80 protein-coding genes, 4 tRNA genes, 1 rRNA gene, 1 other RNA gene and 6 pseudogenes (1 of these 92 only partly in view) are annotated in these 112,157 nt (G+C 45.6%); 20 read left to right on the top strand and 72 right to left on the bottom strand.

Annotated elements, in window-relative coordinates:
• Positions 1–54: 54 nt before the first annotated feature.
• Positions 55–126 (top strand) — tRNA-Glu (locus AC04Q6_RS16115).
• A 111-nt stretch (positions 127–237) separates the two neighbouring features.
• Here the strand turns inward: AC04Q6_RS16115 and AC04Q6_RS16120 are convergent.
• Together AC04Q6_RS16120 and AC04Q6_RS16125 are read right to left on the bottom strand one after the other, a co-directional pair.
• Positions 238–498: a Txe/YoeB family addiction module toxin gene (locus AC04Q6_RS16120; protein WP_021977921.1), complete on the bottom strand. Its 261-nt coding sequence runs from the start codon at positions 496–498 to the stop codon at positions 238–240.
• A complete protein-coding gene (locus tag AC04Q6_RS16125) occupies positions 498–755 on the bottom strand; it encodes a type II toxin-antitoxin system Phd/YefM family antitoxin (protein WP_021977922.1) in 258 nt (85 codons plus the stop codon). The genes AC04Q6_RS16120 and AC04Q6_RS16125 overlap by 1 nt, the downstream gene beginning before the upstream one ends.
• 159 nt (positions 756–914) lie before the next feature.
• Here AC04Q6_RS16125 and AC04Q6_RS16130 point away from each other — a divergent pair, with 159 nt between their 5' ends.
• A complete protein-coding gene (locus AC04Q6_RS16130) occupies positions 915–2,078 on the top strand; it encodes a ComEC/Rec2 family competence protein (RefSeq protein WP_118071136.1) in 1,164 nt (387 codons plus the stop codon).
• A gap of 253 nt (positions 2,079–2,331) precedes the next feature.
• Here the strand turns inward: AC04Q6_RS16130 and AC04Q6_RS16135 are convergent, their stop codons facing one another.
• The 5 genes and pseudogenes from AC04Q6_RS16135 to AC04Q6_RS16155 all read right to left on the bottom strand — a co-directional run bounded on the left by AC04Q6_RS16135 (position 2,332) and on the right by AC04Q6_RS16155 (position 9,839).
• Positions 2,332–4,485, bottom strand: coding sequence for an RNA degradosome polyphosphate kinase (locus AC04Q6_RS16135; RefSeq protein WP_021977924.1), 2,154 nt, complete (start codon positions 4,483–4,485; stop codon positions 2,332–2,334).
• A 16-nt stretch (positions 4,486–4,501) separates the two neighbouring features.
• Positions 4,502–6,037 carry a Ppx/GppA phosphatase family protein gene (locus AC04Q6_RS16140; protein WP_021977925.1) on the bottom strand — a complete coding sequence of 512 codons (1,536 nt, stop codon included), beginning with the start codon at positions 6,035–6,037 and terminating at the stop codon, positions 4,502–4,504.
• 34 nt (positions 6,038–6,071) lie between these two features.
• Complete coding sequence (locus AC04Q6_RS16145; RefSeq protein ID WP_021977926.1) at positions 6,072–7,391, bottom strand: ATP-binding protein; 1,320 nt, start codon at positions 7,389–7,391, stop codon at positions 6,072–6,074.
• A gap of 21 nt (positions 7,392–7,412) precedes the next feature.
• Positions 7,413–8,544 (bottom strand): annotated as a pseudogene (gene pheA, locus AC04Q6_RS16150) (prephenate dehydratase).
• Positions 8,544–9,839, bottom strand: coding sequence for a bifunctional folylpolyglutamate synthase/dihydrofolate synthase (locus AC04Q6_RS16155; protein ID WP_118071135.1), 1,296 nt, complete (start codon positions 9,837–9,839; stop codon positions 8,544–8,546). The pseudogene pheA and the gene AC04Q6_RS16155 overlap by 1 nt, the downstream one beginning before the upstream one ends.
• A gap of 192 nt (positions 9,840–10,031) precedes the next feature.
• On the opposite strand from AC04Q6_RS16155, the gene AC04Q6_RS16160 reads away from it, so the two are divergent.
• The 3 genes from AC04Q6_RS16160 to AC04Q6_RS16170 all read left to right on the top strand — a co-directional run bounded on the left by AC04Q6_RS16160 (position 10,032) and on the right by AC04Q6_RS16170 (position 11,857).
• Positions 10,032–10,433 (top strand): putative ABC transporter permease, encoded by a 402-nt coding sequence (locus AC04Q6_RS16160; RefSeq protein WP_021977929.1) that lies wholly within the window; start codon positions 10,032–10,034, stop codon positions 10,431–10,433.
• A 69-nt stretch (positions 10,434–10,502) separates the two neighbouring features.
• A complete protein-coding gene (gene pyrB, locus AC04Q6_RS16165; RefSeq protein ID WP_021977930.1) occupies positions 10,503–11,426 on the top strand; it encodes an aspartate carbamoyltransferase in 924 nt (307 codons plus the stop codon).
• Entirely contained in the window at positions 11,420–11,857 is a 438-nt protein-coding gene (locus AC04Q6_RS16170) for an aspartate carbamoyltransferase regulatory subunit (protein ID WP_021977931.1), read from the top strand. Before pyrB ends, AC04Q6_RS16170 begins: the two co-directional genes overlap by 7 nt.
• 1,171 nt (positions 11,858–13,028) lie before the next feature.
• On the opposite strand, the gene rnpB is transcribed toward AC04Q6_RS16170, so the two are convergent.
• The 10 genes and pseudogenes from rnpB to AC04Q6_RS16220 form a co-directional block, all read right to left on the bottom strand.
• Positions 13,029–13,378, bottom strand: an RNA gene (rnpB, locus tag AC04Q6_RS16175) — RNase P RNA component class A.
• A 324-nt stretch (positions 13,379–13,702) separates the two neighbouring features.
• Positions 13,703–14,737, bottom strand: coding sequence for a selenide, water dikinase SelD (selD, locus tag AC04Q6_RS16180; protein WP_476389775.1), 1,035 nt, complete (start codon positions 14,735–14,737; stop codon positions 13,703–13,705).
• Positions 14,738–14,939: 202 nt separating this feature from the next.
• A complete protein-coding gene (locus AC04Q6_RS16185; protein WP_021977934.1) occupies positions 14,940–16,607 on the bottom strand; it encodes a nucleoside kinase in 1,668 nt (555 codons plus the stop codon).
• A gap of 25 nt (positions 16,608–16,632) precedes the next feature.
• Complete coding sequence (locus AC04Q6_RS16190) at positions 16,633–17,415, bottom strand: Nif3-like dinuclear metal center hexameric protein (RefSeq protein ID WP_021977935.1); 783 nt, start codon at positions 17,413–17,415, stop codon at positions 16,633–16,635.
• Positions 17,402–18,130, bottom strand: a complete 729-nt coding sequence (locus AC04Q6_RS16195) for a tRNA (adenine(22)-N(1))-methyltransferase (protein WP_021977936.1) — start codon at positions 18,128–18,130, stop codon at positions 17,402–17,404. Before AC04Q6_RS16195 ends, AC04Q6_RS16190 begins: the two co-directional genes overlap by 14 nt.
• Entirely contained in the window at positions 18,123–19,250 is a 1,128-nt protein-coding gene (gene rpoD / locus AC04Q6_RS16200) for an RNA polymerase sigma factor RpoD (RefSeq protein WP_021977937.1), read from the bottom strand. Before rpoD ends, AC04Q6_RS16195 begins: the two co-directional genes overlap by 8 nt.
• A gap of 39 nt (positions 19,251–19,289) precedes the next feature.
• Positions 19,290–21,082 (bottom strand): annotated as a pseudogene (gene dnaG, locus AC04Q6_RS16205) (DNA primase).
• 19 nt (positions 21,083–21,101) lie between these two features.
• Positions 21,102–22,112: a deoxyguanosinetriphosphate triphosphohydrolase gene (locus AC04Q6_RS16210; RefSeq protein WP_021977939.1), complete on the bottom strand. Its 1,011-nt coding sequence runs from the start codon at positions 22,110–22,112 to the stop codon at positions 21,102–21,104.
• A 254-nt stretch (positions 22,113–22,366) separates the two neighbouring features.
• Positions 22,367–22,451, bottom strand: a tRNA-Leu gene (locus AC04Q6_RS16215).
• A 26-nt stretch (positions 22,452–22,477) separates the two neighbouring features.
• Positions 22,478–22,562 (bottom strand) — tRNA-Leu (locus AC04Q6_RS16220).
• Positions 22,563–22,897: 335 nt separating this feature from the next.
• Here AC04Q6_RS16220 and AC04Q6_RS16225 point away from each other — a divergent pair.
• Positions 22,898–26,749 carry a fibronectin type III domain-containing protein gene (locus AC04Q6_RS16225; RefSeq protein ID WP_476389776.1) on the top strand — a complete coding sequence of 1,284 codons (3,852 nt, stop codon included), beginning with the start codon at positions 22,898–22,900 and terminating at the stop codon, positions 26,747–26,749.
• 136 nt (positions 26,750–26,885) lie between these two features.
• Here AC04Q6_RS16225 and AC04Q6_RS16230 read toward each other — a convergent pair.
• The 14 genes from AC04Q6_RS16230 to purF all read right to left on the bottom strand — a co-directional run bounded on the left by AC04Q6_RS16230 (position 26,886) and on the right by purF (position 45,709).
• Positions 26,886–26,970, bottom strand: a tRNA-Leu gene (locus AC04Q6_RS16230).
• A 207-nt stretch (positions 26,971–27,177) separates the two neighbouring features.
• Positions 27,178–27,504, bottom strand: a complete 327-nt coding sequence (locus AC04Q6_RS16235) for a cupin domain-containing protein (protein WP_021977941.1) — start codon at positions 27,502–27,504, stop codon at positions 27,178–27,180.
• A gap of 211 nt (positions 27,505–27,715) precedes the next feature.
• Positions 27,716–28,939: an LL-diaminopimelate aminotransferase gene (locus AC04Q6_RS16240; RefSeq protein WP_118071132.1), complete on the bottom strand. Its 1,224-nt coding sequence runs from the start codon at positions 28,937–28,939 to the stop codon at positions 27,716–27,718.
• 7 nt (positions 28,940–28,946) lie between these two features.
• Positions 28,947–30,386, bottom strand: coding sequence for an Asp-tRNA(Asn)/Glu-tRNA(Gln) amidotransferase subunit GatB (gatB, locus tag AC04Q6_RS16245; protein ID WP_118071131.1), 1,440 nt, complete (start codon positions 30,384–30,386; stop codon positions 28,947–28,949).
• Entirely contained in the window at positions 30,383–31,855 is a 1,473-nt protein-coding gene (gene gatA / locus AC04Q6_RS16250) for an Asp-tRNA(Asn)/Glu-tRNA(Gln) amidotransferase subunit GatA (RefSeq protein WP_118071130.1), read from the bottom strand. The genes gatB and gatA overlap by 4 nt, the downstream gene beginning before the upstream one ends.
• A gap of 15 nt (positions 31,856–31,870) precedes the next feature.
• The gene (gene gatC, locus AC04Q6_RS16255; RefSeq protein ID WP_021977857.1) at positions 31,871–32,164 is read right to left on the bottom strand and encodes an Asp-tRNA(Asn)/Glu-tRNA(Gln) amidotransferase subunit GatC; all 294 of its coding nucleotides are present in this window, start codon (positions 32,162–32,164) and stop codon (positions 31,871–31,873) included.
• 14 nt (positions 32,165–32,178) lie between these two features.
• Positions 32,179–33,510, bottom strand: a complete 1,332-nt coding sequence (gene aspS, locus AC04Q6_RS16260) for an aspartate--tRNA(Asn) ligase (protein WP_021977858.1) — start codon at positions 33,508–33,510, stop codon at positions 32,179–32,181.
• 155 nt (positions 33,511–33,665) lie between these two features.
• Positions 33,666–34,220, bottom strand: a complete 555-nt coding sequence (locus AC04Q6_RS16265; RefSeq protein WP_021977859.1) for an ANTAR domain-containing response regulator — start codon at positions 34,218–34,220, stop codon at positions 33,666–33,668.
• Positions 34,221–34,258: 38 nt separating this feature from the next.
• Positions 34,259–35,581: a type I glutamate--ammonia ligase gene (gene glnA, locus AC04Q6_RS16270; protein WP_118062616.1), complete on the bottom strand. Its 1,323-nt coding sequence runs from the start codon at positions 35,579–35,581 to the stop codon at positions 34,259–34,261.
• 200 nt (positions 35,582–35,781) lie between these two features.
• The gene (locus AC04Q6_RS16275) at positions 35,782–37,269 is read right to left on the bottom strand and encodes a glutamate synthase subunit beta (protein WP_118062617.1); all 1,488 of its coding nucleotides are present in this window, start codon (positions 37,267–37,269) and stop codon (positions 35,782–35,784) included.
• 13 nt (positions 37,270–37,282) lie between these two features.
• Positions 37,283–41,836 carry a glutamate synthase large subunit gene (gltB, locus tag AC04Q6_RS16280; RefSeq protein ID WP_118062618.1) on the bottom strand — a complete coding sequence of 1,518 codons (4,554 nt, stop codon included), beginning with the start codon at positions 41,834–41,836 and terminating at the stop codon, positions 37,283–37,285.
• On the bottom strand, positions 41,833–43,461 hold the full coding sequence (locus tag AC04Q6_RS16285) for a CTP synthase (RefSeq protein ID WP_021977863.1): 1,629 nt from the start codon (positions 43,459–43,461) through the stop codon (positions 41,833–41,835). The genes gltB and AC04Q6_RS16285 overlap by 4 nt, the downstream gene beginning before the upstream one ends.
• Before the next feature lie 346 nt (positions 43,462–43,807).
• The gene (locus AC04Q6_RS16290) at positions 43,808–44,032 is read right to left on the bottom strand and encodes an HPr family phosphocarrier protein (protein ID WP_118071129.1); all 225 of its coding nucleotides are present in this window, start codon (positions 44,030–44,032) and stop codon (positions 43,808–43,810) included.
• A gap of 282 nt (positions 44,033–44,314) precedes the next feature.
• Positions 44,315–45,709 (bottom strand): amidophosphoribosyltransferase, encoded by a 1,395-nt coding sequence (gene purF / locus AC04Q6_RS16295; protein ID WP_118071168.1) that lies wholly within the window; start codon positions 45,707–45,709, stop codon positions 44,315–44,317.
• Positions 45,710–46,083: 374 nt separating this feature from the next.
• Between purF and AC04Q6_RS16300 the strand changes: the two genes are divergently transcribed.
• Together AC04Q6_RS16300 and AC04Q6_RS16305 are read left to right on the top strand one after the other, a co-directional pair.
• Positions 46,084–48,186, top strand: coding sequence for a glutamine synthetase III family protein (locus tag AC04Q6_RS16300; protein WP_118071128.1), 2,103 nt, complete (start codon positions 46,084–46,086; stop codon positions 48,184–48,186).
• 297 nt (positions 48,187–48,483) lie between these two features.
• Positions 48,484–50,208: an ammonium transporter gene (locus AC04Q6_RS16305; RefSeq protein ID WP_118071127.1), complete on the top strand. Its 1,725-nt coding sequence runs from the start codon at positions 48,484–48,486 to the stop codon at positions 50,206–50,208.
• Between the two features lie 117 nt (positions 50,209–50,325).
• On the opposite strand, the gene AC04Q6_RS16310 is transcribed toward AC04Q6_RS16305, so the two are convergent.
• From AC04Q6_RS16310 to AC04Q6_RS16360, 11 genes and pseudogenes are all read right to left on the bottom strand, one after another.
• Positions 50,326–50,976: a trimeric intracellular cation channel family protein gene (locus tag AC04Q6_RS16310; RefSeq protein WP_021976261.1), complete on the bottom strand. Its 651-nt coding sequence runs from the start codon at positions 50,974–50,976 to the stop codon at positions 50,326–50,328.
• A 200-nt stretch (positions 50,977–51,176) separates the two neighbouring features.
• Entirely contained in the window at positions 51,177–51,689 is a 513-nt protein-coding gene (locus tag AC04Q6_RS16315; protein ID WP_118062624.1) for a transcription repressor NadR, read from the bottom strand.
• 194 nt (positions 51,690–51,883) lie between these two features.
• Positions 51,884–52,738: a carboxylating nicotinate-nucleotide diphosphorylase gene (gene nadC, locus AC04Q6_RS16320; RefSeq protein WP_021976263.1), complete on the bottom strand. Its 855-nt coding sequence runs from the start codon at positions 52,736–52,738 to the stop codon at positions 51,884–51,886.
• Positions 52,739–52,760: 22 nt separating this feature from the next.
• Positions 52,761–54,020 (bottom strand): FAD-binding protein, encoded by a 1,260-nt coding sequence (locus tag AC04Q6_RS16325; RefSeq protein WP_118071126.1) that lies wholly within the window; start codon positions 54,018–54,020, stop codon positions 52,761–52,763.
• Positions 54,021–54,039: 19 nt separating this feature from the next.
• Positions 54,040–54,945: a quinolinate synthase NadA gene (gene nadA / locus AC04Q6_RS16330; RefSeq protein ID WP_021976265.1), complete on the bottom strand. Its 906-nt coding sequence runs from the start codon at positions 54,943–54,945 to the stop codon at positions 54,040–54,042.
• Between the two features lie 443 nt (positions 54,946–55,388).
• The gene (locus AC04Q6_RS16335; RefSeq protein WP_118062627.1) at positions 55,389–56,564 is read right to left on the bottom strand and encodes a MalY/PatB family protein; all 1,176 of its coding nucleotides are present in this window, start codon (positions 56,562–56,564) and stop codon (positions 55,389–55,391) included.
• A gap of 31 nt (positions 56,565–56,595) precedes the next feature.
• Positions 56,596–57,494 (bottom strand): annotated as a pseudogene (locus tag AC04Q6_RS16340) (DUF3737 family protein).
• Positions 57,495–57,997: 503 nt separating this feature from the next.
• Positions 57,998–58,915: a sugar phosphate isomerase/epimerase family protein gene (locus tag AC04Q6_RS16345; RefSeq protein WP_118071124.1), complete on the bottom strand. Its 918-nt coding sequence runs from the start codon at positions 58,913–58,915 to the stop codon at positions 57,998–58,000.
• Positions 58,912–61,017: a cytidylate kinase family protein gene (locus AC04Q6_RS16350; protein WP_118071123.1), complete on the bottom strand. Its 2,106-nt coding sequence runs from the start codon at positions 61,015–61,017 to the stop codon at positions 58,912–58,914. The genes AC04Q6_RS16345 and AC04Q6_RS16350 overlap by 4 nt, the downstream gene beginning before the upstream one ends.
• A gap of 45 nt (positions 61,018–61,062) precedes the next feature.
• Positions 61,063–61,896, bottom strand: a complete 834-nt coding sequence (locus AC04Q6_RS16355; RefSeq protein ID WP_118062631.1) for a sugar phosphate isomerase/epimerase family protein — start codon at positions 61,894–61,896, stop codon at positions 61,063–61,065.
• A gap of 384 nt (positions 61,897–62,280) precedes the next feature.
• Positions 62,281–63,285: a Gfo/Idh/MocA family protein gene (locus AC04Q6_RS16360; RefSeq protein WP_021976271.1), complete on the bottom strand. Its 1,005-nt coding sequence runs from the start codon at positions 63,283–63,285 to the stop codon at positions 62,281–62,283.
• Between the two features lie 525 nt (positions 63,286–63,810).
• Here AC04Q6_RS16360 and AC04Q6_RS16365 point away from each other — a divergent pair.
• A complete protein-coding gene (locus AC04Q6_RS16365) occupies positions 63,811–65,094 on the top strand; it encodes an O-acetylhomoserine aminocarboxypropyltransferase/cysteine synthase family protein (RefSeq protein ID WP_021976272.1) in 1,284 nt (427 codons plus the stop codon).
• Positions 65,095–65,268: 174 nt separating this feature from the next.
• Here the strand turns inward: AC04Q6_RS16365 and AC04Q6_RS16370 are convergent, their stop codons facing one another.
• From AC04Q6_RS16370 to AC04Q6_RS16385, 4 genes are all read right to left on the bottom strand, one after another.
• On the bottom strand, positions 65,269–66,033 hold the full coding sequence (locus AC04Q6_RS16370) for a peptidoglycan recognition protein family protein (RefSeq protein ID WP_021976273.1): 765 nt from the start codon (positions 66,031–66,033) through the stop codon (positions 65,269–65,271).
• Positions 66,034–66,074: 41 nt separating this feature from the next.
• Positions 66,075–66,368 (bottom strand): phage holin family protein, encoded by a 294-nt coding sequence (locus tag AC04Q6_RS16375; RefSeq protein ID WP_118062634.1) that lies wholly within the window; start codon positions 66,366–66,368, stop codon positions 66,075–66,077.
• Between the two features lie 481 nt (positions 66,369–66,849).
• Positions 66,850–67,860: a GGGtGRT protein gene (locus AC04Q6_RS16380; protein ID WP_015525727.1), complete on the bottom strand. Its 1,011-nt coding sequence runs from the start codon at positions 67,858–67,860 to the stop codon at positions 66,850–66,852.
• A gap of 40 nt (positions 67,861–67,900) precedes the next feature.
• Positions 67,901–68,593 carry an iron-sulfur cluster assembly scaffold protein gene (locus AC04Q6_RS16385; RefSeq protein ID WP_118071121.1) on the bottom strand — a complete coding sequence of 231 codons (693 nt, stop codon included), beginning with the start codon at positions 68,591–68,593 and terminating at the stop codon, positions 67,901–67,903.
• A 246-nt stretch (positions 68,594–68,839) separates the two neighbouring features.
• Here AC04Q6_RS16385 and AC04Q6_RS16390 point away from each other — a divergent pair, with 246 nt between their 5' ends.
• On the top strand, positions 68,840–69,577 hold the full coding sequence (locus AC04Q6_RS16390; RefSeq protein WP_118062635.1) for a TraX family protein: 738 nt from the start codon (positions 68,840–68,842) through the stop codon (positions 69,575–69,577).
• 555 nt (positions 69,578–70,132) lie between these two features.
• On the opposite strand, the gene AC04Q6_RS16395 is transcribed toward AC04Q6_RS16390, so the two are convergent.
• From AC04Q6_RS16395 to argH, 6 genes are all read right to left on the bottom strand, one after another.
• Positions 70,133–70,798 (bottom strand): LbetaH domain-containing protein, encoded by a 666-nt coding sequence (locus AC04Q6_RS16395; RefSeq protein ID WP_442860749.1) that lies wholly within the window; start codon positions 70,796–70,798, stop codon positions 70,133–70,135.
• Positions 70,798–72,849 carry a DNA topoisomerase gene (locus AC04Q6_RS16400; RefSeq protein ID WP_118071119.1) on the bottom strand — a complete coding sequence of 684 codons (2,052 nt, stop codon included), beginning with the start codon at positions 72,847–72,849 and terminating at the stop codon, positions 70,798–70,800. Before AC04Q6_RS16400 ends, AC04Q6_RS16395 begins: the two co-directional genes overlap by 1 nt.
• Before the next feature lies 1 nt (position 72,850).
• Positions 72,851–73,606, bottom strand: coding sequence for a formate/nitrite transporter family protein (locus tag AC04Q6_RS16405; RefSeq protein WP_021975775.1), 756 nt, complete (start codon positions 73,604–73,606; stop codon positions 72,851–72,853).
• Between the two features lie 182 nt (positions 73,607–73,788).
• Positions 73,789–74,025 (bottom strand): putative Se/S carrier protein, encoded by a 237-nt coding sequence (locus AC04Q6_RS16410; RefSeq protein ID WP_021975774.1) that lies wholly within the window; start codon positions 74,023–74,025, stop codon positions 73,789–73,791.
• A gap of 95 nt (positions 74,026–74,120) precedes the next feature.
• Positions 74,121–75,206 (bottom strand): aspartate-semialdehyde dehydrogenase, encoded by a 1,086-nt coding sequence (gene asd / locus AC04Q6_RS16415; RefSeq protein ID WP_118062638.1) that lies wholly within the window; start codon positions 75,204–75,206, stop codon positions 74,121–74,123.
• A 93-nt stretch (positions 75,207–75,299) separates the two neighbouring features.
• The gene (gene argH / locus AC04Q6_RS16420) at positions 75,300–76,679 is read right to left on the bottom strand and encodes an argininosuccinate lyase (protein WP_021976248.1); all 1,380 of its coding nucleotides are present in this window, start codon (positions 76,677–76,679) and stop codon (positions 75,300–75,302) included.
• Positions 76,680–76,898: 219 nt separating this feature from the next.
• Here argH and AC04Q6_RS16425 point away from each other — a divergent pair, with 219 nt between their 5' ends.
• The gene (locus AC04Q6_RS16425; RefSeq protein ID WP_021976249.1) at positions 76,899–77,588 is read left to right on the top strand and encodes a hypothetical protein; all 690 of its coding nucleotides are present in this window, start codon (positions 76,899–76,901) and stop codon (positions 77,586–77,588) included.
• A 68-nt stretch (positions 77,589–77,656) separates the two neighbouring features.
• On the opposite strand, the gene AC04Q6_RS16430 is transcribed toward AC04Q6_RS16425, so the two are convergent.
• On the bottom strand, positions 77,657–78,313 hold the full coding sequence (locus AC04Q6_RS16430; RefSeq protein ID WP_118071167.1) for an epoxyqueuosine reductase QueH: 657 nt from the start codon (positions 78,311–78,313) through the stop codon (positions 77,657–77,659).
• Between the two features lie 129 nt (positions 78,314–78,442).
• Here AC04Q6_RS16430 and AC04Q6_RS16435 point away from each other — a divergent pair.
• Both AC04Q6_RS16435 and AC04Q6_RS16440 read left to right on the top strand, forming a co-directional pair.
• Positions 78,443–79,211, top strand: a pseudogene (locus tag AC04Q6_RS16435) (ABC transporter ATP-binding protein).
• A complete protein-coding gene (locus tag AC04Q6_RS16440; protein WP_118071118.1) occupies positions 79,204–79,998 on the top strand; it encodes an ABC transporter permease in 795 nt (264 codons plus the stop codon). Before AC04Q6_RS16435 ends, AC04Q6_RS16440 begins: the two are co-directional and overlap by 8 nt.
• A 74-nt stretch (positions 79,999–80,072) precedes the next feature.
• Here the strand turns inward: AC04Q6_RS16440 and AC04Q6_RS16445 are convergent, their stop codons facing one another.
• From AC04Q6_RS16445 to AC04Q6_RS16455, 3 genes are all read right to left on the bottom strand, one after another.
• The gene (locus tag AC04Q6_RS16445) at positions 80,073–82,487 is read right to left on the bottom strand and encodes a putative bifunctional diguanylate cyclase/phosphodiesterase (protein ID WP_242997001.1); all 2,415 of its coding nucleotides are present in this window, start codon (positions 82,485–82,487) and stop codon (positions 80,073–80,075) included.
• A gap of 271 nt (positions 82,488–82,758) precedes the next feature.
• Complete coding sequence (locus AC04Q6_RS16450; RefSeq protein ID WP_118071117.1) at positions 82,759–84,000, bottom strand: Nramp family divalent metal transporter; 1,242 nt, start codon at positions 83,998–84,000, stop codon at positions 82,759–82,761.
• A gap of 89 nt (positions 84,001–84,089) precedes the next feature.
• Complete coding sequence (locus tag AC04Q6_RS16455; protein ID WP_021976255.1) at positions 84,090–84,743, bottom strand: DUF3786 domain-containing protein; 654 nt, start codon at positions 84,741–84,743, stop codon at positions 84,090–84,092.
• 354 nt (positions 84,744–85,097) lie between these two features.
• Between AC04Q6_RS16455 and AC04Q6_RS16460 the strand changes: the two genes are divergently transcribed.
• Together AC04Q6_RS16460 and glgD are read left to right on the top strand one after the other, a co-directional pair.
• Positions 85,098–86,237: a glucose-1-phosphate adenylyltransferase gene (locus AC04Q6_RS16460; RefSeq protein ID WP_118071116.1), complete on the top strand. Its 1,140-nt coding sequence runs from the start codon at positions 85,098–85,100 to the stop codon at positions 86,235–86,237.
• Between the two features lies 1 nt (position 86,238).
• Positions 86,239–87,360 carry a glucose-1-phosphate adenylyltransferase subunit GlgD gene (gene glgD / locus AC04Q6_RS16465; protein WP_021976257.1) on the top strand — a complete coding sequence of 374 codons (1,122 nt, stop codon included), beginning with the start codon at positions 86,239–86,241 and terminating at the stop codon, positions 87,358–87,360.
• A gap of 84 nt (positions 87,361–87,444) precedes the next feature.
• On the opposite strand, the gene AC04Q6_RS16470 is transcribed toward glgD, so the two are convergent.
• Together AC04Q6_RS16470 and AC04Q6_RS16475 are read right to left on the bottom strand one after the other, a co-directional pair.
• The gene (locus AC04Q6_RS16470) at positions 87,445–88,155 is read right to left on the bottom strand and encodes a hypothetical protein (RefSeq protein ID WP_118071115.1); all 711 of its coding nucleotides are present in this window, start codon (positions 88,153–88,155) and stop codon (positions 87,445–87,447) included.
• Between the two features lie 247 nt (positions 88,156–88,402).
• Positions 88,403–89,323, bottom strand: a complete 921-nt coding sequence (locus tag AC04Q6_RS16475) for an acyltransferase family protein (protein WP_476389777.1) — start codon at positions 89,321–89,323, stop codon at positions 88,403–88,405.
• A gap of 203 nt (positions 89,324–89,526) precedes the next feature.
• Here AC04Q6_RS16475 and AC04Q6_RS16480 point away from each other — a divergent pair, with 203 nt between their 5' ends.
• The 4 genes and pseudogenes from AC04Q6_RS16480 to rfbD all read left to right on the top strand — a co-directional run bounded on the left by AC04Q6_RS16480 (position 89,527) and on the right by rfbD (position 93,793).
• On the top strand, positions 89,527–90,708 hold the full coding sequence (locus tag AC04Q6_RS16480; protein ID WP_118071113.1) for a MerR family transcriptional regulator: 1,182 nt from the start codon (positions 89,527–89,529) through the stop codon (positions 90,706–90,708).
• A 129-nt stretch (positions 90,709–90,837) separates the two neighbouring features.
• Positions 90,838–91,734 carry a glucose-1-phosphate thymidylyltransferase RfbA gene (rfbA, locus tag AC04Q6_RS16485; RefSeq protein WP_476389778.1) on the top strand — a complete coding sequence of 299 codons (897 nt, stop codon included), beginning with the start codon at positions 90,838–90,840 and terminating at the stop codon, positions 91,732–91,734.
• A 94-nt stretch (positions 91,735–91,828) separates the two neighbouring features.
• Positions 91,829–92,864: pseudogene (gene rfbB / locus AC04Q6_RS16490) on the top strand (dTDP-glucose 4,6-dehydratase).
• Entirely contained in the window at positions 92,861–93,793 is a 933-nt protein-coding gene (rfbD, locus tag AC04Q6_RS16495) for a dTDP-4-dehydrorhamnose reductase (RefSeq protein WP_021976534.1), read from the top strand. Before rfbB ends, rfbD begins: the two are co-directional and overlap by 4 nt.
• A gap of 106 nt (positions 93,794–93,899) precedes the next feature.
• Here the strand turns inward: rfbD and glmS are convergent.
• From glmS to AC04Q6_RS16510, 3 genes and pseudogenes are all read right to left on the bottom strand, one after another.
• Positions 93,900–95,739, bottom strand: a pseudogene (gene glmS, locus AC04Q6_RS16500) (glutamine--fructose-6-phosphate transaminase (isomerizing)).
• A gap of 86 nt (positions 95,740–95,825) precedes the next feature.
• Entirely contained in the window at positions 95,826–96,383 is a 558-nt protein-coding gene (locus tag AC04Q6_RS16505) for a CpsB/CapC family capsule biosynthesis tyrosine phosphatase (RefSeq protein ID WP_476389779.1), read from the bottom strand.
• Positions 96,384–96,399: 16 nt separating this feature from the next.
• Positions 96,400–96,618 (bottom strand): CpsB/CapC family capsule biosynthesis tyrosine phosphatase, encoded by a 219-nt coding sequence (locus AC04Q6_RS16510; protein WP_476389780.1) that lies wholly within the window; start codon positions 96,616–96,618, stop codon positions 96,400–96,402.
• Between the two features lie 132 nt (positions 96,619–96,750).
• Between AC04Q6_RS16510 and AC04Q6_RS16515 the strand changes: the two genes are divergently transcribed.
• Entirely contained in the window at positions 96,751–97,629 is an 879-nt protein-coding gene (locus AC04Q6_RS16515; protein ID WP_118062648.1) for a homocysteine S-methyltransferase family protein, read from the top strand.
• Positions 97,630–97,784: 155 nt separating this feature from the next.
• Here the strand turns inward: AC04Q6_RS16515 and ptsP are convergent, their stop codons facing one another.
• The 11 genes from ptsP to AC04Q6_RS16570 all read right to left on the bottom strand — a co-directional run.
• Entirely contained in the window at positions 97,785–99,425 is a 1,641-nt protein-coding gene (gene ptsP / locus AC04Q6_RS16520) for a phosphoenolpyruvate--protein phosphotransferase (RefSeq protein WP_118071112.1), read from the bottom strand.
• A 30-nt stretch (positions 99,426–99,455) separates the two neighbouring features.
• Positions 99,456–100,496, bottom strand: coding sequence for a polyamine ABC transporter substrate-binding protein (locus AC04Q6_RS16525; RefSeq protein ID WP_118062650.1), 1,041 nt, complete (start codon positions 100,494–100,496; stop codon positions 99,456–99,458).
• A 33-nt stretch (positions 100,497–100,529) separates the two neighbouring features.
• Positions 100,530–102,383: an extracellular solute-binding protein gene (locus AC04Q6_RS16530; protein ID WP_118071111.1), complete on the bottom strand. Its 1,854-nt coding sequence runs from the start codon at positions 102,381–102,383 to the stop codon at positions 100,530–100,532.
• Between the two features lie 12 nt (positions 102,384–102,395).
• Positions 102,396–103,214, bottom strand: coding sequence for an ABC transporter permease (locus AC04Q6_RS16535; protein WP_021976528.1), 819 nt, complete (start codon positions 103,212–103,214; stop codon positions 102,396–102,398).
• Positions 103,214–104,260, bottom strand: a complete 1,047-nt coding sequence (gene potA, locus AC04Q6_RS16540) for a spermidine/putrescine ABC transporter ATP-binding protein (protein WP_021976527.1) — start codon at positions 104,258–104,260, stop codon at positions 103,214–103,216. Before potA ends, AC04Q6_RS16535 begins: the two co-directional genes overlap by 1 nt.
• A complete protein-coding gene (locus tag AC04Q6_RS16545) occupies positions 104,250–105,044 on the bottom strand; it encodes an ABC transporter permease (RefSeq protein ID WP_021976526.1) in 795 nt (264 codons plus the stop codon). The genes potA and AC04Q6_RS16545 overlap by 11 nt, the downstream gene beginning before the upstream one ends.
• Entirely contained in the window at positions 105,041–105,895 is an 855-nt protein-coding gene (locus AC04Q6_RS16550; protein ID WP_118071110.1) for an ABC transporter permease, read from the bottom strand. The genes AC04Q6_RS16545 and AC04Q6_RS16550 overlap by 4 nt, the downstream gene beginning before the upstream one ends.
• Positions 105,888–107,111, bottom strand: coding sequence for an ABC transporter ATP-binding protein (locus tag AC04Q6_RS16555; RefSeq protein ID WP_021976524.1), 1,224 nt, complete (start codon positions 107,109–107,111; stop codon positions 105,888–105,890). Before AC04Q6_RS16555 ends, AC04Q6_RS16550 begins: the two co-directional genes overlap by 8 nt.
• A gap of 242 nt (positions 107,112–107,353) precedes the next feature.
• Entirely contained in the window at positions 107,354–108,664 is a 1,311-nt protein-coding gene (locus AC04Q6_RS16560) for a peptidase dimerization domain-containing protein (protein ID WP_118062653.1), read from the bottom strand.
• A 41-nt stretch (positions 108,665–108,705) separates the two neighbouring features.
• Complete coding sequence (locus AC04Q6_RS16565; RefSeq protein WP_118062654.1) at positions 108,706–109,533, bottom strand: HAD family hydrolase; 828 nt, start codon at positions 109,531–109,533, stop codon at positions 108,706–108,708.
• 401 nt (positions 109,534–109,934) lie between these two features.
• A 23S ribosomal RNA gene (locus AC04Q6_RS16570) occupies positions 109,935–112,157 on the bottom strand (it continues 665 nt past the right edge of the window).

Genomic DNA, 112,157 nt, shown 5'->3' on the forward strand with positions numbered 1-112,157 from the left:
TACTAACGAAGTCGGTTGAGGAAAACAACTTAAACGACAGAAACGAATGAATATGGCCAGTTGGTCAAGGGGCTAAGACGCCGCCCTCTCACGGCGGAAACACGGGTTCGATTCCCGTACTGGCTATTCTAAAAAGCAGTTAGAATAATTCTAACTGCTTTTTTCGTTATTCTGAAAATAATAAAAAAACAGGAAGCATAAAAAAGTCCCTCATTCTTCAGATGCTCCCTATCACATTCATCTCGTATAATGATATCTGCAAGCCAGTATATAAACATTTTCATCATCTATCTGATAAATCAGCCGGTCCTTATCATTAATACGTCTTGACCAGAAACCTGCCAAATTTCCTGTCAAGGGTTCCGGTTTACCGATCCCCTGATTGCCATTCCTGCATATATCCTCTATCAGCGCATTGATCTTCTTCAGTGTCTTTTTATCTTCGGTCTCCCAGTAAACATAGTCTTCCCATCCGTTCTGCGTGAATACCTTATTCATCATTCAACCTCTTTCAACTTATGAATACCTGCTTTTCCTTCCTGTAACTGTTTCTTTGATTCCATAATCCAGTCATAATTTGCGCGATCTTCCATAAGATAAAGATTTTCCATAAGATTGTTGTAGGATTCTTCCGACATCATCACCACATTTCTGTTGTTTTTACGAGTAACGATCATGGTTTCATAGTCATCTGTAACCTTATCCATATAATTTTTCATATTTTCCCGTAAATTCGTATAATTTACCGCTAACATATACGCCCTCCTTTTCTGTACAGTATTCTGTACTTTTATTATACGTACATTATATACAGCTGTCAATAATCTATACAAAACATGGATTTTTTTGCATTTTTTTATTTTCTGTTTTATAATTTTCCCTGAAAAAATACTTATGATAAGGGGTGACTTCTCATGCATCACAAACTTTCTTTTCGCAGAAAACTGCAGGCGTTTTTTCTTTCGCTGCTGCTTGTTCTGCTGACAGCCGCAGGAGTTCCCTCTGCTGCTTATACAGCTGAGGCTGCTTCTGCTGACACGACAATGGCTGTCCATTTTCTGGATGTGGGACAGGGACTTTCGATCCTGGTACAGTCGCGGGGAGAGAATCTTCTGTATGACGGCGGTGACCGGGGACATTCCAGTTTCGTGGTTTCGTATCTGCAGAAACAGAATATTTCTACCATCGACTATATGATCTCCTCCCATTATGATGAGGATCATGTGGCTGGTCTCGTAGGATGTCTGGACAGTTTTTCCGTAAAAAATGTGATCGGCGCGGATTATGTGCAGGATACGAAGATCTATCAGTCTTTCGAGAACAGTGTTGCCTCTCAGGGACTGACTGTGCAGCATCCGGAACCAGGAACGGATTTCGCCTTCGGAAGCGGGAAATTTACGGTTCTTTCTCCCCAGTCTATCAGCAGCAATGATAACGATAATTCTGTTGCGATCCGACTGGAAAACGGAAGCAATCATTTCCTGTTTACGGGAGATGCGGAGTCTGCCGGTGAGGAAGCGATCTGTAATCTGGGACTGGATCTTTCCTGCGATGTGATCGTTCCGGGGCATCATGGTTCTGCCACTGCTACTACCTGGGATCTGCTCCAGGAGACAGTTCCGGAATATGCAGTGATCAGCTGTGGCGCCGGTAATTCCTACGGGCATCCGCATAAGGATACTATGGACAAACTTGCCGATATGGGAATCCAGGTGTTTCGTACGGATGAGCAGGGTACGGTTATCGCGGTCAGTGACGGAAATAATATTGAATGGAACCAGAGTCCGTGTAATGATTATTCTGCAGGTGATGAATCGGATACCGGTACGCAGCCTTCTTCTGCTTATGATAATTCCGGTGCATCCGGCTATGATTCTTCCGATGGGGCGGCTTCGGATTCTCAGGCTGAAGTGCAGGCTGATCCGGAACCGGTCGGGGATATGGTATGGATCTCTGCTACCGGAAGCAAGTATCACCGAATCCCCAACTGCGGAAATATGAACCCGGATAATGCTACGGAGATGACGCGCGCGCAGGCGGAAGCTGCGGGGTATGGGGCTTGTAAGAAGTGTTATTAGAAACGACAATGTATTTCAGACCTGGTGAGTATTATGTCATGTTAACGTAATATGGATAATCTTTAAGAATATTATTTAAGGACAGCTGTATCATACATTGATATGATATGGCTGTCCTTTTCTTTATGTATCTTATTATTTTCTCTTCTGTAGGGTCCTGGCTTATGCCTGGGTAGATTCTGGCTGATTATTGTCTCTTATTCGAAGTTCAATTTCCAGCATTTCCTGATTGTCTTCAATTCTCGTTCTTACATTATTTTTCAATATCCTCCGCCGGCTCGGCCGGTACGAAGACTCTCTTCTTTTCTTTCTTCTCTTTTTTTGCGGCTTTGGCCCGCTCGGTGGCTTCCAGGCAGAATTCCATCTGGGAATTTATCAGGGTTTTTCCCCGTTTATCCTGTTTCTCATAGAGACCGGAGGGCTTAAGGATATGCGCTTTTACATTGTCACGGAATTCCAGATCCAGCACATGTTTGATCTCGTCCTTGATTCCCTCATCTTCCACAGGGAAAACGATCTCCACACGACGATCAAGATTACGTGGCATCCAGTCTGCACTTCCCATGTAGATCTCATCGGAACCACCATTATGGAAATAGAAAATCCGGCTGTGCTCCAGGAAATTGCCGACAATGGAACGCACATGGATATTTTCACTGATACCCGGAATGCCCACCTTCAGACAGCAGATACCACGAACCAGAAGATCGATCTTTACACCGCAGGAAGAAGCGTAATACAGTGCCGCCATGATCGCAGGGTCACACAGGGAATTCATCTTCGCCACAATGTGGGCCTCTTCTCCGTCTTTCGCATGCTGTGCTTCTCTCTCGATCATTTTTACAAAACGGTCTTTCATCCAGATGGGCGCAACGATCAGACGGTTCCAGCGTTTCGGCTCGGAATATCCGGAAAGCATGTTAAAGACAGCCGTTGCATCCTCACCAAACCGCTCATCACAGGTAAAAATACCGCAGTCTGTATAAAGTTTGGCTGTGGAATCGTTATAGTTTCCGGTTGCCAGATGGACATATCGGCGGATTCCGTTTTCTTCTCTTCGCACAACAAGGGTGATCTTGCTGTGTGTCTTCAGTCCTACCAGACCATAAATTACATGACAGCCTGCTTTTTCCAGCATTTTGGCCCAGACGATATTGTTTTCCTCGTCAAAACGTGCTTTCAGCTCCACAAGAACAGAAACCTGCTTGCCGTTTTCTGCTGCCTGAGCCAGCGCTGCAATGATGGGGGAATTGCCGCTGACACGATACAGTGTCTGCTTGATTGCCAGTACATCCGGATCTTTTGCCGCCTGGCGCACAAAATTCACCACCGGATCAAAACTCATATATGGATGATGCAGGAACACATCCCCTTCCCGGATCACCTGGAAAATGTCTTTATCATTCTGAAATGCCGGTACTGCTGCCGGTTTGTACTTCGGCTCCTTGAACTGATCATATCCATCGATACCATAAACCTTCATCAGCATAGTCAGATCCAGCGGTCCGTTGATAAAAAAGATGTCATCTCCGTGAACCTGAAATTCCATTTTCAAAATATCCAGAAGCCTCGGGTCCATCTTATCTTCCACTTCCAGACGGATCACTTCGCCCCACTGACGCTTTTTCAGCTGTTTCTGGATCTCCACCAGAAGATCCTCCGCCTCATCCTCATCGATGGAAAGATCTGCATTACGCATGATCCGGTACGGATGTGCACAGATCACATCGTAGCTTAAAAACAGTTTGTCAATGTTCCGCTCAATGATCTGCTCCAGAAGCGTTACGGTTGTATGACCTTTTTTTTCGGAAGGGATGATCACCACTCTCGGAAGCACGGAAGGCACCTGCACGGTGGCAAAATCTATCTCTTCTTTTCCTTTTTTGGTATCTTTTCTGGAAAGAAGTGCTCCGATGTTCAGTGTCTTGTTACGGATCAGCGGAAATGGTCTGGAAGAATCCATTGCCATGGGTGTCAGAACCGGATATACATTATCCTCAAAATACCGGTCTACAAATTCCTTCTGTTTCTCAGAAAATGCCTCATGCTCAAAGATCACATGAAGTCCTGCTTTTTCAAGGGCAGGAACCAGAGACCGGTTTAATGTACTGTACTGTACGTGAACCAGATCATGGGTCTGCTGGCTGATGGCTTTCAGCTGCTCTTTGGCTGTCATTCCCGCAATGTCCGTTTTTTTGTACCCTACATGAACCTGGTCTTTCAGGGATGCCACACGGACCATATAAAATTCATCCAGATTGGATGAGGTAATACTCAAAAATTTCAGTCTCTCAAACAGAGGCAGATTTTTGTCCCTGGCCTCACTGAGTACGCGGTCGTCAAATTTGATCCAGCTCAGCTCTCTGTTTACAAAATATTCCGGTTTGTCAAATTCCTTAAATTTCATACAAAAACCTCCTCCGTTATCTTCTTCCTTTCCGTCTCATTACAAGCCGGATGCCAAACACCTCTTCAAAAAATTCCTTTTTATCTTTCAGAAGACCCAGTTCCAGGGAAACATCTTTCGCAGAATCCACTACCAGATAAAGAATTCTGTCCTTCAATGTTACATTGAGAGCTTTTACCTTCTGGTAATGGCTTCTGTCCATGGCATTGGCCAGACGGAGAATTGCTGTCAGCTTCGCTGTCAGGAGATAATTTTCCCTGTTCATGGAAGTTTCACGGTTGATCTCTTCATAGCAGCCGAATTCTCTGGTATTATACCGCACCGCACTTGCGATCACCTGCCGTTCCTCTGTGGAAAGGCCAATGATCTCCGTAGCCATGATGATACGGTAGGAACATTCTGCAACATCACTCATACTGATATATTTTCCGCAGTCATGAAGAAGAACCGCGATCTGCAGAAGAAGGCGTTCACGTTTTCCCATGCCGTGGATCTTTTTTGTACTGTCAAAAATATCCAGTGCCAGATCGGTGGTTCCTGCAATGTGATTCTTTCCGCTGGAATACCTTTTGGCAATATTTGCGGACGCCACCAGGATATCATTTTCAAAATTGTGGGCGCTTTTCAGATATTTGTTTTTTTCTGCATAATCATAGGCAATTCCATCCAAAAGAGAAACACCGGGGATCCACAGTGCTTCCGCCTGAAAAATTTCTATGAAATTTCGGATAATAACCATGTTCGGCACGATCAGGGAAGCATATTCCGGTTCCAGTTCCATGGATTCCGCAAGATCATAATCTGACATGTTTACGATGGTCTCGTATTTCTTCAGGAATTCTTCCTTTGTGATCATATTCTCCCCGGATCTGTCCTGAAAAATCGTATCTGTGAGAAAATCTCCCATCAGGATCAGATTGGAAATTTCTTTATCCTTAAGATAGAGCCGCTGGAAACACATCAGATCGTTGCGGATAAATTCCTCCACCAGCCGGTCATAATGTGGAGTTGTTTTCTCCAGTTCTTTTAACCGTTCACGGATACGAAGACTTCCCATTCGGATACTCTGGGTCAGCACCAGCGCATCTTTGTCAAAGAGGGAAATCTGCAGGTTTCCACCTCCGATATCCAGAATTGCCGTGCCTTTCTGAATGGCTTTTTTGAAGCCGGATTCAATGGCCGCAATGGATTTATATCCCAGAAAATGCTGCTCCGCATTGCTTAAGATCTCCACACGGATCCCGGTTCTCTGGAAAATCTGTTCCAGAATAATCACCGGATTCTCCAGTTCTCGCAGGGAGCTTGTGGCACACGCACGCCAGCTTTCCACCCCAAAGTCAGCCATCATGCGTTTAAAATCATCAAGGATCCCACAGAGTTCATCCACAGTTTCCATCTCAAGCCGTCCAGCCGCATAAGTTCCCCGCCCCAGTTCCAGCTGGTAACGAACGTCATTAATCTCCCGGAAACCGGTCCGCTTTGACATTTCAAAAATCTTCATGCTGACTTCATAGGATCCTATATCAATTGCCGCAAAGGTTGTCACCGCCATAGTTCATCATCCTTTCCCCCAATACACAGGTGGACTATTTTCTCTTTTCTTCCTCTGTTCCCACAATGTAATCAATAAACTGCTGTGCGGCACGTCCGGTCAGTCCGCCATGAGAAAGTTCCCACTGGTTGGCTTTCAGAAGAAGCTCATCCTCCGGCATGGTAACGCCATAACGGGCTGCCAGTGTGCGGACGATCTCCTGGAACTGTTTTTTGTCCGGTTTGCCAAAATAGATACGGACTCCAAAACGATATACCAGGGAAAGTTTCTCCTGTACGGTATCGGAAGAATGCAGATCGTCTTCATCTGCGATCTCCAGCTTGTCTGCCGCACGCTCACGCACAAGATTACGTCGGTTACTTGTTGCATAGATCAGGACATTGTCCGGTTTTTTCTCAAGACCGCCCTCGATCACTGCTTTCAGATATTTATATTCAATCTCAAATTCCTCAAAGGAAAGATCATCCATATAAATAATAAAACGATAGTTACGGTTTTTGATCTGGGCGATCACTTCATTGAGATCCTGGAACTGATGCTTGTAGGCCTCAATGATGCGAAGACCCTGATCATAATACTGGTTCAGGATACCCTTGATACTGGAAGATTTACCGGTTCCCGCATCACCAAAGAGCAGACAGTTGTTTGCCTTTCTTCCCTGCACAAAGGCCTCTGTGTTTTCGATGAGTTTTTTCTTGGCGATCTCGTAGCCTACCAGGTCATCGATCTTCACATGTGCGATCCTTGTGATCGGCTGGATTTCTACTTTGCCATTTTCATCATGGCCGATACGGAATGCTTTGTGAAGACCCAGCTTACCTACACCAAAATCCTTGTAAAAAGATACCATATCATCCATGAACTCTTCTGTTGTGGCAGCTGCTGCCAGTGTTTTGCTCATCTGGCAGATACGGTCACGGATTCTGGTATTAAAGAGCTTGCTGTTCTCATCCGGTGTCTGATAATCACAGATCACTTTACAGCATACCGTTCCAAACACTCTGTCAAATACTGTGATATCAAAATCATACAGTTCCTTGAATATCTGAAAATCATTCTTTGCCAGGTCATTGATGCTGCCTTTGATAGCCCCACGGATCTCGCTTGCCATGCTGAAGGCATTCTCGTGATTTACCAGAAGAAATGTAAGATATGTATGCCAGATATTTCCGGAAAATCCATACATTCCCGCCAGTTCCACCAGCCCGTTGATGCTTTTGAAAAACTGGTCTTCTTTTGCCTTCAGAGCTTCTTCATCAGATTCATAAAGATTGATAAGCTCTGCCATATTGTTCAGTATCTCACCGTCCGAAAATCCACGGTAAAGGATACATTCCTGAATTCTTGCCAACATAATAAATAACTCCTCTGTATCTTAATAATTTCCAAGAACACGGAGAACATTCGCCTCCGCCTCAATTCCTCTTAACGCATTTTCCACAGCGCTTTCACCAAGTTTTCCTGTAAAGTCCACGAAGAAACGGTATTCCCAGGATTTTCCCGGGATGGGACGGGATTCGATCTTAGTCATGTTCAGCCCGTTGTAGATAATGTGGGAAAGCCATGTTGTAAAGGGTTCCGCTTTCATGAGGCAGCTCAAAACAGATGCTGATCTTTCCGGCTTTTTCCTCGTACTCCGGCTTCCGGCTTACAATGATGAAGCGTGTGGAGTTTGCTTTTTCCCGGCAGATGTTTTCCGCAAGGACCTTAAGGCCGAATACCTCGCCTGCCTCACGGCTTGCGATGGCTGCCACACCTTTATCTCCCACTTCGCTGACCTTTTTGGCTGCGCCTGCGGTGTTTTCCACTTCTTTCTTTTTCCAGGACGGGTACTCTTCCAGAAAGGCTTTGCACTGAGCAAGTCCCTGTGGATGGGAGCAGACTTCCCTGATATCTTCCACCGTTGCATCCGGCATTCCAAGAAGCACATGATCCACACGGATGATCTGCTCACCTACGATATAAAGTTTGTATTCCATGAGAAGGTCGTAGATATCAGCCACGATACCTGCGGTGGAATTCTCGATGGGAAGTACCGCATAGTCTGCTTTTCCGTGGGTTACATCCTCCATGGCTGTACGCCAGGTTTTTACGTGATAGCTTTCGATATTTTTCCCAAAGTACTGGCGCATGGCTGCATAGCTGTAGGCTCCCTCGACTCCCTGGAATACAACGGTTGCATTTTCAAGGGGAACATGCTTTACAGTTGTAAAATTACGCTCTCCGTAAATCCCATGTTCTGTAAGCAGCTGATACTGTCTCTTACGGCTGATGGCCATGATCTGGCGGAAAAGCTCCTGCACGCCAAGGCTGTTAAAATCTCCGTGAGCTTTTTCTTTCAGGGTATGGATCTTCTGGCTCTCACGTGCCGGATCCAGTACCTGTTTGCCTGTTTTTATTTTATATTTAGCGACTTCCTCACTCACCTTCATTCGTTTTTCAAAGAGACGTACGATCTCGCTGTCAATCTCATCGATCTCGTCTCTGTATCTTTCCAAATCAGTCATTAATTTCCTCCGTTATGTTTCCTGATAATTTCTGTAAGATCCCCAAGGAATGCCAGGGAACCAAAAGCAATGATCACATCCTCTTTTCCTGCCAGATGATAGGCTTCTGCCACTGCAGATTCGATATTATCAAAAGCCCTTACATCGGAATGGAACTCCCGCACTGCATCTGCCAGCTCCTGGGGAGTCAGTGCTCTGGGATTATCCGGTGCCGCAATGGTGAGGATGGTATCTGCATATTTTTCTGTTTTCTGGATGACTTTGCGGTAATCTTTGTCGCGGAACATTCCCATGATGTAGATGATCCTTTTTCCCTTAAAATACCGCTCAATGGATGCAGCCAGCATGTCTGCCGCAGCCGGGTTATGAGCTCCGTCAACCACAAAATCCGGCTCTGTTCCAAGAAGTGCGAATCTTCCCGGCCAGGTGGTACGTTTCAGCCCATCCTGTCTCTGCTCCAGTGTGGTTGGGTATCCCTGCTCATTCAGGATCTCCAGTGCCCGAAGCGCTGCCACCGCATTTTCTTTCTGGTAGGCTCCTGCCAGGGATATCGTGTACTTCTCATCTTTATAAAGAAACGTCTGGCCGGTTATGGATGCTTCCAGTACTTTTGCACAGTCCCGGTCTGCTACTTCGTATGGTACATTCTGTTCTTCGCATACTCTTCGTATGACCGTTTCTGCTTCCGGCTGCTGTTTTACCGTCACCATATGGCTGTCCGGTTTAATGATGCCGGCCTTTTTTTCTGCTATCTCGCCCAGGGTATTTCCAAGAAATGCCGTATGATCCATACTGATAGATACCAGAATGGAAAGAACTGTGGTACGGATAATATTGGTGGCATCCAGATCGCCGCCCATACCAACTTCCATTAATACAAGATCGCATTTCTCATCCTGAAAATAAAGAAATGCGGCTGCTGTTTCAATTTCAAATACTGACGGATGCGGTTTGCCTTCTTTTACGATCTCATCGATCACTTCCGCGATCCTTGTCACATATGCTGCAAATTTCTCTCTGCTGACAGGCTCTCCGTTTACTTCCATCCTCTCTCTGTAGGAATAGACAGCCGGGGAAATATATCTTCCCACACGATAGCCTGCACCTGATAAAGCGGAATACAGATATGCGATCACAGACCCTTTTCCGTTGGTTCCCGCTACGTGAACGTACTTCAGTTCATCCTGGGGATTTCCAAGCCGCCTCATCAGCTCCCTCATATTTTCCAGTCCCAGAACGATCCCTTTTTTCAGTTCTGCGGTTCTGATGTAGGCACGACTTTCTTCATAATTCATCGTCTGTTTTTCTCCTTCCGCATGTGTTGAAAATATAAATAATTTCGTTCATTATAACCCACGTGTATATTTTTTTCAAGGCAGGGGAGACTATTAAAGATGCTTTTCCACGTTAAATATATATAAAGTTAAACTTCCCATTTTCTGCTTTCGAAAAGAGAAGTTTTTTTGCTGATGAGAAGGAGCTTTAAGATGCAAAAGAAGGATTTTTTTCTTTGTGGTTTTACAGGCTGGTGTCTGGAAATTTTCTGGACCGGTCTTCATTCTCTTTTCACCGGAAACTTTACCATGATGGGCAAAACCTCTCTTCTGATGTTCCCGGTTTACGGTCTTGCAGCCCTGATCCGGCCGGCTTACTGTAAACTTAAAGGTTTTCCGGTTATGGTACGGGGGATTTTTTACAGCTGCGGGATTTTTTTCGTGGAATTTTTAATCGGATCTTTTTTTCAGAAGCTTCATATCTGTCCCTGGGACTATTCTCACGTTCCGCTCCAGTATAAAGGGGTGATCCGGCTGGACTATGCACCCTTATGGTTTCTCACCGGTCTCTTTTTTGAGTGGCTTCTTCGACAAAATCCTCGGAAAGTCTCTTGAAAATCTCACAGTTATATTATATGATAATTGGAAGGAATCTGATTTCCAGTAAATAATTGGAGGTACAACATGAGACATTTAATGAGTCCGTTGGATTTCTCGGTTGAAGAGCTCGAGAAGCTTCTGAATCTCGCCGATGACATCGGGAAAAATCCCAAAAAGTACGCGCATACCTGTGATGACAAAAGGCTTGCGACACTGTTTTACGAACCAAGTACACGTACACGTTTAAGTTTCGAGGCAGCCATGATGAATCTTGGAGGAAAGGCTCTTGGTTTTTCTTCCGCTGATTCCAGCTCCGCTTCCAAGGGCGAGAGTGTTGCCGATACTATTCGCGTTGTTTCCTGCTATGCAGATATCTGTGCTATGCGTCACCCGAAAGAAGGTGCTCCGCTTGTAGCTTCTATGGCATCCAATATCCCGGTGATCAATGCCGGCGACGGCGGCCACCAGCATCCTACTCAGACATTAACTGATCTTTTAACTATCCGTTCCCTGAAAGGCAGACTTGACAATATCACGATCGGTCTCTGCGGCGATCTGAAATTCGGACGTACTGTCCATTCTCTGATCGAGGCTCTGGTCCGTTATGAAAACGTAAAATTTGTCCTGATTTCTCCGGAGGAACTTCGTATTCCAAGTTATATCCGTGAGGATGTTCTGAAACGTAACAATGTGGAATTTGTTGAAGAGGAACGTCTGGAGGATGCTCTTCCGAGTCTTGATATCCTGTACATGACCCGTGTTCAGAAGGAGCGTTTCTTCAATGAAGAGGATTATGTCCGCATGAAAGATTTCTATGTTCTGGACAAACAGAAACTGGAGCTTGCGCCGAAGGATATGTATATTCTTCATCCGCTTCCGCGTGTCAATGAGATCTCTGTTGAAGTGGATTCTGATCCGCGTGCCGCTTATTTCAAACAGGTCCAGTACGGTGTTTATGTACGTATGGCCCTGATTCTTACTTTACTGGAGGTGGAACTGCCATGTTAAACGTAGGTGCTCTTCGTGAAGGTTATGTTCTGGATCATATCAAAGCCGGCAAGGCTATGACAATTTATCATGACCTGAAACTGGATAAACTGGACTGTACCGTTGCCATTATCAAGAATGCCCGCAGCCAGAAAATGGGCAAAAAAGATATCATCAAGGTTGAATGCCCGATCGAAGATCTGGATCTGGATATCCTTGGTTTTATCGATCATAATATTACGGTAAATATTATCAAAGACGAGAAGATCGTTGCCAAGAAAGAGCTGAAGCTTCCGAAACAGGTTGTGAATGTGATCAAATGCAAGAATCCTCGTTGCATCACTTCCATCGAGCAGGGACTGGATCAGATTTTTGTTCTTGCTGATGAGGAAAAGGAAGTTTACCGGTGTAAGTATTGCGAAGAGAAGTATAGCGGTAAACGGAATAAATAATAAATAGTAACTATATTAACGAACGGACGCGTCCGGTCCCCGGTTCGATATTCGGCTGTTTCGGAGCCTAGGAATACTACGGCTTCTGCAAAGGCCTGAATATCGAACCGGGGACCGGGCGCTGTTTTTTGGCTATTATATACGGATGTTTTTATTTTTTCTGTTATATTGTAATCAGACAATTTCTTTCTTGTGTCTTTTTGCAGAAAGGATTTTTTATGGCACAGAAAGAAATGATTACAAATGATAAAATCGGTTCTGCAACTGTAGTTCAGCATGAGGATGCGGTTTTAAAAACTGCCGCTCAGTTCTTTGCTAAGGAGTTGCTTCCTTATCTTGGTATTGATGGGAAGGTTATATCTTCTGCTCCTACAGAGTCCATTGTCCTCAATCTTAAGAAATTCTATGAAGATATCAATCTTATTATGGAAGATGGTACATGGAAGCATTTTGAGTTCCAGAGCAAGAATGAGGGAATTCCCAGTTTGAAACGTTTTCGTTCCTATGAAGCTGTCACCACATACGTTCTTTATTCGGGAAATATACAAAATCCGGTCACTTCATTTACCGAAGGAATAAACACTTATCATGTTATTCCGATCATAATGAAGGATCACAGTGCAGATGACCTGATCAAAACGCTGAAAGAGAAAGCTTCTTCTGGAGACATTCTTACAAAAGCTGATCTCGTTCCACTGACTCTGATTCCTCTGATGGACGGGCAGCTTTCCCAAAAAGAACGATTTCTTCAGGCATTTTCTCTGACTGAAAATACAAAAGATATTTCATCGGAAGATCTTCAGAAAATCGAGGCAATGATCTATACCATGGCAGATAAGTTTCTTGAAAATGATGATTTTGAACATGTTAAGGAGGGAATTCGTATGACACGTTTGGGTCAGATGCTGTTTAATGATGGTTTTAATGACGGTTTCAATAATGGTTCCCAGAAAAAGCAGCTTGAGATTGCCAGAAATCTGATAGGGAAACTCAGTGATGCTTCTATTGCTGAAACTACAGGTTTGCCTTTGGATGTGATTCTGAAACTGAAAAAAACAAACTATGAAAGTATAAAGTTTCTGACGTTCTTTACCAAAAAAGCAACTGCTATTTCGCGGGTCTATAAACTGGCCGCAAAATACAGTTGCTTTTATTATATGCTTATTTATTATACACAGTCAGACCGATAAGCCGGGTTATGTCGTTGAGTGATCATCTATCTAGGCCTTCCGTTGCCAGAAGGCTCCAGCGACCTACCTGAAAGCACGACGGGCCGCCGTATGGCTTTCTTCTCGGTCTTGCTTCGAATGGAGTTTACATGTGCCCGCTCTGTTACCACAGCGGCGGTAGTCTCTTACACTGCCTTTCCACCCTTACCCCGCAAAGGAGGCGGTTTATTTCTGTTGCACTGGTCTGGGAGTTACCTCCACCGGACGTTATCCGGCATCCTGCCCTGTGAAGCCCGGACTTTCCTCGTCTGAACCCTTTCGTCTGTCCAGCCGCGATCACCTGGCCTGGCTGCGCATCTGATATTTTAGCACAGGTACGCAAACTTGTAAAGTTTGATTTTTTTTACATTGCCATGTGGGCGGATGGCTGCGCGGAGCGCATTTCAATGCGGTAAGTGTATAGTTGCTGACTTTTGTCTGTATGCTACAGAATTCAGAGTGGAACGCTATGCCGAGCTAGCTCCTAAATTCTTCGGCATTTATGCTGAAAAGCTGTGCCGACACAGCCACACTTTCACAATTCCAGGACAGGACACCGTCTGCTTCCGTCCCCTGCCACGTATTTATGTTTTTTCCTACCAACTGGAAATGTCAGCTCCCTCTGGCGTCCGGCTTCCTACCAAATCTCCAACGTCCACTCCCGTCTATCCACAACCTCACCGATCATTCCAGCCTCCAATCCAGCCTCACCCATTCTTTTCATAATCTCCTCTGCCTCTCTCTCCGGCACCGCCGCCGACAGTCCCCCGGAAGTCTGCGGATCAAACACCACATCCTCCCTCCAGAGCACCGCCTGGCTTTTCACACCAGTTTTTTCAGCAAACTCCCGATTCCGGTAAGCCCCACCCGGGATCAGGCCCATAGAAGCAAACTTCTCCACATCCGGAAGCACCGGCAACTTCTCCGTATCAATCACGATCGTCCGCTCACTGGCCACAGCCATCTCCGTGGCATGCCCTCCAAGACCAAACCCCGTCACATCCGTACAGGCATGAACCTCAAACTCTTTCAAAATCTCACAGGCATCCCGGTTCAACCTCTTCATGGAATCCAACACCGCCCTACGGGCACCTTCCGTCACCAGATCTGCCTTGATCGCCGTATTCACGATCCCCGCACCCAGCGGCTTCGTCAAAATCAGCTTATCCCCCGTCTGCGCCCCAAAATTCTTCCAAAACTTCCTCGGATCCACAAAACCCGTCACACTAAGCCCATACTTCGGCGTATCATCCTGGATCGTATGGCCACCGGCAAGAACCGCGCCAGCCTCCATCACCTTATCCGCACCACCACGCAAAATCTCCCCCAGGATCTCCACATCCATATCTTTGGGAAACGCCACAATATTCAAAGCCGTCTTCGGAGTTCCACCCATGGCATACACATCACTCAACGCATTCGCCGCCGCGATCTGACCGAAATCATAAGGATCATCCGCCACAGGCGTAAAAAAATCCAGTGTCTGAATCAGCGCCAGATCAGAGGACACCCGGTAAACCGCCGCATCATCCGAAGTATCCGTCCCCACCAGAAGATCCGGATCGCAGAACTTCGGCAGTCCGCCAAGAACCCCTGCCAGGGTTCCCGGTCCCACTTTTGCCGCACAGCCACAGTTTGGAGCCAATTTTGTCAGTTGCACTTTCTCTCTCATGATCATTTTCCCTTTCCTTTAAGTCCTGTAAACTCTAGCCGACATCTATACGCCGCAAAGAACTTTAACTTTTTTTGATCCACACCCAAAAGACTCCATACACCACAGATCCTACGCACAGAGAAAATCAGAACAATCCCATCTTTGCGCCAACCGATATCTGCACTGCACAGAGCCTTCTATCTACACATATCTTTATTTATTATACATTAAAACAGCTGCCACCGATAAACTCCCTCAGAAGCGAGTTAAACGGAACCCCCTCACAGGGCACCGGCACAAAATAATCCAGGAACTTCAGAAGCCTCTTCGCCTCCTGATACTCCGGCTCACTCTTATCAATTCCAAAAAGCAGTGGCTCCGCATAAACCTTCAGGCAGGCAAGCTCATACACAAGAGCGGAATTAAACATCACATCCGCCTCCTCCTGGAATGGAAAAATATTCTGCTCCTCACCACGCCGTACAGACGGCCATCTTGCAATGGTATCCTTTGCAGAAGTTCCTCGTGTACGCGCATCACGGACAATCCGGCGGATCAGCCTGCCATCTGTAGTCGGGATCCGGTTATGTTCATCAATATTCAGCTGTGTCAGAGCACTGATATAAATCTTAAACTTGCTCTCTTTTGGAAGGGCATAGCTCAGTTTGTCATTAAGCCCGTGGATTCCCTCGATCACCAGGATATCATCTTTTCCAAGCTGAAGTTGATCTCCCCGGTATTCCCTGTATCCGGTCTTAAAATTAAAAGTAGGAAGATCCACTTTCTTTCCAGCAAGAAGATTCAGCATATCCTCATTAAACTGCTTGATATCAATGGCTTCCAGGCACTCAAAATTCTTTTCCCCGAATTCATCAAGCGGGGTATGCTCCCGGTTCACGAAATAATTATCCACACCGATGGGGTGAGGCTTCAGGCCATGAGCTGCAAGCTGAATGGACAACCTGTGGGAAAAACTGGTCTTTCCTGAAGAAGAAGGACCTGCGATCATTACAAACTTCACATTTCCTCTTCTCTGGATCTCCTCGGCAATGGAAGAAATCTTCGCCTCGTGAATCGCCTCCTGGATCAGCATCAGGCTCTGAACACCCTCTCTGGTGATCCGGTCATTGAGGTCCCCCACAGTGGCAACATCCAGCTTGTCGCCCCATTCTTCCGATTCCTTCTGCACATGAAAGATCTTATCCTGCGGCTCAAAATCCTCCAGAACATCCGGTGTTTTCTGACGCGGAAGGATCAGTACAAAACCTTCGTCATAAAGCTGCAGGTCAAAATACTGCACATAACTGGTATCCGGTGCCATAAAACCGTAAAAATAATCCTCAAAATTCTCCAGACTGTAAATATTTACCCTGGAAACACGGCGGTAACGGAACAGTTTTTCTTTGTCATACATATGATGCCTGTGAAACATGGAAATGGCATCATCCGTGCTGACACTGCGTTTGTAGATCGGAATTTTCTGATCTACCAGCTCCCGCATCCGCACTTTCACCTGGTCAAGAAGCTCCTGATCCAGGGTTGCACTGCCTTTCATGGTAAAATAAAGACCATTTCCCAGAGAATAATGGATTACCACATGATCCACATTTTCCTTTCCGGCCACATCAAAAATTGCTTTCAGAAGGATAAAGATCGCACTTCGCCGGTAGGTTTTACGGCCGGCACTGTCCTTTGTGGTTATAAATCCCAGGGTACAGTCATGCCGCAGCTTCTTGTGAAGTTCTCGGAGTTTTCCGTTCTCAGTTACAAGAATCACCGGATACTCTGTTTCTCCCTCATAATCCTTTACAATCTCGGAATATGGGGTCATCTTGGGGTATTCCCTTGTTTCTCCGTTTATGGTCACTTTTATCATCGTCTGTTCCATAACACTCACCTCCACAGGCTTATACTTATAAAACAATATATGGATTTTTCACACTGGCGCAGGTCGTCTTAAGATCCGGGAACGCTTCATTCAGTTCCCTCTCCATGGCTTCCGCAAAAATATACTCCGTGCCATAATGTCCCGCATCTACGATCGCCAGTCCATCCGCCATGGTATCAATGGCAGTATGATAATCAATATCTCCGGTCACATACACATCCGCACCGGCTGCCATCACATCACGGATCATGCTCTTTCCGCTTCCTGTACAGATTGCCACAGTCTCGATCCTCTGATCCAGATCGCCGTAAACCCGCACATCTGGAAGGCAATTGCATTCTTTTACATATTTTCCAAACTCGCCAAGAGTCATGGCACGGGGAAGTTTTCCCACGCGGCCGAATCCCTCCGGCTGCTCCCCGGACTCATCGGTAACTGTAAGCACCTTTGTATCCTGAAGTTTCAGATAATCTGCGCTTAAATCTGCCATACCGATCACATCATAATTGGTATGCATGGCAAAGTACGGGATATCCTCCCGGATCAGACGTAAGATCTTCCTTCCGGTAAAGGTATGATTGTTGATCTTCTTGATCCCGGAAAAGATCATGGGATGATGGGTAAGGATCATGTCCGCGCCGGCCGCCACTGCCTCATCCAGCACTGGTTCTGTAAGATCCAGTGCAAGGAATACATGGGAGATTTCTTTCTGATCATCTCCCACCAGAAGTCCTACATTGTCCCATTCCTCCGCAAATTTCTGCGGATGGCGGATATTCAGCCAGTTAATCAGTTCATATGCTTTCATATCGTTTCAGAGCTGTATGAATCAGCTCCATTTCCTCCTTTACTTCTGCCAGACGGCTTTTTGCGGAAGCAGACTCTGCCCCGGAAAGACCGGCCAGTATCTTCTTACGGATGGATTCCTCCCTGAGAAGATATTCCCTCAGAACCGGATGGCACTTTTTCAGAAGAAGTGGCCCAAACCAGGCTTCTTCCTCTGTATAGGCAAACTGTTCTCCGGATTCTCTTCGCACCGCTTTCATCATTGGATAAAACTTTCCGTCTTCTTTTATCATTTCCTCTCTTACGATCTCCCAGCCGATCTCAGAGAGAAAATGCCGGAAATGAGGAAGGTCCGACTGAGGCTGCAGGATCAGTTCCTGAAACCCCTCCCGGACCTTCGCTCCCTCATTTAATATCCTTTCCATCAGAGGACCGCCCATTCCCGCAATCACCAGGGTATCACCTTCCCCCGGCTCAAGCTTCGTAAGCCCATCACTTAAACGGGTCTCTATGTAATCTTCAAGACCATAGCGGGAAATATTCTCCCTAGCTCTTGAAAGCGGTCCCGGACGTACATCCATGGCAATAGCTGACGGAACTATTCTTTCCTCAACAAGATAGATGGACAGATAGCCATGGTCACATCCTACGTCTGCCAGCCGGTTTCCTTTTGTTACCATACCGGCAATGGCACAAAGACGCATGGAAAGCTGTACGGATATATTTTTATCAGTCAAGGTAATCCTTCAGCTTGCGGCTGCGGCTGGGATGACGCAGTTTACGCAGAGCTTTCGCTTCGATCTGACGGATACGCTCTCTTGTAACGTTAAACTCTTTACCAACTTCCTCCAGAGTTCTGGCACGTCCGTCGTCCAGACCGAAACGGAGGCGAAGAACTTTCTGCTCACGGTCAGTAAGAGTGCTCAAAACCTCTACCAGTTGCTCTTTCAGAAGTGTAAACGCAGCTGCATCTGCAGGTACCGGAACATTATCATCCTGGATGAAATCGCCAAGATGGCTGTCTTCCTCCTCACCGATCGGAGTTTCCAGAGATACCGGCTCCTGGGAGATCTTAAGGATCTCACGTACACGGTCTACCGGCATGTCCATCTCCTCAGCGATCTCTTCCGGCGTAGGTTCACGTCCAAGCTCCTGAAGCAGCTGACGGGAAACACGGATCAGCTTGTTGATCGTCTCAACCATATGCACCGGGATACGGATGGTACGTGCCTGGTCCGCAATGGCTCTTGTGATGGCCTGACGGATCCACCAGGTTGCATAGGTACTGAACTTGTAGCCCTTTCTGTAATCAAATTTCTCAACTGCCTTGATAAGACCAAGGTTACCTTCCTGGATCAGATCAAGGAACAGCATTCCACGTCCCACATAACGCTTGGCGATGCTGACAACAAGACGGAGGTTCGCTTCTGCCAGACGCTTCTTGGCAGCTTCATCACCTTTTTCCATTCTTTTTGCAAGCTCGATCTCCTCGTCTGCACTCAACAGGCTGACTTTACCGATTTCTTTCAGGTACATACGGACCGGATCCTCGATGCTGACACCTTCCGGCACGGAGAGGTCGATCTTGTCAAGTTCTACCTCTTCTTCATCATCCAGGCCTTCCATATCCATATCGTTATCAAGGAGGAGTTCGTCACCGCTGTTGTCTGTGATACGGAGAACGTCCACACCGCTGGCCTCCAGGAAGTCAAAGACTTTCTCCATCTGATCTACTTCCAGTGGAGAGTCCTTGAAGAAGTCGCTGATCTCCTGATATTCCAGCACATTCTTTTTCTTTTTCGCAAGTTCAAGAAGCTCTACAAGTTTCTCGCTGAATTTTGCCATATTCATTTCCATAGGTGCTCTATACCTCCATATAGTGTTTATATTTTATCCTTAATTGAAAGAAATATGCAGTTGCTGCCTCTTTCTTCCAAGGTCTTCCAGTTCTTTTTTTGCTTTTATCAGTTCCTGAAGCCCTGCCATGTCTGACGGGTCCCAGGTACGGTTTTTTTCTTTGAGGCTCTCTTCCTTGATCCGCAGCAGCGTATCAGAAAAGGCTCTCTGCTGTTCTCCTTCGTTTTCCAGATGAATGGTGGCATTAAAAAGTGATGCCACTTCTCTCTGTTCCTCGCTATCTGTAAATGCATTGAGAAGTTTTCCCGGATTGGTCTCTCCTTCTTTATGCTGGTCAAACAGCATCTGGGCCACCTCTTTATACAGCGGCACCACAAAATCTGACGGTGAAATATATTTCTCCACCTGTTCAAAGATCCCCGGATAATTCACAAGCCAGGTAAGCATCAGCTTCTGGGCCTTATCTGCGGCGGATTCTTTTTCTTTGTTTCCGGAGTCCCGGATTTCGGCTGGATCCGCTTCTCTGCAGGCGTTCCTTTCAGAGCCAGTGTGTTGACCCTTTTCCGGATATCTTCCGTGCCCACTCCATAGCGGCCATATTCCTTCACAATTGCTTCTATATAAAGATTCCTTTCCAGTTCGTCGGAAAGTTCCAGCAGCATTTCGGCGCACCGCTCAAAAAACTGATTCTGTCCCTGAGGTGCATCCATCGCAAATTCCTGCTCTGCAATATGCACACGGAACATAAAACTGTCCATCGCCTGGTTCAGACGCTCTTCAAAAGCCTCCGCGCCCTCATTCTTGATAAACTCGTCCGGATCCTTCCATGGCTTCAGGCTTACCACCCTGGACGTAACCCCTGCCTCCCGAAGGATCGGGATCGCACGGAGAGCCGCACGGATGCCTGCGCCGTCACTGTCGTAAAGAAGCAGGACTTCCTTGGTGTAACGTTTCACAAGACTTCCATGTCCGGATGTCAGAGCGGTTCCAAGAGATGCCACTGCATTGGTAAAGCCTGCCTGATGCATGGCGATCACATCCATATATCCCTCACAGAGGATCAGGTAATTCTTCCTGGTGGTCCTGGCCACATTCAGTCCGTAGAGATTCCTGCTCTTGTCAAAAATCTTCGTCTCCGGTGAATTCAGATACTTGGGCTTGCCATCTCCCATGACACGGCCGCCAAAACCAATGACCCGGTTATTTACATCCATGATCGGGAAGATCACACGGTTCCAGAACTTGTCATACATTCCCCGCCGCTCATCCACATTAAACAGCCCGGATTCCCGGAGAAGTTCATCACTGTAGCCTTTTCCCTTGAGATATTTGTACAGGTCATCGCTGTACTTGTCCGAATATCCAAGGCCGAATTTCCGGATGGTTTCCTCCGAAAGACCTCTGCCTGTCAGATAGCCGTAGGCAGTTTTTCCTCCTTCTCGCCGGAGCTGATAGTAAAAATACTGAGCTGCCAGCTTGTTGATTTCAAGAAGCGCCGCTCTCTGTTCTGCTTTTTCTCTTGCTTCCCTGGAATATTCGATCTTCGGAAGCTCTACTCCTGCCCGGTCAGCCAGATGTGACAAAGCCTCACCAAAAGAATAATTCTCATATTCCATGATAAAATTGTATACGTTTCCTCCTGCCCCGCAGCCAAAGCAGTAATACATCTGCTTGGATGGCGTCACGGAAAAAGAAGGAGTTTTCTCATTATGGAAGGGACACAGTCCGAAATAGGAACTTCCCTTCCGTGTCAGTTTCACATACTGGGATATCACGTCTACAATGTCATTTTTCATTCGGACTTCTTCTATGATGTCATCTGAATAACGCATGTTTATCCCTCTTTTCCATTTAATAGACCTCCCAGGACTTCGGTATGTAGATCTCCCTGAATTTCTCCATGGAGTACTGATCTGTCATTCCTGAAATGTAATCACAGACTGCCTGTTCCTTGGGTACTCCCCGGTATTCCACCAGTTCTCTGTATTCCCTGGACATTGCCTCCGGGTGATCTGTATAATATTCGTATAGTTCACTCAGCATCTTGATGGCTTTGTCTTCTTCCTTCTTGGCAACCGGATTCTCATAGACATTCCGGAACATCAGGGCCCGAAGTTCCATCATCGCCTCAAAAACATCAGGCGACATGGAGATGCTGTCTTTATCCATACTGTTCTCTATAATATTATGTACGAAAGTATTCAGCCGTTCTCTCGTGGTATATCCGAGAAAAGTTCTCATTGTAACAGGAATGTCATCTTCTGTGATGATTCCCGCACGCTGAGCATCGTCCATATCGTGATGGATATAGGCGATCTTGTCAGAAAAACGCACAACCTGGCCTTCCAGAGTAGAAGGATTTCCACTGGTACGGTGATTCATGATCCCGTTACGGACTTCCCAGGTAAGATTCAGTCCGTTCCCGTTCTTCTCCAGTACTTCCACAACCCGGACGCTCTGTTTATAGTGGGCAAAACCTCCAGGATGTATCTGATCCAGCGCTCTTTCCCCGGCATGTCCAAAGGGCGTGTGCCCCAGATCATGGCCCAGCGCAATGGCCTCCACCAGATCTTCATTAAGCCGGAGTGCCTTGGCAATGGTACGGGCAATCTGTGATACCTCCAGTGTATGCGTCAACCTGGTACGGTAATGATCTCCCTGCGGTGCCAGAAACACCTGCGTCTTATCTTTCATGCGGCGAAAAGCCTTGCAGTGAAGGATCCTGTCCCTGTCCCGCTGATATGCGGTACGCACATCGCATTCCTCTTCCGGCCGGTCTCTGCCTCTGGTATCTGCGCTGTGAGACGCATAGGGACTTAACAGTTCCCGTTCTCTCTGTTCCATATTCTCTCTGATGTTCATAAGCACTTCCTCCACAGTCTGACAAACAGCGGCGATAAAATACCCTCTGTTAATTATATTCTACACAAAACCGCAAATTCCTCTTTTCTGAAAAAAAAATTCAAAAAATATTGGTTTTATCGTCTGTTCCAACCTGAAGGTGTCCAAAATTCTCATATTGTATATGAAACGAGAACAAATATGCAAACCGCTCCTCGATTTACTTTCATATAGCCAAAAACAGAGCTGCGATTCACAGCTCTGCCTTAAAGTCATGCGGAAGATGGGACTTGAACCCACACGAGCGCAATGCTCACAAGATCCTTAGTCTTGCTCGTCTGCCAGTTCCGACACTTCCGCATATCGCATTTCATGGAAATTTCCAATGCGGAAGATGGGACTTGAACCCACACGAGCGCAATGCTCACAAGATCCTTAGTCTTGCTCGTCTGCCAGTTCCGACACTTCCGCATGACCGCATTTCCTTGGGATTTTTTATTTTCTCCCTCGCGACAAGTGATAGTATAACAAAGTGGTTCCTATATGTCAACACTTTTTTTTATTTTTTTCTCAACTTATGATTCTGTCTCTTTTTCTTCTTTTTTCAACAATAATTGACCATTTTTTCTTTTTTTGTAGTAAAATATTGCCAGGTTTATATGTAAAACCATATAAAAAGGAGGTACCTATGAAAAACAAAAAAGCACAACTACTATCCATTTTTCTTTCTGCAATGTATACTGGGCACTTCTGCTCCGGTAAATGCAGCTGATTTTTATTCAGACGCTTTTTCTGCGGATGACAACGTGGAAGCAGAACCTTCTTCTGAGATCTCCGAAGATCTCTCTTCCGAAGAAAACTCTGATCCTGCCGATTCCACCGGCATCGATACACAGGAGGAATCCTCTGAGGATCTTTTGCAATCACCGAAAGATTCTAATAGCGGCAGCACATCAGACGCTTCCGATGCTTCTTCTTTGGAAGAGGAATTTAATGCCGGAAATGAAGAAGAGACTTTTTCCGATTCCGATGGAACAGACGATTTTTCATCCGGAGAAGAAGGTGGGGTACAAGCCGGTATTCTGGACGGTTCCGTAGAAGCCCAGATGGCAAAAAGCAGTTCCGTCATCGAAGCAGATATTCCGGTATCGAACTCATTAAATACAACCTGCACCATTTATAAAGGAAGCAACCTTGAAAACCAGAACTACAGTGTCTGGTCTTCTCCTGTCGAATCCTATCTTACAACAAGCCCAGACGGATCTCTCATGCGGGTTCAAAGTGGTGCCCTTGACGGTAAGCTTCTGATTGAATACTATGATTCCGGATACAACTTTAAGAAAACGATGACTCTCGATCTTCCACTGCCTGTATTCGGCGCTTTCTACGAAACCAACGACAACTATTATATCCTTACCGGCGCAAACAACACCGAAAAAGATAATACGAAAGAAGTTTACCGGGTGAGCAAATACTCCAAAGACTGGAAATCCCAAGGTTCCTGCAGCCTTTTCGGTGCAAATACCACCTATCCCTTTGACGCAGGTTCCGCACGTATGGCTTCTTACGGAAATTATCTTTTTATCCGCACCTGCCATGAAATGTACGGAGGGCATCAGGCTAACGTAACTTTTTCTGTAGATACCTCCACCATGTCTGTTGTGGATCAGCTTACAGGAATCCAGAATTCTGAGTTCGGATATGTCAGCCATTCCTTTAACCAGTTCATCCAGATCGATAACGGAACTCTTCTGGGCTGTGATCACGGTGATGCTTATCCCCGTGCTATTACGGTTCTTCAGTATCCCACGGATATCAGCAGCGGATCTTTTGTCCCGCAATATTCCTGGAGTTCCAGTTCCTATGCCTGCAAGGAATTTGACCTTATGACTTTCCCCGGATCATCCGGCAACAACTATACCGGCGCATCCCTTGGCGGTTTTGAATATTCCGACAGTTCCTATCTGGTCGCAGGCAATTATGATGCTGACAATCATTCCAGAAATGTATTTGTCTCCTCTGTTTCAAAATCCGGAGGAACACCTGTTGTGCGGTATTTTTCCGACTATGCAGGCACTTCTGACAGCGCCGCTACACCGCATCTTGTAAAAACCGGCAGCAACAGCTTCGTGCTTCTCTGGTCCAGTCAGGGTTATGTTTATTATACTGCCATTGACGGAACCGGCCAGCAGGCTGGCTCTACATACAAAATGGCCGGAAATCTTTCCGACTGTGCACCTTCTGTTATAAACGGAAAACTGATCTGGTACGCATGGAAAGACAGCCATAATACTTTTTATGAGATCAATCTGTCGGATCTCTCTTCCAACCATGCAACGCGAGTGGAAAACGGACATAAATATGTTTACGGCACAACCATTGAGAACTATCAGGTTTACAAGACCTGCCGTGTCTGCGGTACTTCTTCCAAAGCTGTTGTTCCCTCACAGGTCACTGCAAGCATTGCTCCTTCCAATTCCAGTTTCTCCGCTATGAAAAAGAGCGAATTTCTGACTAAGGAACTTAGTTATAGGATCACCGCTTCCAGCTGGTTTCCTAATGATTTCGGCAGTGATTCTGACTTTCTATATGACTGCATTATTTCCAGCTCAGATGAAAGTGTTATTTCTGTAAACCAGACTTCCAATCAAACTGCAGTCCTCACCCCCAAAAAGTCAGGCAAGATCACACTTACCGTTCAGTCCAAATATAATCCGGATGCTGTATTTACCTCTGAATTATATGTAGACCTGTTAAGCGAGGATGTATTCACCATTTCCCGCGGCTATATCGGATCTTATAACGGAACAGACAAAACACCGACTATAACCATATACCGTTCCGGCCTTACTCTCCAAAAAGACGTTGACTATACCATTACAACCAGCGGAGATACTGTTAACGCCGGTACTTTTACCATGACCTTCACAGGAATCGGAAAATACGCCGGCAGTGTAACAAAGGAATTCACCATTGACAAAGCCCCTATCTACTCAAACGGCACCACCTGTACCCTTACTCCTTCTTCCTGTATCTACGACGGTAAGCCTCAGGAACCGAAAGTAACCATCTCTAAAAATGGTGTTGATTTGGTTGAAGGCAGGGATTTCACTGTAGAATATCAAAATAATACAACTCTGGGAAATGCACGTGCCGGTATCAGCGGCATCGGAAATTATTACGGATATTTTACAACATCCTTTTCTATCACCTATGGCCGGATCAGCAACTGCGATATTACCGTTTCCAATGAATCGCTGGTTTTTGACGGCACTGAGAAAAAACCGGCCGTCACTGTAACATGTAACGGCAATACTTTAACACAGGGGCAGGATTACACCTTGTATTATCATGCCAACACCAACGCAGGTTCCGCTACAGTTACCATCACAGGAAAAGGTAGATTCTCCGGTTCTGTTGAAAAAGCTTTCCAGATCCAGCCTGCTGACCTGAGCAGATCCAGCGTAGATCTTTCTGCCGATTCCTTCACCTATGACGGCACTGAGAAAAAGCCATCCGTTACTGTAAAAACCGGAAACAGACAGCTGACTGCCAACAGCGATTATACGGTTTCCTTCGTAAACAATACCAACGCAGGTTCTGCCACGGTTACCGTCACAGGAAAAGGTAACTATTCCGGTTCTGTTACGAAAAATTTCACTATCAGTGCCGCCAGCCTGGAGAAAGCCGAACTTGCTCTTTCCGCTTCCTCATTTACTTACGATGGAACCGAAAAGAAACCGGACGTCACAGTAACTGTCAATAAAAAGCAGTTAAAAAAAGGAACTGACTACACCGTTTCTTATGATAACAACACCAACATCGGTACTGCTTCCGTCACCATCACAGGAAAAGGTAATTATTCCGGTACTGTAACAAAATCTTTCCAGATCACTGCCAGAGATCTCAGTAAATGTGAGATTCAGCTTTCCAGTTCATCCTTTACCTACAGCGGTACAGAAAAAAAGCCGAAGATCACAGTAACTTCTTCCGGAAAAGAACTGGTTCCCGGCACAGATTACACAGTTTCCTACCGTAATAACATAAATGCCGGTACTGCTTCCGTCGTGATCACTGGAAAAGGCAGTTACACAGGAACAAAAACTGCCAGTTTCCAGATTGCCCGCGCAAAAGCCGTACTCACAGCAAAAGCCACAGCACTTACCCTGACTCAGAGCAGCAGCAAAACCGCGGTCATCAAGAGCAAGAAGACGGACGGGAAGATCACCTGCAAGTCTTCCAACAGCAAGATCGTAAAAATTTCCGGTACCAGTATCATTCCGGTAAGCCCCGGACAGGCCACTGTTACCATTCAGGCTGCACAGGGCGTAAATTATAAAGCTGCATCTGCAAAGATCCTGATCACAGTACGTCCACTGACTGTCAGCAGTGTTTCTCTGAAGTCCACTGCAAAAGGCCAGGCAAATATATCCTGGAAACCGGTAAAATCTGTTACCGCTTATCAGATTCAGTACAGCACTTCAAGCAGCTTCAAAAGCGCCAAAACAATTACCGCCAAAAGCAGTTCCAAATCTACCGTGCTGAAGAAATTGTCCGGTGGCAAAAAATACTACATCCGTATCCGCACATACAAAACGGTCAGCAAAAAGAATTACTACTCCACCTGGAGCAAAACTTCTTCTGTCAAAGTAAAATAAACAATATCCATTAACAAAAAAGCTGAATCACAAACCGGTTCCTTTATCTTCCGGTTTTGTGATTCAGCTTTTTTACACTTGCTTTTATTTACAAAAAAAGAACCATGATCTCTCACAGTCCTCACAAAATAAAAAATGCGGAAGATGGGACTTGAACCCACACGAGCGCAATGCTCACAAGATCCTTAGTCTTGCTCGTCTGCCAGTTCCGACACTTCCGCATATCGCATTTCTTCGGGATTCTTTATCTTCTCCCTCGCGACAAGTGATAGTATAGCAAAGCATCCTTCCTATGTCAACACTTTTTTCTAAAAAAATCAAAAAATATTTTTTATTTATACAATTTAAACTTTTCATTCAAAAAGAGCCATCCGCATAATCATGCAGTACGGCCCTTTCTGTCCTGTTATTCTGTTTTTGTTTTATGATCAGTCAAAAATGATCAGTGCCATAAATACAAGATCTGTCTCTCCTGTATTTGCAAGGCCATGACCTTTTCCGTCTGGTGTAATGGTGATATCACCGGCCTTTACCGGACGTTTCACACCGTTATCATCATACTCGCCTTCACCGCTTAAGATATAGTAGGTTTCTGTCTCTCCATGATGCTCATGGTATCCAAGGGAACATCCCTTCTCGATAGTAACCTGTGCGTAAAGTCCGCATTTTCCTTTCAGCTCGTCTCCCTCAAGAATGTCTTTGATGATCACATGGCCTTTACCGCCGCACATATTTTCTACTCTTCTGATACCCATGATAAAATCCCCTTTCGTGATTGCGTAAATTTGTGAATTTCATAAACACAGCCTCTTTGTGTTCTGCGTTTCACTTCCTGTACAATTATAAACGATATGATAAATTTTCGCAATCCTCATTGCCAATTTCCTGAATTTGCTCAAAAAAATTCTTATAAACGAAAACGAAGCAGACCTTTTACAAAGACCTGCCTCGCAATTTACACCTGTATTACAGATTTTTAATTCTCTCAATTGCTTCCAGTGTATTCTCATAGCTTCCGAATGCAGTCAGACGGAAGTATCCCTCACCATGTGCACCAAAGCCTGAACCTGGTGTTCCTACGATGTGTGCTTTCTCAAGGAGATAGTCGAAGAACTCCCAGGAAGTCATCTGATCTGGTGTTTTCAGCCAGATGTATGGCGCATTTTTTCCACCGGATACGGAAAATCCTGCTGCGGAAAGTCCGTCGAGGATTGTCTTTGCATTACGCATGTAGTAAGCGATCTGTTCTTTCAGCTGTGCTTTTCCCTCCGGAGAGTAAACAGCCTCGCCTGCTCTCTGCACGATATACGGAGCACCATTGAACTTGGTTCCGTGACGACGTGCCCAGAGGCTGTGGAGCTCTACTCCATCACGTACCAGTTCCTTCGGAACAACGGTAAATCCAAGACGAACGCCTGTGAAGCCTGCATTCTTGGAAAAACTTCTAAGCTCAATGGCGCAGGTTCTTGCACCCTCGCACTCATAAATACTGTGTGGAACATCCTCCTCGGAAATATATGCTTCATATGCTGCATCATAGATGATCACGCAGCCGTTTTTGTTGGCGTAGTCAACCCACTCCTGAAGAGCTGTCTTTGTGATGGCACCACCGGTAGGGTTGTTCGGGAAGCAGAGATAGATCAGATCCGGAACTTCATCTGCCGGGATTTCCGGAAGAAAACCATTCTCCTCTTTGCACGGCATGTAGATCACGCCGTCAAAATTCTCACGCTCTTTATTGTACTCGCCAGTACGTCCTGCCATAACGTTGGTATCTACATATACCGGGTAAACCGGATCGCAGACTGCAACCTTGTTATCCAGTCCGAAGATCTCCTGAATATTTCCAGAATCACTCTTTGCTCCGTCGGAAACAAAGATCTCATCTGCGCTGATGTCGCATCCTCTGGACTGATAATCATTCTTTGCAATGGCACTTCTTAAGAACTCATATCCAAGATCCGGTGCATATCCGTGGAAAGTTTCCGCATGAGCCATTTCATCTACGGATTTATGAAGAGCATCAATAATCGCCGGTGCAAGTGGCTGTGTCACATCACCGATTCCAAGGCTGATCACAGAATCCTTAAATTCCGGATTGGCCTCCTTGTATGCTTTTACCTTCTTCGCGATATTGGAAAACAGATAGCTTCCCGGAAGTTTTAAATAATTCTTATTTACTGTAACCATAATGCTTTTATCTCCTTCTCTCAATTTCCTCTGCCAGTGCTTTTCTGACGCTGTCAGGATTTACCTTGCCTTTCAGCTCTCTCATCAGCTGTCCTACGAAAAATCCCATAACCTTGTCCTTGCCGCCCAGAAGTTCAGCCAGCGGTCCAGGATTGGCATCTACGATCTTTTTCACAGTTTCGGTGAGAAGACCTGTATCTTCTACGATCTTAAGACCATTCTCTTCTATATATACAACCGGATCAATATCCTCGTCAAATACTTTTTCAAACACTTTTTTGGCATTCTGGGCGCTGACCTCTTTTTTCTCAACCATGGAAAGAAGATCTGCCAGATGCTTCGGCGTAAAGTTTACTTTCTCCGGATCAAGACCTTTGTCCTTTGTCAGACGGAGAACTTCCACCATAAACCAGTTGGCTGCTTTTTTCGGATTTCCCAGAAGAACGGCTGTCTCCTCAAAAAGTCCTGCCAGATGTCTGGATTCCGTAAGGATTCCCGCATCGTAAGCTGGAAGCTCGTACTCTTTCTGATAACGTTCCATCTTGGCTTCACGCAGCTCCGGAATGAAAGCACGCAGCTCCTCGATCCATGCATCGGAGATATGGATCGGCGGAAGATCCGGGTCCGGGAAATAACGGTAATCCTTGGCATCCTCTTTGGAACGCATAGCGTGGGAGGATTCTTTGTTATCGTCCCATCTTCTTGTCTCCTGAACAACAGCTCTGCCTTCCTCCAAGAGCTCGATCTGACGCTCTCTCTCACCCTCGATGGCCCTTGCAATAGCTTTAAAGGAGTTCAGGTTCTTCATCTCGGTTCTTGTTCCAAAGGTCTCACTTCCCACCTCACGGACGGAAAGGTTGACATCGGCACGCATAGAACCTTCCTGAAGTTTGCAGTCAGAAACTCCAAGATACTGCATGGTACAACGAAGTTTTTCCAGATATGCGATAACCTCCTCGGAGCTTCTCATATCCGGCTCGGATACGATCTCGATAAGCGGCACCCCGCTTCGGTTGTAGTCAACCAGGGAGCAGTCTTCCCACTCATCATGAATCAGCTTACCTGCATCCTCCTCCATATGCATCTCGTGGATACGTACGGTCTTTTTGCCTGCGGAAGTCTCGATCTCAACGGCTCCGTCATAGCAGATTGGCAGATACAGCTGAGAGATCTGGTAGTTCTGAGGATTATCCGGGTAAAAATAGTTCTTACGGTCAAACTTGCAGTACTGATGGATATGGCAGTTTGCCGCAAGACCTGCCTTGATGGCAAACTCTACCACTTTTTTATTGAGGACCGGAAGAGATCCCGGCATACCGGTGCAGACCGGGCAGGTATGTGTATTTGGTGCACCTCCGAACTCTGTGGAGCATCCGCAGAAGATCTTTGTTTTTGTGGCAAGCTCCACATGCACCTCAAGTCCTATGACTGTCTCATACTGTTTCATGCCTTTTCTCCCCCTTCCATTGCTGTTCCGAAATCGCCGCGTTTTTTCTCATATGCGTGTGCCGCACGGAACAGATTGTTTTCTTTGAAGCAGTCACCGATCATCTGGATTCCGATGGGAAGTCCGGCTGCGTCTTTTCCACATGGAACTGTGATTCCGGGAAGTCCGCACAGGTTTACTGCTACCGTGTAAATATCGCCAAGATACATGGCAAGCGGGTCTTTCAGGCTCTCTCCAAGCTTCGGCGCGGTAAACGGAGATGCCGGAGCAAGAAGGACATCATATTTGGAAAAGGCCTCGTCGAATTCTTTTTTGATGAGGGCTTTTGTGCGAAGCGCTTTCAGATAATACGCATCGTAATAGCCGGAGCTTAACACAAAGGAGCCCAGCATGATACGACGTTTTACCTCTTCGCCAAAGCCTTCGGTTCTTGTCTTTTTGTACATGTCATGAAGCCCCTCGTACTCTTTTGCACGGAAACCGTACTTCACGCCATCAAAACGTTCCAGGTTGGAGCTGGCCTCTGCGCTGGCGATGATATAGTAGGCAGGGATCATATATTCTGTTGTCTTCATGGAGAAAAATTCCACCACTGCACCCATCTCGGTAAGGCTTTTCAGTGTATTCATAAATGCCTCTTTTACCTCAGGGTTCAGACCTTCGGAAAGATACTCCTTGGGCACACCAAATTTCATTCCCACGATCTTATCTGTCATGGAAGAGGAGAAATCAAGATCCTCTCTCTTCATGGAAGTGCTGTCCTTTGTATCGTGACCGGCAATGATCTCAAGAAGTGCCGCACAGTCCGCAACGTCTTTTCCAACCGGTCCAATCTGGTCCAGAGAGGATGCATAGGCAACCAGTCCGTAACGAGATACGGTACCGTAGGTTGGCTTGATTCCGGTAACACCACAGTAGGAACTTGGCTGACGGATAGAACCGCCGGTATCAGAACCAAGTGCCAGGTAAGTTTCCCCTGCTGCCACTGCCGCACAGGAACCACCGGAAGATCCTCCCGGAACGTGTTCCAGATCCCACGGGTTTCTGGTCACGCCATAGGCAGAAGTCTCTGTAGTACTTCCCATGGCAAACTCATCCATATTTGTTTTTCCGATAATTACAAGTCCTGCTTCTTCCAGACGGTCAATGACTTCTGCATTGTACTGTGGAACGAAGTTTTCAAGGATCTTTGATGCACAGGTGGTTGTTTTTCCCTTGATGCAGATATTATCCTTGATAGCGATGGGTACACCGGCAAGAGGTCCGGTATAAGTTCCGTCCTCAATGCCTTTCTGTACTTCTTTTGCTCTTGCATAGGCTTCTTTTTTATAGGTATCAAGATAAGCGTGGACTTTGTCCTCTTTTGCCTCGATCTGATCAAATACGTATTTCACACCGTCCAGGACGCTTATCTGATGCTGTTTGATCTTTTCCGCAAGCTGTAATGCGGTTAATTTTCCCAAATCCATGTCCTGTCTCCTGTCTTATCCAATTGTTTTCGGAACCTGATACTGATCTTCTTTCTGCTTCGGCGCATTGGCAAGCATTGCCTCATGGTTGTCGCCGTTTGTCACAACGTCTTCACGGAATACGTTTTCATCCTCAAAAATATGGGACATAGGCTCTACGGAAGAAGTGTCAAGTTCGTCTAACTTATCTACATAGTCCAGCATCTTCTGCATATCCTCTTTTGCCTTTTCCTTCTCGTCCTCTGTCAGAGAAAGCTTCGCCAGGATGCAGACATTTTCCATTGTTTCATCATCGATTATCTTTGCCATCTTTTTTCTCCTTATTACGGCTCAAGTCTGTTCATATCACGTGGGAACAGGCAGGTCTCACGAACATTTTCCTCTCCCAGGATCTGCATGGTAAGACGTTCCAGTCCGATTCCAAGTCCTCCGTGAGGCGGCATTCCATGCTTGAAGGTATCCAGATACTGTTCCATACCCTCTTCATCCATACCACGGGCTGCGATCTTATCCTTCAGCATCTGATAATCATGGATACGCTGTCCGCCTGTGGTGACCTCAAGTCCTTTGAACAGAAGGTCAAAGCTTAATGTAAATTTCTCATCTGCCGGATCATCCATTGCGTAGAACGGACGTTTCTTGGACGGATAATGTGTGACAAAAACAAAATCCGCATCGTATTCTTCTTTAAAATATCTTCCGATCAGCGCCTCTTCTTCCGGCTCCAGATCGTACGGGTTGCGGATCTTACGTTTATATTTCTCAGCCACCAGCTCTTTTGCTTTGTCAAAACGTACAGCCGGGATCTTGTCTACTTTCGGAAGTTCCACTTTCAGAATGGAAAGTTCATGAGCGTAGTCTTTCTTCAGAAGCTCCACCGCATACTGAAGGAATCCGGTTTCCATCTCCATGATATCCTCAAATCCGTTGATGTAGCCCATCTCAAAATCAAGGCTTGTATATTCATTCAGATGACGTTTGGTGTTATGTTTCTCTGCACGGAATACAGGACCGGTCTCAAATACGCGGTCAAAAACACCTACCATCATCTGTTTGTAAAACTGCGGGCTCTGTGCCAGGACAGCCGGTTTGTGGAAGTAGCTCAGTTTGAACAGGTTTGCGCCACCCTCTGCACCTCTGGCTCCGATCTTCGGTGTGTGGATCTCGGTAAATCCTTTTTCGTAGAGATAATCACGAAATGCACGCACCAGTGCTTCCTGGATCTTAAATTTTGCACGCTCCTGCACGTTACGCAGAGCGATGGGACGATAGTTCAGTTTTGCCTCCAGGGAAGTGTTCAGTTTCCATTTGTCGATTGCCAGGGGAAGGGGCTCTGCCGGCGAGGAAAGGATCTCCACATGGCTGATACGGAGCTCTCTTCCGTGAGGTGCTCTTTCTTCCTCATGAAGAGTTCCTGTGAGGCGGACACACATTGCCTCTTTCAGATCATGAATGGAAACATTTGTCTTATCGTTCTCATATACGGTCTGAAAAAGTCCCTCTTTTTTTCGAAGTATCACAAATGCCACATCACCCATATTACGGATGCTGTGTATTGCTCCTTCCACTGTCGCTTCCTGGTCTTTCATGCTCTCAGAAAGAAGCACGTCCCAGGCACATTCTCTAGTCTTACAGATTCCATCCATAAATTCCATTCCCTCATCCTCCAATTCCGGTGCAAAAAATATTCAGCATTCAGCCTTTTTTCTTTGCGCCTGTATTTTGATAAGCGGGTCTTACGAACCCGCTCTGCCACTTTTTTCTGTCAAATTCTGCTTTTTCTGGTGTATTTTTCTTTTATATTTTTCTTTTATACAGAATCATATAAAAGCATCAGAACCATCTGGGCTGTCTCCACCATATTGGTTCCGGAATCCATACTGCATTTCTGAATATAACGGTATGCATCCTCCTCACTCAGATGATTTCTTTCCATTAAAAGCATCTTTGCATTTGAAATATAATTCTGCTCTTTCCATGAACGCTGCTTCGGTTTTTTCTTATCTTTTTTCCAGCGCCTTTCGATCTGGGAAAGGATCATGCTTACTGTATTTACCAGATCTCCGGCTTTCAGAGGCATTCCCACACACAAAACAGAAGGTGGTGCTTCACTGATCACTCCCTGCGAAGCCATAAGCAGCATTTCAAAATAATCCGGCATATAGTCCAGAAGATCACGGTAATACATATCCTGAAGATGATAGCCGCAAAGCAGGACGCCGCCATCAAGTTCCGAGATACTGGCAAGGGCATTTGCACCCGAATTGCATACCGCCGCCACCGTGAATCCATATCGGTTAAGGACTGTGCGGATCTTTTTTGCATCTTCTATTTTCGGTAATGCAATCACGATACTCGTGTTCATAAGCCGCCACTCTCTTTCGTCCCATTATGCCTCAATCATCAGATTCGATACAGATACTCCTCGATCTCCCAGTCGGAAATCTCCTGGGAATAACGCAGCCATTCTTTTCTTTTGGCCTGCGCGTACTGTTTGCAGAAATCTTCTCCAAGGATCTCTTTCATCCAGTCACTTTCCTCAAACAGTGTGATCGCTTCCCGTAAGTTCTCCGGTAAATTCTCGATACCCTGTTCCTTCTGGTCCGACTCGGAAAGAGAACGGTCAGAAGCTTTTGTCGGATAGATCTTCTTCTGGATTCCATCCAGGCCCGCTGCCAGGCATACCGCAAAAACAAGGTATGGGTTGGATGCAGCATCCGGGCTTCGAAGCTCGATTCTGGTATCATTACCATTGACTCTCGGGATCCTTACCAGTGAATTCTGGTTGTTTCTCGTCCAGGTCAGTTCTGTCGGTGCATCGAATCCAGGCACAAGGCGCTTGTAAGAGTTTACCAGCGGATTTGTGATAAGTGCCATCTCCCGGCTGTGTGCCAGAAGACCTCCGATAAAATAGCATGCCTCATTACTTAATTTGGACGGATCATCCGGATCCACAAAAATATTTCTTCCATTTTTAAACAGCGAAAAATGGATATGCATGGCTGAGCCGTTTACTTCCCGTCTTGGCTTCGGCATAAAGGTTGCATGAAGTCCATGGCGTTTGGCTACGGTCCTTACTGCCATCTTAAAGGTCATAACTGCGTCTGCCATCTCACGTGCTTCCCCGTAATGAAGGGCGATCTCATGCTGTGCAGGTGCCGTCTCATGATGAGAGGATTCCACCTCAAATCCCATATCCTCAAGAGTCAGTACCATGTCACGTCTTGCATTTTCACCCAGGTCCACCGGACTTACATCCAGGTATCCGGCTTTTTCGTGAGAAACCGTTGTAGGCATTCCGTTGTCATCAATATGAAACAGGAAAAACTCGCATTCCGGGTCAACATAGCAGGTGTATCCTGCCTCTTCTGCTGCCTGCGCTGTTTTTTTCAGAATGTATCTGGAGCTCATCTCATGCTCAGATCCGTCTGCACGGCGCATATCACAGATCAGTCTTGCAACCTTTCCCTGCTGAGGACGCCATGGGAGAATTGAAAAAGTATCGTAATCCGGATACAGGATCAGATCCGGCTCCTTCTCTCCCACAATGCCCGCAATATGAGAGCCGTATACAACGCACTGGTTATCCAGGGCTCTTGGAAGCTCTCTTGCTGTGATCGCAATATTTTTCAGAGTTCCAAACATATCTGTAAACTGGAGGCGGATGAACTCTACGTCTTCCTCCTCTGCCATTGCAAGAATCTCTTCTCTGGTATAATTCCCCATAGTATTCTCTCCTTTATTTCCTCATCACACAAAATAATTACCCTAAAAAATAGAAAAAGGGTGCACTTCAGAGAGCTTTCGCTCCTGAAGAACACCCTTGTTCATGGACGTAATTATAGCAATCGGTCAATTCTTTGTCAACTTTTTTTTAAAGGAAATTAGGGGCAAAAAGAACTTTGCCCCTGGTATTTTTAACTTTTTTACTGTAAATATGAATAACTCATCAGAGATTCATCCACTGCCTTCGCAGCCTCACGTCCCTCGTGGATCGCCCATACGACAAGTGACTGTCCACGGTGCATATCGCCTGCTGTGAATACACGGTCTACGCTTGTTGCGTACTGCTCCGGTTTTGTCTCCACGTTGGTTCTTGGTGTCAGTGCTACATGGAAAGCATCGGTTACATATTTCTCGCTTCCGAGGAAACCTGCTGCAATCAGTACCACATCTGCAGGAATCACTTCCTCGCTGCCCTCGATAGGAACCATGTTGAATCTTCCGGTCTTTTCGTCTTTTACGCTTTTCAGTTTGACAATCTTTGCCTTGCAGACATTTCCTTTTTTATCTTTGATAAATTCGGTAACGGTTGTCTGATAGATTCGCGGGTCATGACCAAATACTGCAATAGCCTCTTCCTGGCCGTAATCGGTTTTCAAAACCTTCGGCCACTCCGGCCACGGGTTGGACGGTGTTCTTGTTACCGGAGGCTTTGGCATCATCTCAAGCTGTGTTACGGATTTTGCACCAAGACGGATGGAAGTTCCCACACAGTCATTTCCGGTATCACCACCGCCGATGACCAGAACATGTTTGCCTTTTGCAAGCTCATATGGGAATTTTGCAAAATCGGTATCCAGAAGGCTTTTTGTTACCTGTTTCAGGAAATCCACTGCAAAGTAGATTCCTTTTGCATCTCTTCCTGGAACCTTGATATCTCTCGGATGGGAAGCTCCGCAGCAGAGAAGGACACGGTCATAATCTTTCAGAAGCTGCTCCGCGGTAATGTCCACACCAACGTTGATGTTGGTGACAAACTTCACGCCTTCCTCTTCCATCAGTTTCAGTCTGCGGTCGATGACTTTTTTCTCCAGTTTCATATTCGGGATACCATAGCGGAGAAGTCCTCCGATACGGTCGTTTCTTTCAAATACGGTTACGCTGTGACCACGGCGGTTCAGCTGCTGTGCTGCTGCCAGTCCGGAAGGGCCGCTTCCGATGACTGCGATTGTCTTTCCTGTGCGGACAGGCGGGATCTGTGGTTTTACCCAGCCTTCTGCATAGGCAGTCTCGATAATGGCTTTCTCATTTTCCTTTGTGCTGACCGGATCTCCGTTCAGGTTGCAGGTACAGGCAGCTTCACAGAGTGCCGGGCATACTCTTGAAGTAAACTCCGGAAAACTGTGGGTCTTGTTCAGACGAAGAAATGCCTGTTTCCAGTTTCCTGTGTATACAAGATCGTTTGTCTCAGGAACCAGGTTGTGAAGCGGGCAGCCGGAAGCCATTCCGCCGATCATCATACCTGCCTGGCAGAAGGGAACGCCGCAGGCCATGCAGCGTGCTCCCTGAAGTTTCTGTTTTTCTTTATTTAACGGAATACGAAATTCGTTGAAATTCTGAATACGTTCTTTTGGCGGCAGAACTTTTGCCGTTTCTCTTTCATAATCTAAAAATCCAGTTGGCTTTCCCATTTCCTCATCCTCCTTAATGTTTCACGCCGATGCTCTCATAGAATGCTTCCATCTGTGCCTGCTGGCTGGTCAGACCTTTTTCTTCCAGCTTTGCACTTAATGTGATCATTCTCTTGTACTCATCCGGAATGAGTTTTTTGAAGTGAGGCAGATAGGAATCAAAATCAGCCAGCACCTTCTTACCGATCTCGGAGCCTGTTGCTTCCACATGAGCCTCGATGAGATCACGAAGCTCTTTTTTATCATATTTATTATCCACTTTTTCAATGGAGATCATTGCTTTGTTAAGATTCTTGTAAAGAACGTTGTCCACATCAAGAACATAAGCGATACCGCCGCTCATACCTGCCGCGAAGTTCTTTCCGGTTTTTCCGAGAACTACCACACGGCCACCGGTCATGTACTCGCATCCATGCTCACCAACACCCTCAACTACTGCCACTGCACCGGAGTTACGAACTGCAAAACGCTCACCTGCAACACCGTTGATAAATGCAGTTCCGCTGGTTGCGCCATAGAGAGCCACGTTTCCGACGATGATGTTATCCTCTGCCTTGTATCCGGCCTTCTCCGGTACTTTAACGATCAGCTTGCCACCGGAAAGTCCTTTTCCGAAGTAGTCATTGCTGTCGCCGGTAAGTTTCAGTGTCAGTCCTTTCGGGATAAATGCACCGAAGCTCTGTCCGCCTGCACCTGTACAGTTTACAGTTACGGTATCTTCCGGAAGGCCCTCTTTATGGTTTCTCGTGATCTCAGATCCAAGGATGGTACCGAATGCACGGTCTGTGTTGGTAACATTTACATCTACAGAAACTTTCTCACCTTTCTGGATCGCCGGCGCACATTTCTTAACCAGGACTTTTTCATCCAGAGTTTTCTCAAGGTTGAAGTTGTATACCGCTTTCGGATCAAAAGTAACTTTGCCTTTTCCTGCATATGGGTTATTCAGGATCGCACTTAAGTCAACTTTGCCCTTGTGTGGCTCCTGTACGCTGTCAGAAACGGTAAGAAGATCTGTACGGCCTACCATCTCGTCGATGGTTGCAACGCCAAGACGTGCCATGTACTCTCTCAGTTCCTGTGCGATAAATCTCATGAAGTTCTCCACATACTCCGGTTTTCCGCGGAATCTCTTACGAAGTTCCGGATTCTGGGTAGCCACACCAACCGGGCAGGTATCCAGATTGCAGACTCTCATCATCACGCAGCCCATGGTTACAAGGGGAGCAGTTGCAAAACCGAATTCCTCTGCACCGAGAAGTGCTGCGATAGCAACGTCACGGCCGCTCATCAGCTTACCGTCTGTCTCGATACGTACACGGTTACGAAGTCCGTTCATGATCAGTGTCTGATGTGTCTCTGCAAGTCCCAGCTCCCACGGAAGTCCTGCATTGTGGATGGAGCTTCTCGGTGCCGCTCCGGTACCTCCGTCGTATCCGGAGATCAGAACGGTCTGTGCTCCGGCTTTTGCAACACCGGCAGCGACCGTACCAACACCAGCCTCGGAAACCAGTTTTACGGAAATATCTGCATACTTGTTTGCATTTTTCAGGTCATAGATCAGCTCTGCCAGATCCTCGATGGAGTAGATATCGTGGTGTGGCGGCGGAGAGATCAGGCTGACTCCCGGTGTGGAATGACGGGTTTTTGCAATCCACGGATAAACCTTCTTTGCTGGAAGATGTCCGCCTTCACCAGGCTTTGCACCCTGTGCCATCTTGATCTGGATCTCTCTTGCAGATACCAGGTAACGGCTGGTAACACCGAAACGTCCGCTGGCTACCTGTTTGATCGCAGAGCAGCGGTCATTGTCTGTTCCCGCGGAATCCAGACGCTCATCACTTTCGCCACCCTCACCGGTATTGGATTTTCCATGGAGATGGTTCATGGCGATGGCCAGTGTCTCATGTGCTTCCTGGGAAATGGAACCGTAGGACATGGCACCTGTCTTAAATCGTTTTACAATGTCGTCAACACTCTCAACCTGGTCGATGGGAAGAGGCTCTTTTGCAAACTTGAAGTCCAGAAGTCCTCTTAAGTTCCCATGACCTTCTTCGTCTACCAGTTTTGTATATTCTTTGAACATCTCATAGCTGCCCTGTTTTGTGGACTGCTGAAGAAGATGGATAGTACGTGGATTGTATCTGTGCTCCTCGCCCTGACTTCTCATCTTGTGAGCACCTACGCTGTCTAAAGTAAGGTCTGTGGCAAGTCCCAGCGGGTCAAATGCCTCAGAGTGGAGTTTTTCTACGTTATCCTCGATATCTTCCAGTGTGATTCCGCCTACACGGCTTACTGTTCCTGTAAAGTAGCGGTCGATCACATCCTGGGAAATTCCGATTGCCTCAAAGATCTGAGATCCCTGATAGGACTGGATGGTGGAAATGCCCATCTTGGAAGCGATCTTTACGATACCGCTGATAACCGCATGATTGTAATCATCAACCGCTGCATAGTAATCTTTGTCCAACATATGGGTATCGATGAGTTCATGGATGGTATCCAGTGCCAGGTATGGATTGACAGCACTTGCGCCATAACCAAGAAGTGTTGCGAAATGATGTACTTCTCTCGGTTCACCGGACTCCAGGATCAGCGCAAGGGATGTACTCTTCTTTGTTTTTACAAGGTGCTGATGCACTGCGGAAACAGCAAGAAGAGACGGGATCGGCATATGGTTCTCATCTACGCCACGGTCAGAAAGGACCAGGATATTTGCGCCCTCACGGAAAGCCTTATCAACCTCTACGAACAGGCGGTCAATGGCACGTTCCAGTTTTGTACTCTTATAATACAAAGTAGAAATGGTCACAACCTTGAAGCCTTCCTTTTTCATGTTCTTGATCTTCAGCATATCGGTGTTTGTCAGGATCGGGTTGTTGATTTTAAGAACCTGGCAGTTCTCCGGATTCTGAACAAGAAGGTTTCCGTCTTTTCCTACGTATACGCTTGTGGAAGTAACGATCTCCTCACGGATGGCATCGATCGGCGGGTTTGTTACCTGTGCAAACAGCTGTTTGAAGTAGTCGAACAGTGGATAATGCTGTTTGGAAAATACTGCAAGCGGGGTATCATGGCCCATAGCTCCGATGCTTTCTGAACCATTTAATGCCATGTTGCGAATGGAAGTACGATACTGCTCATAGGTATATCCAAAAGCTTTCTGCAGACGTGCTCTTTCCTCCGGCGTGTACTCGATCACTCTCTGGTTCGGGATCTTGATATCACGGAGCTGTACCAGGTTGCTGTCCAGCCACTCTCCATATGGCTGTTTCTTTGCATATTTCTCTTTCAGCTCATTATCATCGATGACACGGCCCTGAACGGTATCAACCAGGAGCATTTTTCCAGGATGGAGACGCTCTTTTAATACGATCTTCTCCTCGTCTACCGGAAGAACACCAACCTCGGAAGAAAGGATCATATATCCGTCAGAAGTAATATAATATCTGGATGGACGGAGACCGTTACGGTCGAGAACCGCTCCCATCACATCACCATCCGAGAACAGGATGGATGCAGGTCCGTCCCACGGCTCCATCATGGTTGCATAATACTGATAAAAATCACGTTTTTCCTGGGAAATGGTATCATTGTTTGCCCACGGCTCCGGAATGGTGATCATCACTGCAAGAGGAAGATCCATTCCACTCATAACCAGGAACTCCAGGGTATTGTCAAGCATCGCAGAGTCAGAACCATTACGGTTGACTACAGGGAGAACTTTGTGGAGTTCGTCTTTCAGATACGGAGAATCCATGTTTTCCTCGCGGGCAAGCATTTTATCTGCGTTACCGCGAATAGTGTTGATCTCACCGTTATGTACGATGAAACGGTTCGGATGTGCTCTCTCCCAGCTTGGATTTGTGTTGGTACTGAAACGGGAATGCACCACTGCAATGGCAGATTCATAATCCTGACTCTGAAGATCTCCGAAGAATGTACGAAGCTGTCCAACCAGGAACATACCTTTGTATACAATGGTACGGCTGCTCATGGAAACTACGTAAGTATTGTCATTACTCTGTTCAAACTCACGGCGGGCAATGTAGAGCATACGGTCAAAGGCAAGGCCTTTTTCCACATCTTCCGGTTTCTTGATGAATGCCTGCATGATGCATGGCATACACTCTCTTGCCTTATGTCCAAGAACCTCCGGGAATACCGGCACTGTACGCCATCCAAGAAGCTCCAGGCCTTCTTTTTCCACGATGATCTCGAACATCTTCTTTGCCTGGGCACGTTTGATCTCATGCTGTGGAAAAAAGAGCTGGGCTACACCATATTCTCTCTCGCCGCCGATCTCAAAGCCCTCTTTCTTACAGACTTTTTTGAAGAATTTATGGGAGATCTGGAGAAGGATACCGACGCCATCGCCGGTTTTTCCTTCTGCATCTTTACCTGCACGATGCTCCAGATTCTCTACGATCTTAAGAGCATTTGCAACAGTATCATGTGTTTTCTTTCCTTTTATATTAACAACGGCTCCGATACCGCAGTTATCATGTTCGAATTCAGGGCGGTAGAGGCCCTGCTGCTGATTTCCTACTTCTCTCATTTTTCTCATCCTTTCATTGCAGCTTCTTCTGCCGTCTTTTTGTCAACTGCCGCCTGCACAAATCCACGGAACAGCGGATGTGCATGGTTCGGTCTGGACTTGAATTCCGGATGTCCCTGTGTTCCTACAAAGAACGGATGTCCGGCAATTTCGATCATCTCAACGATATGTGCATCCGGGGAAGTTCCTACGATGGACATTCCTTTTTCACTTAATTCTTTACGGAATGCATTGTTTACCTCATAACGATGTCTGTGACGCTCCTGGATCTCTTTCTTTCCAAAAAGCTCATAGGATTTGGAGCCTTCGGCCAGCACACACGGATAGCTTCCAAGACGAAGGGTTCCGCCAAGGTCTTCCACATCTTCCTGATCCGGCATCAGAGCAATGACCGGATGCGTGGTCTCCGGTGCCAGCTCAATGCTGTTGGCATCTTCATATCCAAGTACGTGGCGGGCAAATTCTACAATAGCCATCTGCATTCCAAGGCAGATGCCAAGGTACGGAATCTTATGAACTCTCGCATACTGTGCCGCAAGGATCATTCCTTCGGTACCACGGTTTCCGAATCCTCCAGGGACCAGGATTCCATCTACGGAATGAAGGGTCTGATCCAGGTTTTTCTCGTTGAGCTCTTCAGAGTCTACCCATACGATATCAACTTTTGCGCGGCAGGAGATTCCACCATGTTTCAGGGCTTCCACAACACTTAAATATGCATCATGAAGCTGTGTGTATTTACCAACCATGGCGATCTTCACGGTTTTGTCCGGGTGGCGGAGATTTTCTACCATATTCTCCCAGTCTGTAAGATCCGGTTTACGGTTCTCAAGTCTTAAGCTCTGCAGTACTACATCTGCCAGTTTTTCTCTTTCCATTGCAAGAGGAGCTTCATATAAATATTCTACATCCAGGTTCTGAAGTACGTGGCTTACCGGTACGTTACAGAACAGGGCGATCTTTCCACGGATATCATCAGTCAGAGGATACTCGCTTCTGCATACCAGAACATCCGGCTGGATTCCCATTCCCTGGAGTTCTTTTACGCTGGCCTGGGTCGGTTTGGTCTTCATCTCTCCGGAAGCACGAAGGTACGGGATCAGGGTAACATGAATAAGAATGGCATTGTCATGTCCCACATCATGCTGGAACTGACGGATGGATTCCAGGAACGGCTGACTCTCAATATCACCAACTGTACCGCCTACCTCGATGATGGCAATTCTGTCCTCATCCGCTGTTTTTGCTCTGTAAAAACGGCTCTTGATCTCGTTGGTGATATGCGGGATTACCTGTACAGTACCTCCGCCAAAATCACCGTGACGCTCTTTCTGAAGAACAGACCAGTAAATCTTACCGGTTGTCACATTGGAATTCTTGTCAAGGCTTTCATCAATGAAACGCTCATAATGTCCAAGGTCAAGGTCTGTCTCTGTACCGTCATCGGTTACAAAAACCTCTCCATGCTGAATGGGGTTCATAGTTCCCGGGTCAATATTAATGTAAGGATCAAACTTCTGCATGGTCACCTGATACCCTCTTGCTTTCAGAAGGCGTCCCAGGGACGCTGCGGTAATTCCTTTTCCCAGTCCGGAAACAACTCCGCCTGTTACAAAAACATACTTTACTGCCATCTTTGATTTCCTCCTCCATGTTGTGCTGCAAAAGAAAAGGCGCCGGGAACGGTGTTCAGAGGTGAGAATGCCCCTCTGGTATCCGTTCCTGACGCCTTTGTCAGTTATCTTTCATATAAAATATGGTTTACTATAAACTATTTTTTTTTATTTGTCAATAACCGTTTTTCCTATGTAGGCTGATGAATTTCTTCCTATGATATGGTGATATAGATACAAAGAGTAATATAAATACAAAAAACAGACGTCTGCCGAGGATTACCCTAGGATGTCCTCGCTCTGCAGTCACGTCTGTCTTTTCTTTTTATGTCTTTTACACTTTATCTGCTTCTGTATTTCCCTGCTGTCATGCTACCGCAAACTTCTGAAGAAAACGGTTGAACTCGTGATCCTCTCCATGACAGGTTACAGTAAGAACCCTGGTCAAATCCATGCTGAGGATCCCAAGAATAGATTTCGCATCAATAATAACTCTGTTATATGAAATATCTACATCAAAGTCGCATTTGCTTGCAGCCTGTACAAACTCTTTCACATCTTCTGTTGCATTTAACCTGATTTTCTGAGACATAAATTTCATCCTCTCTTTTCTCGGTCTTAAAAAGGCCGGCAAACTGGTGACGTCAGATCTCTATCGTACGCTTTCGTCACTTCTCATCTGGTTGTCCCACATTATGTCTCATGTTGTCGAATTTGTCAAGTTGATGTTTTTTATCATTTTTAAAGGTTATCCTATAAAAACCCGAATTTTATATAACAAAATTCGGGTTTTACGCTTGTTTATTGTCTATTTTTCATATTTCAAATTTCAAAGTTACCAGCATTTACTGTGAGATTAATTCCACATAATCATTTAATCCTGTTTGATTTCTTTCGGTATCTCCATCGGATAATTGCCGTCAAAACATGCTTTGCAAAGCGGAAGTCCGCCTGCCATGCCCTCCAGATAATCAATCTGCATATAACCCAGGGAGTCTGCTCCGATCATCTTACGGATCTCCTCCGTGCTGTGCTGAGCAGCAATGAGCTGGTCATTGGACGGCACATCGGTGCCAAAATAACAGGGATGTAAAAATGGCGGGGAGCTGATACGTACATGAACTTCTTTTGCTCCGGCCTCTTTCAGCATATGAATCAGGTTTGCAATGGTAGTTCCACGAACAATAGAGTCATCTACCAGAACAATCCTCTTTCCCTTTACTACAGATTCCAGAACACTCAGCTTCAGATGAACACTGGACTCTCGCTCCTGCTGGGTCGGTTTGATAAAGGTTCTTCCAATGTAACTGTTCTTATAGAACGCAAAACCAAATGGAATTCCAGATTCCTCAGAATAACCTTTGGCTGCCGGAAGTCCGGATTCCGGTACACCGGTTACCAGATCTGCTTCTACCGGATAGGATTTTGCGAGGGATTTTCCCCCGCGGATCCTTGCATCATAGATCTTTACTCCATCCATGGTACTGTCCAGTCTGGCGAAATAGATATATTCAAAGACACAATGGGCATGCTTTTTCTGAACGTCCAGTTTGCTGGATTTCAGACCATCTTTGGTGATGGTGACGATCTCACCAGGCTCAATATCACGGATAAATTCTGCGCCTACAGATGTAAGTGCACAGCTCTCGGATGCCAGAACATAGGCATTGTCTCTTTTTCCAAGACAGAGGGGTTTCAGTCCGTAAGGGTCACGGGCACCGATCAGTTTCCGTGGGCTCATGATCACAAGAGCATATCCTCCGTGGATCTTCTCTACGGTTTTATGTACGGCTTCTTCTACAGTGGCAGAATGCACGCGCTCCCTTGCGATATGGAACGCGATAACCTCAGAGTCGGTAGTTGTATGGAAGATTGCTCCGGTCTGGATCAGTTCCCATTTCAGGGCTTCTGTATTGACCAGGTTTCCATTATGTGCAAGCGCCAGACTTCCCTTGATATAAGAAAGTACCAGCGGCTGTGCATTCTCCGCAACAGACTCTCCGGTGGTGGAATAGCGAACATGTCCGATTCCGATATCACCATTCATATTATGTACAACATCTTTTCGTAAAACTTCGCTTACCAGTCCGAGATCTTTATGAAACTGTACGTTTCCTCTCTCTCCGTCCGTCCTTGAAACGGCCATTCCGCAGGACTCCTGTCCCCTGTGCTGCAGCGAGGTAAGACCATAATAAATAGATGGTGCAATATTTCCTCCATCCAGATCATAAATCCCGAATACGCCACATTCTTCCTTTACTCCTGACATATTTCCCTCCATCTGTTTTTCCATATTGTGCATCTTGGTTGTTGGCCAAAAAGCTTTTCCAAATTACTGACTTTTCGACCGCATAACTATGATATCAGATTATAATAAAAGGACAAGATTTGTCAACCCTGCCCATTTTCCGACACTCCACTCTTTCCGGTCGATTTTTTAGATTTTTTCAAAAAAGCTCTTGACATTATTTTATTTTGGTGTATACTGCATCACATAAAGCAAAGGCGCTTTGGATACGACAAGTATCTGAAGCGCTTTTTTTGTTTTTCCGGTCCGTTTTATACCCGGATCTTCCGGCAGCGGTCCTTATAAGATAATTAAAAATTATAATGAATGAGTGAAATCGAAAGGAGTGTACCTATATGGCACAGAGTATCCCGGAAATGTATGGCAGCCTTGTATTCAACGACAAAGTGATGCGCAGCAAACTGCCAAAGGACATGTACAAAGCATTAAAGAAAACAATTGAAAACGGAACTCATCTGGAACTGGATGTTGCAAATTCCGTAGCAGTTGCAATGAAAGAATGGGCTACTGAAAACGGTGCAACCCATTACACACACTGGTTCCAGCCGATGACAAACGTAACAGCCGAGAAGCATGACAGTTTCATCTCCCCAACAGGAGACGGACAGGTGATCATGGATTTCTCCGGTAAAGAACTGGTAAAAGGTGAGCCGGACGCATCCAGCTTCCCGTCAGGCGGACTTCGTGCCACTTTCGAAGCAAGAGGATATACAGCATGGGATCCTACTTCACCGGCATTCATCAAAGATAAAACCCTTTACATCCCAACGGCTTTCTGCTCCTACAGCGGAGAGGCACTGGATAAGAAAACTCCTCTTCTCCGTTCCATGGATGTTCTTAATAAAGAAGCGGTTCGTATCCTTCACATCCTTGGAAACAAAGATGTCCGTCACATTGACACAACTGTAGGACCTGAGCAGGAATATTTCCTGGTTAACAAAGATCTCTACAAGAAGAGAAAAGACCTGATCTTCTGCGGACGTACTCTTCTGGGAGCTTCCGCACCAAAAGGACAGGAAATGGAAGATCATTACTTCGGAGCCCTGAAGCCACGTGTTGCCGCTTACATGCATGATCTTGACGAAGAGCTCTGGAAACTTGGTATTCCGGCAAAAACAAAACATAACGAAGTTGCTCCTGCACAGCATGAGCTGGCTCCTGTATTTGATACCACAAACGTTGCAGTTGACCACAACCAGCTGACCATGGAGATCATGAAAAAAGTTGCCGACAAGCACAACATGGTTTGCCTCCTTCATGAGAAACCATTTGAGGGAATCAACGGAAGCGGTAAACACAACAACTGGTCCATGAGCACAGACACAGGTGTAAACCTTCTTGATCCTGGAAAAACACCGGCAGAGAATACACAGTTCCTGGTATTCCTGGTAGCTGTTATCAAAGCCGTTGACGATTATGCGGATCTTCTCCGTGTATCTGTTGCAAGTGCAGGAAACGATCACCGTCTTGGAGCAAACGAGGCACCGCCAGCAATCGTATCCATCTTCCTTGGAGATGAGCTGACAGATATCCTCAAATCCATTGAGAATGATACCTTCTTTAACAACAAACATGCCGTACAGATGGATATCGGTGCAAAAGTACTTCCACACTTCACAAAAGATACCACCGACAGAAACCGTACTTCACCGTTTGCATTCACCGGAAACAAATTCGAATTCCGTATGCTTGGTTCCGCAGCATCCGTTGCAAACCCGAACATCGTACTGAACACTGCCGTTGCAGAAGTTCTCTCCGAGTTCAGCGCAGCTCTTAAAGATGTTCCGGAAGAAGAAATGGAAAGCGCAGTACATGCACTTCTCAAGAAAACCATCGAGGATCACAAACGTATCATCTTCAACGGCAACGGTTATACAGACGAGTGGGTTGAAGAAGCTGAAAAACGCGGTCTCTACAACCTGAAGACAACTCCGGATGCTCTTCCTCACTTCGTTGATGAGAAAAACATCGCGCTGTTCACAAAACACGGCATCTTTACAAAGGAAGAACTGTTCTCCCGTTATGAGATCTGGCTTGAGAACTACTACAAGACCATCAACATCGAGTCCAACACTCTTGCTGAGATAATCCAGAAACAGGTGATTCCTTCCGTATTTACATATGTTGAAAAACTTGCCGACACTGCTGCTGTAAAGAAATCCGTAGTAGCTGATGTTTCTGTAGCAAGCGAAGCTGCTCTGATCTCCAAATTGAGCACACTTGCTGACACCATGACTAAAGATCTGGAGACACTAAAAGCTGACACAGCAAAAGCTCTCGCCGCTTCCGACGATGTACTTGCCTGCGCAAAAGCTTATCAGGAAACTGTTCTTGAAGACATGGATACTTTAAGAAAATCTGCAGATGAGGCAGAAGCTCTGATCCCGGATGAGTTACTTCCATATCCGACATACGACGAGCTGTTATTCTCCATCTGATACTTGATCAGATAAACAATTTCATACGGTAAATACAGGGGATATCCCTTATGAACTCTACTTCATAATTCATTATCGATTTCCTCATCCATTAATCACACGATACAGATATCCCCTGTTTTACATATATTAATTTTGTTTCGTAAAGGCGCGGAAGGGAATTTCCTCTCTCCCGCGCTTTTTCGTTATACTGATACTGGATAAATTCTGTCTGTTTTATGATCCGGTATTGTAAAAATCCTTCCTGTATATGCCTTATATAATAGGAAGAAAAAAATTGGGAAAGGGAGTGTTACTATGTATTCTTCAGTAAACACAATCTGGGTCCTCGTCGGTGCGGCACTGGTCTTCTTCATGCAGGCCGGATTCGCAATGGTCGAAACAGGATTCACAAGAGCAAAAAACGCAGGTAACATCATTATGAAAAACCTGATGGACTTCTGTATCGGTACCCCGGTCTTCTGGCTGGTTGGTTTCGGTATCATGTTCGGTGCAGGAAACGGGTTCTTCGGTAAGATCGGAGGAGTCGCCTCAGAGGCAAACTATGGAAATGCAATGCTTCCGGATGGCGTTCCTTTCTGGGCATTTCTCATCTTCCAGACTGTATTCTGTGCTACCTCTGCTACCATCGTCTCCGGTGCCATGGCAGAACGTACCAAGTTCATCTCCTACTGTATCTACAGTCTTCTGATCAGTCTCGTTGTTTATCCGGTATCCGGTCACTGGATCTGGGGCGGCGGATTTATCAGTCAGATGGGATTTCATGATTTCGCAGGTTCCTGTGCCGTTCATATGGTCGGTGGTGTTGCAGCACTTATTGGCGCCATCATCCTTGGACCCCGTATCGGAAAATATTCCAAATCCGGTAAATCCAGAGCGATTCCCGGACATAACCTTACCGTAGGTGCCCTTGGTGTATTTATCCTCTGGTTCTGCTGGTTCGGTTTCAACGGTGCATCTACCGTCAGCATGGAAGGGGATGCCATCGTAAGCGCAGGCAAGATCTTCGTAACAACAAACCTTGCCGCTGCTGTTGCAACGGTAACCGTTATGCTGATCACATGGATTCGTTACAAAAAACCAGATGTCTCCATGTCCCTCAATGGTTCCCTTGCAGGACTGGTAGCCATCACAGCAGGCTGTGATACCGTATCTCCTACCTCTGCAGCTATCATCGGAATCATTTCCGGATTTATCGTAGTATTTGGTATTGAGTTTATTGACAAAGTTCTCAAAATTGATGATCCAGTTGGTGCTGTTGGTGTACACGGCCTCAACGGTGCTTTCGGAACACTGGCTGTAGGACTTTTCTCCGACGGTGCAGGTACAGAATGGAAAGGACTTCTCACAGGCGGCGGTTTCCACGGCTTCGGTGTTCAGTTCATCGGTATGGCAATCACCATCGCATGGGTAGCTGTTACAATGACAATTATCTTCCAGGTGATCAAACACACCATCGGCCTTCGTGTTTCCGCTGAGGAAGAGATCGCAGGTCTGGATATGAAAGAGCACGGTCTTGCAAGTGCATACGACGGATTCTTTGTACAGGATACCATGACAAAAGCTCCTGCTCCAATGGGAACTTCCGTAAAAGATCCGGTTATCAAACACGCACCTTCCGCTCCTGCTGAATCTGTTCCTGAGATTCCTGCTGACGGCGTACACAAACTGACAAAAGTTGTTATCATCACACGTCAGAACAAGCTGGACGAATTTATGCAGGCCATGAACGAGATCGGGGTAACTGGTATCACAATTACAAACGTTATGGGATGTGGTGTTCAGAAAGGTGCTCCAACCTACTATCGTGGTGTTGAAGTAGACATGAACCTCCGCCCGAAGGTTAAGATCGAGATCGTTGTAAGCCTTGTACCGGTTCAGAAAGTTATTGACACTGCAAAAGCAGTTCTTCATACCGGCCAGATCGGTGATGGTAAAGTCTTCGTTTACGACATCGAAAACGTTGTCAAGATCCGTACCGGCGAGGAAGGCTTCCTGGCTCTGCAGGATACAGACGCATGATCTTTTTATAAGAAAAACATATAAAATCTTTCTACGCAATATAAACCAAATGAAAGCCAGAAAAGATCCGGAACATTATCTTTCAAATGTTCCGGATCTTTTCCTGTATTACTACTCTTATTCTCTCCGAAGCCTCGGCAAGTTCCACCGGTAATGGGCTGCCAGATACCGGATCAGTATCACCACCACAGTTCCGATCACCATGGCAGGAACGCTGCCCCACAACCGGTATATCCACACGTATACAATGGCACCTACAATGGAAGCGCAGGCATAGATATGGCGCACAAAAATATACGGCGGCACGCCTGCCATCATATCACGGATCAGTCCGCCGCCAACGCCTGTAACCGTTCCAAGGAATACAAGAAAAAACGTCCTTCCCATATATCCTTCCGTGATCCCTTTATCCACTCCCATAACTGTAAACACACCCAGGCCCACAGAGTCCATCACCAGCATTATCTTATCATAGACCAGCCGGTTCTCTCCTTCCAGCAGTTCCTGTTTCCAGTACATTATGGCGAACACAATACAGGATGTCACAGTTGCCACAATGGTATATATGGGATTCTGAAACATTCCCGGCGGCACGATTCCCAGAATGATATCTCTGGTCGCTCCACCTCCCACGGCTGTCACCACGCCCAGAACACAGATCCCGAAAATATCCATTCCTCTCTGTGCTCCTACCATTGCTCCGGAAGCAGCGAATGCAATCGTTCCCGCCATTTCCAGAATAAATGTAAATAAACTCTGAGAATCCATTTCCCCTCCATACATATCCGGCTGCTGTTCTTTCTCGTCCCATATTTGCAGCCTGTTTTCCCCCACCTGTGCATTTTTTACAGGGTGCAAGAAGGAACCCTGTTCACACAGGATTCCTTCTCTTATCTTTCATTTCACTTTTCTTATTCTAACAGAATTTCCCTATTCTGTACATCTTTTCTTTTTGTATCCGATTTCTATTATTCTGCTTCGATCAGAAAGCCTCGTCTTTTCAGCATATCCTGGATCATATCCAGAATTTCTTCTGATTCTGCCTCTACTTTATGGTAATGGTAATCCGATGTAATATTCTTCAGAGGACTGGACTTACCGTTTCGAATGTCCTCCATAAAATTCTCCACCTGGCGCCTGGAGCCGATATTCAGTTCTGCCTCGATGTGTCCGTAAACTCTGTGATTGACCATTACGTTGATCACTTTTCCGCCAAGATCCACAATTCCGCAGAGTTCATTCTCCAGATCCGCATCTGTATGATGCACCTTAAAGATCCGGCTCACTGTATGCGGGGCGTTGAGGATATATCCCCGGTTGGTGGAGATCACATTATTCCCCTCTGCACGTATCAGTGCAATATCCTGCACGATCACCTGTCTACTGACCTGAAATGTTTTGGCCAGAGCGCTTCCCGAGACCGGCCGGTCACTGTTTTTAATTTGATCCATGATCGCTGTCCTGCGTTCTGAACCAGTCATTTAAGCTTCCCCTTTCCTGGCTGTGCCTGTACTTTTGGTCCTGATATCTGTTTTCCTCATTCCTGCGATATCCCCCACCCGTTTCAGATACTGTCAATTATGTTTCTGTGTTCGGCACAATACGTACTTCTGTTTTTCTGATGTTCCGGGTATTTCTGTCACAGCACTCGGTATTCTGTAAAATTCCGTGATCTTCAGAAAAGCGGATGAAGGTTCTTCAGGGAAATATCAAGGATCGGTGCAGAATGTGTTAATGCACCACTTGATACATAGTCTACACCAACATCCCTGATCTTTGCAATATTTTCTTTTGTAACATTTCCGGAACACTCGGTTTTGGCTCTTCCGTCGATCAGCTGTACGGCTTCTTTCATCATTTCCGGAGTCATATTATCAAGCATGATGATATCTGCGCCTGCTTCAACTGCCTCTTTTACCTGGGCAAGGCTCTCTACTTCCACTTCGATCTTACGGACAAAAGGAGCATACTCCTGTGCCATTTTTACAGCTTTCGCAACGCTTCCTGCTGCTCCGATGTGGTTGTCTTTCAGAAGGACTCCGTCAGAAAGATTATATCTGTGGTTCTGGCCGCCGCCTACACGTACTGCATATTTTTCAAAAATACGCATGTTCGGTGTGGTTTTTCTTGTATCCAGAAGGGTGATGCCGGTTCCTTCAAGAAGGGATGCAACGGAATGGGTATAAGTTGCAATTCCGCTCATTCTCTGAAGATAATTGAGGGCTACACGCTCACCGGAGAGAAGTACACGGATATCACCGGTAACTTTTCCCATCTTCTGGCCTTTTTTTACTTCGTCGCCATCCTTGCAGAATAATTCTACTTTTGTGTCAGCATCCAGAAGTGTAAATACACGGCTGAAAATTTCCAGTCCGGCAATGATTCCGTCCTCTTTGCAGATCAGATCTACTTCTCCCGGAACCGCCTCTTTCATAACGGAATTGGTGGTAACGTCTTCACTTGAAATATCTTCTTTTAAAGCCTCCAGGATCAGGTGGTCTACCTGGAGTGTCATTGTGATCTTATTCATTATACAGTACCTTCTCTTTCTTTCACGCTGCTCCTGCAGCACTTTTCTTTTCAGTGGAGATTGCTTTTGCGGCACGTTTGGCAAATACAAGACTTTCCAGCAGGGAATTGCTTGCCAGGCGGTTGGCTCCATGTACCCCATTGCAGCTGGTTTCGCCTACTGCATACAGCTGGTCCATACTGGTCTTGCTGTCAGAATCAACCCAGATACCGCCCATAAAATAATGCTGGGCAGGAACTACCGGGATACATTCTTTTGTTACATCGTAGCCTTCCTCCAGGCATCTTTCGTAAATATGCGGAAAATGATGAAGGATGGTATCTTTGTCAATGTTTTCCATAGAAAGCCATACATGGTCGGTTCCTTCTTTTTTCATCTCTTCCTGGATTGCCTTTGTTACCACATCTCTTGGGAGCAGTTCGTTGACAAAGCGTTCTTTTTTGCTGTTATAAAGCACTGCACCCTCTCCGCGGACGGACTCGGAGATCAGAAATCTGCGGCCAGGTTTCTTGGAATATAATGTCGTAGGGTGAATCTGTACATAGTCCAGATGTTCCAGACGTACATTGTGTTTTTTCGCAATATCCAGGGCATCACCGGTAAGGTGCGGATAGTTGGTGGAATGCTGATATCTTCCGCCGATTCCGCCGCTTGCAAGGATGGTATCCTCTGCATAGATTTCTACCGGAAGCTCTCCGCCTGGCTGGATTTCTTCCTGGATCTTTACGTTTTTTCCTGCTTCCATTGCTTCCAGACGTGTTTTGTTTGCTTCTGCGGAAACTGCCTTCAGTCCGATGCATTTGCCGTTTTCCACAAGAATGTCCTGCATGGAAGTATATTCCAGAACAGTCACATTTTCAAGTTTCAGAACCTGTCCCAGAAGTTTTTCGGAGATTTCTTTTCCTGTGATATCTTCATGATAAAGGATCCTCGGTTTGGAATGTGCGCCTTCTCTTGTGTAGGCAAAATCATCTCCATCCATTTTGAAATCCACGCCATAGCCTACCAGGTCATTGATCACATCTCTGGATCCCCGGATCATAATGTCTACGGATTCTTTTCTGTTTTCATAATGTCCTGCTTTCATGGTGTCTTCAAAATAGCTGTCATAATCATTTTCATCACGGAGCACACAGATCCCGCCCTGTGCCAGGAAGGAATCGCTGCTTCGCATATCTTCTTTTGTGATGATCACGATTTTTTTGTCTCTTGGAAGTTTCAGTGCGCTGAACATTCCCGCAACACCTGTTCCTACGATTACTACGTCTGTCTTGATTTTCATTGTTTTCGCCTCTCTGTCTCTATTTTGCAAGTTCCAGCATTCGCTCCAGCGGTTTCTTTGCTTTTTCTCTTGTTTCATCAGTTACATGGACTTCATTTTCTCCGGTTTTCAGAACATGGAGCACTTTTTCCAGAAATACTTTTTTCATGTTTTTGCAGACTGGTACGGTTTCTGTGAAGTAGAATTTTTTGTCCGGGCAGGTGGTTTCCAGTTTGTACTGTACGCCACATTCTGTGCAGATGATGAATTCTTTGTTGTTGCTGTCCTGAGCGTATTTGATGATCCCGGATGTGCTTCCGATATAATCTGCCTGTTTCAGGACTGTCTGAGGACATTCCGGATGGGCCAGCACAAGTGCTTCCGGATGGGCTTCTTTTGCTTCTTTTACTTCTTCGGGATCCATAAATTCATGAACGATGCAGAAGCCTTCGTTATAGATGAAGTGTTTTTCCGGTACCTGTTCTGCGATAAAGTGGGCCAGGTTTCTGTCCGGGATGAAGAAGATATTTTTATTTGGGAGTGCTTTTACGATCTTTACGGCGTTTGCGGAGGTTACGCAGACATCGGAGAGTTCTTTTAAGGCTGCTGTGGAGTTGATGTAACAGACAACTGCTACATCATCGTATTCTTCTCTTACTTTTCGGATTCCTTCTTCGGTTGCCATGTGTGCCATGGGGCAGTCTGCGTCCATTGCGGGCATGAGTACGGTTTTGTCCGGGCTTAAGATCTTGGCGCTTTCTCCCATGAATCCTACTCCGCAGAATACAATGGTTTTTTCTTTTGCGCTGGCTGCGATTTTGCTGAGGTAAAAGGAGTCTCCTATATAGTCTGCTACGTCCTGTACTTCGGGGCGCACGTAGTAGTGCGCCAGGATGATGGCGTCTTTTTCTTTTTTTAATTTCTGGATTTCTTCTGCTACTGTCATTATTTTCACCTTTCCTACAGGGGGTTTTTCTTTTATTCCTGCTTTTGTTTTGTGGTTTTTTCAAAATATCTTACACATAATACCATAGTTCTTTACATGTGACAAGACAGTTGTTTGATTTGTTGTAAAGTTTTTGTTAAGGAATGGATGGATTGGTTGCAGACGGACGGGGATGGATGGCGAAGGGGTGTTCAAATTTTAAATAAAATGAATTCGTGTGTGTATTTATTTTGGGTTAATTAATTACTTGATATTTTTTTACCTGGTAAATTTAGTGATTAACATTTTTTTGAATAAAAAAGACCTGGTGTTTGCAATAATTACCAGGAATATATATTCCTGAAATTACTGTAAGCTCCAGGTCTCTTGATTTTTTCAGTGAGATGGGGTTATTGGAATTTGCTTCTGTTTCGTATCTTTGCTCTGAATAATTGTTTGGTTGTTTATTCGGTTTTATTTTTCTGTTCCAGGTATGCCTGGGTGCTGTCTTTCAGGCGATTGAGGCCGTCTATTACTGTATCTTTAGGGCAGGCGAGGTTTACGCGTAAGAAGCTTTGTCCGTTTTTATACTCATTGCCGTCGCATACGTAGAGTCCGCTGTGCTGGCGGATGAAGGCATAGAATCTGGTTGCATCGTCGGTTACTTCGCGGCAGTCCAGCCAGAGCAGGTATGTGGCTTCTCCTCTGACTGCGTGGATTCCTTTTATTTCTTTTGTGATAAATTCTTCTGCATATCGTCTGTTTTCCCAGAGATATTCTCTTAAGCTGTCCAGCCATTCTGCTCCGTGGTTAAAGGCAGCTACCGGTGCGATAGCTGCAAATACGTTTGGTTCTGCCACTTCGTCTGTATTTAATCCGCGGTTGACCCGATGCCGCAGTACGGGGTTTGGAACGATCACTGCTGCCGTCTGTAGTCCTGCCAGGTTAAAGGTTTTTGTAGGTGCCACGCAGGTGATGCTGTTTTCTCTGCAGGTCTCAGATACTGAAGCAAAAGGTACGTAGTCTTTTCCTGGTTTTGTCAGGTCGCAGTGGATCTCGTCAGATAATACCAGTACGTGATGTTTTGCACATAATTCGCCAATCTTTGCCAGTGTTCCTCTGTCCCAGATCTTTCCTATGGGGTTGTGCGGGTTACAGAGAATCAGCAGGGATGCCTGTGGGTCTGAAAGTTTTTCCTCAAGGTCTGCGAAATCAATTTCATAGGCACCATTTTCGTAATGCAGCGGGCTTTCCAGGATGAACCGGCCGTTGTTGATGATGGAGTTAAAGAAAATATTGTATACCGGAGTCATGACCACGACTTTTTCTGCTGTGGTTGTCATCTTACGCACAATGCTGGAGATTGCAGGTACAACACCTGTGCAGAAAATCAGCCATTCCTTTTCGATAGACCACTCATGGCGTGTTTTCCACCAGTTCTGATAGGCGTCATACCATTCATCTTCAATCAGGGTATAGCCAAATACTCCGTGCTGTGCTCTTTTTATAATGGCTTCTGTTATCTGCGGAGCTGTCTGAAAATCCATGTCAGCCACCCACATGGGCAGTTCTTTTTCTGTTACATCCCATTTCATGGAGCCAGTATGACGGCGGTCTGTTTTTTCGTCAAATATGCTCATTTCTTTTTCCTTTCTGTATCTGTCAGAGCTTTTATGCTTCCGGCGCTTTATCCAGCTTTTCCCCAACTGTGGGACAGATAATTTCGGTTTCAGCCGGATCGATCTTTTCCGGATCCAGAATCAGTGTTTCAATCTCATCTGCCTGGATCCTGCCTTCTGACGGATTCATGACACTTTTGATCCTGCCGTTGATCTGTGCATTGATCCCTTTCGAATACTCAAAAGCCAGAGTTGTATTCAAAAGGGTACAATTGATCATTTTCAGATTTTCAATATAACACAGTCCCTGCAGACTTTCTATGGTACAGTTGATAAATGTGAGATTTTTTGAATTCCAGCCCAGATACTCTCCATGAATCACAGAATCATATACCGTAACATTCTCGCTGTTCCAGAAAGCATCTTTTGACAACATTCTGGCATTGTGGACTTCCATATTTTTTGCACCGTCAAAGGCATAGTTGCCAACAAGTTTGAAATCATCGATGGTGATATTTGTGCTGTTCATGCCAAAATAATCACCCCTGGCCTGTACATGTGCAAGTTTTATACCCTCACAGTTCCAGAACGTCTCTGCCGCATTGGCAAGATACACATTATCAAGAGTCACATCATGACAGCGGCGGAAATTTTTCGGCGCCTCAATCAACGTATCCTCGATCCGGATATGATCCGTATACCACACCCCAGAACGCGCCATCTCCAGCCAGGTACAATCCTCGCCTCTATATTTTTGCTGTACCAGAGCGGATATTTCCATTGAAACGAACTGTTCTCCAATACAATATCCCGACTCTCCTTAAGCGGAGACTCCCCATCATTAAAAATCGTCTGTTCAATATGCAACTTCTTCCCATGAAACAAAGGCCGCTCTCCTGTAAGATACGCACCCTTTAATTCTTTATCTGTTTTTATATTCTCTACACTCATTTTCTATCCTCTCTACATTCCTGTCATTCACACGTTACTTTTTATATTTTAACATCTAAAGTTTACTTTAGGTCAAGTATCTAATTGTTATTATCACGTTAAATGTAAAGGTAACTTCCTGATTATAAGACTTAATTCCGGGTAGCTGACGTTAGGGGGACGGACATCGCCTCTTCATATAAACAATCGTTATCATTATACCCCACACATCATCTCACATACAAACTAAGCCATTGCAGCCGTCCAGCGAAGCGCCCGACGGCCCACCACCCACCGAGCAGCCACTCAACTTATCATCCTCAACAACCCTATACCTCCGCCCACACCGTCACACAGCCACCCTACCCCTCCCAAAATCTGTACGGACGCACACCCCCATCCAACTTCCCACTTTGAACACACAGCCCCGGGCAGCGGAATGGATCTGCTGGCCGGGGCGTCCGTTTTACTAATCAAAAAAGAAAAAATCCGCCGCACCCAGCACGACAGATTTTTCCCCACCACTATTTTAATAATTCCCGTTCAATCCTCTCCCGAGCCTCCGGTGCCTGCCTATCCATCTTCTCCGGAAAACCAAACATCGAAACACAGGCAATATTATCACCACCAGCCTTCGGCGCATCCGCCCTCAGCTGTTTATTCGCAAAATCCATATCTCTTAAGGTTTCAAAAATACCATCAAAATCCACATCACCCTCACCCATGGCAAGATGCTGATGTACCGTCACATCCGCTTTTCCACGGCCATTCAGCCACGGCGGATTTAAAATATACCGACAATCCATAGTCTGATTAAAAGTATCTGCAAACAGTACATGAGTCAGCTCATCTCCTACATATTTCAGCATGGACCGTACATCCCCTTTACCCTCATCATAGAAGAACCCATGAGGAGAAGAATACACATAACCAAGGTTCGGAGACCGGAAAGATTTTACCATATCACAGGTCTCATTATTCAGCTCGCAGAAATCATAAGGATGAGACTGGATCTCCACGCGGATACCTTCACGCTCGATCAGCGGAAGCAGCTCCTCCATGGATTTGAACCACATTCCATTGCAGATTTCCTGCTGGTTGGGATCACCGGAAAGCTCTGTATTAATAACCTTTACGCCCATATCTCCCGCAATCTGGATCATCCGTTTCCAGTTGGCAACTGCAAACTGTCTCTGTTCCTCTGTGGGGCCGGACCAGCGGTATACGACGATAAAGGAAGAAATCTCCACGCCGGTTTCCCGCAAAGCCTGTCTGTATTCCTGTTCACACTCCTTGGAAAACAGCGGATGTTTATAGAACGGATTGATCCTCGGATGTGGAGACTGCTCGATATATTTATATCCCCAGTCTGCCACCTGATGGACCATACGATTGATATCCATCTGTTTTGCAAGCACATCTACATCAAATGCGATCTTCATGACGCATTCCCTCCTTTTTCTTCTTTATTTTTGATATAATCCAGGATCAGACCGGCCGCTCCGGCTGCACCTGTTTTGGAAACATTGATCACCATATCATAATAATGGGGATCGTCTCTGCGGATTCCGGTAAATTTTTCATAATATTCATTTCGGATCTGGTCACGCTTCTTCAGCTCGTCAAGAGACTGGCCTTTATAATATTCCCGGCCTTCTTTTTCCCGGTAATCATCATCTGCATACACGAAAAAGCTGTATGTATGCGGTTCTCCGCGAAGCACATAGTTGGCACATCTTCCCAGGAATACACCAGGACGCCTCTTTGAAAGTTCACGGATGATCCGGCTCTGCACCTCAAACATCTGGGCGCCTGTATAATCTGCTGCCGCACCTGCCGATGAATGTCCGTACGGGGAAAACGTAAGCTCGGAATCTTCATAATTGTAAGAATCCAGATACTGTCTTACACTTTCCAGATCTGCTTTTTCCATACCGAATTTTTCTGCCATGAGACAGATGATCTGACGGTCATAAACCCTGCAGTCCAGCGCTTTTGCAACATCCTCCGCGATTTTTCTTCCGCTGCTGCCGTACAGTCTTCCAATCGCTACATTGATCCTGTTTCCGGAAACTGCCGGTGCTGGCATGGACTGGATCTCTCCCGGTACAGAAACGTTTCCTTCTCCGGATTCTCTCTGGATCAGTTCCCGCATCATCTTGTCATAGACTTTATCCAGCTGATAGCAGGCCGCGATCACAAACATCACTACCCAGATTGCTACCGGAACATACAGATAAAAACCTTTGATCACACGGATAGCTTCTGCAGACTGCTCTGCTGCGGTTGCCTTGGTGCCATCAAAATATGCAGCGGAAAGGATTCCACCCATGATAGCGGAAGTCAGTCCGGAACCGGCTTTCTGACCCATGCTCATAGATGAGAACATCAGACCTTCCACACGTTTGCCTGTTTTCCACTGGCCATACTCAATGGCATCACTTGGAAGAGAATACTGCACGCCATAGAACGGTGCGATTCCGATTCCTCTCATGATACAGGTCACAACACCAAGAGAAACACTGGTAATATTCATCAGGAACAGAAGCTGTCCCGCAACACCCAGGATGCAGCCTGCACAGATGAGATTTCTTTTTCCATAACGGGGAAGCACCTTTGGCAGGAGGGCAATTCCTGCCACAGTTGCCAGTTTCTCCGCTGCTGAAAGAGGCATAACAAAGTCTACATTTCCAAGTACATACTGACAATAATAGGTAAGGTCCGTTCCAATGATGATCTGATATGCAGTATAAAAGATCATCAGCCCCAGGGCGATAAGGAAATACCGGTTGGTAACGGTTGCTTTAAAAGCTTCCACAAAAGGAATATCTTCTTTTTCCTGTTTTGCCGCAGAAACACGCTCTGTACAGACCATGTAAGTGTTCACAAGCACGCCGACGGAAATGATCGCATAACCTGCTGTTACCAGGATCCAGGCCATCTGCTGGTTGCCGGTAACATTTGCCACGATATTGATCAGCGGCAGCGTGAACGCGGTAATGATCATACTTGCCGTGATAGACAATACCATACGGATGTTACAGATCACATCACGCTCACGGCGGTCACGGCTCATCAGAGATCCCAGTGCGTGGAACGGCTGGCTGATGGCAGTGTATACAACCGTGTTCATAATGTTATAGGTCACAAAAGCATAGATGATCTTTCCCATGTTTCCAAGCGGCGGCATGGTAAAAAGAAGCACCGCTGCCAGCGCATAGGGAACCGCAAGTCTTAAGATCCAGATCCTGGCTTTTCCATATTTGGAATGAGTCCTGTCGATAATGGTTCCCATCAACACATCGGAAAATCCATCAAAAATGCGGGACAAAAGCATGATCATTCCAACGGCTCCTGCTGAAATTCCAACAACATTGGTATAAAAATAGATCAGCAGAGTTGTTGTCATGGTATACATCAGAGTCAGCGCCGGATCGCCAAAACAGTACGCAAGTTTTTCTGACACCGGAACCTTGATGAATTCATTCAAGTCTTTACCCTTCTGCTTATAATTCAACAATTCGGGGATTCCCTTACCAGCCATAGTATCTACCTCCTATCGGTTTAAGGTCGAACCTTTCTGAATGAATTATCCGAAATATTTCTGTACAAAATCTCTGGTAACTTCTGCTGCTTTTTTCACATTGTCCTCGTGGCTCATTGCATAGTACTCCGGACGGAACTCTTCGATGGTGCATACACCGTCAAATCCGATCTCTTTCAGTGCTGCCGCGATTCCAGCATGATCTACCACGCCTTCTCCCGGCCAGAGTCTCTTGTCGTCTCCGCAGGAGCCAAGTGGAAGATCCTCACAATCGTTTAAGTGGTATGCAAAAATCTTCTTACCGTCTGCTGCTTTCAGGTCTTCCAGACGGGAACACATCTCATGGAAATGGAAAGTGTCCACGGTAACGCCAACATTGTCTCTGTCTACTGCTTTTACTACATCGTATGCTGTTCCAAACTGGTTGATAGAGCAGTTCGGTGCACCACAGAACTCCAGGGAGATCTTCATATCTGCGCCCACTTTGTCAGAAAGGTAGCGAAGACGTGCAACTGCTTCTTCTTTGATCTCGCTGACAGATTTGTCTTTTACATCAAAACTTGGAACTGTTATCAGCATTTTCATTCCGATCGCTTTGGAAACTTTCAGGATAAAATCTACTTCTTCATCGATTTCTTTTTCCCCTGCCTCATCTCTCTGGTTGAAAAAGATCAGGGTGTTGTATGCCCACGGTTTCAGGTGATGATTCTTAAACCAGTCTGCCAGTTCTTCCAGTGTATGTTCTTTGAGATAGTCTTTTACGCAGTCAAAACGGATCTCAATGTAATCAAAGCCATATTTTTCACACATCTCCAGATCTGCCATAAGAGACTGTCCTTTGCATTCCAGTGCAGTTGCTTCATTAAATCCTAATTTCATCTTCGATACCCTCCATATGTCCGAAACCGGTGTACTTTGTCTGGATTTCTATGTCCTGTTTTCTGCGCACAGGGGAACCGCCCCTGTTTCTGTTGGATCATGCAGACTTTACCGATTCTTATTTTCTTTTTTATTTTTCTGTTGCTTTGTGTTTGTGCTATTTTGTATTTTTGTTATCCGTATTTTCGATTTGCCAGCATGCAGGCATTTCTTTTCAGCCTGATCTTTCTGGTTACTCTCACCGGCAGATTTCCCGCTGCAGTTTCGATAAAACCGTATCGGAATCGGACTCTGCCGGTGAATGCCGCCACAGGCTCATTGGGAAAGCCTGCGACAATAAGCTGGTATGATAACTCACACTTGATGAGGTGGAGTTCTGTAAAATTATTTATAAAATTCTGGTTTCTCAACTGCTGTAACGATCTTCTCGATCTGTCCGGTTTCCTGCGCTTTTACAAGAGCGTCTGCTGTGATCGCTGCCAGGTATCCATCCCATGCGTTCGGTCCTGTGATCACACCTGCTTCTGCATTGTCAACCCAATCCTGAACCTCTTTATCATAGGCATCTTTAAATCTTACGAAACAGTCTGTGTCAATGGCACTGGATACAGCTGCGTTTTTACGGATAGACGGATAAGCCGGCTGTGCCATTTTCAGTGCACCGTCCTCACATACTACTTCACAGTTGATGTCATATCCGAACTTGCAGTTTACAAATACTTCCACATCGATACACACACCTTTTTTAGTGCGGAGCATCATGATCTGCGGATCTTTCAGCTCGGAATGAGAATATTTGGTTACTCTTGGCATTACAACCTGTGCAGATTCATACTCGTCATCTACCAGCCAGTGAAGAACATCGATCTCATGGATTGCGGTATCGTGCACAGCCATTGGAGTATTATAATTGGTTCCTACTTCCGGGTTTCTATGTGTACAGTGAAGAATCAGCGGCTCGCCGTACTCTCCGGTTGCAAGGGCTTCCTTGATCTGCTGGTAGCCTTTGTCATAACGTCTCATAAATCCAAGCTGGATGAGATGTTTGCCTGCTGCTTCCTCTGCTTTCACTACTTTCAGGCAGTCCTCAGCAGTGGTACATAATGGTTTCTCACAGAAAATCCTCTTGCCGGCTTCAATTGCCTGGAGAAGGGAATCTACATGTGCAAAGCCCGGAGATACGATAAATACTGCATCTACGTCCTCTGCGTTGATCAGTTCCCTGCTGTCTGTGTAAACTTTTGCGCCGCAGATCTCGGCTGCTTTCTTTGCACTTTCCTCAAATACATCTGAAACAGCTACTACTTCTGCTCCCTGGATCTTCTCGGTCAGTCTTCTGATATGATCTCTTCCCATTCCGCCGCATCCGATAATTCCTACTCTTAACATTTTAAATTCCTCCGTTCATTTTTTAACCGAATCAACTGTGAAGCAGTTATTCGGTTATGAGCAAGTAGCGAAGCGGATTGCGAATATCCGCTTGACTCCTTTTATTGTTTTCTGTTTTCGTGTTCTTTTTGATGATGTTATATTATCATTTTGTGCACGTGAACGCAATATCTTTTTTATACAAATTTTCCATTTTGTTTTTATGCGTTTTTCACGATTTGTTACTTTATTCACAAGTTTTTATTGATTTTACAGCGTTTATGCGTGATTTCTATTCATTTTGGATGTGTGTTTCCAGTACGTTTTCTGTTTTTTAATCTGTTAATTTTCTAACATTTTTATGTGTGCACCAGAACGCAATGTTTTATTTCCCGTATACTTCGGTAAGGTTTATGGAGAATATTGTTGTATTTTCACACACAAAGAGTTATAATTACATATAGTTTTATATAAAGTATATAAATATATTCTCTTATCTGTATCCAAAACTTCTATACAAAAACACAACAGAAAGGATTTTTAAATATGAACGATTACAGCTTAGAAACCAAATGTATCCATTCCGGATACACTCCTTCCAAAGGCGAGCCATGCGCGCTTCCAATCTGCCAGAGCACCACTTACAAATATGACACCACCGATGAAATGGGCCAGTTATTTGATCTGAAAGCAGATGGATATTTTTACACCCGTCTCCAGAACCCGACCAATGATGCCGTTGCTGCAAAAATTGCAGATCTGGAAGGTGGTGTTGCCGCAATCCTGACTTCTTCCGGACAGGCTGCCAACTTCTATGCAGTATTTAATATCTGCGAAGCGGGTGACCATGTTGTTGCTGCTTCTACGATCTACGGAGGAACCTTTAATCTTCTTGCCGTTACTTTCAAAAAACTTGGCATTGACTGTACCTTTGTTGATACCGACGCAACAGAGGAAGAGATTGCTGCTGCATTTAAACCGAACACAAAAGTTCTCTTTGCGGAGACCATCGCCAATCCAGCACTGGTTGTCCTAGACATTGAGAAATTTGCACGGGTTGCACACAAAAATGGCGTGCCTCTTATTGTGGATAACACCTTTGCCACACCGGTAAACTGCCGCCCGTTCGAGTGGGGTGCAGATATCGTCACTCACTCTACCACCAAATATATGGATGGACATGCCGTTCAGGTAGGCGGCGCCATTGTTGACAGCGGCAACTTTGACTGGGATGCTTACGGCCATAAGTATCACGGCCTGACCGAGCCGGATGAATCCTACCACGGCGTGATCTACACCAAACAGTTTGGCAAAAAAGCCTACATCACCAAGGCCACTTCCCAGCTGATGCGTGATCTGGGTTCTATTCCGTCTCCAATGAACTGTTTTCTTCTGAATCTTGGACTGGAGACACTTCCGCTGCGTGTTGAGCGTCACTGCTCCAACGCCCAGAAGATCGCCGAATACCTAAATGCACACGAAAAAGTTTCTCACGTAAATTATGCCGGACTTCCGGATGATAAATATCATGCACTGGCTCAGAAATATATGAAGGACGGCCGTACCTGCGGTGTTATCTCCTTTGAACTGACCGGCGGCCGTGATGCAGCAGTCCGCTTTATGGACAGCCTGAAGCTTGCTACCATCGCCACACACGTTGCTGCTTCCATTACCATGGTTCTTCATCCTGCCAGCCATACCCACCGCCAGATGAACGATGAACAGCTGGTTGAAGCAGGAGTTTCTCCTGGAATGATCCGCCTTTCCATTGGTATTGAAAACGTGGACGATATTATCAAAGATCTGGATCAGGCACTGAAAAATGCGTAAATAAAAAACATTAAGGGAAAATCCATCAAATAATCGATGGATTTTCCCTTTGATCTTTTTTGTAAAATGGGTTAAGCGGATATTCTCAATCCCACAGGAAATTTATTTGGAATTATTTTAGTTGGTTAAAATCTATTGCCCAATATTTTCAAAACAGAATTCATTTATAATACTTCAGCGGTTTGCATTCATGTGTTCAGCCACTTTCTTCCAGGTTTCTGCTCCGCAGATTCCATCGACTGTGATCTTTACATTTTTCTGAAATGCTTTCAGTGAAGTTTCTGTCTGTGTTCCAAAGATTCCGTCCACTTTTACCTGCAGCATTGCCTGTAACATGGAAACAGCAGACCCGGTACTGTTTTTTCTGATGATCGGAAGCTGTACATTCAGCTTCTCTGTTGTATCTGGTTTTTTCGTACTTTTACTTTCTGCTGTTTCATTTTTATTTTGTGAGTTTTTGTTTTTCATATATAATTCTGTTTTTTTCACAAATTCCGGCCACTTTTCTTCATCCATGAGGCGTCTCGGGCAGTGTTTTCTTGACGCATCGTAATGTCTTTTCAGCCGGTCTGTCCCCCATCCGTACTGTTTCAGCAAAAGAGCCGCCAGCTGTTCTGTCTTGTCTACCGCCGTATAATAATCTGTTTCCGGATTCACACAGATTTCGATATTGATAGAATTCCGGTTCGTGATTCCATACTTTCCTTTTCCGTCCCCTACTGCCCAGGCCCCGTCGCTGTGGTCCAACGTCTGATATACGGATTTTGAATCTACATAATAATGCACGGTACCAGCCAGATTGCCATTCTTCATTGCATTGGCATGAGCTTTGGCATCTGCCCCCTTACTCCAGTTATCCGTTTCATGGATCACAATATATGCCGGCCGGTTCTGGCCGATATAACAATTCTTTTTGCTGATCAATTTTATGATATTCATAAAAAATTTCCTGTTTTTTGTCTTCTCTTTATTCTATGCAGCTATTCATCTTTTTCCAGCTGTTTGATCAGCTGATTTACATATGTAGAAAGCCCCGCCACCAGAACTCCCTGTGTCATGGAAGTAAATACAGCCATTGCGATATCCTGTGCCGTATTATAGGAACAGGTTGCAAAAACATAGATCCCGCATACAAGGATCCCCACACCTCCCAGTATCAGTGGAATATATTTATCCTTCACAGCCTGGGCTTCCTTCAGCGCAATTCCCATAAAATACAAAGCAACTGCTGTGATCAGCAGTTCCGGTTTAATATAATTCACAAGCGCTTCCATAAACCTTCTCCCCCTTGCAGCTTTGTTTTATTTTATGAACTGCTCCGAAATTTGTTTCACAGATTCTTCAAAATTGCATCACGATTTGCTCACATTTTTTCGATATATTATTACCTGTAAACAGCAAGCAAGTAAATGCAACTGCTAAACAACTTTTTCTTTTTCATACTTTTAACCGGGAGCGTTAAAACTCCCGGTCTCCTTCCTTTTTTTAATACAATCGTAATACAAAGCGGTCATTCCCATTCCGCTTTGTACTTCAAAAAGGATACCGTAAACTCATCAAGACTGATGACCTTACGGTATCTTTTTTGTATTTTAAAAGTATTAGCTGCGAGTGATTGCTACGTGTTAGATATATGTTAGCTATTGCTGTTTTTCCAGGCTTTTTGAGAATATTTTGTTCTATTTCCAGGCAAAAAGAAAAAGGCCGCAAACCCTTGAGTTTACGGCTTTTTCGCTATTTTAAGCTATGCTTATATTAGAATTTGCCAGCGTCAGCAGCTTCCTGTACGGAAACAGCTACAGCTACTGTCATACCAACCATCGGGTTGTTTCCAGCGCCGATGAGACCCATCATCTCTACGTGAGCCGGTACGGAAGAAGATCCTGCGAACTGAGCGTCAGAATGCATACGTCCAAGTGTATCAGTCATACCGTAGGAAGCAGGACCTGCTGCCATGTTATCCGGGTGAAGTGTACGTCCTGTACCACCGCCGGAAGCAACGGAGAAGTATTTTTTGCCTTTCTCGTTGCACTCTTTTTTGTATGTTCCTGCTACTGGATGCTGGAAACGAGTCGGGTTTGTAGAGTTTCCTGTGATGGAAACGTCAACACCCTCTTTCCACATGATAGCAACACCTTCCGGAACGCTGTTAGCGCCGTAGCAGTTAACTTTTGCACGAAGTCCCTCTGAATAGGATTTACGGAATACTTCTTTAACCTCGTTCTTATATGGATCATACTCTGTCTCTACGTATGTAAAGCCGTTGATACGGGAGATGATCTGAGCTGCGTCTTTTCCAAGACCGTTCAGGATAACACGAAGAGGTTTTTTACGAACTTTGTTTGCTTTCTCGGCGATACCGATAGCACCCTCAGCTGCTGCGAAAGACTCATGTCCTGCAAGGAAGCAGAAGCAGTCTGTCTCTTCCTCAAGAAGCATTTTTCCAAGGTTTCCATGTCCAAGACCTACTTTACGTGTGTCTGCAACGGATCCCGGGATACAGAATGCCTGAAGGCCTTCTCCAATAGCTGCTGCTGCGTCAGCGGCTCTTCTGCAGCCTTTTTTGATTGCGATCGCTGCACCTACTGTGTAAGCCCAGCAAGCGTTCTCGAAGCAGATCGGCTGAATTCCTTTGATCTGATCGTAAACGTTCAGACCTGCGTCTTTAGTGATTTTCTCAGCTTCTTCGATAGAAGCGATTCCATAGCTGTTTAAAACAGAATTGATCTTGTCAATTCGTCTCTCATATGATTCAAATAAAGCCATTTCCTGTAACCTCCTGATATTTTTACCTTACGAAGTGTAATTACTCTTTTCTTGGGTCGATGATCTTAACAGCATCTGCAACACGGCCGTACTGACCTTTTGCTTTCTCCCATGCTGTGTTCGGGTCATCACCTTTCTTAATGAAGTCAGTCATTTTTCCAAGGCTTACGAACTGGTATCCGATGATCTCATCGTCCTCATCAAGAGCGATACCTGTAACATAACCCTCAGCCATCTCAAGGTAACGAGGTCCTTTTTTCAGAGTTCCATACATTGTACCAACCTGAGAACGAAGTCCTTTTCCAAGGTCTTCAAGACCAGCTCCTACTGCAAGTCCGTCCTCGGAGAATGCAGACTGGGAACGTCCGTAAACGATCTGAAGGAAAAGCTCTCTCATAGCTGTATTGATTGCATCACATACAAGGTCTGTGTTCAGTGCCTCCATTACAGTAAGTCCTGGAAGGATCTCAGCAGCCATAGCAGCAGAATGAGTCATTCCTGAACATCCGATTGTCTCAACAAGTGCCTCCTGGATGATTCCCTCTTTTACGTTAAGGGACAGCTTACAGGCACCCTGCTGTGGAGCACACCAGCCTACACCGTGTGTGAATCCGGAGATATCCTTTACTTCTTTTGCCTGAACCCATTTTGCTTCTTCCGGGATCGGAGCGGCACCATGATGTACGCCCTGTGCCACTGGACACATTTCTTCTACTTCGCGTGAATAAATCATTTTAAAACTCCTTTCAAGTATAGATTGACCGATGTTATTGAGAAAAAAAGTTCGATAACACCCTACGGCTATTTTCTCACAAAACCTTTGTTTCGTCCAGTCATATTTGATAAATTTTTGCCATAAAACGCATAATATTGGAAGTTATTCTGGCAGTATTGCATGCCTAACTGTCAAATATTTCTGGCAACTATTCTATGTATGTGATAATATATTATCAAGTTTAACCCTGGAGGTATATTTTTCATGAATGCATCTGTGGATTCTGTTTTTCCAGAAAAATACCGTATCCTCAGCGGAAGCGCCCTGAAGATGATTGCGATCATCACCATGCTGATCGATCATATCGGAGCTGTGATTTTAAGTATGTATCCGCCTGCACAGAAAGTCCTGTTTACGCTTCTCGGAAGGGAATACAGTGTGTATCTTATTTTCCGCGATATCGGCAGAGTGGCTTTTCCCATCTTCTGCTTTCTCCTGCTGGAAGGTTTCCGGCATACCAGGAGCCGTTTCCGCTATGGACGGAATCTCCTTCTTTTTGCTCTGATCTCAGAGATTCCCTGGAACCTGATGTTCACAAACACACTGCATTATGAAAGACAGAATGTGTTTTTCACGCTTTTCCTGGGATACCTGGCGTTTTGTGCCATCGAATATTTTAAGGATAAGCGCTTGATACAGCTTCTCTGTATCCTGGGACTGCTTGTTGTTTCCATTTTTCTGAAAGCAGATTACGGATGGCGGGGATATATTTTTCTCCTGATCATGTACTATATGCGAAACGATAAGCCCGGGCAGGCGATCCTTGGAAGCTGCTGGCTTTACTATGAATGGAGAGCCTGTTTCGCCTTTCTGTCCATTAACCTGTACAATGGGGAGAGGGGATTTATCCACGGAAAAGCGGCGAAATATTTCTTTTACTGGTTTTATCCAGTCCATATTATGGGACTGGTGATACTTCGACAGATTTTATTTCTGTCTTAATTCTTTTTTTCTTATTATCTTATATGGATGTGCGTGTTGTATGTGAAAAGTTTTGAGATTTCAGTTCTGCACTTTTCCAGTGGGGAGTTCTGAGAGGAGAAAGCACTCAGAGTTGCGAAGCCCGTTTTTCTCCCCTCAGGCACCCCTCTTTCCGGGCACGCAATTCGGCCAGGCCCCTTCATAATGTAACACTCCTGGTTCGGTCCTGTATTCCACTTCTATCACCCATTTATCACTGTGCCGATTATAATTGTATGTTCTGTTTTACCACATCTAAAAGTCAAACTATTCATTCATCAATCCAGGAACAGGCCTGCTACGCAGGCCGCCTTCCGTCCCCCTCTCACCCGATCGGCACAGCCTCTCGCAAACAATACCGTCGCATCCATCGCCCCATCAAAAAAAGCCACACTCTCAAAAAAGTGCGGCTTCCCTGCGTGGCCAGGAGGGGAGGAGCTCGAGGAGGGGAGACGGCCTTCGCAACTGTGAGTGCTTCCCCTCCTCGAACCTTCCACTGCTTACCAAGCAGAACTTATTTCAAAAAACAAAGAAAAACTATTTTTTCTTCACAATTTCTTTCGCATTTTTATAAATGGAATCCGCCGGAACGCATCCCCTTACCGGTGACAACGGATAAATATTGGAATTCCGTCCGATCACAGTCCCAGGATTCAGCACGGAACCACATCCAACCTCAACATGGTCTCCCAGCATTGCTCCAAACTTCTTAAGACCAGTCTCGATCTTTTCATCCCCATCTTTCACAACAACCAGCTTCTTATCCGATTTCACATTAGAACAAATCGATCCGGCTCCCATATGGGATTTATACCCAAGTACTGCATCTCCAACATAATTATAATGCGGAACCTGCACTTTATTAAAGAGCACCGCATTCTTAAGCTCTGTGGAGTTTCCCACAACTGCGCCTTCGCCAACAATGGCCTTGCCGCGGATAAAGGCACAGTGACGTACCTCCGCCTCCCTACCAATGATAGCCGGTCCGGTAATACTTGCAGTCGGCGCAACAGTAGCAGATTTTGCGATCCATACATTTTCACCTTTCTTCTCATATTCAGAAGGATCCAGTGTTTTTCCAAGTTTAATGATAAACTCTCCGATCTCCGGAAGAACCTCCCACGGATAAGTTTTTCCCTCAAAAAGCTCTGCCGCGATGGTCTCATTCAGATCCAGCATATTGCTGATGGTAAAATCTTTCATCATGATGATTTTTTTCCTCCCTGTCTGGAAGCACGCTCCGGCTTCCTGTAATTTACAGCGGCCGCGTCAAAGAACTGCCGCAGGTTGTACTGATAATTGCTTGCTTCCACCTGCTGGGTCCGCACCCGCACAAAATGTTCCAGTTTGTCCATATATTCCTGTTCCGTGATGCTTCCCTCTGACACGTAGGTGAGGCCTTTTTCCCAGCTTGCCGTAAGCTCCGGGTTCAGAAGCTGCCGGATAGAACAGTTTACCACATCAAAGATCATCTCCCCCAGAAGTGTGGGCGTAATCACCTGGCTTTTCTTATTCAACGCCAGATATTTGATGTTAAAAAGTTTCTTCAGGATCTCCGCACGAGTGGCACTGGTGCCGATCCCGCTTCCCTTGATCTGGGCACGGAGCTCTTCATCCTCGATCAGCTGTCCCGCATTTTCCATGGCAAGGATCATGGAACCGGAATTGTATCGTTTGGGAGGCGAAGTCTCGCCTTCCTTGATACTTAAACCGTTCACAGGAAGTATATCACCCTTTTTCAGCTTCTGCAACGCCTCCAGAAGCACCGTATCACAGGAAACTTCTTCCTCTTCCCCGTTGCCGCCTTTCTCACTGTCGGAAGCTTTTTTCCGGGCAAAAGAGTTCGTGGCGATCTTCAGATAGCCTTCTTCTTTCAGAACTTTAAAAGAGGAAAAGAATGATTCCCCGTCCAGTTTCGTCACAAGGCTCACTTTCTGATAAACAGCCGGAGGATAAAAAATACATAAAAACCTCCTCACGATCGTCTCATACACTCTCTGTGCGGTAAGAGACACACTTCCCAGTGCATTCAGCCCCTGGCCGGTAGGAATAATGGCATAATGGTCTGTGATCTGCTTGTCATTCACATACCTGGTCTTCGCAATGTTTTTCCAGGATTCCATTCCCAGAACCTCTGCTGCCGCAGCTCCTGCCTGCTGATAATTTCGAAGGCCGGAAATATTCTTATATATCTCCTTGGCAACTGCTGTAGACAACACTCTGGCATCCGTTCTCGGATACGTCACCAGTTTCTTCTCATAAAGCTCCTGCACGATCCGGAGTGTTTCATCCGGACTGATCTTAAAGAGCTTGGAGCAGACGTTCTGAAGCTCCGCCAGGTTAAAAAGAAGGGGCGGATTCTTGTTTTCTTTTTTTCGCTCCACTTTCTCCACGGTACAGGAAAGGGGCTGGTTCACCATCAGCTGATCGATCAGCATCTGGGCATGTTCTTTTTTCTTGAAACCATTTTCTTTATAAAGATACGGGGACTGGAAATAACGGCTGCCTTCCACAGCCCTCCACTCTCCGTCAAAACTTTCGCCTGCAAGGGCAATGCTGCTTAAGACTCGGTAAAACGGTGTCTTCACAAAGACACGGATCTCCCGCTCTCTACGCACTACCATACCAAGGACACAGGTCATTACACGGCCTACCGCAATGGCCTGATATTTGGAATGGAGATAATTGGTCACACTGCTTCCGTAACGCAAGGTCAGCACCCTGGAAAAATTGATTCCCATAAGATAGTCTTCCTTTGCGCGGAGATAGGCAGACGCTGCCAGATTATCATACTCCGAGATATCTTTTGCTTCCCGGATCCCTCTTAAAATTTCTTCTTCTGTCTGGGAATCGATCCACACTCGTTTCTGGACTTTTCCCTTCACTCCTGCCATCTGGGCTACCAGACGGTAAATATATTCACCCTCACGTCCGGAGTCGGTACACACATAAATGGTCTCCACATCCGGCCGGTTCAGCAATCCTTTTACGATCTCAAACTGCTTTTTGACTCCGGGGATCACTTCATATTTAAATTCGCGCGGCAAAAAAGGCAGGGTATCAAAACTCCACCTTTTATACTTGATATCATATTTTTCGGGATAACTCATGGTAACCAGATGTCCTACACACCAGGTCACCACGGAATCTGCTGATTCCAGATATCCGTCTTTTCTCTGACCGTTGATCTTCAAAGCCTTCGCAAATTCCTGTGCCACGCTGGGCTTCTCCGCTATGTATAAAGCCTTTGCCATACTATTTATCTGCACTCATCTTTCTAAGCGGCCATGCCAGAAGCACGCCTCCGCCAACTATATTTCCCAATGTTACGATCACCATGCTCTTAAGCATAGCGCCGACAGACAATCCAGGCACCATACAGAATGCAACTGTAAAGATACCCATATTTGCAATACAGTGCTCAAATCCGCTGACAACGAAACCTGAAATACAGATCGTGATCATCAGGAATTTGCCTGACTCACTCTTCAGTTTAATGCCGCAGAGAACTGCAAGACAGACAAAGAAATTACAGAGCACCGCACGGAAAAACATCTGTCCTGCCGGAATACTGAGTTTTCCGTTTATAAATCCCGCAAAGTAATCTGCTGTACCGGACGCTCCGGCACCAACAAAGATCAGAGCCAGGATCAGGCATCCCACAAAGTTGCCGATGTAACTGATTCCCCAGACCTTGCCCACGTCTTTCCATGATACGCTCTTGTCATACGCACCAAATGCCATTACCAGATTGTTACCGGTAAACAGCTCTCCTCCTACCATTACGATCAGAAGAACCGCAATAGAGAACACCAGGGCTCCGAGGAATTTCCCCCATTCCGGGAATGTTTTGGAAAATACATTTCCTACTACATTACTATAGATCATCGCCACATCAATAAAAAATCCGGCCATGATCGCCCGCATAAAGTATTTTCCGAAATTGCTGTTCAGTAAATTAATCTTACCTTTCGCAGCGGTTGACAGCTTCTCTACATCCTCCCTGTTCATAAATAGCACCTCCACATATTTTTTAGCAAGCGTGGCACTTTGTTACTGCTTCTTTGTTCACAGTAACACGCTTTCCGGAAATCTGCTTGTTATATTGTAACACTTTACCATTTATTTCACAATAAAAATGCGAAAATTTCCAAAAATTTCTGGTTTGTTATACACAACAAACAATATCCACTTTATGCTAAAACACGATAGATGCCATCCCAGGCCAGTTCTTTTTCTTTCAGAAAAACTTCCGCTTCTTCCTCGGACTGTTCCACACATTTCCAGGCCAGCCCGCACTGGGCGCTGATCTCCGACGGGATCGGGATCAGTCTTCCCGGAAATTCTGCTTCCTTCGCCGTTTTTTCCATCTTCATGGCAGCTGTGGTCGTAGAAAACGTGACAACTGTGGTGATCACTTTTTTACGCATGTCTTTTTGTTCCTTCCACACACGCAAAAACAGGACACCGGAAAACCCGATATCCCGTTTCTGCTGATTTTTTATCTCTATGAAGAATTACCAGATTATTTTGCCTGGATATATCCTTTGGCTTTCAGAGTCTCTGCACAGAGAACAGCTCCGCCTGCAGCACCTCTTACAGTGTTGTGAGAAAGTCCGATAAACTTGTAATCGTAAACAGTATCCTCACGAAGACGTCCTACAGATACTCCCATTCCGTTCTCATAGTTTACATCCATCTGTACCTGCGGACGGTTGTCCTCCTCAAGATACTGGATGAACTGCTTCGGAGCGCTTGGAAGCTCAAGCTCCTGCGGAAGTCCCTTGAACTCTACCAGTTTCTGGATCAGCTGCTCTTTGGTCGGTTTCTTGCGGAATTTAACGAATACAGCTGCTGTATGTCCGTTGAGAACCGGAACACGTACGCACTGGCATGTGATCACCGGTGTGGTAGCCGGAACGATCACACCGTCCTCGATCTTCCCCCAGAGTCTTAACGGCTCTTTCTCGCTCTTCTCTTCCTCACCGCCGATGTACGGAATGATGTTGTGCTCCATCTCCGGCCAGTCTTTGAATGTTTTTCCTGCTCCGGAAATAGCCTGATATGTAGTAGCTACTACTTCGTATGGCTCAAACTCTTTCCATGCGGTAAGTACCGGAGCATAGCTCTGGATAGAGCAGTTCGGCTTAACAGCTACGAATCCGCGTTTTGTTCCGAGACGTTTCTTCTGGAACTCGATCACATCGAAGTGCTCCGGGTTGATTTCCGGAACTACCATCGGAACATCCGGTGTCCAGCGGTGTGCACTGTTGTTGGAAACAACCGGTGTCTCTGTCTTGGCATACTCTTCCTCGATTGCCTTGATCTCTTCTTTCGTCATATCAACTGCGGAGAATACAAAGTCAACAGTAGCTGCAACTTTCTCTACCTCGTGGATATCCATAACGACCAGTTTCTTTACTGCCTCCGGCATCGGAGTATCCATTTTCCATCTGCCGCCTACAGCCTCCTCGTAGGTCTTGCCTGCGCTTCTCGGGCTTGCTGCTACAGTAACCACCTCAAACCACGGGTGATTCTCCAGAAGAGAAATGAATCTCTGGCCAACCATTCCAGTTGCACCTAAAATGCCGACTTTAAGTTTTTCACTCATAATAAAACTCTCCTCATCTTGTGTCCCTCTATGGCACACATTTGTCTTTTCTGTAAATACTATACCAATTTTTCGGAAAATGCAAGCATTATCTTAATTTTTTTCAAGATATTCCTTATTCTGAGCGATCACCTGCTCCATAACAGATGGTCCCGGTGCACCAAGAGTTACTCGTTTCTCCACACAGGTCTTCATACTGATCGCCTCGTAGATATCCTCCTCAAAAACAGGGCTGATCTCTTTGTACTCGGAAAGTGGAAGCTCATCCAGGGAGATTCCTTTATCCAGGCAGAGAAGAACCAGTCTTCCTACGATACCGTGGGCATCACGGAACGGTACGCCATGGTTTACCAGATAATCTGCGGCATCTGTTGCGTTTGTAAATCCTCTCTTTGCGCTTGCCTCCATATTTGCCTTATTGAACTGCATGGTGGAAACCATACCTGTAAACAGGGCGATACATCCCTTTACAGTATCAATGGCATCGAACGTAAGCTCTTTGTCTTCCTGCATGTCTTTGTTATATGCAAGGGGAATTCCCTTCATAGTTGTAAGGATAGATGTCAGTGCACCATAGACACGGCCTGTTTTTCCGCGGACAAGCTCTGCGATATCCGGGTTCTTTTTCTGCGGCATGATGCTGCTGCCTGTGCTGTATGCGTCATCGATCTCAACGAAACGATACTCATTGGAGTTCCACAGGATGATCTCCTCGGAAAAACGGCTCAAATGCATCATAATGGTAGAGAACGCACTTAAGAGCTCGATCACATAATCTCTGTCTGATACAGAGTCCATGCTGTTTCTGGTCGGTGCGTCAAAGCCAAGAAGCTCTGCGGTATAAGCACGGTCCAGCGGATAAGTGGTTCCTGCCAGTGCTCCGGCTCCAAGAGGACAGGTGTTCATTCTCTTACGGATATCAAAGAGTCTGTCACGGTCTCTCCTAAACATCTCAAAATATGCGCCTACATGGTGAGCCAGAGTTACCGGCTGTGCCTTCTGGAGATGGGTAAATCCCGGCATGTAGGTGTGTACATTCTCTTCCATGATCTTCTGCAGGGCAAGAAGAAGGTCTTTCAGCTCTTTGTCTGTCTCATCGATCTCGTCGCGGACATACAGTTTCATATCCAGAGCCACCTGGTCATTACGGCTTCTTCCTGTGTGGAGTTTCTTTCCGGCGTCTCCGATACGGTCAATCAGGTTTGCCTCCACGAAACTGTGGATATCCTCGTACTCGGATGTGATCTCAAGTTTGCCCTCTTCCACATCTTTAAGGATTCCATCCAGCCCTTCTGTGATCTGATCTTTTTCTTCCTCTGTCAGGATTCCCTGTTTTGCAAGCATGGCAACATGTGCCTTGCTTCCGCAGATATCCTGTTTATAAAACTTCTGGTCAAAAGAAATCGATGCGTTAAAATTGTAAACCAGCTTGTCCGTTTCTTTTGTAAAACGGCCTCCCCATAACTGTGCCATAATATTCTTCCTCACTTTTCTTTTTTGCGGCAGAACTGTCTTCTCCGGGCGGACATGAGATCCGCCTCCCGGACGTCTGCACTTTTCTGTGTTAGTGTATCATATTTTTATGGAAATGCAAAGTTTTTCATACTTATACATACCATAAGTATTTTATACTGAGCATTTTTTTGATATAATAACCCCACGGATAAAATGGATAAACCGGAGGTATTTAATATGAGTATTCTTTCAGATACAGCACATGAAAATATGATAAATTCAGAAGCTGCTGTAACATATATTTTAAAAGCCCTGTTTTCAGATGTGTTTAAGTTTGACGGTACAACGGAAGTCATGATTTCCGAAAATATCAAGCGAGGATGTCCTCATATATGGAAGGATCCGAATTATCGCATAATATCAGATAAACTGTTTCACTGGTGGTTGTCTGATATGCCATATATTTATCTGGCTATGCTGGAAGATCAAAAATTTGTACCCGTATTATACGAAAATCTGAAAAAGATTGTCGAATATGACAAAAACCATTCTTTAGATGCAAGAGTATATGATGAAAACAAAAATGTTTTCTCTTCAAAATTATGCACAGGTACTGTTTTTCATGTTGATTTTACAAACTTCAATGAAACTTTGTACAAGAAATTACTTGCAGATCTGGAAAGATCCATGCATGCTTTAGATGATATCCGTGACCGGGTTGATGATTTTGTAAACGGCCTCTCCCCGTCCAAACGCCACCAGATTTCCTATATTGTCTGCAATTTCATGTACCTGCTGCTTGAATTGATGCATAATGATGATATATGTAACTGGTTTGAAGCAATCAGTAACTATTATCAGGATATGGCCCATGCCCATGCTGCAGTCTATGAGGAAGCATGTGATAACCCTGATGATTTTGCATAATGCTAAATACAGGACGGGAGATATTTTTTCCCGTCCTGTTTCTTTTTACGAAACTGTATTGTTTCTTCTTAATCCCCGGAATTTTCCAGGACTCTTTTTCTGTCTCTTTCCTGTGCTTCTCTTTTTGAAAAAACACAGCCGCAGTAATTCTGCCGGTACAGATCGTGCTCGTGGGACAGCTCAATGGAGCGCTTGTAGCCATTCTTTTTCTTGAAATCCGAAGTCAGATGTGGCACTTTATAGATTTCTGCCAGCTCCTCCCCGATCTCATTGATCTTCTGTGCATTTTTCAGAGGACTGATACTTAAAGTGGTAGTGAAATAATCATATCCGCCCTCTTTCGCCAGTTTCGCCGCCTCTTCCATCCGCAGGCGATAACACCGAAAGCACCGCTCTCCTCCTTCCGGAACATCCTCCAGTCCTTTTGCCATCTCATAAAATTCCTTCGGGTCATACCGTCCCTCCACCAGAGTTACCGGATGGACAAACTCCATCTCCCCGATAAGACGCCGAATCTCAGCCACGCGGTGTGCATATTCCTCCTCCGGTGCAATATTGGGATTATAAAAAAATATGGTGATCTCAAAATACTGCGACAGATATTCCATCACATAACTGCTGCAGGGTGCACAGCAGGCGTGAAGAAAAAGTCTGGGCGTTTTTCCCTCTTTCTGAATGTTTTCGATCAGTTTATCAAGCTCTTTCTGGTAGTTTCTTTTATTCAATGTTTGTAATTCCTTTCTCTCTGACTGTTTGGCGGCAGGCACCGGCGTCTCCTTTTCTGCCATGCGCCTTCTCCTGTTTCAGACATATGATAATATTATACCATTATCTACAAAAAGGAGGCAATATCCATGAATCCCATCCTGAAAGTACGGGATGTGTGTCTTTCCTATCACACATTGTCCGGTGAGACACCTGCCCTTTCTCATATATCCTTTGACCTGATGCCCGGCGAATTTCTGTCCATTGTAGGACCCTCCGGCTGCGGCAAATCTACACTTCTCAATCTGATCGCCGGCCTTCTCGCCCCGGAATGTGGTTCCATTACTCTGGATGAAAAGCCGGTATCTGCCGGCAGTACCGCTGTAGGATACATGCTTCAGAAAAGATCATCTTCTGGAGTGGCGCAGTATTTACAAAAATATTCTCCTTGGCCTTGAAATCCGTAAAGAACTCACTCCCGAAAAACTTTCTCATGCCGAAGAACTTCTCCGGATATATGGTCTTGACCGTTTCCGGGATGCCAGGCCCTCTCAGCTTTCCGGCGGTATGCGGCAACGTGCCGCCCTGATCCGGACCCTTGTGTTGAAACCGGAACTTCTGCTTCTGGACGAACCATTTTCCGCGCTGGATTATCAGACCCGCTTAAATGTCAGTGATGACATTGGAAAAATTCTCCGAAATTCCGGCAAACCTGCAATTCTGGTTACTCACGATATCTCCGAGGCCATCAGCATGGCAGACCGGGTACTGATTCTTTCTCCCCGCCCTGCCACTGTACAGAAAATTGTTGACATCCATCTGAATATCAATAACCGTACTCCGCTTTCTTCCCGAAATGCTCCGGATTTTAAAAAATATTTTAATCTCATATGGAAGGAGCTCAACGAAAATGCCTGAAATTTCCAGACATCAGAAACAATATCTTTTACAGTATAAAAAAGAAAAACGTCTGATCTTCACAGCACGAATTCTTCTCTTTGTCCTGTTTATGGGACTCTGGGAAATGTCTACCAGATGCGGATGGATTGATTCCTTTATTTTCAGCAGCCCTTCCCTCATCGGAAAAACCTTTCTTTCCATGTGCAGGGATCAGTCTCTGTTTTCCCATATTGGAGTTACTCTGACAGAAACTCTTGTCAGTTTCTTTTTTGTTGTAATCCTGGGCGTGGGAACTGCCATTCTTCTCTGGTGTTCTCCAAAGACTTCCAGAATCCTGGAGCCTTACCTTGTGGTACTGAACAGTCTCCCGAAATCTGCCCTTGCACCTCTTCTGATTGTATGGCTGGGTGCCAATGAGCGAACCATTGTAGTTGCCGGCATGTCCGTGGCTATCTTTGGTTCTGTTATTAATCTGTACTCCGGTTTCTGCCAGGCAGATCCGGAAAAACTAAAACTGATTGAAACTCTGGGAGGCCACAAAAAAGAAAAACTGACAAAAATCATTCTGCCAGCTTCCCTCCCTCTGATCATCAGTGTTATGAAAGTAAACATTGGTCTCTGTCTGGTGGGTGTTATCATCGGCGAGTTCATCGGTGCCAGAAAAGGTCTCGGATATCTTATCATCTATGGAAGCCAGACTTTTAAACTCACCTGGGTTCTTATGTCCATTATGATCCTGTGTATTATTGCCATGGGACTGTATGCAGTGCTTAATCTTTTGGAAAAATATATACAAAAGCGATAAAATGGCAACTTACAAATTCTTAAAACAAAAAACACGCTGCCAGTTAAATACTGTCAGCGTGTTGTAATTCTGTTTTATTTTCCCATAAAATCTGTGCAGAATTCTTCCCACGGTACCGGTCTGGAATAATAAAATCCCTGAATTTCATCACAGTCCAGTTCCCGGAGAATTTTTACCTGACTGGCCGTTTCCACCCCTTCTGCAAGTACCTGCATTCCCAGACTGTGTGCCAGGGCTATGGTATGGCGGATCACTTCTTTTCCTCTCGGATTTTCTATGTAATCAATCAGGCTCTTGTCCAGTTTCAGCGTATCAAAGGGCAGCTGGTTTAAACTTGTCATGGAAGAATATCCGGATCCAAAATCATCCATATGAAGTTCAAATCCGGCATTTACCATCTTCTCTGTAAGCTCTTTAATCTGCACATTATAAAGAGCTGCTGTCTCTGTAAGTTCAATAGGCACTGCGAAAAATGGAATACCATTCTCCTCTACAATATGTACATAACGCAAAATCATATTTTCGTAGTGGATACTTGCCCTGGAAAGATTCACCGAAATAGGGATCAGCTTTTTCCCTGACCTCATAAGTGTTTTCTGAATCTCACATACTTTATTAAACACATATTCATCCAGGCGTACAATCAATCCATCCTTCTCATAAAGTGGAATAAATTCACCTGGAGATACCATAGAGCCATCTTTTTTCTTCCATCGTACAAGTGCTTCCGCACCTGCGATTTCTTCTGTTACTACATTATATTTAGGCTGGAGATAAACCACAAATTCTTCATTGCGGATAGCTTCATCAAACTCATTTTCCATCATCCTGTCACGGATATGTTTCCGCCCCATCTCCTCATCATAAAAAGCAAACGAATGCTCATAGTCATTCTGTATACTCTTCATGGCAAGAAATGCCCTGTCACAGATCAAAGTCAGCGGTAATGTCTTATCCACATTTTCATAAATACCATAATTCACAGCCAGATTTGAAATGGGAGCCCTCTCTGCAATCCTGTGAATAGCAGCTTCCACCTTTTCTTCTGCAAGGTTCAGATCTCCATATACAATAGCTACAAACTGATCTCCACCATATCTGGCTACCATTCCACTGTGAACCTGTTTTTTGTATGCATCTCCGAGATATGCCAGAACCTGATCTCCTGTTTTTTCTCCGTAGGTACCATTAATCCACTTGAAATTTTTGACATCTGCCACAACCACATGAAACTTCTGGTCATTTTTGACACGCATCAGTGTCTTTGCATGATGAAAAAATGCCTGGCGGATATAAAGTCCTGTCAGCTCATCGTATTCCAGTGCAGACAGAACAATCGCAGATTCCCGAAGCTTGATTACACTATTGATCTTTCCCTTCACAATCCGGACATTGTAAGGCTTCCGGATAAAATCGACTGCCCCCAGTTCCAGACAGCGAACCTCATCTTCCGGACGGTTGCTTCCTGTTATTACAATTACCGGAACAGAGGAAAGCATCATATCATCCCGGATTCTGTCCAGAAACTGAAATCCGTCGCAGATTGGCATACTTACATCCAGAAGCACTGCGGAAATATCACGGTAATTCTCTCCCAGCAGCTTCAGTCCCTCTTCTCCGTTAACTGCGGTCATAACTTCATAACTGTCTTCCAGAAGCTCTGCCAGAAGTTTCCGATTCAGCTCATTATCTTCTATTATAAGAAGCTTTCTTCTGGAGGACGGTCCCCCCGGTTCCAGAATGGATTCCATTTCACTGTGCTGAACATCCATATCTTCATTGGCAAAAGCCAGAACAATCGCTTCAAAATCATCTGCCTTCCCAATTCTTGCACATTTTACATAGTAATAATGTGTAATTCCGTCCCTTCTCACCCTATAGTGGATCATAAACTGGGAAACCTTTTTCAGACGCTGACAGATTTTGTCAAAATCCAGCATCTGCCTCATTCTGGTCTTATCCTCAGACGCAACATTATCTTCTATGTAAATGTCCACTACTTTTTCGTAAGGTTCCTCACGGATCAGGCTTTCACTTACTCCACCAAGTACAGGATTATGAAAACGGAATACCTGTATTTCATGTGTGGCACAGTTTACAGAATAAATATTGCTGTAGTCCTTGCCCAGCACATTGATGATTCCCAGCAGCAGAGGATTCTCTCCATTATTGGTAATTCCTCTGTATGTTTCTTCTGTTGCTTCTGCCGCCGAAAATATCATCGCATGTCCCAGTTCTCCGGACTCCAGCTGAATTTCCACTGCATCAATGGATCTCAGAACCTTTTGCTTCGTTTCCAGATAGTTCTTCGGACCTTCAATACCGTTAACAACCGGGCATTCCGCACATGGATTCTCTTCATGCATCAGACATCGATAACACTTTTCTCCCTTTTTCAGCTCCGGGTATATAATTTCTGCCGCATGGTTATAGCTGACTATATTATAATCTGCATCTATTACATACATTCCCGACGCATTCTTGCCCACTTTTTTACACCTCCAGGACCCTTGTACTTTTCTGCTTCCGGTTCTCTCCTGTCCATACTGACAAAAAAATGTTTCTGGGAAATTGACAGAGACTTCTGTCGTGACACCTCACAGATAGATCAAAATGGTCGCCAAAATTTCATAGTTATGCAATAATAATATACTCTTTTTACAACAATAGCAAACATTTTTTCATATAGTTCTCCGTTTTTCCCATATTTTTCATATGATTCCAGCAGATTTTCGCAATCTGCTTCGCTGTCTGCTCAGCTTATATAGATGTAACCAGCAATCCTGCATTTAAAAGTGTTACAATTCCCGCAATCGTCCATAAGGTTACCTTTAATCTGGTACTGTTGGCATATTTTCCCATAACTCTGGTGGACGATGTAAGATATATCTGTGTAAAAACAGTGATGGGCAGCTGCATTCCCAGGAGCATCTGCGAATAGATCAGTCCATCAAAAGGTGAACGGACCAGAAGAATCAGCAGCGCAGCGGGAACCATTGTTATCAGTACACCCTGTCTGGTTTCTTTTGTACTGATATCATATGGTTTATTAAAAATTCCCGAAAAAATAGTCCCGCCTGCCATTCCGGCTGTAATACTGGAAGAAAGACCTGCCAGAAGAAGTGCCAGGGCAAAAATCACAGAGGCTCCTTTGCCCAGAAGCGGAGTCAGCATATTTCCCGCCACAGACAGATCATTAACTGCGCCTTCCCCTTTTCTGTAAAAAGTCGCCGCTGCCATCAGAATCATTGCACTGTTGATCGCCCAGCCAATAATCATGGAAAAAAGCGTATCCTTAAACTCATATTTCAGCTGTTTCTGAATCACCTCTTCCTCTTCCAGATTCCACTGCCTGCTCTGAATTACTTCGGAATGAAGGAAAAGATTGTGCGGCATTACAACTGCTCCCAGGACACTCATAATCACAGGCATGGAATTTTCCGGGAAATATGGTTTCACCCATCCTGACACTGCCGCCGGCCAGTCAATATCTGATATCCCAATCTCAACCAGAAAAGAAAAACCAATCAGAGAAACAAACAATATAATCAGTTTTTCAATTTTTTTATAGGCATTTGTAAACTGGCATACCAGTACTGCCAGCAGTATCACCATACTTCCCACCCGGACAGGAATATGAAACAGCATCTCAAGAGCTATGGCACCTCCCAGGATTTCTGCCATGGCTGTCGCAACCGCTGCTGCCACCGCTGTCCAGAGTACTATATTTTTTACTGTTTTATTCATATAGCGGCTGGCGGCTTCCGAAATACAAAGGCCCGTAACAATTCCCAGATGAGCCGCATTATGCTGCAGAATAATCAGCATAACCGTAGACAATGTCACCATCCACAGAAGACTGTATCCATAGCCGGAACCTGCAGCTATATTGGATGCCCAGTTTCCCGGATCAATAAATCCCACCGTTACAAGCAGCCCCGGGCCTACATATTTCAGAAAATCAAGACTGTTTTTCCCCACTGATTTCAGATATTTTCCCATATGGCATTGTCTACCTTTCTTTATGTTAGTTTTAACTAACTGCTTCAGACATACATTACCACATCCATTCCGTTTCGTCAATCCTGTATTTATTTCATCCGAAAAGACTTTCCTCTGACTGGTAAGTCTGCCAGCTCCGCCAGACGCCTGATCCCTGCATCTGCAATGGATACCGCACTTTCCACATGATTAAAATCTGTGGCACTGTAATCAAAAAGAATATTTCCCTGGGCCTCAAATTCCTCATCTCTCTCCCAGAAAAAGAATCTCATTGGCATGCATTCAAAAGCCCTGATTTCATAGCCCACATCTCCCTGTGGAAGTTCTTTTCCTCCAAGTTTGCCAAAGGCCTCCCGAAGTTCTTTTTCATGCCCGGAAAACGTAGCTCCAAACACATCCGTCTCCCCGACCTTATAGGCCGGAGCAAATGGTCTTGCATTGCGAAGATCTGCAAAAGGTACCCACTTATTCATAAAAAAAGCTCCTTCTTTTGCATATCCAAGAAGTGTATAGATATTCAGCATTTCCGTTGTATCTGGTTCCCGCTGGCCATCCATACTGCAGATCCTTCCATTTTTCAGGCTGATTCCGTATTTTCGCCCGAAATGGACCAACGTAAAAAAACCCTTTTCTTCTTTCAATTCCGGAACCCGCTTTCTTAAATTCTCCAGATCCATTTTCATGAATTTATCTGCCCAGTCTTCACATAGCTTTACATAGTTGGAAATTTTTTCATCTTTCATCTTATTTTCTCCCTCTGTTATTCCCAAATAGTTCTTCGCCGGATACTTTTGTCCGAATAAAATCTTTTTTTCAGAATACACTTTTTCCTCTTCTTACGCAAGCAAATCCGGATTCTGGATGTTTTTTCACCATTTTATCTGAATTTCAGGACCGGCTTTGACCGTTTCTTTCTATTCCGACAAATTACCTGTCAATTTTTTCAAATTCGCACAAAATTTTAACACAAAAATAACGTTTTTTTGCACAAAAAACTGGATTTTCAATCCCAAAAGGTGTATAATATGAACAAAGTTTATTGTTTTTAAGTTAAAACACTTCTGACAATAAACAAGAAATGAAAGTGAGGATTCGCCATGAAACAAAACAGTATGTTAGCAATGATTCTGGCCGGCGGAAGAGGAAGTCGTCTTCACGAGTTGACGAATAAAGTTGCCAAGCCAGCCGTTGGTTATGGTGGTAAGTATCGCATCGTGGATTTTCCGCTCAGTAACTGTGCCAACAGCGGCATTGATGTCGTAGGTGTACTGACACAATATGAATCAGTTTTACTGAACAGCTATGTAGCAGCCGGTGGCCGCTGGGGCCTTGATGCCAAGGACAGCGGAGTTTATGTACTTCCTCCACGTGAGAAGGCTGATGCCGGTCTGGATGTATACCGTGGAACAGCTGATGCGATCTCTCAGAATATTGATTTCATCGACTCACAGAACCCGGAATACCTTCTGATCCTTTCCGGTGACCACATCTATAAGATGAATTATGCAAAGATGCTTGATGACCATATCCAGCATAAGGCAGATGCGACTATTGCAGTTATCGAGGTTCCCATGAAGGAAGCCAGCCGTTTCGGTATCATGAACACCGGTGAAGATGACCGCATCGTGGAATTTGAGGAGAAACCGGAACACCCGAAGAGCAATCTTGCCTCCATGGGTATCTACATATTCAACTGGAAGCTTCTGCGCAAGCTCCTGCTGGCAGATATCAAAAATCCGGATTCCAATCACGATTTCGGTAAAGACATCATCCCTACACTCCTTGCACAGGACAAGGCACTCTACGCCTACAAGTTCAAAGGCTACTGGAAGGATGTAGGAACCATCGATTCCCTCTGGGAAGCAAACATGGATCTTCTCAGTCCTAACAGTGAACTGGATCTTAACGATCCTACCTGGAAAATCTACACTGAGGATGCTACCTCTCTTCCACAGTATATCTGTGATACCGCTGTGATCAACACTGCTTTCATTACTCAGGGCTGTGTTGTAGAAGGTGAGATCACCAACTCCGTACTTTTCACAGGCGTCAAGGTCGGTCCTGGTGCCAAGATCATCGACAGTGTCCTGATGCCGGGTGTTGTTGTTGAAGCAGGTGCCGTTGTCCAGCGTGCTCTCGTTGCAGACGGAGTCGTGATCGGTACCAATGCTCGTGTCGGTTCCAGGGACAGTGAGCACATTGAACTTGTATCAAAACGTGTAAAGGGGGCTGAGTAATATGTTTAAAGCATTTGGAATCGTGAATTCCTCAGAAAGAAATATCCATGTGGAGGGGCTTCAGGACTACCGTGCGATCGGCGCCTTTTCATTTCTCGGAAGATATCGTGTCATCGACTTCCCGATCTCAAATATGACCAACAGCGGAATTGAGTACATTCAGGTCTATGTAAAGAACAAACCCCGTTCTCTTGTAGAACATCTCGGAACCGGACGTCACTATAACATCAACTCCAAGAGCGGTAATCTCCAACTCCTCTTTTCAGAGCATTTCGGAGTCAACGATATCTATAACACCGATATCGACAACTACTACTCCAATCTGGAGTGCATCGAAGCAGTTCATTATCCGTATGTTGTTATCGCTCCGAATTACATGATCTACACCACCGACTATTCCAAGCTGATCGATGCCCATATCGAATCCGGTGCAGATGTGACCATGCTTTATCATTCCGTTGATAATGCCAAGGAGAACTATCTGAACTGCCACATCCTGAACCTGAACCGTCAGAAGGGTGTTCTCTCCATTGAGCACAACCACGGCAATGCAAAGAACCGCAACATTTTCATGGATACCTACGTAATGAGCAAGGAGCTTTTCATCAGCCTCATCCATAAGGCAAAAGAGATTTCCTCTCTTTATACCCTTGCAGACGTGATCAATGCCGGCTGCAGAGACGGTGAGCTGGATGTGCGTGGTATATCTCATCGCGGATATTTTGCATCGATCACTGATTTCAAGAGCTATCACGATGCAAATATGGATCTGATCGACTACAAAACTGCAACCGATCTTTTCCATGATAACTGGCCGATTTATACACGCACCAATAACTCCTGCCCGACCCATTATTTTGACACAGCTAATGTTTCCAACTCCGTTATCTCCAACGGCTCCATGATCGAGGGAACTGTAGAGAATTCCATTGTCGGACGTGGCTGTACCATCAAAAAGGGCGCTGTTATCAAGAACTGTGTAGTTCTTGCAGACTGCACCATCGGTGAGAATGTCCATATCGAAAATCTGGTCGTAGACAAGCATGCCAAGATCACACATGCCAAGGAGATCATCCGTCCTGCTGGTGAGCCTGGCTACATCAAACGTAACGATACACTGTAATATTCATATAATAAGGCCTCCGGTTCCTGTGTTACGAACCGGAGGCCTTATTTATCTCTGCGCTCAGCTGAGCATATGAATCCATCATTTCAGAACAGACTGGATCCATTTCAACGCATTATCTTTATTCTTCACATTACCCGGAAGGCAAATGCACACCGGATCATATCTCAGGCCAAATTCCTGAGCAACACTACTGCTGCCGTCAAGCTCCAGATGCTGATCATCCACAGCGCCCAGAGACTCAAACACCTCATCTCCAAACGTTTCCCTGAGATCTGCATACATTCCGCTGTCCTTCTCATGTTCATAGAGCTCCTTCGGCATGATCAGGACATCAACGGTAGCACTCTGGATTTCCGTCACATATGCGATCCTGGCATAGTAATCAAAATCCTCTCCTGTCTCGTCCGTCATCAGATTCTGTGCCACACTGACTTCTGCATATTTATCCTCTGTTCCCAGTGTCTTCAGAACATCCTCTTCCACCTTCTCTGAGTCATAATTCCCTGCATTCACCACCGCAATGGAAAGCACCGTCTTCATCTGTGCGTGCCGGTAAATATTCACTCCCAGACAGACTCCGCCGATGACAAGAAGCACGCACAGCATATGTATCTTATAATACATCCAGATATACTGAAGCTTCTTACCTGTTCCCATTCCCTTCAGTTTCTCTTTTTCGATCCGGCGGCGTTCCTTCTTCGTCAGATCTGTTTCGTTGGGCATCTCCGGATTCAGTACACTCTCATCGTGTCCGTCACTGCCGGCCTCCGCTCTGTTTTGTAAATCCATAAAAATCTCCTTTTTCTTTCATGTCTCAGTATTTTTTACCCTGAAGCGGGATATTCCAGTCGCTTTCCCCGCATCCTCCTGGTGGGTGCTGTGACTTATCAATAAAGGATATTTTAGCATATTTTGGTACAAAATCACAGCGCATAAATATGAAAATACCATAAACTCTTCTATTTCCGACAGATCCTCATTCCATATCCATACATTACCGCCACAGCAGTCACAAAAACACAGACCATCACCGGTCTCATCCACAGATATAAAAGATTTTTCTCAATTCCAACTGCCACAGCCACATCCTTAGGATATCCGCCACACAGAGATGGAACAGATAAATAAAAAATGCATATTTCTGACCGATGGCTACCGGAAGCTCGGGCACTTTCCGATTTTTTCCCATGATCGCAATGAGAAAAAGGCCAACAGCCATAAATACTGAACCCAGAAACAATTCCAGTTTGCCAAAATACCGGTATTCCAGCAGACTTGCGATCCCGCCGCCAGCTGCCATGCCATACAAAAGAAACACTTTTTTTCCGGCAAACCAGGCTTCCAGCTTTTCCTGATGTCTGTGTATCAGATGTCCCAACATAAAAAACGGAAATCCGGTAAACAGATAGTTTCGAAACTGCATAACACGGAAATGCTTTTCCGGGAACAGGAAGGTCGAAAATTCCTCCATTCCGAAATGGATCAGAAGAAGCACCGGTATCAGAACATATGACTGCTTACAAATCCGGAATCTTGCTGCCAGGGCAAAAAGAAGATAACAATAGAGCAGTGCCGGGAGAAACCACAGATGCCATTTCACCTGAGAGCTGTTATTATATAGAAGAAACTGGCGAATATGTTCCCCCGAAACCAGGGCTTCCAGCCATTCCTTCTGGCTTGCTCCGTCGATGTGGTTCTGGATCAGCTCCCACAGACAGCAGACCGGAAATGCCACAAGCATCAGCTTCAGAACATGCCGGATCTTTTTTCCGGTTCTTATAAATTCCGTATCATCGCCACGGAAACAAAAATATCCGGATACCATAAAAAACACAGGTACTGCAAATCTGGCAAGTACATTGGCTATGATTCCGGCATTTCCCGGAAAATGGACGTGAAGAAGCACAACTGCATAAGCACAGATCGCCTTTACCATATCCAGAGTACGGTTTCGCATAAAAATTACTCCTTTTTATATCGAACGCTTATCCCGGAAATATGATTCCGGGGTTCCTTTTTTTCGAAACGATATACTAACAAACCAGCAGAATTTTGTCAATGTTGTTTTTCTCTTGTACGGCTTCCGGATCTGAATTATAATTCTTTTATGACTTCTATGACAGGATGTTTGTTATTTCCTCAGAAAGGATTCTATTTTTTATGAAAAAAGACGGCTACTATTCTTCCGGCGAATTTGCACGCATGGCACACGTAACTCTGCGTACTGTCCGCTATTATGATAAACAGGATATCCTGAAACCCTCTCTCGTCACCGAATCCGGCGCACGTTTTTATACAGATGAGGATTTTGCAAGGCTTCAGCAGATCCTCCTTCTGAAATACCTGGGCTTTTCCCTGGATGACATCCGTGAAATGACCATCGGTGATTCCGATTATCATTTCATGCTGAATTCTCTGAATATCCAGCTTCGTCTGGTCCGTGACCGGATCGAACAGATGCAGCTGGTGGAAAAAGCGATCCAGGATACCGCACAGATGATAAAGGAACAGCACACCATTGACTGGAGCCAGATGCTGAACCTGATCCACCTGACCGGCATGGAAAAAAGCCTCAAGAATCAGTATCAGAATGCCACCAACATTTCCTCCAGGATCAACCTCCACAGCCTGTACTCCCAGAACAAACAGGGATGGTTTCCCTGGATCTTTGAGCAATGCCGGATCTCACCCGGTCTTCGTATTCTGGAGCTGGGCTGCGGGGACGGAACGTTATGGACCGACAACCTTTCCCTTCTGCCGGAGGATATCTCCATCACACTTTCCGATATTTCCAGCGGTATGCTCCGTGATGCCAGACGAGCCATCGGTTCCTCGGATACCCGGTTTGCATTCCGGGCCTTTGACTGCCGAAAAATCCCCTGTAAGGACGAAAGCTTTGATCTGGTGATCGCCAATCACGTGCTTTTTTACTGCGATGATATTCCCTCCGTCCTGAAGGAAGTCCGCCGTGTCCTCGCTCCCGGCGGAAGATTTCTCTGCAGTGCTTACGGAAAGGCACATATGCAGGAGGTCAGCCAGCTGGTGCAGGATTTTGATGAACGGATCGTGCTTTCCGCAGACCGGCTTTATGAACGGTTCGGACGTGAAAACGGCCAGAGTATCCTGGAGCCTTTTTTCCCAAAGGCTCAGTGGCTTTCTTATGAAGACTGCCTTCTGGTCCAGGATGCGGAGCCGCTGATCTCCTACGTCCTCTCCTGCCACGGCAACCAGAATCAGTATATATTGGACCGTTACAAGGAATTCCGGGCCTACACCGCCAGAAAAACTGCCAAAGGATTCCGCATTACCAAGGATGCCGGCGTATTTCTTTGTGAAAAATAGCCAAAAATAAAAATTATGAAAAAAGCTCTTGAAGGTGACCTTGCGTCACCTTTTATAATACAGTTACAGTAACAAAGTTATGTGCAGGCACGACTTATGCTGCACATCATCACGCAAAGGAGAAAACATATGAAAGGAATTATTTTAGCCGGAGGCTCCGGAACACGTCTTTACCCGCTTACCATGGTGACCTCCAAACAGCTTCTGCCGATCTTTGACAAACCGATGATCTACTATCCTATGTCTGTTCTTATGAACGCAGGCATCCGTGATATCCTGATCATCTCCACCCCGCAGGATACCCCGAGATTTGAGGAGCTTCTCGGTGACGGCCATCAGTTCGGTGTCAACCTTACCTATGCTGTACAGCCAAGCCCGGACGGACTTGCTCAGGCATTTATCATCGGCGAGGAATTCATCGGCAACGACACCGTATGTATGGTCCTTGGTGACAACATTTTCGCAGGACATGGCCTCAAAAAGCGCCTGAAAGCTGCTGTAGACAATGCAGAAACCGGCAAAGGTGCCACTGTTTTCGGATACTATGTAGATGATCCGGAGCGTTTCGGCATCGTGGAATTCGACCAGAACGGAAAAGCGGTTTCCATTGAAGAGAAACCGGAAAAGCCAAAAAGCAACTACTGTGTAACCGGTCTCTACTTCTACGACAACAAGGTTGTAGAATACGCAAAAAATCTGAAGCCAAGCGCAAGAGGCGAGCTTGAGATCACAGACCTGAACCGTATCTACCTTGAGAAGGGACAGCTGAACGTTGAGCTTCTGGGCCAGGGCTTCACATGGCTGGATACCGGTACACACGAAAGCCTTGTAGAGGCAACCAACTTCGTAAAGACCATGGAGCAGCATCAGCACCGCAAGATCAGATGCCTTGAGGAGATTGCTTACTTAAACGGCTGGATCACAAAGGAGGACGTGCTCAAGGTTTACGAAATCCTTAAGAAAAACCAGTACGGTCAGTATCTCAAGGATGTTCTGGACGGAAAATATCTGGACGCTCTTCACTGAGCCGACCTGTTTTTTAACACTGTATTTACCGGCGGGCTCCGTTCCGACGGAATCCGCATAAGATCAATCATTCATATTATAAAGGAGATTTTTTATGACAATCATTGTTACCGGCGGTGCCGGATTTATCGGAAGCAACTTTATTTTTCATATGATGGAGGCTCATCCGGACTATCGTATCGTATGCCTGGACTGCCTGACTTACGCAGGAAACCTTTCCACTCTTGCACCGGTTATGGACAAACCGAACTTCCGCTTTGTAAAGGAGAGCATCACAGACCGTGACGCTGTTTACAAGCTTTTCGAGGAAGAGCATCCGGACATCGTGGTAAACTTCGCAGCTGAGAGCCACGTAGACCGTTCCATCGAAAACCCGGAGGTATTCCTTGACACCAACATCAAGGGTACTGCTGTTCTCATGGATGCCTGCCGTAAATACGGAATCCAGCGTTATCATCAGGTTTCCACAGATGAGGTTTACGGAGATCTTCCTCTTGACAGACCGGACCTCTTCTTCACAGAGGAAACTCCGATCCATACAAGCAGCCCATACAGCTCCTCCAAAGCAGGTGCTGACCTTCTTGTTCTCGCATACCACAGAACCTACGGCCTGCCTGTGACCATCAGCCGCTGCTCCAACAACTACGGCCCGTATCACTTCCCGGAAAAGCTGATTCCTCTGATGATCGCCAACGCTCTCAATGACAAACCGCTCCCGGTTTACGGAAAAGGCGAAAACGTCCGCGACTGGCTCTATGTTGAGGATCACTGCCGTGCCATTGACCTGATCATCCACAAAGGACGTGTAGGCGAGGTTTACAATGTAGGCGGACATAACGAGATGAAAAACATCGATATCGTAAAACTGATCTGCAAGGAACTTGGCAAACCGGAAAGCCTGATCACACACGTGGCAGACCGTAAAGGCCATGACATGGCGCTACGCTATCGACCCGACCAAGATCCATAACGAACTTGGCTGGCTTCCGGAGACAAAATTTGCAGACGGAATCAAAAAGACCATCAAATGGTACCTTGACAACAAGGAATGGTGGGAAACCATCATCTCCGGTGAGTACCAGAATTACTACGAAAAAATGTATGGAAACCGCGAGGAGGTTAAAGCATGAAATTTTTCGTAACAGGCGTTGGCGGCCAGCTTGGCCATGACGTGATGAATGAACTGTCCAGCCGTGGACATGAAGGCGTAGGAAGCGACATTGCACCTTCCTACAGCGGCATTGCAGATGGTACTCCGGTTACCACCATGCCTTATGTCCAGCTGGATATCACAGATAAAGAAGCAGTAGCAAAAGCCATTCGCGAAGTAAATCCGGATGCAGTGGTACACTGTGCTGCATGGACAGCCGTAGATGCTGCAGAGGATGAGGAAAACCGCGAAAAAGTACGTCTTGTCAATGTTGTGGGAACCCAGAACATTGCGGACATCTGTAAAGAGCTCGGCATCAAAATGATGTACATTTCCACAGACTATGTTTTTGACGGCCAGGGAACTACTCCATGGGATCCGGACTGCAAAGACTACGCTCCCCAGAATGTATACGGCCAGACCAAGCTTGACGGCGAGCTGGCAGTATCCGGCACTGTTGATAAATTCTTTATCGTACGTATTGCCTGGGTATTCGGCAAAAACGGAAAGAACTTTATCCGTACTATGGTAAATCTTGGAAAAACTCACGACAAACTTACCGTTGTCAGTGATCAGATCGGAACTCCGACTTATACTTACGATCTTGCCCGCCTTCTGGTTGACATGATCGAGACCGATAAATATGGTTACTATCATGCAACCAACGAGGGCGGCTACATCAGCTGGTACGATTTTACAAAAGAAATCTTCCGTCAGGCCGCTGCCCTCGGACATAAAGAATACGAAAATGTGCAGGTTTCCCCTGTTACAACTGCGGAATATGGTGTTTCCAAAGCGGTCCGTCCTTTCAACAGCCGCCTGGATAAATCCAAACTTGTAAAGAACGGCTTCCAGCCTCTTCCAACATGGCAGGATGCTCTGGAGCGTTATCTGAAAGAAATTCTGTAAATTTCTGTAAATAGCACAAAAACGCCTGCATTACATGCCGGTCCAGAATTCATAACTTCTGGCCGACGACTGTGGTGCAGGCGTTTTTTTATTATTATGAAAAAAATTATTCTACGGTAACACTTTTGGCAAGATTTCTTGGTTTATCCACATCCAGGCCTTTGTTTACACTTACATAGTAACCCAGAAGCTGTAACGGGATCACCGCCAGGGATGTTGCAAAATGCGGATCTGTCTTTGGAATATATACCGTGAAATCTGCAGTATCTTCAGTATTATAATTTCCAAATGTTGTAAGTCCCATCAGATATGCACCACGGCTCTTGCACTCAACCATGTTACTGATGGTTTTTTCGTAAAGTTTCGGCTGTGTCAGAACACCGATCACAAGAGTTCCATCCTCGATCAGTGAAATCGTTCCATGTTTCAGCTCACCGGCTGCATATGCCTCAGAATGAATATAACTGATCTCCTTCATCTTAAGACTTCCCTCAAGACTGATGGCATAATCAATTCCTCTTCCGATAAAGAAAATATCCTTGGCATTGGCCTGTTTGGAAGCAAACCACTGCAGTCTTTCCTTATCCTCAAGAATTCTCTTGATTTTCTCCGGGAGTGTCTTCAGTTCTTTTACATAGGCATCACACTGTTCTTCTGTGATCTCACTTCTGATCTTCGCAAACTGGAGTGCCAGCACATAGGCTGCGATCAGCTGTGTACTGTAAGCCTTCGTGGTCGCAACAGAAATCTCCGGACCTGCAAGTGTATAAAATACATTGTCTGCCTCTCTTGCAATAGAAGAACCGATAACATTCACAATAGCAAGTGTACGGATCCCTCTGGCTTTACATTCGCGGAGTGCCGCAAGGCTGTCTGCTGTCTCACCGGACTGACTGACAATGATCGCAAGGCCGTTTTTGTCCAGGATCGGATTACGATATCGAAATTCTGATGCCAGCTCTACACGTACCGGGATACGTGCCAGATCTTCAAACACATACTGTGCTGCCATACCGACATGATATGCGGAGCCGCAGGCAACGATATAGATCTGGCTGACATTCCTGATCGTATCCTCATCCAGTCCAACCTCGGAAAGATCAATTTTTCCATCTTTTACAACCGAATTGATTGTATCAGAAACTGCCTTCGGCTGCTCATGGATCTCTTTCATCATGAAATGTTCAAATCCGGCCTTCTCTGCTGCTTCCGCATCCCACTCGATCGTCTTGAGTTCCTTCTCGATCTCTTCTCCATCCAGATTGTAAAAGGTGATCTCTCCCTTTTTCAGCATGAGCCATCTCCTGATTTCCAATATAATAAACATTTCTTGTATATTTCAGGATTGCCGGAACATCTGACGCAATATAAGATTCCCCATCGCCTACTCCGAGGATCATCGGGCTGTCTTTTCTTGCCACAAAAATCTCTCCTGGATAGTCACGGAACATCATTGCAAGTGCATAAGAACCACGGATACGTACCATTGCATGGCCGACTGCCTCAACCGGTGATTCTCCATATTTCTTATAATAATAATCCACAAGGTTTACCGCAACTTCTGTATCCGTAGCAGAATAAAAAGTATATCCTTTGCGGAGAAGTTTGGCCTTCAGCTCCTGGTAGTTCTCAATGATGCCGTTGTGTACGGCAACAACATTTCCATTTTCACTGACATGCGGGTGTGCATTCGTCTCGGATGGCTCTCCATGTGTTGCCCATCTCGTATGGCCAATGCCACAGGTTCCCGGAACCGATTCTCCTCCATTAGTCTTCTCGATCAGAACTTTAAGGCGACCTTTTGCCTTAATGACTTCTGTTTCTTTATCACCGTCACGCACTGCGATACCGGCGGAATCATATCCTCTGTATTCAAGTTTCGAAAGGCCATCCAGCAAAATCGGTGCTGCCTGATGCTTACCTGTAAAACCTACTATTCCACACATATTCTAGTCTCCTTTATAATATGTATAACATTTTTTCTGTGAAAGTATATCACATATTTCTTTTTTTTGCGATAAATACTTTTTCCCTAACGTTCTGTGATCTTTCCCGGATTATCGATCAGTATTTTTTTTACATATTCTTTTCCCATTATTTTTTCCATTTTTGCAGCGCATTTACCAATCTGGGGGATTCTTTCATTCTGCCGGTGCCCGTCTGAGCCTACAAAATCCAGGATTCCCTGTTTCATCAGTTTTTTCGCGAATAATTTCGCTCCAAATCCACTTTCTCCGCTGATCGTATCCGCATTGATCTGGATATAAGCCCCTGCTTCTCTTAACTCTTCAAGAAACCTGATATCGCTTCTGGTCGCCTTATAACGTTCTGCATGGGCAATGATCGGAATAAATCCGTTCATCAGAAGACTTCGTACCCTTTCTTCTATATAACTCTTTTCATCACTGTTACTGAATTCTACAAGTACATATCTGGAACCGGCCAATGTAAGTCTCCGGCCTTTTTTCAGGCATTCTACCATATCCATACTGGAATGCAGTTCACAGCCCAGATAAAGCTGCAGGTCACCCTGTCCGATCTTGATGGCTTCTCTTCTCAGCTGCATAAACTGTCTTGTTACAATATTCATATGTGGCTCAAACATTTCATATCGAAAATGGGGTGTCAGTATTCACATGTCGCACGCCTTCTTTATATTCTTTACTCAGCATCCACAGGGATTCTTCCATATTCCTTGCGCCATCATCTACCCCTGGCAGAATATGGCAATGAATATCATAAAGTCCTTTCATCAAAACAATCCTTTCATTTCTCTTAGCAGTATCTCTGTGTTTTCTCTCGTGGCTATTATACAATCCTGTCATTTATTACGCAAGGTCTTTATTATTCTTCTCTCCTATGTTAAAATAGACCCACGGCAATGAGTGCAGCAGTTACAGGAGGAGCCTTATTTTTTTGCCAACCGTGATTGGCTGCCATAAGGAGGATATAAACATATGACAAAACAGGAATTTCAGAAACTGACTGAGAACCATGTCCTGCTGCTGGATGGTGCTACCGGTTCCAACCTGATGAAAGCAGGAATGCCAAGAGGTGTCTGCACAGAGAGCTGGGTGCTTGAGCACAAAGATGTGATCCAGTCCCTTCAGAAAGCTTATATTGAAGCAGGAAGCCATATTATTTATGCACCTACATTCGGTGGAAACCGCATTAATCTCACCATGCACGGTCTGGAAGATCAGATTGAGCAGATCAACCATACCCTGGCCGGCTACACCAAAGAGATCACACCGGAGGGCGTTTATGTTGCGGGAGATATCACCACAACCGGTAAGATGATGGCCCCGGCCGGTGATATGACCTACGAAAAAGCCTTCGAAACCTATCAGGAACAGATCGGTTATCTCCGTGACGCAGGTGTGGATCTTATCGTAGCGGAAACCATGATCAATATTGAAGAGACACTGGCTGCTGTAGATGCCTGCCAGAGTGTCTGCGATCTCCCGATCATCTGTACTGTGACTGTAGAAGCAGACGGAAGTATCTTCAGCGGCGGCAATGCCGTAGAGGCTGCTATGTCCCTCGAAGCTGCCGGTGCCAGTGCAGTCGGCATCAACTGCTCTGTTGGTCCGGATCAGCTGGTATCTGTTGTCCGTAATATCAAAGAGAATGTTTCCATTCCGGTTATCGCCAAACCGAACGCGGGAATGCCGCAGATCGATGATCTTGGTAATGCCGTTTACAGCATGACACCTGCTGATTTTGCAGGCTATATGAAGGTGCTTGTTGAGAACGGAGCTTCTGTGATTGGCGGATGCTGCGGTACTACACCGGAATTTATTTCAGAAACCGCACGTGTTCTCGGACTTCGATAACTTAACAAAGCGGATTTGAAATATCCACCTGGAATTTCCAGCATGGTAATCATACAAAAAATCCTGAGAATCCTATGCGAAATATAACATAGAAATTCTCAGGATTTTTATTTGTTTCTGTTTTTCAGAAAAAGGATCTCCTATAATCTCAGATACTATTGCTCTTCCGGCCTGTTTGACGCATCTGCAAATGCTGCACGGATTGCTTTTCGTACCGGAAGTACACATGCCGGAACCACAGAAAGTCCATCCACTCCCATCTGGATAAATTTCTCTGTAAGATTGGAATCTGCTGCCAGCTCCCCACATATGTAAACATTACATCCGGATTTATGTCCTGCTTCTGTCACCATCCGGATCATCTTCACAAGCGCAGGATGATGGTCATTGTATTTGTTTTTCAGAAGAAGATTCTGCCTGTCCATAGCCAGGGTATACTGGGTCAGGTCATTGGTTCCAAGGCTTAAGAAATCCACACGTTTTCCCAGTTCCTCGCTGATCATAACTGCAGCCGGTGTTTCGATCATGATTCCGGTACGGATATTTTTGTAGGGAATATTCTTCTCATCCAGGCCTTTTTTTACCTCCTGGATCAGTTTTTCGATCTCATCCAGTTCTTCCTCCGATGTGATCATCGGATACATCAGACTGATGTTTCCATAGGCACTTGCCCGGTAAATGGCACGAAGCTGGGCTTTGAACATTTTTTTCCGGTCAAGGCAAAGTCGGATACCGCGGTTTCCCATCATAGGATTGACTTCATCCGGGATGGCCATATATTCTGCCTGCCGATCTGCACCCAGATCTACGGTACGGATCACAACCGGACGGCCTTCCATATCCTCCGCTACCTTCTTATAAGCACGGAACAGCTCGTTCTCTCTCGGGTAATTTTCTCTTCCAAGATACTGAAATTCACTTCGAAGGAGACCGATGCCTGTAGCTCCGTAATAAAGAACCGTATTCAGATCATCCAAATTTCCGATATTGGCCAGAAGTTTGATCTGTTTTCCATCGGCTGTGATATCCTCCTGATTACGAAGTCTTAAGAGTTCTTCCCGTTCTTCCATATCTGCCCTGTGGCGGATCTCATATTCTTTCAGAAGTTCCGGTTCCGGATCAATATACAGAGTTCCTGTATATCCATCCACAATGGCCATATGGCCGTCCCACTCCTTCTGTATCTCCACTTCCACCAGTGTAGGCACTGCCATGGATTTCGCCATAATCGATACATGGGAAATGATTGATCCCTGATGCATGACTATTGCCAGAAGGCTGGATTTGTTCATCTCCAGAAGTTCATTTGGGGAAATCTGCTCTGCCGCAAGGATCACCGGCTCATCTCCCAGATTGATCCGCGCATGGGAACCACCCATGGCGCCGATCAGAAGTTCTGAGATCTCCCGGATATTTTCGATCTGTTCCTTGACAGCCTCGTCTTCCAGCTTGCGAAATACATTGGCAAGCTCATCTCTGGTTGTCTGGACCGCATAAGCCGCACTGACCTTTTCTGTTGTGATCATGCTCTCTACAGCCCGCTGGAAACTGCCTCCGCTTAAGAGCTTCAGCTGACGTTTCAATGTCAGCTCCTGCTCTTTTGGGAGGGGTGCTCCGTTTTTATACATATGCTGGATCTGGGTCTTTACTGCTGTCCTTGCATGGTCCAAACGATCCAGCTCTTTTTTTACATTGTCTACCATAGACTGACGGATCTGGTATTCGCCCCTGTGGTAATACAGTATTTTTCCAATGGCTATCCCGGAAAAAGCGGATGTGCCTTTGTATATTTCCACCTGAAAAACCCCCTTACTGGTCTGTCTGCCTTAATCGCAGGCAGCTTTGAATTCTGTCCAGATCTTATTGTATTCCTGCTCTGCTTCCTGGCTTACGTTCTGCACGATCTCACCCTTGGTCACATCATCCGGTACAACCAGGTTCGCATCTACCAGATCATCTGCTGCCTTGTTTGTATTATAATAACCTACAGAATTGATGCACTTTGCAGTTACTTCCGGCTGCAGGATATAATTGATAAATTCATTGGCGGCCTCCGCATTCGGTGCTTCACTTGGGATAAAAGTTCCAAGAATACCAAATCCAAGGCCCTCTTCCGGATAAACCACCTTCAGATCCGGGTTATCCTTCAGTGCCTGTGTTACCTGGGATGTGTAAAGAAATGCCACACTTGCTTCTCCGTTGAGCAGGGCATTCTGTGTATTGTCATCCTGGATCATGCGGATATTCGGTGCAAGCTCTTTCAGTCTCTCACCGGTCTTGGCGATCACATCCACATCCTCTTCATTCATGCTTTCACCCATGGAAAGCTGTGTGATTCCTGCGATTACACGATAATTTCCGATGATGGCCACACTGTCTTTCAGAGATTCATCCCAGAGATCTTTGTATCCCTTGATATCAATATCTACCTGATCCGGATCGTAAACGATCAGCGGGATTCCTGCACCATACGGCACGGTGTACTCATCATCCGGATCATAGAACTGCCCCTGGAAAAGCGGATTGATGTTTCCGAAATTGGTAACAGTATCCTTGTCGATCTTCTGGACAAGTCCTTCTTTTACCGCACTGTCGATAATGTAATCATCTGCAATTACCACATCGTAATCACCACCTTTTGCCTGGGAAAGTTTCTCAAGCATGGTCTCATCGGTATCAAAGTTAGAATAGACAACCTTGGTTCCTGTTTCTTTTTCAAAATCATCCAGCACTTCCTGAGGAACCATTCCGTCCCATGTATAAAGTACCAGTTCATCTTTATCCTTTGCACTGACGCTGACACCTGTTACCATAGCTGCTCCAAGTGCCGCACATAACATGATCGCTGCTGCTTTTTTTGCTTTCATAGAACCTCCTTCATGTCTCTCTCTGACGTCTTGTTATTTTGCTTTTACCTTGGTCCAGAGCTCTGCAAATTTCTGCTTGATCTTTGGCTTCTGGTATCCGAAGATTTCATTCTTGGGATTATCGATCTGCGGAATATAAGAATCAATTCCCTCATAAGTTCCGTTTTTCATCTCCTCGAACGCACTCTTTACAGTAGAAGTATATCCTACTTCTTCGGTATTGGAAAGAGCATTTTCATCATCCAGCATAAAATTGATGAACTCATGAGCCAGATCTACCTCATTACAGTCCTTGGTGATGACCATCGCATCATACCAGGTATTGGTTCCCTGCTTTGGAGTGTAATAATCAAGATCCGGATTCTCACTGATGATATAAGAAGCGTCACCGGAATAAACCACTGCCATTGCTTTGTTTCCGGAGATCATATTATCGATCACATCATCTCCTGCATAGATCGGATCCATGGTATCACGCTGGTTGATCAGCCATTCATAAGCTTCCTGAATCTCACCCAGATCTGTGGTATTCATGGAGTATCCAAGTGCTTTCAGGGCGATCATAAAGGAATCTCGTTCGGAATCGTACATGTAAAGATTTCCTTTATATTTCTCATCGGTAAGAACATTCCAGCCCTCTCTATCCAGATCTTCCTGTGATACTACATTCTTATTGTAAAGGATTCCCACGGTTCCCCAGAAATACGGACAGGAATAGCGGTTTCCCGGATCATAGTCCTTGTTCTGTACTTCAGGGAGAAGATTCTTCTTATTTGGAATCTTTTTCCAGTCAATAGACTGAAGGTATTCTTCCTTGATCAGCCTCTCGATCATATAATCGGACGGTACCAGAACATCGTAGGTCTCACCGCTGGCAAGTTTTGTATACATCATCTCGTTGGACTCAAACGTCTCATAGACAATGGTACAGTTGTACTGTTTTTCAAATTTGTCGATCAGGTTCAGATCCATATATTCACCGGCATTATATACACGAAGTACATGGCTTCCCTGGCTTACAAGCGTCCATTTTCCAAAAACGGCCACCAGAATCACAGCCGTAACTGCTGCCACGATCTTTCTTGTTCTCGGATTCATCTTCTTTACTGTAGAATCCTGAAGCTTCGGCAGTATCAGATTTGCAAACAGCAATACCAGTACGATCACCACGATCACGAGCGTTGACAGTGCGTTGATGGTCGGATTGATACGCTTCGTCATATTATATACAACGATGGAGATATTTTTTACTCCATTTCCGGAAACAAAATAGGAAATTACGAAATCGTCAAAGGACATGGTAAATGCCAGAAGCGCTCCCGCAAAAATTCCCTCTTTGATCATAGGCACGATAACTTTTGTAAGGGCCTGATATGGCGTTGCACCAAGATCCATCGCCGCATTGGCCAGGTTAGGGTCCAGGTTTCGCACCTTCGGATATACACTGGTAATTACATAAGGCGTACAGAACGCGATATGTGCCAGCAGCATGGTCAGATAACCTTTCGTCATTCCCAGAGAAGAAAACAGAAGCATCAGACCGATAGCTGTTACGATCTCCGGGTTCAGGATCGGAAAGTTATTGATGGTAAGTACCAGTTCCTTCAGTACTTTTCTGGATTTGGAAAGGCCGATGGCTGTAATAGTTCCCAGCACTGTGGAAATAATTGTTGCCAGGATTGCCACTGTGACAGAAACATAAACTGCCTTGCTGATCTCCATGTTGTTTATCAGCTCTCCGTACCAGCGCAGGGAAAATCCTGTGAATCTGGTCAGAGACTTGGATGAGTTAAAGGAAAAAATCATAGTCACAAGGATCGGCAGGTAAAAAAATGCCAGACACAGCACTACATATAATTTTGAAAATATGGTATTTTTTCTTTTCATCTCCTGCCTCCTTTAATCGTCCTGGGTGTCCATCTTCTTCATCAGGCTCATAAAGATCAGGATGATCACTGCCAGGATCAGAGAGATGGCACTTCCAAAGTTCCAGTCACCTACGGAAATAAACTGTGACTCGATCAGGTTACCGATCAGCATGTACTGACCGCCGCCAAGAAGCTTCGGAATAACGAAAGTTGAGATGGACAGAAGGAATACCATCATAACACCATTGACCACACCTGGCATGGAAAGCTTCCAGGTGACTTTCCAGAAGGTCTGGAATGGATTGGCCCCAAGGTCATTGGCCGCCTCGATCAGTGATTTATCCATTTTACTTAAAGAAGTATGGATCGGAATGATCATAAACGGCATGAAGTTACAGACAAGGCCCACAATAACCGAAAAATCTGTATACATCATGGTGATCGGTGAAATTCCCAGCATTTTCAGAAGGTTGTTCACCAGACCATTGTCTGAAAGAATATTCATCCATGCATAAGTACGAAGGAGCATGTTGATCCACATGGGGATCGTAACCATAAGGATGAGAAAACTCTGCACCTTCTCGGAGTATTTGGAAATAATATATGCCAGCGGATATCCGCACACAAGACAGATCAATGTGGTCAGGATACCCAGGCGAAAAGATTTCAAAATAACACTTAAATAAGTAGTTTCCAGGAATTTTGCAAAATTCGCCCATGTAAAATGTAAAGTCAGAACTTCATTTCCATCTGAGGTAAATGCATAAAGTACGATCAGGATCAGCGGTACCACGATCAGGATCGAAGCCCAGATGATGTACGGCTTGATCAGATGTTTGAACTGTTTCATTAGTATCCTCCCATTCTGCACATAACATGGATATCCTCAGGACCAAACTTCAGTCCTACTTCTCGTCCCACTTCCGCATAATCGGTAGTGTGCACCATGTATGTGCGAAGCTCCGTCTCGATCAGGATCTCATAATGAACACCTTTGAACGTAATGTTCCGTACAGTTCCTCTGATCTTGGCCTGATCCGGTTCCACAATATCCAGATCCTCCGGACGGAGAACTACCTCAATGGCTTCGTTGTCCTCAAATCCCTTATCCACACATTCAAACTGGAAACCATCAAACTCTACCAGGAAATCTTTGATCATCGTTCCTTCTATAATATTGGATTCTCCGATAAAACCTGCCACAAAACGGTTTTCCGGCTCATTGTAGATGTCTGTCGGGCTTCCGATCTGCTGGATCTCACCGTTGTTCATAACAACTACGGTATCGGACATGGAGAGAGCCTCTTCCTGGTCATGGGTAACATAAATGAAAGTGATTCCTACTTCTCGCTGGATCTTTTTCAGCTCGATCTGCATCTGTTTACGGATCTTGGCATCCAGAGCTCCAAGAGGCTCATCCAGAAGAAGGACTTTCGGCTCATTGACAAGAGCTCTGGCAATGGCAACTCGCTGCTGCTGACCGCCGGAAAGAAGGGTGACGTCTCTTTTTTCGAAACCTTCCAGACCTACCATCTTCAGCATTCTTTTGACTTTCTGCTCAATGACAGTTTTATCTACTTTTTTCAGATTCAGGCCGAAACCGATATTATCCATAACATTAAGATGTGGAAACAGCGCATATTTCTGGAATACCGTATTGATCTCCCTTTTATATGGAGGAAGCTTGGAGATCTCAATGCCGTTAAACAGCACCTCTCCACCGCTTGGTTCCTCAAATCCTGCGATGATCCTCAAGGTTGTTGTTTTTCCACAGCCGCTGGGTCCCAGAAGCGTAAGGAATTCGTTTTCGTGGATATCCAGGTTGATTCCCCGGAGCACCTGCTGGTCATCAAAATTTTTTGTGAGATTTTTTAACTCGATCAGTTTATTGCTCATCTCTCTTATTCCCCTTCCCGCGTTTTCCCATGATCAGATACACGGCCAGCACAAGGAGGATCACTCCCAGCATCATAGTACAAAGTGCATTGATCTCCGGCGTAACGCCTGTTTTCATCTGTGTGTAAACTTTTATCGGCAGCGTGGATACACGCGGACCGGTCACAAAAATGCTGATCACCACATCATCCATGGACATGGCAAAAGCCAGCAGAGAGCCGGATATGACAGCCGGCATGATCAGAGGCAGGGTAATGTCCCAGAATGCCCGGAAAGAACCGGCGCCAAGATCTCTGGCTGCCTCTTCCAGGGACGGGTCCATTCCCACAAGCCGTGCTTTTACTTCCATTAAAATATAGGGCACGCAGAAAACCGTGTGTCCGATCAGAAGTGTCAGCATTCCAAATGGCAGGTTCAGCATATAGAAAAATGCCATCAGTACCATTCCCAGAATGATCTCCGGGATCATCAGAGGCAGAATGGAAATGTACTCCATCACCCCTTTTGTTTTCCAGTGGATCCTGGAAAGTCCTACAGCCCCCAGCGTTCCGATCACTGCAGATACCCCGCAACTGGATATAGCCAGAATCAGGCTGTTTTTCAATGCCTGGATCAGATCTCTGTCCTGAAACAGTTCCTGATACCATTTCAGAGAAAATCCGGTAAAACGCACCGGAAGTCTTGCTTCATTAAACGAAAATACCACTACCACGCCAATGGGCAGATACATAAGGAAAAACAGGATTCCCAGGTACAGTCCTGAAAGTTTTGAATTCTTTTTCATCCGATTCCCTCCAGTTCCTTCACATTGGTGATCTTCCTGTACAGTACGATCATCAGAGTGGTCAGTATCATCAGTACCACCGCCAGTGCCGCGGCAAAAGGCCAGTTATTCCCTCTTGTCATCTGCTCCTGAATCAGGCTTCCTACCAGTACGATCTTATTTCCGCCCAGGATATCCGCAATAAAAAACAAGCCCATAGATGGAATAAAGGTAAGGATCACTCCGGAAAGAAGTCCCGGCAAAGTCAGCTTAAAGGTAACACTCCAGAAAGCTTTCCATCTGCTGGCTCCCAGATCTCTGGCTGCCTCCACCAGTGACCAGTCCAGTTTTTCCGCACTGGAATACACGGACAAAGCCATAAACGGCAGCAACACATAGATCATACCGATCACAATGGCAGGATAGCTGTACAGGATTTTTAAAGGCTCCTGAATGATGCCAAGTTTCATCAGCAGATAGTTCAAAAGACCCTTTTTCTGGAGAATGATGATCCAGCCGTACAGACGGATCAGGGAATTCACCCAGAAAGGCAGCATCAGAAACAGCATGGCAAGCTTCTTTTTCCCCTCGGAAAGCTTTGCCATAAAATACCCAAATGGGTAACCTACCAGGCAGATGATCAGGGTACTGGTGATGGCAAGGCGAAAAGATCCCGTAAAAGTCTGTAGATATACCGGTTCCAGGATCTGTTTATAGTTATCCAGTGTAAATTTCCAGTTCACACCATAGCCGCCGTCTGCCGTGAAAAAGCTCAGTGCGATCACATACAGAAGGGGCAGCGCAACGAAGATCAGTGTGAAAAGATACAGCGGCAGGATCATCCATACGGAGCCTGCACCACGCTTACGCATTGGTGCCTCCCTGGTCCACCAGTACGGCATCTGTGGGAAGAAAACAGCAGCGCACCTTTTCTCCTACGCTGACGTTTGTATCAATGCCATAACGACTTGCCACGATTTCCTGGCCTTCCGAGGTTTTCAAAACAACACGGAGCTGGCCGCCGGCGAAAGTTTTTTCCACAACTTCGGCGATTAAGCCATAGCAGCTATTGTCTGTGTTCTTTTCTGCAGATTCGTGTGCACTCTTTTGTGTGTTTTCTAGTGTGTAATTCTGCGTGCTTTCTTGTGCATTTTCTTTATTTTCCTCAAATCGGATATTTTCACTTCTTACTGCGATGGTGACCTTTTCTCCTTTTTGGGGCAGATATCCTTTATCCGGTTCGGCAGTAATATTAACGTTGTTCATCGATACTTTGACTTTTCCGGCATCCGTTCTTACTGTGATCTGATCAGAAGCACCATCTGTTCTCTCTGGATCAACGCTTTCCACAACACCGGTAAGGATATTTGCATTTCCCACAAACATTGCCACATAGCTGGTCTTCGGATGATTGTAGATCTCATCCGGCGTTCCGATCTGCTCAAAGCGGCCGTGGTTCATCACTGCGATCGTGTCGGACATATTGATAGCTTCTTCCTGGTCGTGAGTGATATAGATAAACGTGATCCCCAGTTTCTTCTGCAGGCGTTTCAGCTCATGCTGCATGGCACGCCTCAGCTGCAGATCCAATGCCCCAAGAGGTTCATCCAGAAGAAGGACTTCCGGATTGTTCACAAGTGCTCTGGCAATGGCTACACGCTGACGCTGACCGCCGGAAAGTTCTGAAGGCTTTCGCTTCTCAAATCCGGAAAGCTGAACCAGTTCCAGCATTTCTTTTACCCTTCTGCTGATTTCCGCTTTCGATGTTTTTTTCAGTTTCAGTCCGTAACCAATATTATCTGCAACATTCATATGGGGAAAAAGTGCATAGTTCTGGAAAACCGTGTTCACATTACGCTGGTTCGGTTCCAGGGATGTCACATCTTTTCCATTCAGAAAAACCTGTCCGGAATCTGGCTGTTCCAGGCCTGCGATGATCCGCAGTGTGGTAGTTTTTCCACAGCCGGAAGACCCCAGCAAGGTAACAAATTCTCCTTTTTTTGCTGTAAGACAGATGCTTTCCAGGACGTCCTCCCCTTCCTGGAAGCTCTTTTTTATATTTTTGAGTTCTAATGAAATTTCGGACATTTAACTCTCCTTCTATTTACTATTACACAGATATTTCTATCTCTTTTTCAAATATGAACCTCACTTGTCTCAACACTTATCGCTCTGTGCGTTTACAAATATCTGAGTTATGAGGCATGCGGATATCCATCCCCCGCAGGGAAATTTCTTGATGCAAGATTGCTTATTGCACCCACTCAGGGGACTTCTTTGATGCAAGATTACTTATTGCACCCACTCAGGAACTTCCTCGATTCGGTTAACTACTCATTCTCATGGAAATTATCCCTTATATACTGACAATAAGTTTCTTTATTAAATACCGGTTTAAATTCCCGACAGATTTTTTTTGCTTCTTTTGCCTGATCGCAGAGAAGGTGATACGTAGTCAGTGCCAGAAGTTTGGCTGGTTTGATATAAGCCAGTTCTTCATCTACGATCCGAAAATCTGCCCCGTGAAGTTTTCCCTCAAATCCTCCAAATGTGAAATTCAGCACAGGAAACAGATGGGTCAGATCTCCCACATCGGTACAGGCATTGTTAAAATCTGCCGGCTTTGAGCACCGGTATGTCGCATCCAGAAGCTTTACGGATTCCTCCATCACTTTGTCTGCACCTCTGTGCAGGATCGGCATATATCCCTGAAGCGGTTCTCTTTCAATCTTTCCACCAAATGCATAGGCAGCTCCGTCATAAGCGCGGTCCATTTTTTCCTGAGTTGCGCGTATCGCATCAAGGGATGCCGCACGGACTTTTGTCTCGATCACCGCTTCGTCCGGAACCGCATTGATCACATCTCCGGCTTTTCGGATCACGTTATGAAGGCGCACATGGTCTTCCTCCCGGAAAGTTTCCCGCATCAGTCCCATCATCTGAATCGCACTGGAAGTAATGCTCAAAGCATTTACTCCATCCCAGGGATCAATGGCTGCGTGCGCTGCTTTTCCTCTTACTGTGACACGCTCTGCGGAAAATCCATTGCAGGCTGCATTCCCCAGATAAAAGTCTTCTTCTACCGGCATCATGTGTACATGTGTGGTCATAATAATATCCGAATGATCAAATTCTCCAAGCCGGATCAGCTCGCTTTTTCCGGATGCCGGAAAACCGATTCCCTCTTTCCGGAGCCGTGCACGTTTATCTGCATCAATGTATTCTTCCGCCGGAACGGCAAAAAAAGATACGGACCCAGACAGAGAGGCTTGAACCTCCTCATTGGTCAGTGCCAATGCTGCGCCGATCATGGCTGCAATCTGTGCGTGGTGTCCGCATGCATGTGCTGTCCCGTTAACGGGATCAGCCATCGGATGCGACTTACATCCGATGGCATCAAGTTCTCCAATAATAGTAACATTCGGTCCGTCCTGTTCCATCCACTCTGCGCGGACCCCTGTGCGTGCAAGTCCTCCATGTACACGAAGTCCCAGACCACGCAAAAAAGCCGCTACGTGTGCGGCTGTTCTCTCCTCATAAAACCCCGGCTCCGGATGACTCTGGATATCCTTCGCAAAGGCTATGATCTCGTCTCTGTGTTCATCTATTGTCTGAATGATTTTTTCTTCAATATAATTCATGTTGCATAACCTCCATTTTCCGCAGGTTAAGCTATATGATATCATAAAATAGTGGGTTTGGAAATAGGTATTTTGTGGAGATATTTCGCCACCCCGTCATTTTCATTAGATTCGATGATTCCGGTTGCCACAACTTTCAGTTCACTTACTGCATTTTCCACTGCATAGGCTTCATCCGCAATTTCAAACATATCAATATCGTTTTTCCCATCGCCAAAAACAACTAATCTGTCACATTCCAGTTTTTGTTTTAACTGCAAAGCAGCTTGCGCTTTGGATGCTTTTTGTGGCATGATCTCCAGCCATTGTTCTCCTGTATAGATGTCTTTCTGATAAACAACGTGATATTTATTTTTATATTTATGATAAAATGGTTCCAGTTTCTCCGGCTTATCAATACATGTGATATAAAAAAGATTCCCATCCATCAGTTCCGATTCTGCGGTTACAATATTAGTGCGTTTGTCACCTCTTCGGCTGTTTAAAAAGGCCTGCATTCCGCTTGTTGCTTTTTCCGGTATATAAGAAAATTTTTCGATATTATTCTGATATGAATATATGATCGGATATATTTCGTGTGCAAAAAGATCTTTTAATACCTCATATACGTCCTCCTCAAAATAATTGGCAATGAGGATTTCCTCTGTGATATTATCTTTTACGAATGCACCGTTGTATATAATAAGAGGAAAATGTGTGTTAAGACCTTCTGTTACTTTTTTTGCTGTATTTAATGAACGGGCTGTTGCATAGGAAAATAACATGCCTGAGGCAGTTAAGGTATTGATTGTTTTTATTGTATACGTGGATAAGGTTTCATTTTTTCGTAAAAGAGTTCCGTCAAGATCTGATACGTATAATGTTTTCATAAATAAAATAGATCCTTTCGTTTTGCTGTGTAGAGAAAAAGTGTTTTCGGATGATAATGGATGAATTAATATAAAATATTTCTTATTATAGCACAAAAAAAGTGGCTGTTTAAGCCACTTTCTAATGATTGTATATTCAAAACTACATACATGTGTTTGTTGATGGTTAATCGTTTTTGTTGAATCAAGTTTAACCTGCGTGCCGATTTACCTTTTTTTACGGGCTCGCAGCTTGCGCTGCATCGCCTGTTCTTTTAGGCTACTCCAGCGGTGGTCATCTCACGACTCCGTCGTTCGATGTCATTTGCTTCGCAAATGTTCAAGTCAGCTAATGCTCATACGTCCACAAGCAAGCTTGCTCCCGTATGACCCTTACCTGCCTTGCCCGCTTCCTCGGCTGGTTGGTCAAGCCCTCACCCGATTAGTAACAGTCAGCTCCATGTGTTACCACACTTCCACCTCTGCCCTATCTACCTCGTCGTCTTCAAGGGGGTTTACTTCACTAAGAATGGGATATCTCATCTTGAGGGGGGCTTCACGCTTAGATGCCTTCAGCGTTTATCCCTTCCGGACTTGGCTACCCGGCCATGGCTTTGGCAAGCCAACCGGTCCACCAGCGGTCCGTCCATCCCGGTCCTCTCGTACTAAGGACAGCTCCTCTCAGATATCCTACGCCCACGCCGGATAGGGACCGAACTGTCTCACGACGTTCTGAACCCAGCTCGCGTACCGCTTTAATGGGCGAACAGCCCAACCCTTGGGACCTACTACAGCCCCAGGATGCGATGAGCCGACATCGAGGTGCCAAACCACTCCGTCGATGTGAACTCTTGGGAGTGATAAGCCTGTTATCCCCAGGGTAGCTTTTATCCGTTGAGCGATGGCATTCCCACTTAATACCACCGGATCACTAAGCCCTACTTTCGTACCTGCTCCACCCGTCGGTGTCGCAGTCAAGCTCCCTTCTGCCTTTGCACTCTTCGAATGGTTTCCGTCCATTCTGAGGGAACCTTTGGGCGCCTCCGATACCCTTTCGGAGGCGACCGCCCCAGTCAAACTCCCCGCCTGGCATTGTCCCACCGCCGGTTCACGGCGGCTGGTTAGAAGCCCAATATCACAAGGGTGGTATCCCAACAGCGGCTCCATAGCAACTGACGTCACTATCTCTCAGCCTCCCACCTATCCTGTACATGCAACACCGGACCCCAGTGCCAAACTGGAGTAAAGCTCCATGGGGTCTTTCCGTCCTGGCGCGGGTAGCCAGCATCTTCACTGGCACTTCAATTTCACCGGATGTATTGCCGAGACAGCACTCAAATCATTACGCCTTTCGTGCGGGTCGGAACTTACCCGACAAGGAATTTCGCTACCTTAGGACCGTTATAGTTACGGCCGCCGTTTACTGGGGCTTAAATTCAAAGCTTCGACTTGCGTCTAACCTCTCCTCTTAACCTTCCAGCACCGGGCAGGCGTCAGCCCATATACCTCACCTTTCGGTTTCGCATAGACCTGTGTTTTTGCTAAACAGTTGCTTGAGCCTATTCTCTGCGGCCTGCTCTCGCAGGCACCCCTTCTCCCTAAGTTACGGGGCCATTTTGCCGAGTTCCTTGGCAATACTTCTTCCGCCGGCCTTAGGATTCTCTCCTCATCCACCTGTGTCGGTTTACGGTACGGGTACAATATAAACAATAGCGGCTTTTCTTGACGCATGGCTCACGGGCTTCGTTACTATATTTCACTCCACATCACGTCTTCCCATTGCATGGCGGATTTTCCTACCATACTGGTACCTCGCTTGTACCGGGCTTTCCATTCCCGGCTCCCGCTCTCCTTACGTGTCCCCACAGTTCTGTTATACTGCAGTACAGGAATATCAACCTGTTGTCCATCGGCTACGGCTCCCGCCCTCACCTTAGGTCCCGACTCACCCAGGGCAGATCAGCTTTACCCTGGAAACCTTGGATATTCGGCCTAGAGGATTCCCACCTCTATCTCGCTACTCATTCCGGCATTCTCTCTTCCATATAGTCCACAGCTCCTTACGGTACTGCTTCTTCCCATATGCAATGCTCCTCTACCAATCCTTACGGATTCCTTAGTTTCGGTGGCGCGTTTCAGCCCCGGACATTTTCGGCGCAGGACCTCTCGACCAGTGAGCTATTACGCACTCTTTGAATGTATGGCTGCTTCTGAGCCAACATCCTGGTTGTCTTCGAAATCCCACATCCTTTTCCACTTAACGCGCACTTTGGGACCTTAACTGTAGGTCTGGGCTCTTTCCCTTTTGACCGCCCAACTTATCTCGTGCAGTCTGACTCCCGGTGATATCTACACGGCATTCGGAGTTTGATATTCTTCGGTAGGCTTTGACGCCCCCTAGGAAATTCAGTGCTCTACCTCCGCAAGACTCACACCGAGGCTAGCCCTAAAGCTATTTCGAGGAGAACCAGCTATCTCCGGGTTCGATTGGAATTTCTCCCCTATCCACACCTCATCCCCACCCTTTTCAACGGATGTGGGTTCGGTCCTCCACTACCTCTTACGGCAGCTTCAACCTGGACATGGATAGATCACCCGGTTTCGGGTCTACTCCTACTGACTCTGGCCCTGTTAAGACTTGGTTT

This window comes from Blautia sp. HA9023, assembly GCF_056504095.1.

Coding starts and splice junctions, on each gene's coding strand:
- nadC (WP_021976263.1), bottom strand. CDS start 52,738: ATGAATAAGATCACAATGACACTCCAGGTAGACCACCTGATCCTGGAG.
- AC04Q6_RS16345 (WP_118071124.1), bottom strand. CDS start 58,915: ATGAAGATCGCATTTGATGTAGATGTGCTTGCAAAACAGATGGATATC.
- AC04Q6_RS16395 (WP_442860749.1), bottom strand. CDS start 70,798: ATGAAAGATTTTACCATCAGCAATATGCTGGATCTGAATGAGACCATC.
- selD (WP_476389775.1), bottom strand. CDS start 14,737: ATGAGAGAGAAAGTGCAACTGACAAAATTGGCTCCAAACTGTGGCTGT.
- rfbA (WP_476389778.1), top strand. CDS start 90,838: ATGAAAGGAATTATTTTAGCCGGAGGCTCCGGAACACGTCTTTACCCG.
- AC04Q6_RS16545 (WP_021976526.1), bottom strand. CDS start 105,044: ATGAAAAAGAATTCAAAACTTTCAGGACTGTACCTGGGAATCCTGTTT.
- AC04Q6_RS16390 (WP_118062635.1), top strand. CDS start 68,840: ATGAATGCATCTGTGGATTCTGTTTTTCCAGAAAAATACCGTATCCTC.
- AC04Q6_RS16515 (WP_118062648.1), top strand. CDS start 96,751: ATGACAAAACAGGAATTTCAGAAACTGACTGAGAACCATGTCCTGCTG.
- AC04Q6_RS16550 (WP_118071110.1), bottom strand. CDS start 105,895: ATGCGTAAGCGTGGTGCAGGCTCCGTATGGATGATCCTGCCGCTGTAT.
- pyrB (WP_021977930.1), top strand. CDS start 10,503: ATGAGACATTTAATGAGTCCGTTGGATTTCTCGGTTGAAGAGCTCGAG.
- rfbD (WP_021976534.1), top strand. CDS start 92,861: ATGAAATTTTTCGTAACAGGCGTTGGCGGCCAGCTTGGCCATGACGTG.
- gatA (WP_118071130.1), bottom strand. CDS start 31,855: ATGGATTTGGGAAAATTAACCGCATTACAGCTTGCGGAAAAGATCAAA.
- AC04Q6_RS16440 (WP_118071118.1), top strand. CDS start 79,204: ATGCCTGAAATTTCCAGACATCAGAAACAATATCTTTTACAGTATAAA.
- AC04Q6_RS16525 (WP_118062650.1), bottom strand. CDS start 100,496: ATGAAAGCAAAAAAAGCAGCAGCGATCATGTTATGTGCGGCACTTGGA.
- gatB (WP_118071131.1), bottom strand. CDS start 30,386: ATGAAACAGTATGAGACAGTCATAGGACTTGAGGTGCATGTGGAGCTT.
- AC04Q6_RS16385 (WP_118071121.1), bottom strand. CDS start 68,593: ATGATTTATTCACGCGAAGTAGAAGAAATGTGTCCAGTGGCACAGGGC.
- AC04Q6_RS16240 (WP_118071132.1), bottom strand. CDS start 28,939: ATGGTTACAGTAAATAAGAATTATTTAAAACTTCCGGGAAGCTATCTG.
- AC04Q6_RS16565 (WP_118062654.1), bottom strand. CDS start 109,533: ATGAAAACATTATACGTATCAGATCTTGACGGAACTCTTTTACGAAAA.
- AC04Q6_RS16505 (WP_476389779.1), bottom strand. CDS start 96,383: ATGAATATTGTAACAAGACAGTTTATGCAGCTGAGAAGAGAAGCCATC.
- AC04Q6_RS16160 (WP_021977929.1), top strand. CDS start 10,032: ATGCAAAAGAAGGATTTTTTTCTTTGTGGTTTTACAGGCTGGTGTCTG.
- AC04Q6_RS16125 (WP_021977922.1), bottom strand. CDS start 755: ATGTTAGCGGTAAATTATACGAATTTACGGGAAAATATGAAAAATTAT.
- AC04Q6_RS16185 (WP_021977934.1), bottom strand. CDS start 16,607: ATGGAACAGACGATGATAAAAGTGACCATAAACGGAGAAACAAGGGAA.
- AC04Q6_RS16135 (WP_021977924.1), bottom strand. CDS start 4,485: ATGAAATTTAAGGAATTTGACAAACCGGAATATTTTGTAAACAGAGAG.
- gltB (WP_118062618.1), bottom strand. CDS start 41,836: ATGAGAAAAATGAGAGAAGTAGGAAATCAGCAGCAGGGCCTCTACCGC.
- nadA (WP_021976265.1), bottom strand. CDS start 54,945: ATGACAGTAGCAGAAGAAATCCAGAAATTAAAAAAAGAAAAAGACGCC.
- AC04Q6_RS16155 (WP_118071135.1), bottom strand. CDS start 9,839: ATGAATTATGAAGAAAGTCGTGCCTACATCAGAACCGCAGAACTGAAA.
- rpoD (WP_021977937.1), bottom strand. CDS start 19,250: ATGGAAATGAATATGGCAAAATTCAGCGAGAAACTTGTAGAGCTTCTT.
- AC04Q6_RS16400 (WP_118071119.1), bottom strand. CDS start 72,849: ATGGCAAAGGCTTTATACATAGCGGAGAAGCCCAGCGTGGCACAGGAA.
- AC04Q6_RS16305 (WP_118071127.1), top strand. CDS start 48,484: ATGTATTCTTCAGTAAACACAATCTGGGTCCTCGTCGGTGCGGCACTG.
- AC04Q6_RS16210 (WP_021977939.1), bottom strand. CDS start 22,112: ATGAACATCAGAGAGAATATGGAACAGAGAGAACGGGAACTGTTAAGT.
- AC04Q6_RS16300 (WP_118071128.1), top strand. CDS start 46,084: ATGGCACAGAGTATCCCGGAAATGTATGGCAGCCTTGTATTCAACGAC.
- AC04Q6_RS16360 (WP_021976271.1), bottom strand. CDS start 63,285: ATGTTAAGAGTAGGAATTATCGGATGCGGCGGAATGGGAAGAGATCAT.
- gatC (WP_021977857.1), bottom strand. CDS start 32,164: ATGGCAAAGATAATCGATGATGAAACAATGGAAAATGTCTGCATCCTG.
- AC04Q6_RS16560 (WP_118062653.1), bottom strand. CDS start 108,664: ATGAATTATATTGAAGAAAAAATCATTCAGACAATAGATGAACACAGA.
- AC04Q6_RS16325 (WP_118071126.1), bottom strand. CDS start 54,020: ATGAAAATCAAGACAGACGTAGTAATCGTAGGAACAGGTGTTGCGGGA.
- glnA (WP_118062616.1), bottom strand. CDS start 35,581: ATGGGGAATTATACCAGAGAAGAGATTCTTGCAATGGCAGAGGAGGAA.
- AC04Q6_RS16470 (WP_118071115.1), bottom strand. CDS start 88,155: ATGGATTTACAAAACAGAGCGGAGGCCGGCAGTGACGGACACGATGAG.
- AC04Q6_RS16315 (WP_118062624.1), bottom strand. CDS start 51,689: ATGACTGGTTCAGAACGCAGGACAGCGATCATGGATCAAATTAAAAAC.
- asd (WP_118062638.1), bottom strand. CDS start 75,206: ATGAGTGAAAAACTTAAAGTCGGCATTTTAGGTGCAACTGGAATGGTT.
- AC04Q6_RS16275 (WP_118062617.1), bottom strand. CDS start 37,269: ATGGGAAAGCCAACTGGATTTTTAGATTATGAAAGAGAAACGGCAAAA.
- AC04Q6_RS16335 (WP_118062627.1), bottom strand. CDS start 56,564: ATGAGCATATTTGACGAAAAAACAGACCGCCGTCATACTGGCTCCATG.
- AC04Q6_RS16460 (WP_118071116.1), top strand. CDS start 85,098: ATGAAACAAAACAGTATGTTAGCAATGATTCTGGCCGGCGGAAGAGGA.
- AC04Q6_RS16535 (WP_021976528.1), bottom strand. CDS start 103,214: ATGAAACAGTTCAAACATCTGATCAAGCCGTACATCATCTGGGCTTCG.
- AC04Q6_RS16480 (WP_118071113.1), top strand. CDS start 89,527: ATGAAAAAAGACGGCTACTATTCTTCCGGCGAATTTGCACGCATGGCA.
- AC04Q6_RS16290 (WP_118071129.1), bottom strand. CDS start 44,032: ATGTCTCAGAAAATCAGGTTAAATGCAACAGAAGATGTGAAAGAGTTT.
- AC04Q6_RS16130 (WP_118071136.1), top strand. CDS start 915: ATGCATCACAAACTTTCTTTTCGCAGAAAACTGCAGGCGTTTTTTCTT.
- AC04Q6_RS16410 (WP_021975774.1), bottom strand. CDS start 74,025: ATGCGTAAAAAAGTGATCACCACAGTTGTCACGTTTTCTACGACCACA.
- AC04Q6_RS16510 (WP_476389780.1), bottom strand. CDS start 96,618: ATGACAGGATTGTATAATAGCCACGAGAGAAAACACAGAGATACTGCT.
- AC04Q6_RS16475 (WP_476389777.1), bottom strand. CDS start 89,323: ATGCGAAACCGTACTCTGGATATGGTAAAGGCGATCTGTGCTTATGCA.
- AC04Q6_RS16405 (WP_021975775.1), bottom strand. CDS start 73,606: ATGAACAGGGAGGATGTAGAGAAGCTGTCAACCGCTGCGAAAGGTAAG.
- AC04Q6_RS16145 (WP_021977926.1), bottom strand. CDS start 7,391: ATGTTGGCAAGAATTCAGGAATGTATCCTTTACCGTGGATTTTCGGAC.
- AC04Q6_RS16375 (WP_118062634.1), bottom strand. CDS start 66,368: ATGGAAGCGCTTGTGAATTATATTAAACCGGAACTGCTGATCACAGCA.
- AC04Q6_RS16310 (WP_021976261.1), bottom strand. CDS start 50,976: ATGGATTCTCAGAGTTTATTTACATTTATTCTGGAAATGGCGGGAACG.
- purF (WP_118071168.1), bottom strand. CDS start 45,709: ATGTCAGGAGTAAAGGAAGAATGTGGCGTATTCGGGATTTATGATCTG.
- AC04Q6_RS16370 (WP_021976273.1), bottom strand. CDS start 66,033: ATGAATATCATAAAATTGATCAGCAAAAAGAATTGTTATATCGGCCAG.
- potA (WP_021976527.1), bottom strand. CDS start 104,260: ATGAGCAATAAACTGATCGAGTTAAAAAATCTCACAAAAAATTTTGAT.
- AC04Q6_RS16140 (WP_021977925.1), bottom strand. CDS start 6,037: ATGGCGGTGACAACCTTTGCGGCAATTGATATAGGATCCTATGAAGTC.
- AC04Q6_RS16530 (WP_118071111.1), bottom strand. CDS start 102,383: ATGAAAAGAAAAAATACCATATTTTCAAAATTATATGTAGTGCTGTGT.
- AC04Q6_RS16355 (WP_118062631.1), bottom strand. CDS start 61,896: ATGAAATTAGGATTTAATGAAGCAACTGCACTGGAATGCAAAGGACAG.
- AC04Q6_RS16120 (WP_021977921.1), bottom strand. CDS start 498: ATGAATAAGGTATTCACGCAGAACGGATGGGAAGACTATGTTTACTGG.
- AC04Q6_RS16190 (WP_021977935.1), bottom strand. CDS start 17,415: ATGAAAGCATATGAACTGATTAACTGGCTGAATATCCGCCATCCGCAG.
- AC04Q6_RS16265 (WP_021977859.1), bottom strand. CDS start 34,220: ATGAACACGAGTATCGTGATTGCATTACCGAAAATAGAAGATGCAAAA.
- argH (WP_021976248.1), bottom strand. CDS start 76,679: ATGGCACAGTTATGGGGAGGCCGTTTTACAAAAGAAACGGACAAGCTG.
- AC04Q6_RS16365 (WP_021976272.1), top strand. CDS start 63,811: ATGAACGATTACAGCTTAGAAACCAAATGTATCCATTCCGGATACACT.
- AC04Q6_RS16350 (WP_118071123.1), bottom strand. CDS start 61,017: ATGGCTGGTAAGGGAATCCCCGAATTGTTGAATTATAAGCAGAAGGGT.
- AC04Q6_RS16380 (WP_015525727.1), bottom strand. CDS start 67,860: ATGGCTTTATTTGAATCATATGAGAGACGAATTGACAAGATCAATTCT.
- AC04Q6_RS16425 (WP_021976249.1), top strand. CDS start 76,899: ATGAGTATTCTTTCAGATACAGCACATGAAAATATGATAAATTCAGAA.
- glgD (WP_021976257.1), top strand. CDS start 86,239: ATGTTTAAAGCATTTGGAATCGTGAATTCCTCAGAAAGAAATATCCAT.
- AC04Q6_RS16455 (WP_021976255.1), bottom strand. CDS start 84,743: ATGAAAGATGAAAAAATTTCCAACTATGTAAAGCTATGTGAAGACTGG.
- AC04Q6_RS16170 (WP_021977931.1), top strand. CDS start 11,420: ATGTTAAACGTAGGTGCTCTTCGTGAAGGTTATGTTCTGGATCATATC.
- AC04Q6_RS16450 (WP_118071117.1), bottom strand. CDS start 84,000: ATGGGAAAATATCTGAAATCAGTGGGGAAAAACAGTCTTGATTTTCTG.
- AC04Q6_RS16285 (WP_021977863.1), bottom strand. CDS start 43,461: ATGGCAGTAAAGTATGTTTTTGTAACAGGCGGAGTTGTTTCCGGACTG.
- aspS (WP_021977858.1), bottom strand. CDS start 33,510: ATGGAATTTATGGATGGAATCTGTAAGACTAGAGAATGTGCCTGGGAC.
- AC04Q6_RS16235 (WP_021977941.1), bottom strand. CDS start 27,504: ATGGGTATCAGAAGAGTAGAAAATATGTGCGGCGGTAAAGGCCATGTG.
- AC04Q6_RS16555 (WP_021976524.1), bottom strand. CDS start 107,111: ATGTCCGAAATTTCATTAGAACTCAAAAATATAAAAAAGAGCTTCCAG.